Below are 115343 nucleotides of genomic sequence, written 5' to 3'. Positions count from 1 at the left end.
CGGCACTTAAATCTATTAAGGCCGGCTATTGCATTTGTATGAAAGAGACTTTACTCTTAGGCTTTCTTTACGAACTCCGATTTTAGTGCCATGGAGCCAAATCCGTCAATTTTACAATCAATGTTATGATCGCTATCCGGACGAAGACGAATGTTTTTCACTTTTGTACCCGCCTTCACAGGCTTGGGTGCACCTTTTACGGGAAGGTCCTTGACCACTACCACCGAATCTCCATCTTTTAGTTCATTCCCGTTACTATCTAGAATTTTATCTTCCTGATTGGCTTCGTTGGGATCCCACTCTGCGAAACATTGGGAACACACCATCAAATTATCCTGTTCGTAGGTAAATTCTGACCCACATTTTGGACATTGGATTAACTCACTCATAATTTGTCATTTTAGTCAAAGATAAGAATTTCCAAAACTTGGGACAAGCCCTAGAGCGCTTCTAGAATAGGGCTTTCAGTTAATATTCAAATTCTTAACAAAGACTGCTGTAAAAACCGTATTTTTGCAAAATGGAACTTATACACCGCAACTTGGCCATTGGGATACACGACGCCCTAAATGAGACCTTTTTTGAGAAAAATAAATACGCAGACAAAGTAATTGAGCGCCTTCTAAAAGCCCATAAAAAATGGGGAAGTCAAGACCGCGCGGTTGTATCTGAAATCTTTTACAACATTATTCGTTGGAAGAAACGTCTTGAATATTACATGGGAGAAGGGGTAAAACCTGGCAACATTTACAAACTAATGATTGCTTATCTCTTATGGAGCAAAACGAAATACAAAAAGTTTGAAGAATTTGAAGGCATTAAGATTGCAGACATTCTAAAAAAACTAGAAAAAAACACATTGCCTTCAAAAGCCATTGAACATTCTATTCCCGAATGGCTAGTCCAAACTCTGGAACTAGAATTAGGACCGGATTGGGAAAGAGAAATGACCGCTTTAAACGAAAGAGCTCCTACAGTGCTCAGAGCAAACACACTTAAAACGTCCGTAAAAGGACTTATTTCAGAATTGAAAGAAGAAGGTGTGGAAAGTTTTTCAATTAAAAACTACCCCTACGCTGTGCAACTTGAAGAAAAAAAGAATGTCTTCTTAACCTCCGCATTTAAAGAAGGACTTTTTGAAGTTCAAGATGCAAGCTCCCAACTTATAGGGGACTTCTTAGAGGTGAAAGAAGGGATGCGAGTGGTTGATGTATGCGCAGGAGCCGGAGGAAAAACCCTTCACCTTGCTGCTTTAATGCAAAACAAAGGACAAATTATCGGACTCGATATATACGAGTGGAAACTAGCCGAACTTAAAAGACGTGCAAAACGTGCGGGTGCACACAACATTGAAACCCGCGTTATTTCTGACAACAAAGTCATTAAACGTTTGCACGAAAAAGCAGACCGACTCTTGATTGATGCTCCCTGCTCAGGATTAGGCGTGTTAAAACGAAATCCTGATAGCAAGTGGAAAATAGACCAAGCATTTATTGACCGAATCAAAGGAGAACAATTCCAAATCCTTTCCGACTACAGTAAAATTATCAAAAAAGGAGGCAAAATGATCTATGCCACCTGCTCTATTCTTCCGTCCGAAAATGAAAAGCAGGTAGAACGATTCTTAAAGGAGAATACCGATTACAAATTACAAAAAGAGCATAAAATTTTGCCAAGCCAAGGGTATGACGGATTCTATATGGCTCTAATCGAGCGGTTGTAACCCCACCACTCTAAAGCAATGAAAAGCAGTTTTCCCTCGGAAGGCTGCTTTTTTTGTGGCCCTTCCAAATGAAAAAAATTCACTTTCGTTCCTGCACAAAACAAAGCACTTTAATTATTTACATACAATAAGACCAATTTAAGTATAAAATAAACCAAAATCACATTTCAGATTTTATATTTAAATACTATCTATAGATTTGTAAAATAATTTAACATACAAATTCACAAAACAAACTCTTACAATATGTGCGCAATTACAGGACTATTTAAAGCAACACAAACAACCGAAAAGGACAAACAATCCGTTTTGAAAATGTCTCAACTTCTTAGACATCGGGGTCCTAACGGAAACGGTTTCTTTCAGGATGATCATATCATCCTTGCGCATGAAAGACTGGCCATCATGGATTTAGAATCCGGAGCTCAACCCCTATACAGCAAAGACTCGCGCTACGTCCTCGCGATCAATGGAGAAATCTACAACTACAAAGAACTTAAGGCAGAATTTCCGGACTACGAGTTTCAGACTCAAAGCGACTCAGAAGTGATCCTTGCGCTCTATCAGCGCCACGCTACCAATTTTCTAGAAAAAATCAATGGCATTTTTGCTTTGGCCCTATACGACCGTGTCACAGGTGACTTTTTAATTGCAAGAGACCCCATGGGAATCTGCCCACTCTACAGCGCAACTGATGAAAAAGGGACTCTTTACATTGCATCCGAACTCAAAGCGCTCGAGAACAAAGGCCTAGAAATTAAAAATTTTTTACCAGGAAATTATCTATACAGTGCCGAAGGCATGGAGCCTAAGGAGTGGTACAGTCCTACGTGGAAAATCTTCTCCCAATTGCCACAACGAAAATCTTCTTTGCAAGACATAGCCCATGGGCTTGACAAAGCGGTTGAACGACAGCTCATGAGTGAAGTACCCTTTGGTGTGCTCCTTTCAGGAGGACTGGATTCCTCTCTAATTGCAGCACTCGCTGCAAAACACGAGCGAATTAGAACCGGCAAGAAGGAAAGCCAAATTCATAGCTTTGCTGTTGGATTAAAAGGATCTCCAGATTTAATAGCCGCGCAAAAAGTGGCCGATCACATTCACACGATTCATCATGAAATTCATTTTACTCTTGAAGAGGGATTACAGGCAATTCCGGAAGTAATCTACCACTTAGAAACGTATGACGTGACCACCATAAGAGCTTCTACTCCCATGTTCCTACTCGCCCGAGAGATCAACAAACTTGGCATCAAAATGGTTCTTTCAGGAGAAGGGTCTGACGAATTGTTTGGCGGTTACTTGTATTTTCACAAAGCTCCAAGTGCCCAGGCCTTTCATGAGGAAACGGTCTCTAAACTTGAAGGCCTCCATCAGTACGACTGCCTTCGAGCAAACAAATCACTAATGGCCTTTAGCGTAGAAGGCCGCACTCCCTTCCTAGACAAAGAATTTATTGACATTGCCATGGAAGTGGATCCTCAGGAAAAAATGATTTCTCTTTCCGAAGGTAAAATTGAAAAATACATCCTAAGAAAGGCGTTTGAAGGACTACTTCCTAACGAGGTTTTATGGCGACAAAAAGAACAGTTTAGTGACGGCGTGGGATATGCTTGGATCGACACTCTAAAACAAGTCGCTCAAAATGAAATTACGGACGAAATGATGGAATTCGCAGAGGAAAGATATCCAATCCAACCCCCAAAAAGCAAAGAGGAATACCGCTATCGCGCACTTTTTGAAGCCCATTTCCCTAGTGAATCTGCGGCCAGAACAGTCCCTTCTGCAGCTTCGGTTGCTTGTTCTACGCCGGCAGCTTTAGAATGGGATGAATCTTTCAAAAACGCAAACGATCCAAGTGGTCGTAGCGTAAGTGTTCACCTAGTTAGCTATTAAAGATAGACTTTGCTATTTTTAATTTGTAGCTCCTTTTCTTTTTCTAGCTGTTTAATCGTACGAATTACAGTTTCTACACTTAGCCCCGTAAGCGAAGCCAATTGTTGCCGTGTATAATTTACTTTAAAACAGAAGGGCTCCTGCTCGTCGCTAAAACTTTTAAAATAAAACAAGAGAGCTAAGAGCTTGCTTGAAGGACTTCGAAGGGCATTGTTTTGTAGCATAACCTGCTTAAAATAAAGCCTTTCGGCCATCCGTTGACTTAATTTCATCCAGATTTCGGGTTTTTTCGCAAGAATTTCGAAAAAAGAATCTTTAGGAACTTTTAAGACCAGAGACTCTTCTAAAACTTCTGCATTCATAGGGTAAGCATGCGCAGTAAAGAGGATAGACTCCCCAAAACAATCGCCGGCATGCACAATATTTTGTAAAAACTCCGTGCCTTCCTCATTGTAATTGTTCAGTTTTACTTTACCTTCTTGAAGTTGATAGAAGAAATGCGCGTACTGCCCTTCTGAAAAGATAAGATCACCAGGATTATATCGTTTTACTTGAGCGCCGCATTGTGGAAATAAAGAATCAGGAATAATCATCTGTAGGAGCTTAATGGTAAGCCTAAATTACATATTTTATTCCTAGTTGCAATGCAGAATGAGAAGGAAAAAGTGATTTCCTTTACCTGTAAGAATAAGCAGAAAATCTAGCCCCCTTCTTTCAACCCATAAAATAAGAAATATTTCGCAATTATTTCATGATTTCAAACATATTATTTGAGTGGGCCTCATCGTAAATTTGACTTCAAATTATGATTGCATGGATCTATTCACTTCGAGTACAGGACTTCAAATCACCTTGTTTCTGATTCTACTCCCTATTCTTTTCGCCTTAATACTGATGTTAATCCGGGTTAGCGGTATGATCACAAACCTTAAAAGGCGAAATGAACTTAAAAAAATTAAATCCAAAATTAAATCCTTTGGTCCCAAAGACATTGAGCAACTTGAGCAGAGAAAAAAAGAACTCGAATTCAAATTGCAAGGAAATGAACTTTCTCCAATTAGAGAAGTGAAAGACGAACGAGGCCTGATCAATGAAAGTCAGGAAGTGGAGGACGTTCGGTTCCTACAAACCAAACGAAAAGAAAAATTAATCATTTCAATCCCGAAGGAGGAAAAAACAATGATTTTATGGTACTTAAGCTGTGCAATCACATGGCTTATCATTGGTACCACTGTTGGGATGTACCTGGGAATCAAATTTGTGGCCCCAGACTCAGACCATGTAAGTTGGTTAAGCTTTGGGCGCTTGCGTCCCGTACACACGAATATGGTATTTTGGGGATGGGCATCCATTGCCATGATTGGACTTTCCTATTTCGTCGTACCTCGCGTGGGCAACACGCGAATCTATAAATTAAAGTTAGGCTACTGGACTTTAATCCTCTTAAACTCAGCAGTTTTATTTGGATCCCTTTTCCTAATGGCTGGAATAAACAATAGCGGAGGTGAATACAGAGAATACATTTGGCCTATTATGCTTCTTTTTGCTCTTGGGGTCTTAATTACGCTGTACAATCATTACAAAACGGTTGCAAGCCGAAAAACGGTTGAAATCTATTTGTCCAATTGGTATATAATCTCAGCCATGATGTTTGTGGTTACGATCCTGCTTGTTGCTTACTTGCCTTTCTGGCAAAACGGTCTTGGAGAAACCATTGTCCAGGGATATTATATGCATCAAGGAGTTGGCATGTGGTTCATGTTTTTCAACCTAGGCTTAATGTACTACTTCTTACCCCAGGAGCTAAACAGTCCCATCTATTCCTATAGCTTAGGTATATTGGCCTTTTGGACTCAAATTTTATTTTACACCCTAATCGGGACTCACCACTTTATCTTTAGCGCAATTCCATGGTGGCTACAAACAGTGGCCATTGTCGCAAGCGTCGGGATGGTCATACCCGTGTTGGCCGGAAGTATCAACTTCTTCTTTACCATCCGTGGATCCTGGCATCGAATTCGGTATAGTTATGTTTTACCTTTCTACCTTGTTTCGATTATCTTTTATTTCTCTGGATCCCTCCAGGGAACAGCAGAAGCATTTAGAGAAACCAATTTAATGTGGCATTTTACCGACTTTACAGTCGCTCACTCCCATTTGACCATGTATGGAATCATCACCTTTATGTTATGGTCCTTCTCTTACACGCTCGTACCTAGATTGACCACCTACGAACCTCCTAGTTTAACTGTAGGTCTGCATTTTTGGATGGCTCTAATTGGTTTACTCCTCTATACGGTATCGCTCATGATTGGATCTACAACAAGAGGACTCATGTGGATTGACAAAGCCCCATTCCTTGATTCGGTCGTTCATATGATGCCTTATTGGTTATGGCGGGCCATTGGAGGAACCATGATGTGGATTTCGCATCTCTTATTTGCATACAATTTCTACCGTATGATTAAACCTAAAAAAGAAGTGGTTCTTCCCGAATCTCCTCAAGAAGTTTTAGATATTATTCAATCCAATAAAAGCGCTCTCTAATGGAATTTTACAATAATCATAAAAAACTATTTACGGCGGCCATTTTATTTTTCTTTGGACTCACACTCTTTGTCTGTTTACTTCCTGCCTTAGACAACCAAAGAACCTATAAACCGCTCACAACCTCAAAAGCAATGACGGAGGCAGAATCACGGGGAAAAGCAGTCTACATTAGCGAAGGATGCGTGGCTTGTCACACGCAGCAAGTTCGTAATGTGGATATGGATCAACCCTTTGGCTCCCGCCCTAGTATTGCAGCGGATTACGCTCGGAACAAACGACTAAATTTCTTCCAAAATACGGCAACCTTAATGGGTACGGAACGTACAGGACCGGACCTCACCAACATTGGACAAAGACAACCTAGTGAAGATTGGCAATATGCCCACCTTTACAACCCCAGATCTGTTGTGCCCCAATCCGTCATGCCTGCCTACCCTTGGCTATTTGAATACAAGGAATATTTAGGACCCAACGACAAAGAAGTCAACATTCCAGAGGAATTTAGAAAATCAAATCACAAATTAGTAGCAAAACACGATGCCAGAGACCTCGTCGCTTATCTGCTTTATCTAAAACAATCGGATTTACCTGTTACTATTCCAGCAAAGGAATTCTTGTATAAGAAAGAAGAAAAAGCACAGGCTTCCGGTGGCGGTGGCGCAGGGGACGATCTCCCAGACGGAGATGCTCTGTACTCCACACATTGCGCGAGTTGCCACCAAGCCAATGGAGAAGGCATCCCCGGAGCTTTCCCTCCTTTGAAGGGGGACCCCGTGGTGACCGGCGATGATTTGGAACTTTATGTGACAATCATCATGAAGGGTTACAATGGTCTTGCTCCTGCGTATGCAGAAATGCCCGCCGTAGGAACTAACGCGGGTCTTAAAGCAAATGAAATTGCCGCTATTATCAACCACGAACGTGAAAGTTGGGGAAATAGCAGTACGAAAGTGACCAAAGAAGAAGTTCAAACCATCTTAGACCAAATGAAGTAATATGAAACGATTAATATATAGCCTCCTATTTACCCTACTCGCTCCTGTAATGGCGCTCGCATGCGAAGCTTGCGATTTGCAACAACCTGCCCTTACCAAAAACTTAACCCACGGTAGTGGACCGCAAGGCACTTTGGATTGGATTATCGTAGCGATTATCGCACTTATCACACTTGCTACTTTATTCTATTCTGCGAAATACCTTATAGTACCTGGAGAGAAAAGCTCTTCTCATATTAAAAAAAATGTCTTAAATTACTAAGATGGATACAAACAACTCCCATAACGCGAAGGTGCTTCTCTATGTGGACGACAACCCACATCCGGTGGCAGAATTGCAAACTCCTATCGTTTTCAACCTAGACACCACTAAACTTACCGATGGAGAGCACCAACTTAAAATTATCAGCCAATTTGCAACCAGCGAGGGAATCAAAACCATTCCCTTCACGGTTCGAAATGGTCCAATCATTAATATCGAGGGACTTAAGAAAAACGAAACTGTCAATGGCGTAATTCCACTGATGATTAACGCGTACGATACAGGAAAAAAACAAAGTTTTATAATTAAAGGAAGTGAAAACCCTAGGGTGATTCCGGTTTGGCTTTGGGTAGTAATTCTGCTATTTGGAGCCTGGGCAATCTATTACCTCATTGCGAACTTCAGTATTTAGAATTCTTTGACTCTCAAATCTCTGAATCATCTTTCGATATCAATATCGTATTTATCTAACAGACCTAAAACCTCTATACTTGAAAATTTAGCCTTCTTAATTCGGTTGGCTTCTGGATCAAGTGTATAATTATAAGAAGACCGAAAGTCTGCTTTTTCAAGGAGTGTGCGGTCAAAAATGGCGTGTCTTAAATCGCAATTCTCGAACACTGCGCCCGTTAGATCCGCTTCTACGAAATCTACTTCTTGCATTTGCGAATTTTTGAATATTGTTTTTTTGACACTCATCTTGTAAAAGGAAGAATGATTGAGTTGGCACCCATCAAACCCGAAAGAAACTCCAAATTCGTTGCAAGTATCAAACCGAAGTCCTAACATCTTGCAGTCACGAAATTTCACATCCCGAAACGCCGTATTGTAAAGTTTTGCTAAACTAAAATTGCATACGTTGAATCTACAGGTAACAAACTTATAATCGGATAGGTCACTATCGGCAAAGTTACAGTTACTAAAATCACAGTTTTCGTACTCGCCTTTTTGGGGCACAAAGTCTTTGTCAAAGCTTTTGTCTTGAGTGAAATTTTCTTCCATAGGTTTGTTTTTTCAAGTAATAAAGTAGTGAACTAGCGCATACCAACTGTTTTTGAAAACTTCCAATAGGTTTTCAAAAACACAGTAAATATAGATAAGAAAAACCCTTTAAACGCATTGTTTAAAGGGTTTTCGTAAGATTTGAATACTTACTTTGCAGAGAGGATGGGAAATGAACCTTACTAGTTTAGATATACCTTATTATATACAAAACTCTTATTTATCAATTATTTACATATATTTGTACAAATGAATATATGTCTTTTATGTATCTATTTATAAAAGTATTGGCACCTAAATTAGCACCTAATGAATTTCACATTTAAATTAAAAGAGCCGAAATCCACAAAGGAAACCTTAATCTATTTCCGCGCTTACTTTGGAAATGAAAGGAAAAACTTTATTTATTCTACCGGCGAAAATATTAAACCCTCTGAATGGGATTTTGAGAATAGACAGCCTAACGATTTAAATGGAAGGACAGCCAAAGCCGAAAATCACAGGACGATTAAAAAGCAACTTGATAGATATAGTTCGTTTTTTTCTGAAATTGTGAATAGGTATAAAAACATCAATGAAGAACTAACTTCTGACATTTTGCGTCATAGATTTGAAGAAGAATTTAAAAAAGCAAAAGTGAAGGATGATTTCTTCCGTCTGTACGATGAATTTATCGAAGAAAAGGTAAATGATTTCTCAGGTAAAGGAATCTCTAATTCAACAAAAACAAGGTATGAATTTAACAAAAACCTTTTGTTTGAATTTCAAAACAAATCCAAAATCAAATTGAGTCTTTCCAATTTCGATGAGAAAACTTATAACAAGTTCCTGAAATATTCGGTTGAAGTCAAAGATCATTCTGCAAATACCATTCATAGGGATGTAGGGTTGTTAAAAACTTTCTTGTATTGGTGCTTGAGTAAAAAATACACATATAATAATGATTTCATTGCCTTCAAGAAACCACCTAAATTTAGAACCGATGAAGTTGCGCTTAACATGGAACAAGTGGAAAAAATTTATAGCCACGACTTTTCTAAAAATAAGAAACTTGAAAGAGTGCGTGATTTATTCGTTTTTGGCTGTACAACGGGCATGAGGTTTGGAAATTATAGCAAGATAACAAAGAATGATATTCAGGGTGATTTTATACGAGTAATTGATTTGAAAAGTAAGTCAAAAAATCTTTCAATTCCTCTTAATCCAATTTCGAAAAAGATATTAGAAAAATACGAATACGATTTGCCTGTGATTTCTAACCAAAAAATGAATGAATACATAAAAGAAGTTTTCAAAGAGCTGGAATTTACAGATGAAATAAAAAAAACGATGAAATATGGTGACGAGTTGGTTTATAAAAGCTCAGAATTTTGGAAACGCATTTCTAGCCATACTGCTCGCAGAAGTTTTATTACTATAATGAAAAATAAACGGGTTCCGGATAAGGTGATTATGAGCTATACAGGCCATACAAGCCTAGAGGTTTTCAATACCTATTATAGACCAAGTGAAGAAGATAAAGTAAATTATATGAACGAAGTATTTAAATAATTATGAGTAAAAATAAAAACATTTATGGATGGTGGATGCCGTGGCATGAATTAGTAGGTATCCCCCTCTTGATTTATTTTGTTGGTAAGAGGAAAATAATTAAAACTTTGTTATCTGAAAAGATTGCGAAGGCTCAAATAAATGCCGAAAAAATAGGAGAATTGACTATAAAGGAGAGAGAAAAAAAATTAATTGAATATGAAAGATTAGACCATTTTTTTTCATATCATTTTAAAGACATGGAGAAAACGCAACATCACACTTTTGAAGATAAAATAGATTATTGTCTAACACAATATAAAAAGGAATCTTTCCGGCACTTATCAGCAAGCAGAGCTGTAATACTTCGCGAAAATTTTTTGTCAGGTGCAGAAAAAACGCTCATTTTATATTTTTTACTTGAAAAAAAAACACATCGAAAATTGATTCTTAAGGAAATTCTGATTGGTGACAATACAGAGCCAAAATTAAAAAAATTCTTAATAGACCATCGGTATATTGATGAGAACTACAATCTTATTGTTGATAATAAGTCTGACCTTCTCCCACAAAACCGTAACACTTAAAAGTAGAGATTTTTCGATAAAGCAATTAACTTTAAAACAAGAATAATCAGATGAAAAAAAGCAGATTTACAGAAAGTCAGATTGTCTTCGCCTTGAAGCAATCCGACACGGGAGTAAAAGTGGAAGAAGTATGTCGCAAAATGGGTATCAGCGAGGCAACTTTTTACAATTGGAAAAAAAAATTCGGAGGCTTAGGCATCACGGAACTTCGCCGTTTGCGCCAGCTGGAAGAAGAGAACAGCCAGCTCAAAAAGTTGGTAGCTGATTTAAGTTTGGATAAGCAAATTCTTCAGGATGTTCTGAAAAAAAAGTTCTAAAGCCGGTTCAGAGGCGTGAACTGGCGAAAGGGATACAGCAGGATTACCGGGTTTCTCAGCGAAGAAGCTGTCGTTTGGTGTTTTTACAGCCTAGTGTTTATTATTACCATCCACATCGGAGAGATGATAAGGCTCTGAGGATGCGACTCATAGAACTTTCCAACATTCGTGTTCGGTATGGCGTGCAGCGTTTACATATTCTTCTGAGACGGGAAGGATGGAAGGACAATCATAAAAGGATCTACAGAATCTATTGTGAGGAAGGTTTGAACCTAAGGAGAAAACGGAACAAAAGAATAAAATCTGCACGCTCCCGGGTTCCTACCAATGGCATTGCTTCTAGTTTACATGAGTGCTGGAGCATGGATTTTATGAGCGATGCCCTGTTTGACGGCAAGAAATTCAGGGTCTTAACTTTAGTGGATAATTATAGCCGTAAATCCTTGGTGCTTCATTCCGGAATTTCCATTAAAGGAGAAGATGTTGCTGAAATATTAAAAAATGTTACCTTTGAGCAGCAAGCCTATCCCAAGCGGATTAAGATTGATAACGGACCGGAGTTTATCAGTAAAGCATTGGACAGATGGGCTTATGAAAGGAAAATAGAACTGGAATTCTCCAGGCCGGGAAAGCCAACAGATAATGCATTTATAGAGAGTTTTAACGGATCATTAAGAGATGAATGCCTCAATGTGAATTGGTTCTTATCGCTGGAAGATGCACAGCAAAAGCTGGATGTCTGGAAAGAGGATTATAACAGTTACAGACCCCATAGCTCATTGGGGAATTTAACGCCAAACGAGTTCATTGAAAACAGTCAAAACATGCAAATTTCTCTATTTTAGATTGTTCCATATATCGGGGGGAGGTCAATCAAGAAAAAATTCTATTTTTGAAAAGTACTGAAAATGGGGAGCGCACAGTACGAAAAAACTCTAGCTCAACTTGAAGGCTTACACTCTGAGATTGATGCATTATCAAAGAAAAAACCTGACGATGGTTTAAACAAGTTTAAATTGGGTTTTGTTAATAAAATCATATCTGAATCCAATGAGATTCTTGGAAAAAAGTATATACCTTTTGAAAATTTTTCAACCTTTGAAGAAGATAATTTACCAACTACGAGCGATGTAGTACTTATTCTGACGCAATACCTATCAAGTTTTGAAAATATGAGAAAGGATAATTTGATTCACGACACATGGATGGATGGAGAAACTAAAGTGAAAACTTATAAATTTCGGCACAATCCATATAAATATAAATAAATGAAAAAAAATAAAATTAACTTACCAACCAAACGAAATTCCGAAAGGTTTGATCTGTTGTTTCCTATGATTAAAAGCGATCTAAACGAAATAAGAGAACTTTCAAAAAAGAAGCAAGACGAACCTCTAAATGCCTTTAAAGTAAGGACGGTCAATAAAAAACTCGAAGAAATCAAATTAATCTTAGCAGAACAGCCAACAGTTGAATTTTTGGAATTATTGGACACGGATACACTTCCTACTAATAGTGATGCCGTATTATTAGTCAGCCAATACATAAATGCAATGGAGATATTCCTCGAAACATATTTTACAAATGACGGCGGCGAAGGGAATAATTGGAGTTTTAATAAATTTTGGAAAACAAAAGATTAAGAAAACAATTAGCACCTATTTTAGCACCCGAAAATACAAATCCCTGTAAGTTAGATGCTTACAGGGATTTTCGCAGAGAGGAAGGGATTCGAACCCTCGATACAGTCACCCGCATACCAACTTTCCAGGTTGGCCTCTTCAGCCACTCGAGCACCTCTCTATTTTCAAGATGGCAAAAATACACTATTTATTTCAAAGAAGGAAATCTACACCCTGCTTTTTGAATCCAAAATTCTCTAGGAAATTTCCCCACACAAGCTCGATTTAAATAGGGTTGCAAAATCTTGATTGAACTTTGGGTTGTCCATTAAATGCATTGCCTTCGTGATGGCCGCTTCTGAAGTCATGTCTTTTCCACTAATGGCGCCTACTCTCGTAAAAACAGAACTATTCTCATATTTCCCGAAAGAAATGGCTCCGGAAACACATTGGCTTATGACTACAATTTCGGTTCCTTGGTCTCTAAGTTTTTGCAACACTTTCTCGGTATGTGCTGAATTCGAGATGGTTCCCGACCCATACACTTGCAATATTAGCACTCTCACTTTGGGAAGCTCACGCAGGTGAACCATGGACATGCCTGGAAACACACGCCAAAATAAAACATTGGGAGACAGGTGATAATCTACTTCAAATGGCACCTCTGGGCTCGAACGAAAAAGGGCCTCTTTTGCGAAATGAAGGTGCACGCCGCTTTGTCCTAAAATGGGGTAATTTGGACTTAAATATGCGTCAAAATATTCTGCAGAATGCTTTAGGGTTCTAGATCCACGCAAAAGTTTGTATTCAAAATAGATGGCTACCTCTTGAATAACGGCCTCGTCATTTTCATAAAGACTTGCATAATTTAGTCCCGTTAAAAAGTTTTCTTTTGCATCGGTCCGAAGATCCCCAATGGGCAATTGCGAACCTGTTAAAATAACAGGTTTCCGTAGTCCTTTTAACATAAAACTAAGCGCTGAGGCGGTATAGGCCATGGTATCGGTTCCATGCAATATGAGGAACCCATCGTACTGATCGTAATTATCCCCAATGTACTTTGCAATTCTTTGCCATTCGTCAGGTCCCATATCAGAAGAGTCCAGCGGCTTGTCAAAGGGCTGTACGCTAACCTCGCATTCAAGAAGCTGCATTTCTGGAATTTTTGAAAAAATATTCTCAAAATTAAAGGGCTTTAAACTCCCTGTACCGTAGTCTTTTTCCATTCCTATGGTACCTCCCGTATATATTAAAAGGACTTTACGTTTCATAAGCGTAAAATTACGTTAATTTGCATCGATTTGAAAATGAAATGGAAAAACTTCAACGCACCTTCGACTATTTAAAAGAATTTCTAACGCCTGCCCGCTTAGAAAAAATAGAACATTATTCCAAAGAAAGTTCGGACTTTATTCTTCCCGTCATGCAGGACGTTTACCAATTCCGCAATGCGGCCGCCATTGTACGAAGCGTCGAGGCCTGTGGATTCCATAAAATTGTAGCCCTTGAAGAGCGTAATGAGTTCAATCCGAATCTGACCGTGACCAAAGGCGCAGAAACATGGGTCGAGGTCGAAAAGATGAAAGCAGACCTCAGCTCTCTTCACGAAATTAAAGATCGTGGCTATGAGCTTGTGGCGGTTTCTCTTGAAAACAATGCGGTTGAGCTTCCCGATTTTGAAATCACAGCTCCGGTTGCCCTCTTGTTTGGCACCGAACTGAAAGGGGTATCTAAAGAAGCCCTTGCGCTAAGCGATCGGACACTCTCTATTCCCATGTTCGGATTTACAAAAAGTTATAATGTTTCGGTTGCAGCTGGCATATGCCTTTATGAATTGAAGCAGAAATTACTTCGCTCCAACCTTCCCACTACGCTTTCACAGGAAAAACAGCTGGAGTTAAAAATCCGTTGGGCAATTAATACGATTCCCAGTGGCAAGGAAATTTACGAGCAGTATCTAAAGAAGAACTCTTAAGGTTCACTACGCGTTTAGAAAAATTTACTGTAGTTCCAAGCGGCAAGAAAAACACCTGCAGTCTCCGTCCTAAGACGCTGTGGCCCTAACGAAACCGCCCTAACTCCTTTTTGAATTAAGTTCTCAATTTCTTTCGGACTAAAATCTCCTTCCGGACCGATTAAAAAGGTTTGACTTTCCTCTACAGGTAGCTCCTTTAATTCCAAACGACTAAAACTAGGATCACAATGCGCAACATAGGTTGAACTTGGATTGCATGTCAAAATAAATTCTGACAATGTTGTGAGAGGGTTAAGCTTTGGAAAATGAAAACGTAGCGATTGTTTTGAGGCCGCAATCGACTGCTTCACTAACCTTTCAAAATTAAGGTTCCTTCTTTCCGTCTTCTCCGTGGAAAGAAAGGTAATCTCACTTACACCCAGTTCGGTTGCCTTCTCCGTAAAAAACTCGATGCGATCTATGTTCTTTGTTGGAGCGATGGCCAGATGAATCTTGAGAGGAAAATTCGAAAGTTCTGTTTTTATTTCTAAAACGTCAATTCTCACCTTTTTTCCTTCGAATAAAACCAATCCCTTGGCTAAATTTCCGTTCCCGTCGGTGACAAATACTTCCTCTCCTTGTTTGATACGAAGTACTTTCACAAGGTGTTGCTGTTCCTCAGGATAAATTTCTACTTGCGGTAGAACTTGGCCATAAAATAATCTCATAGTTGAATTCTGTGGGCTTACCTTTTGTAATTATTCAAAATCTTGTTCTATATCGTATCTCGCACTTGCGCTGATATCGAGTGGCGAGAATTCACCTAAATCGTACTTAAGTTTGGCCACCATGGCAATCATCGCTGCATTGTCCGTGGTGTACTCAAATTTAGGAATGTAGACATTCCAACCTTTTTGCTGCGCATTGGCAAGCATTGCGCTTCGAAGAGCGGAATTGGCAGAAACGCCTCCCGCAATTGCAATTTCATTGATTCCAAAATCAAGAGCTGCTTTTTCAAGCTTCGTCATGAGGGTATCTACAATGGTTTTTTGAACACTTGCACACAAATCATTTAAATGCTCAGTAGTAAAATCTGGATTTAGCTTTCGCTGCTTTTGAACAAAATACAAAACAGAGGTTTTAATTCCACTAAACGAATAATCGTAGCCAGGCACTTTGGGCTTGCTAAATTCAAAAGCATTCTCATTTCCAGACTTCGCTAACCTATCTACAATAGGCCCTGCAGGATAATCTAAATCCAACAATTTGCCTATTTTATCAAAAGCTTCCCCAGCGGCATCGTCAATGGACTTTCCTAAAATTTCCATCTTGAAATAATCTTTCACGAGGACAATCATCGTATGCCCTCCACTTACGGTAAGACATAAAAAAGGAAATTTAGGAGGCACACTATTTGCATCTTCGATAAAATGGGCAAGGATATGTGCCTGCAGGTGGTTTACCTCGATAAGCGGAACCCTCAAACTCATGGCCAAAGATTTAGCAAAAGACGTTCCTACAAGGAGAGATCCAAGCAGTCCAGGTCCTCGTGTAAATCCGATGGCTGAAATTCCATTTTGTTGTATATTTGCTTCAAGCAGTGATTTTTGAACCGTTGGAATTATATTTTGTTGATGGGCACGCGAAGCGAGCTCGGGAACCACTCCACCGTATTCGTTGTGGATTGCTTGAGTGGCCGCAATGTTTGAAAGTATTTTATTACCCTTAATCACCGCTGCAGAAGTGTCGTCACAGGAGGATTCGATACCCAAAATTATAGTTGATTCGCTCATTATATGGCAAATTTAGAGAATAAAAACGAGAACGAAAATTTCGAAAACAAAAACAAATCCTTACCTGAAAAAGTAGGCGATGCTGCCAAGGATGCTGTGAAAGATGTGAGTGACCTTGCAAAAGACGTGGTGGAAAACCCCGTCGAAGTAGTCGGCGAATTTGCGGAGCAAGCCGCAAAAGACGTCACAGACTATAAGTGGTGGGCTAAACTGTTATTGTACGTGTTTTGGATTGGACTTGGCCTCGCGGCTTTGCTGCTCATCGCCATCAATTTGAATGTGACCAAACAGTGGGCCGCAAATCAGGCGCTTAAAGTTCTCAATCAAGATTTCAAAGCCAAGATGACCACGCAAAGCATTGAGGTCGACTATTTTGGTGATGTCACCATACGAGGTTTACGAATCGAGGACACAAGAGGTCTCGAATTTATTAAGGTGCGCGAGTTTCGAGCCAACTCCAATTGGATTGCCCTAGTTACAAACGTAGGAAAAAACAATGCCCTTAGCTTCAATTCCCTTCAACTCACCAATGCGGACATCAAAATCGTAACTTACAAAGGCGATAGCATCTCTAACTTCATTAAATACGTTGGGAATTTTGACTCAGGCAAACCTTCTGACCCTCTGAAACCACCCTTTCAATTAGACTCACGAGTAGAGCTTGTCAATTCCAAAGTATCCATTGTCAACCAAAACAAACCGGGGGAAGAAGGAACTTGGCTCCGAGCCACCCAATTAAATTTAACGGCTCCTAAAGTGAAAGTCAATGGACCGAATGTATCTGCGCAGGTAAATAACCTTAGTTTCTACACGACCCGCTATGGGAAGACGCATTACATTGATACCTTTTCAACCGAAATTGCACTTACAAACGATTTTCTTTCCCTCACAGACTTGACCTTTAATACAGACCATAGTTTACTGCAAGGCGACATTAAACTCAACTTAAATCAGGGCTCCTTTCAAGACTTTAGCACCAAAGTACGATGGGATGTGGACCTAAAACGAGGAAGTCAACTTAGTGGATATGACCTAAGCTACTTCATGACCCAGTGGGATAATTATAAACCCGTGAATATATCAGGGAAAATGACGGGCCCGCTTAACAACTTCCATTTAGAAAACTTTATCATTGGAGACCGAGACGTTAGCATAGCTACCTCTACCATGCGTCTTAAAAATTTAATGCAAGGCTCCTTTGAAATTGAATCGAATGACCTTTCGACGGACTTCACTTATGTGGGACTAAAGCAGATGCTACCCACCTTTATAGCGACCAAACTCAAAAACATTGCAGATGATTTTGGTCGTTTACGCTACAAAGGAGCTGTAAGGGTGAGACCCGAACAAATCTTCATACCAAATGGAAATCTAATCACAGGCATTGGCCAAGCAAAATTACAGAATGTCTTTCTTGAAAATTACAGCACCGAGCTTCCCCGCTATCGAGGATATGCGGAGCTCAATGATTTAAATGCCGAGGCCATCACCAAAATGCCCGAAGTAGGTCTAATATCCGGAAAAATAAACTTCGTGGGGGAAAGTTTTGATCTTAACCGAATGGTCGTCGATGCCAAAGCAAATCTTTCAAGAATTGAAATCTTAGACAAAACCATTCATAACTTGGTCCTTGATGGGCAGCTCAACCGCAAAACCTACAATGGACTCATAAGGGTGGATGACCCCAATGCGAAAGCAACTGTCAACGGGAAATTTGATTTCAAAACGAGTCGACTACTAGCGGATGTAATTGCACAAATTGATCATCTTAATTTAAATTACTTCACGGGCTCCAAAGGGAACCAAGTGATAAGCGGGAAGCTGGATGCAAAATTGGCAATGTCAAACCTTAACGACCTTGATCTTGCGGCTACGGCCGAGAACCTTCGATTCACAAATGCGGGGAAATCTTACTTCGTGCCGAATGCCAATGTCAAAGCTTATTTCACAGCTGGAAACCGGGTGGTGGAAGTTACCGCCCCAGGAGCCGTCAATGGCCGAATTGCAGGAGACTATCAGCTTGCAGATTTAGCGGGCATGATTGAAAACGGTCTACAAAAGATTCTTGTAGGGCCCCCTCCTACCAAACAGTACAAAGGGCAAAGTTTCAACTTAGAATTTGACGTAAGGCAAGGTCTTGTCAATTACTTTGCACCCAATTTACAACTCCCTACTGGGGCTACGGTTTCAGGATCCTACCAAGGAAACTCAAACGATTTGGTTCTCAACATTGAAGCCTCAAGCCTTAAGTACCTTCTAACGAATAAAGAGCAAATTGCGCAACTAGACCAGGTTTTAGACACGGCCAACCCAGCCCTTGCTCAAACAGATACAGGTGAGCCGATTAAAAAAGACAGTGCAATGGTCGAGAATCTTGTGGTTCGCATCAATACTGCGAATTTAGAAGAGCAGCTCTTTGCAAACATTGACCGGGTTCTCTACAAAAATAATGTCGTACGAGATTTCACATTTACGGGAAGAAACGAAGACCAAAAAGTCCTTCATTTGTCGACCCGTTTCCTTCACGGCTCTCCCGAAATGGAATTGGAGAATGACCTTAAATCGTATGCAATCAATTTAAACCAATCCACTACAGAGCGTGGGGATTACCTATTCAAATTTGAACCTACGGAAGTAAAAGTAAATACTGTGGCGTGGTCCATTGATACAAGTCCGGAACTCGACCATTCGATAGTATATGAAAAAGCGAGTGGAAACATCGCCATTCATAACCTCCGAGTCTATTCCGAAGAGAGCTCACTTCTTATTTCCCAGGCTTTAATCAAGTCCGGTAAAGACTTCCAGATTGAAGGAAAACTCGATCAGTTCCAGCTCTCCAAGCTTTTGGAAATGCAGGCAAATGGAAATGATTTAAAAATCAAAGGTCTTGCTAGTGGAACCTTTAACATTGTGATGAACCAAAGTGTTCTCGAACCACTTGTCGATCTGCAGATTGACGACATCTTTATGAACGAAGAGGACATGGGAAACATTACTTTGAATGCGAAAAAAAGCACTCAAGAAAATGTTTTCGATATTGAAGCAAAAGTCGTGTCCGCAGGCATCATTGGGGATAACAACCTCCACTTAATAGGAACGGTGAACAACAACACCCCAACCCCTACGCTAGATGTGAAAATGGATATGAACGATTTCGATCTTGCCTTTGCTCAGCAATTTGTAAAAGGAGTCTTTGGTAATTTGCGAGGAAATGCAACCGGAGTCTTAAGCATCTCAGGACCGATCAACGATATTGATTATAGTGGGGACATTGCCCTTAGTGACTTTGGACTTAAGCTGAATTTCATTGGGGTGGACTATTCCTTTGAGGACACCGTCATCCCCCTTTCCAAAGGACAAGCGATTTTAAACGAAATCCAATTAAGGGACGGACGAAACAATTCAAGCGGTACGATCTCTGGGGTAATACAATTTGAAACCCTTTCTTCTATGGCAGTCAACCTCATTATGAGAGCAGACAATCTAATGGTTTTAAACACTCAACAAAAAGACTTCGACCTGTTTTGGGGACGCGTTTACGGACAAGGAAACCTCTACGTCTCAGGACCTGTCTCGGGGCTAAATATTGCGACCGATTTAAACGAACCTTTCCGCGCCTTAAACAACAGTGTATTCACCTTTAATGCGGGATCCACCTCGGGTGTAGACGAGTTCAAAATGCTTAGATTCTTAAAAGAGGATGCCTCAGGAGCTATTGTGTTAGAGGAGAAAAAACGAAGCGGAGCAAACATGACCCTTGATTTTAATATTGCCATTGACAAAGGGACCACAGTGAATGTCGACTTACCCGAAGATGTCGGAAATATTAGCGTGAGAGGAACGGCCAACCCTCTTCGATTCCGAATGTTCCCTAACGGTACCATTTCGATGAACGGAACCTACCTTGTGGAGAGTGGAACTTTTGTTTCTCAGGCCATTCTGGAGAGGACCTTCCAAATCGTAAAAGGCAGTAGCATGCGCTGGGATGGCAATGCCATGACCCCAGCCCTAGACATCCAAGCAAATTACGTCCGCGCGGTCACCAATACGGGGCAATACTTAGGGGTAAGTGCCTTGCCGCCTGTAAACGTCCTTCTTTCCGTTGGACTTCGAGGCACTCTTAACGATCCTCGAGTAGAACTAGGTCTTTCCGCGCCGGATCTATCTAGTCAGCTAAAAGAAACGCTCGCTGGCAAAATGGGGAATGAGGACGAAAAAGTAATCCAATTCGGGAGTGTCCTTGTGATGAACTCCTTCAATGTGCAGAATTCTGCTGGATTTAACCTCGATGTGGGCAGCACACTTGAGAACTCCGGATACAACATGCTATTTAAACAGCTAGGCTCCGTTTTCAACACGATAAGCAACGAGGTCCAAGTCGATTTAAACTATTTGAAAGGGGATAACGGGTCCAACACAGGAGACCGAGCCAATGCAAGTGTTAGCTTCGCACTTTCTCCTCGCGTGACTGTTAAAACCGGTCTTGGAGTTCCACTTTCTAAAGGATCTGAGGGTGCCGAATACAATTATTTGTCTGGAGAAGGGATTATCGAGTACGATTGGAGCAAAAAGAACGACGGTACACGACTTCTAAGAGCCTATTCTAAACCTTCAAACATTGGTCTTGTGGCGGGCAATGCAGGCGGTACTGGGGAAAACCAAACCTATGGAGTTGGGGTGGTTTACAGCAAAAGCTTTAATACCATCTTCAAAAGAAAAAAGAATAAACAAAAAAGAGACAGTCTGAAAGCTATAATAGATTCTGCAAAAATTAAGACAGCTGACTAATTATATTATGACAATTATCAGTTTGTTTGTTAAATATTGTTAATACTAAGTTCAAATTTTTACTTTTCGTTTTTTTTCGTAAATTTGCAAATATATACGATATCCTTAACAAAACAAGCCTTACTATAATGAACTATCAATTAGACGAAGTAGACAAAAAGATTCTAGATTTCCTTGTAGAGAACACTAGAATGCCTTTTACAGAAATCGCAAAACAAATGGACGTATCCGCAGGAACGATCCACGTGCGTGTAAAGAAAATGGAAGATGCAGGAATTATATTAGGATCTTCCCTTACCATCAATTATGCGAAATTAGATTATCATTTCACTGCATTTATTGGAATCCTTCTTAACAAGTCTAACAGAACACAAGACGTTCTAAAACAACTCTCTCTTATTCCAAATGTGGTCGAAGCGAGCGTGATTTCTGGGAAATACAATATTTTCTGCAAATTGAAAGCTAGAAATACGCAAGATGCGAAGCGTATCATCTATCAAATCGACGACATCCAAGATGTAATGAGAACGGAAAGTATGATTTCAATGGAAGAGTACATGAGCGACAAAAACCGTCTTATCAAAGCGATCTCCATTTAAGATCGATAGACAGTATCAACCTAAAAACTTATGATTCTATCATAAGTTTTTTTATTTTTACCAAATGGAAAAAAACTACTTCAAAGGCGAGAGTCCCGAAAAAGGAATGGGCCTGATCCTCTCTCTACTTGCCATGCTCTTTTTTGCTGTGTTTGGAATTGGAATTGACGTAGATCAGTATGTTCAAACCCTTGAGCACCACCTCACCATTCCGATCTGGTATTTTTACTTGATCTTTGCGGTCGATCTTTTGATTGTCCTTTCGGTCGTCTTAATTTACTTTTATCGAAAGTTAGGAGTCGTTTTGTTTCCACTTGCCACGTTGATGCACTTCGTTTTCCATTTGTATTACCTAGACACGTTTTTGTATTCCGATGTAACTTCTCTCTTTTTGTTTGTGGGGATCGGACTTCTAGCCATTGTGCCTAAGTGGCAATTTTTCAAATATTAACTATGTTCTCAAAAGCCTGCGAATACGCAATTAAAGCTTCTATTTATATCGCTCAACAAAACCTTAGTGAGAGGCGAGTCAATGTGAAAGAAATCGCCCATGCGATTGATGCGCCAGAGGCTTTTACGGCTAAAATCCTTCAACAATTGTGCAAAGCGGAAGTAATGCAGTCTGTCCGAGGAAAACAGGGCGGATTTTATCTTTCTACAGAAAAGATGCAAGAAACCAGAATCTATGATATCATTACCATCATCGATGGAGACTCGATCTTTGTAACCTGCGGACTGGGACTCAAAGAATGCTCCTCTCAAAACCCCTGCCCTGTACACAATGAATTTAGATTGGTTCGAGAACGTCTCATTGAGATGGCCTGTAAATATACCCTAGCGGATCTTGCCGTGAGAACCGAAGAAGGACTCTTCCGACTTCGGTTCTAAATTTTTTTAAATCAAATCGGATAGTTTTGTCCTGTTTAAAAAATTTGTTTATCTTTGTAGTACAAAACAAAGCAATATGACAACTTTAGACCAAACCATCGGACAAATCGTCGCCCATGACTACAGAGCAGCGGCGGTCTTTAAAAAATACGGAATTGATTTTTGCTGCAACGGCAACAGAACCTTAGAAGAGGCTACTGAACTTAAAGGCACCGACGTGAGTCAGGTCGCTAAAGAACTTGAACATTTGGGATCCTCAAGCAGCGAATCGATTGATTACAAATCTTGGCCCTTAGATCTACTTGCCGACTATGTAGAGAAAACCCACCACCGTTACATCACCGACAAAGCCCCCATCCTACTTCAGTTTTTAAACAAGATCTGCAAAGTCCACGGAGCAAGACACCCTGAACTGTTTGAAGTATTTGAATTGTTTGAGCAGTCTGCAAATGAACTTACTTCGCATATGCAAAAAGAGGAACAAATTCTCTTCCCTTTCATACGCACCATGATGGATTCCCAAAGAAACCACGCCTCACTCGCAGCACCTTCCTTCGGATCCGTAGAGAATCCAGTCGAGATGATGATGCACGAGCACGACATCGAAGGAGAACGCTTTAGAAGGATCGCAGAACTCACAAACCAGTATCAATTCCCAGAAGATGCATGCAGCACGTACCAAGTTTCTTTTCGAATGCTAGAAGAGTTTGAAGACGACTTGCATAAACACATCCATATTGAAAACAACATTCTATTTCCAAAAGCTTTGGAATTAGAAAAAGCCCTACGAAACTAATAACCACGATTCCTATATTTAATTTGAATGAGAGTGCCCTTACTAAAGTAAGGGTGCTTTTTTTGTGGTAACAAAGGCAAACCTGCATAAAAAAGCCATCCCTTGCCTTAAAGCATGGGATGGCTTTTTATCCTATTAGGACCTGAAAATTATCCTCTAGCGAGCACTCGCTTAACTGCGCTTTGCACCGCAGAGGAATCAATTCCATACTTTTTCATGAGTTCGCTTGGCGTTGCAGATTCCCCAAAGGAATCGTTTACCGCTACAAACTCTTGAGGAGTGGGACGTCTTCTTGCAAGCATGCCTGCTACAGACTCTCCTAGTCCTCCTAAATAATTATGTTCTTCTGCTGTAACGATCTTTCCTGTTTTCCCCACCGACTTTAAAATAATCTCTTCGTCAAGAGGTTTGATGGTATGGATATTAATCACTTCGCAAGAAATTCCTTCTTTTTCCAATTCTTCTGCAGCCACTAAAGATTCCCACACAAGGTGTCCCGTTGCTACGATGGTTACATCTTTCCCTTCCTGAAGTAGAATCCCTTTTCCAATTTCAAAAGGGGTGTCTTCTGGCAAGAATACCGGTACTGCTGGACGGCCAAAACGAAGATACACCGGACCCTCATAGTCTGCGATCGCAAGAGTGGCTGCTTTGGTTTGGTTGTAATCACATGGGTTAATCACGACCATGCCCGGTAGCATTTTCATCATCCCGATGTCCTCTAAAACTTGATGTGTGGCACCATCTTCCCCTAAGGTTAGTCCCGCATGCGAAGCACAAATCTTCACATTCTTTCCCGAATACGCCACGGACTGACGAATTTGGTCGTATACTCTTGAGGTCGAAAAATTTGCAAAAGTACCTGTAAATGGAATTTTTCCATTGATGCTAAGTCCTGCTGCAACTCCAATCATATTAGCTTCAGCAATTCCTACCTGATAGAAACGTTCTGGAGCTTTCTCAATGAATTTCTCCATTTTCAAAGAACCAATAAGGTCAGCGCATAAAGCCACAACATTTGGATTCTCGTCCGCTAACTGTGCGAGTCCTGCACCAAAACCACTTCTTGTATCTTTTTTCTCTGTATATGTATATTTCATTACTCTTCTACTTTGCTATTAATAATCACTTGGTGCCTCTAGATACAACTGCTTAAGTCCGGAATCCAACTGCTCGTCGTTTGGAGCCTTCCCGTGCCAAGAATGTGAACCCATCATGTAGTCGATTCCTTGACCCATTTCCGTGTGCAAGATAATAACCACGGGTTTTCCGTTGCCGGTTAAGGATTTTGCCTTTTCTAGTATCGCCATCACACTTTCGAGATCATTTCCATTTTTCTCTTCAAGTACTTCCCAGTTAAAGGCCGATAGTTTCGCATGAAGATCTCCCAAGCTCATTACATCGTCTACGTCTCCATCAATTTGACGGTTGTTGTAGTCAATGGTAGAAATCAAATTGTCAATCTTATGGTGAGCTGCAAACATGAGAGCTTCCCAGATTTGACCCTCTTGCAGTTCTCCGTCCCCATGAAGGGTATAAACCAAACTCTTATCTCCGTCCAATTTTTTAGCAAGTGCTGCTCCTGCAGCCACTGAAAGACCTTGGCCTAGAGAGCCTGACGCTACACGAACTCCTGGAAGTCCTTCATGCGTGGTCGGGTGTCCCTGAAGCCTAGAGTTTAACTTTCTAAACGTGCGAAGTTCATCGACCGGAAAGAATCCGAATCTAGCAAGCGTCGAATAAAAGACGGGGGAAATGTGTCCATTGGACAAGAAGAATAAGTCTTCGTTTTTTCCTTCCATTTGGAAAGGCAGTTCGTACTTTAATACTTTACCATAAAGGGCTGTAAAATACTCCACGCAGCCAAGGCTACCTCCTGGGTGCCCGGAATTAACCGCATGAACCATTCTCACAATATCCCTTCTGATTTGTGTGGTTAGAGACTTTAACTCTTCAATACTTTTACTCATTACTTTAGATTTACTTGCATGCGAATTTACGTCTTTTTCATGGATTTCAAAAACGGGTATGCAAGTAGAATCGCTCCCTCTTTTGGAGAGTAAGATCTTAAGTGGGATCTAAAGCATTGCAGGCCTACTTTTATCGGAACAAAGCCAAAGGCCAATAAAGGTAAGAAGCCCGTTGATGACAATGAGTTCAACTCCAATTTGATAGGAGGATAAATGAGTCACAAGGTAGTTAATTGCGTAGGTAAGAATGGGAGCAATTAAAGTAACCACAAGGATTCTTCCTTTTTTGTTAATCGATAATTTAGTAAAAATACCAAAAGCAAAGAGTCCGAGTAGAGGACCGTAGGTATAGCCCGCAACCTCCATAATCAAATAGACAATTGATTTGTCGTTGATGGCTTTGAACCCCATAATGAGAAGGAAAAACACCACGGTAAAAACAAGATGAATACGAATTCTCAAATTCTTCTTCTGTTTCTCGCTCATAGCATCGTTCTCATTAAGTCGGAGTAAATCCACACAATACGAACTGGTCACGGCCGTAAGCGCTCCATCCGCAGAGGGAAAAAGTGCAGACACCAAACCGATAATAAACACAACCGAAATTACAAGTGGAAAGTAGCCGTTAAGGGAAAGTGCAGGAAACAAATCGTCTCCCATGATATTGGTAATCGAACCGCTTGCGTCGGGAAAACCAAACACATTCACTAGACTCTCTTTCCCTTCAATCACCTGGGTGATCTGCTGATATACAGCTCCATTCTCCATCGCAAACAAATAAAGTAGTCCCCCTAAGAAAAGAAAGGCTAGATTCACAAATAGCAGGGTTCCTGCAAAGGTGAGCATGTTCTTTTTGGAATTATGCAAATTGTCTACAGAAATGTTTTTCTGCATCATTTCCTGATCAAGCCCCGTCATTGCAATGGTAATAAACATACCCCCTACGACCGTTTTAAGAAAATAGGTCTTCGAGTTCACATCCGTATTAATCAAATGTGTGAACTGTTGATCGGCTAACTGTGTGTAAGCCTGTGTGGCCGTTAAATCTAGTGAGGAGAGAATAAAGACAATGCAAGCAATTAAACTTACAATCATAAAGGTAGTCTGAAGCGTATCGGTAATCACAATCGTTTTCACCCCACCCTCAAAGGTGTACAGTAAAACCATGAATAGGATCACGGCCGAAGTCACCCAAAAAGGAACCCCTAATGGGGAGAGTAGAAAAATTTGTAGCACATTCACGACCAAATAAAGCCTTGCTGTGGCCCCGATGGATCGTGATACGATGAAAAATATAGATCCTATCTTGTGCGCCTCCACATTAAACCTTCGTCCCAAATAGGTGTAAATGGAAGTTAGGTTCATCTTATAATAAAGGGGAAGCAGAATAAAAGCGACAATGAAATAGCCAATGAAAAACCCAATGACCATCATATAGTATTCAAAGCCACCGAACGCGTAATCTCCAGAGGTCATCTTTCCAACCGTTCCAGGAACGGAGATAAACGTAACACCACTGAGGGACGTGCCTATCATTCCAAAGGCCACCAGCCACCACTTACTTTTTCTATTTCCTATGAAAAACGATTGGTTGTCTGAATTTCTACTGGTAAAATACGAGATTACCAGAAGACCAATAAAATAGGCGAAAACAAAACTCAGTAGAACGATACTTGGATTCATGCAATAGAAATTAGAGAAGCAAATATAGTTTTTTTACCCACTTCTAAAGCACACTCACAAAAGAATATCCCTTAAGGGTATTATGAATTTGCACTTTTCTGAATGAATTCTCTTAGCTTCTTAATATTTCCAACCATCCAAAGCATGTCATTTTCCCGGATAATTTGAGACGAATCAGGATTCAAGATACGCTCATCCTCCCTTTCCATTCCGACCACTTGCCCAATAAGATCTTCTCTAATTTTGGATTCCCGAATGCTCTTACCCACATACTTACAAGATCCGGTAATTAAAATTTTCTTAAGCGCAATGTCATCCACATCAAAATCAGCAAGTTCTTCGTATTTTTCGTCAAAGATTTCTTTAAAATTTTGAAACTGCTCATCCGTCCCTAGAATCCCCACTTTGTCGTAAGGAAGCAAACGATTGTCTCGTCCCGGTAGGTTGATTAAGGTTTCTCCACGTCGAATGTACACGACGTTAATTCCGTATTTTTCTTTCCAGCATAACTCTTTGAGTTTAATCCCTATGAATTTGGCAAGAGGGTGCACTTCCATCACAGCGATGTGCGCATCCCAAGTTTTTAATTTTTCTTTGAACTCTAAGTTTTTCTGCTTGATATCGTAAAACGTTTTGTTTTTCAAGTAATCTTGCGTCTCACGTTCATTAAAGTTACTAATGAATTGCTTTTCGATCTTCTGATAAATGGATTGAATTCTTTGAGAAAAGAACCAAAGCAATAGCAGAACCAAAGGAAGTGCAACCAAAATCGCATACTTTGTCGAGGTTAACTGATCCACGAAGAGCCCAATTAAGAAGACACCCAGAAGGAATCGTATCACGTTAAGCGCAACCACAATCGTAGAATTTAAATCCGTAGTATTCGCACTCTTAGGTTGCTTGGTCAAAATCGCAGACAAGAACGGTGCGGAAACAAGAGTTGCCAGACCAATCACGATCGTATTTTGGTACAAAGGATCCGCCACATTTTGGTTTACCAGTGGGATGATTGTAAAACGGAAAACCAGAATAATAGCGATTAGAATAATGGTATTCACCAAAATGATTCTCAGATATTCTTTCGTGATGTTCTGCCATTTTGGATTGGCATTCATTTTTTCCGTTTCTCGAGAATAATTCTCGATTCGCTCCACCCATTTTGCAGGCAAGCTTCTCATGATCCAATCGTAGAAAGGATCCGCGAGTTTCATCATGTACGGGGTGGTAAAGGTGGTAATGGCCGATACACCCACTGCAATTGGGAATAGAAACTCTGAAATCACCCCCAGAGAAAGCCCTAGAGTGGCCACAATGAAGGCAAATTCACCAATTTGGGCCATACTCATCCCGATCTGAATAGATTGTTTGAGAGGCTGCCCTGAAATAAGAGCTCCCAGCGCACTAAAGAAGAACTTACCCACTAGCGTGAGAAGGGTAATGGCAACAATCGGAAGAGCATGCTCCACAATCGCTTGCGGATCAATCATCATCCCTACAGAGACAAAAAATACGGTTCCAAAAAGTTGTTTGATCGGTCTAGTCACGTGCTCTACTTTCTCAGCCATGGTGGTTTCTGCGATGATCGACCCCATAACAAAGGCTCCAAGTTCTGCAGAGAACCCAACCTGAGTAGCTAAAATGACCATCCCAAAACAGAGCCCAACGGCAAAAATAATGGTCGTCTCTTCATCAAATAGTTTTTTGGCGCGCTTAAGGAAACTAGGCAGCAAATATATACCCACCAAGAACCAAAGCACTAGGAAGAAAAGAAGTTTTAAAATCGTGAACACAATTTCAGATCCTTCAAACTGTTGCGTTACCGCCACAGTGGAAAGTAAAACCATCAATAAGATCACAATGATATCTTCCACAATCAGAACTCCAAAGACAATTTGAGCAAATTGCTTTGTCTTTAAATTGAGTTCATCAAACGCTTTTAAGATAATGGTCGTCGAAGAAGAGGCAAGCATACCTCCTAAAAAGAGGCTATCCATTTGGTTCCAACCTAAGAAATAACCGGTCAAATACCCTCCAAGACCAATGAAAAGAATCTCAACCACAGCGGTGATCGAGGCGGATCCTCCCACGCTCATTAGCTTTTTAAAACTAAATTCCAGACCCAGACTAAACAAAAGCATGATCACACCGATTTCAGCAAACGTATCAATATTTGCTTCGTCTACAACCGTAGGCACTAAATTAAAGTGAGGGCCTACTAGGAATCCCGCAATAATATAACCTAGGACAAGGGGCTGCTTTATTTTTCTAAACAGAAGCGTAACAAACGCACCCACCAAAAGTATTAAGGCAAGGTCGGTAATAAGTTCAGGTAAATGAGCCATGGGAGATTTTAAGTTTGAAGTTGAAAGATTGAAAAATAGGAAAAGAATTCAAACGCAAGATTCCTTCCGTTTTTTCCAATTTGACACTATCCCAAAAAGTGTGTAAGTTGAAAAGTATTGGCTTGAGATTTATAATTTAAGCCTATCTTCAAATATAAGCATAAATTGATTGAGTACGATACCCCAATCTCTAATAGGCATTGTCCATTTTTTTGTTGCTTCTCTTAAGGCGAGGAAAACTGACTTTAAAACTGCATCATCCGTAGGAAAGGACATTTTATTTTTGGTGTATTTTCTTATTTTTCCATTGAGATTTTCGATTAAATTTGTGGTGTAAATGATTTTTCGGATTTCAACAGGGAATTCAAAAAACACGGTTAATTCATCCCAATTATCTCTCCAGGACTTAATTGCATAGGAATATTTAGATTCCCATTTTTCTGCAAAATCATTTAAAGCGGCTTCTGCGGCTTGTTTTGTGGGTGCGTTGTAGATATGTTTCATATCGGAAGTAAAGGCTTTCCTGTCCTTCCAAACCACATATTTGCAAGCATTTCTAATTTGATGAACTACGCAAATTTGAGTTTGCGATTGGGGGAACACACTGCGAATAGTCTGGGTGAATCCATTAAGGTTATCCGTTGCAGTGATAAGTATGTCTTCCACGCCACGTGCTTTCATATCGGTTAACACGCTCATCCAAAAACTGGAGCTTTCACTCTTCCCTAGCCACATTCCTAGAACTTCTTTCTTTCCGTCACGTCGCAGACCCACAGCAAGATAGATGGTTTTATTGATGACTTTAGAGTTCTCACGAACTTTAAAAACGATTCCATCCATCCAAACAATAAGGTATAAATCCTCTAAAGGTCGATTTTGCCAAGCGACAATTTCACTGGAAACAGCATTGGTGATCCTGGAGATTGTTGAGGTTGAGACATCAAAATCATACATGTCCTTGATTTGTTCTTCAATATCACTCACACTCATTCCTTTGGCGTAAAATGATATTATAATATTTTCTAAACCATCAATAATATTGTGCCTTTTGGGAACTATCATCGGCTCAAAAGTACTTTGTCGATCACGCGGAACTTTAATTTCATCTTCGCCAAAAGAGGTTTTTATCTTCTTACTCTGATGACCATTGCGATAGTTGCCGTCTTTCGTTTTCTGATGTTTATTAGTATCTAGATGGTCATCTAGTTCTGCTTCGAGCATATGTTCTACGGCTCGTTTGTGCATTGTTTTGAAGAACGAGGTAAGATCTTCGCTGTTCTTGAAGGATTTGTAAAAATCCTTGTTGTTTAATAATTCTTCTTTGTCAATCATAACTGTATAAAGTTTAAAAATAGTAAAAAGTTATTTCCGAAAAAGTTTTGAGTTTTTAAGGACTCAAAATTTTTCAGAATAACTTTTCAACTTACACAGTTAGTGAAACACTACCTCCAATTTTCACAAATTTAATGATTTTTCGGCACTTTTCAAACTACTATTTCACGTATACTTAGGACAAAACGTCTTGCAAATCGGCATTTTTTTCAATGGTCGCTTTTGCGTAAGGACATAAAGGAATTACTTTCACTCCTTTTTCTCTTGCGAAGTTCACCCCTGCAACCACAAGTTGCTTGGCAAGACCTTTCCCGCCAAATTTAGAGTCCACTTCCGTATGGTCAATGATAAATTTATCACTACCTGCCCACGTATAGGTCATCTCTCCTGCTCTCTCGCCTTCGTAAAAGATTTCAAAGATGCCATTTTTTTCGTTGTTTTGTTGTTTGATTTCTACCATTATAAAAAATTTTTGAATTTATAGTTGAATTGAATTTATCGGTTCTTTAAAATCGACTTGGGCAAAGGTACGGGGTCTCCATCGTCTCCCACCACGGAGGGAAACGCCTCCTTGTTCTGCTCATGCCAATCCACTTTTGCCTGGTCAATGACCGCTTTGTCTGAGTTCACAAAATTCCAAAAAATGTATCTCTCCTCTGGAAAGGGCTCTCCTCCAAAAAGAAGGATTGTCGTACCGGGCTCCATTTCAAATTCACAAAGGGTTGCATTTTTGGCAATGATGAGCTGTTTCGTGCCCATTTGCTGGGAATCAAGGTGAACACTGCCTTCTACGACATACATCCCTACTTCCCCAAACAACTGCTCACCGATATCAAGTTTGACTTTCTCTTTGGATTTGATTTCAATAAAATACAATGGACTGTACACAGGGACTGGAGATTTTCGTCCAAACGCATCTCCTGCAATCAATTTAAAATCGGCACCGTCTTGTGTCCAGGAAGGAATCTCACTCGCTACCGTATGACTAAATTCTGGCTGCATTTGTTCCTTGTCATTAGGAAGCCCTACCCAGATTTGAAACCCGTGTAATTTCTTCTCGGAATGCCTCAAGTATTCCGGAGTACGCTCGGAATGAACCACGCCTTTTCCTGCTGTCATCCAATTGACAGCACCAGGAGTAATTTCCATATCACTTCCCAAACTATCGCGATGCAGAATAGAGCCTTCCATTAAATACGTTAATGTGGAAAGTCCAATATGAGGGTGCGGACCCACGTCAAGATTTTGGTATTCACTCAAATTTGCAGGTCCCATATGATCTATAAACACAAAGGGGCCAACGGCGCGCTTCTCTCGAAAAGGCAAAAGCCTTCCCACTAAAAAATTACCAATATCGGCTGCCTTTTCTTCTATTATTAGTCCAATGTTTGACATGATATTCTATTTTTATATTAAAATTTAAACGTAGGAAACCCTACATAATCGGTTTCAAAACCCTCTTGACGCAACTAAGATACTAATTATCCGATGTACTCACGGGAAAAAACATTAAGCGAGGTTCACCCGACGCTTAAATTCCGGAATCACTTGTGTAGCAAAGAGTTCAATGGATTTTAGAGTGAGTTCATGCGGTACAAACCCTAAAGAAGCCTGCGCAAAGAATCTCGTAAAGCCAAACAATTGGTATTCATAGACCAATTTGTCTACTACCTTCTCAACACTTCCGACCATCAAGGATCCTTGATCGCTTCGCATAAATTCAAATTGCTCTCGGCTCATGGGTTGCCAACCTCTTGATTTTCCGACACGATCCATCATTTGTGCATAATAAGGAAAGAATTCTTTTACAATTTTATCATCGTCCTCGCCAATAAACACGTGGTTGTTAATACCGACTTGCAAATCCTCGGACTTTGTTCCACTTTCCAGCGCTGATTTTTTGTAATAATCCACGAAAGGAACAAAGTTTTGAGGCATTCCTCCAATAATAGCTAGCATCAAAGGCAGTTTTAATTTCGCTGCTCTTAAGGCAGAACTCGGGGTCCCGCCAGCCGCAATCCAAATCGGAATCTCCCCTTTTAACGCTCTAGGGTAAACGCCTAAATTCGAAAGACTCTTTCGCTGCGTGCCACTCCAGGTCACCATCGGACTTTGATTAATCTTAAGTAATAAATCTAGTTTTTCTTCAAACAGCTCATTATAGTTCGCAAGATCGTATCCGAAGAGTGGAAAACTCTCCGTGAAAGAACCTCTACCTGCCATTATTTCAGCGCGTCCTCCCGAAATGAGATCAACCGTCGCAAATTGCTGGTACACTCGAACAGGATCCTCTGAACTGAGAACCGTCACTCCACTTGAGAGTTTAATGTTAGAGGTTAGCGCCGCCGCAGCAGCCAATACGGTGGTCGGAGAAGATACCGCATAATCCTCGCGATGGTGTTCTCCCAAACCAAATACATCAATGCCTAACTTATCGGCAAGGACGATTTCGTCGAGTAAGTTTTGAATTCGTTGGTGTGCATTTTCTCCGCCATTAGGACTGGATTCGGGCTTCATGTCGGCAAAGGTCATTAGACCAAATTCTACTGTCTTCATAAGGATGGATTTTCTATTATTTCAATTGTTAAACTAGCGAACTGCTCTTACCACTTTTAGATTCCTACAGATAGAACCAATTCGACTATTCAAAAATAGACATTATTGACTAAAAAAAGCTTGACCTAGGATAAGAACTATCCCCCCAAATAAAACAGAGGGTCAAACATCCCCACCCAAGGCCATTTTCAAAACTTCTCTTAGCAAACCTCTTCCAACATCCTGAAAACGAACCCCTCTACGCTCAAATAAACAAAAAAACGTTCCGCTTTAAAAAGCGGAACGCGTAAGATTTAGATTTAATGAAGCTTACTTCTCTGTAGGTTTTGGGGCCCACTTGTCGTACGGTGTCATATCAAAAGAATCGACTTCATCCATCGTAAGACCTAAGGCATTTGCAACGCCTGTACCGTATTCAGGGTCTGCTTTGTAGCAGTTACGAATGTGACGGATTTGAATAAACTTCTCTGCGCCACCCACTTGAGCTGCCGTGTTATTAAAGAGAACCTCAGCTTTGCCGTCTGCTTTAATGATTCGGAACAGATCTCCAGGCTGCGTAAAGTAATCCTCATCGTCGTCTCTGAAGTTGTGTGCGTACGCATCTCCACTTAACTCTAAAGGGGGTTCTTTTGCAGAAGGATCTTCTTGCCACTCCCCGTAACTATTCGGGTTGTAATGAAGTGTGGATCCATAATTCCCGTCTACACGCATGGCTCCATCGCGATGGAATGCATGGTATGGGCATTTGGGTTTATTTACAGGAATTTGGTAATGGTTTACTCCTAAACGATAGCGCTGCGCATCTCCATAGGAAAAGAGACGACCTTGGAGCATTTTGTCTGGAGAGAATCCAATTCCAGGAACAATATTCGTTGGATTAAATGCCGCTTGTTCCACGTCTTGAAAATAATTCTCTGGGTTGCGGTTTAACTCAAATTCTCCGACCGGAATTAGAGGAAAGTCTTTTTTCGACCATACTTTGGTTAGATCGAACGGGTGAAAACGGTACGTTTTCGCCTCTTCTTCTGACATGATCTGTACAAACAATTTCCATTTTGGAAAATCCCCTCGGTCAATGGCTTCAAGCAAATCTCTTTGTGATGATTCACGGTCATTCCCAATTAGGTTAGCAGCCTCCTGATCCGTTAGGTTTTCAATTTCCTGTTGTGTACGGAAATGGAATTTAACCCAGTGTCTGACATTGTCTTTATTGATGAAGCTGTAGGTATGACTACCAAATCCATGCATATGTCTAAATCCATTGGGAATTCCACGATCACTCATTACGATGGTTACCTGGTGAAGTGACTCTGGAAGTAAAGTCCAGAAATCCCAATTCGCATTGGCACTTCTCATGTTCGTTCTAGGATCTCTCTTCACGGCATGATTTAAATCTGGAAATTTCATCGGATCCCGGAAAAAGAAGACAGGCGTGTTGTTTCCAACCAAATCCCAAATTCCTTCGTCCGTGTAAAATTTAAGAGCAAATCCACGAATATCACGTTCTGCATCCGCTGCGCCTCTTTCTCCTGCCACGGTGGAGAAACGTGCAAACATATCCGTTTTCTTACCTATCTCACCGAAAATACTGGCTTTTGAATACTGAGAAATATCGTGGGTCACGGTAAAGGTACCAAAGGCACCTGAACCTTTTGCGTGCATCCTTCTTTCTGGAATTACTTCGCGATCAAAGTTGGCCATCTTTTCTAAAAACCAATAATCCTGCATAAGCATGGGTCCTCTAGCCCCAGCAGTCATTACATTTTGATTGTCGGGTACGGGTGCACCGGTTTGTCGCGTTAGTTTCTTGTTTTTGTCTTCCATAATCTCGCTTTTTAAGTTTAAGTAAAGGTAATTAGATATTACATATCAAAACACTCTATCACGATTGATAGAATCAATATTGGCACCGTTGAATTTGCTATTAAAAGTATGGAAAATTTACGAATTGGGAGCGGGGTCCCTTCTTTTTAACTATTCGGTGCGAAGATTATTACCATCGAGAATATGCAGACGCCTAAAAACGCCCCCCATAATCACCGTTAATAGTCCTACAAATAAGAACGTGTAGCGAAAGGCTAGATGAATGTTTTCCCCTTCTACACTTATATTTTGCTGAAAAAAGCGAAGCACTAGCAGACCAAAGGCAATCCCGAATCCAATCGCAAGTTGTTGGTTTACGGCTAAAAGCGAATTTCCACTACTCGTATGACTTTCCCTTAAATCGGCTAAAGAAATGGTACTCATTGAGGTGAATTGAATGGAATTAAAGAATCCTAACAAGGCCAACAGGGGAATAAACCAGTAAATCGAATCCGTAATAGAAGGAATCGCCAGCGCCATGATTAAGATTCCGATAATGATTGTATTGATACGAAGGGTTTTACGATAGCCCATTTTATTTAAGATTCGAAGAACGGCAGATTTTCCAAACATGGCCGTTAGAGCCATCGGTGCAATAATCCATCCCGAAACGACTGCACTCTCCCCGTAGGCAATCTGCACGAGCAAGGGAACCAACAAGGGAATCGCGCTAATTCCTAATCGAGTAGCAAGATTTCCGACCACACCAATGCGAAACGTTCGAATTTGAAAAAGATCCATAGGAAAGATAGGATCAGGCGTTTTTATCGCATGCTTATAGTAAAAATAAAACATCAAAAAACCGAGAATGCCAATCAGCAAAACGGGCGTAATGTTCTGTAGGGTTCCAAACAGTTCTAGGGAGATGGACAAAAGCAGTGAGGCCGCGCCGAAGATTAAAAAGCCTTTGAGGTCAAAATGTCCTCCCACGCTTTTAAAATCAGGCATGTATTTAAGCCCAAGTATCACCCCTAGCACTCCAATAGGAATGTTAATTAGAAAGATCCAATGCCAAGACAAATAATCCACGAAATACCCACCCACGAGCGGACCTAGAATCGGACCAATTAAGGCTGGAATGACGGCATAGTTTAAAGCCTTGAGTAACTCATTCTTTTCATAGGTTTTAATTAAGGCAAGGCGCCCCACAGGCGTCATTAGCGAACCCCCTAGTCCTTGCACAATTCTTGAGATGACCAATTGGTTTAACGATTGGGAAACCGCACAAAAGACCGACCCCAAGGCAAACAGAACAATGGCAAATACAAATACCTTTCGGGTTCCAAAACGATCCGCCAAATACCCACTCACAGGCATGAAGATCGCTAGGGTTAAGACATAACTAATAATCGCATTTTGCATATGCAAAGGCGATTCGTTTAGATCGATCGCAATTGAGTTAAGCGATGTGTTTAGAATGGTAGAATCCAGCATCTGCATAAAAATCGCAGTGGCAAGTATAAACGGAAGTACCTTCTTCGTGGTCGGTGTGACCCTATCCAATGTGGGCATAGTCGTTAGGTATCAAAAATCGAACCTTTTCAAATCCACTTCAAAAGAGAGTGCACTTTCTTTGTCAATATGGTCAAATAACTGCTTTGCATAGAAATTTCCATTCAAAACCCCTCGGGCTCCCAGTCCATTGAGTACAAACAAACCCGTATGATCTTTGTGTCCGCCAAGAATTGGTCTACGGTCTTTTACCGTAGGACGAAATCCAAAATGAGGATCCACAGAAAGAATGGAACCTTCATAGAATTCAGAAAGTCCTTTGGTGAGCTGCTCAATCGCGCTTGGTTCGACTTCTAAACTCTCTGAATGCCGATCGTAGGTTCCCCCATAATAAAAGCGATTCTTCTCCGATAAAAATAAAAAATGCTTCTTTTTCACCACCACCGATAGAGATTCCAAGTCTTTCAGCTCAACATTGATTTGGTGACCTTTGTTGGGATTCACAGGAATGTGCTCAAAATAAGGGTTTTCTTTCACTCCCATCCCTTCCGCAAAGACGACATATTTGTAAGGTATGTCCCGATAAGTCTTATCTACTGGATTTAGTCTCCCATAGTCAAACCGCTCTTCTACTAGTGCATTCTTTCCTTGTAAAACTTTCCTTAAATCTGAGAAGAAGACTTCCACCCGAATGCGACCAGAGTGGTTTACTTTTCCCACACCAAAAGGATTTAAAAGCCCATCGAGCTTACCAAATTCGAGGCTTAGAAATTGAGCAAGAAGGGGGTCAAGTGCCTTTCGCTCCCAAAGCTCTCGCTCTTTTTGGTCGTGAAAGATTCGAGAAATGGGCTCGTCGACAAAGTAATTAACCCCTGTATAGGCTTCCATCTCTTCAAGGGTTTGATGAAGCGCCTCAATTTGCTCCATCGCCCGATCAAAGGTGGTAAACTTTTTCAATACGACTGGATTCACAATTCCAGCTGAAACATGAGAGGCACTTTTTTTACCTTCTGAAAAAAGCAAAAAAGATTTTTCATGTTTCAAAAGTTGATGCGCAAAAAAAAGGGCTCCGTACCCATCTCCAACGATCAAATACTCAATTTCTTTCATAAGGATTCTTTAATTTAGAAGCAGTGACTATTAGGAACTCCCTACGCTTCTTTTACAAATACAGAAAGCCACTCAAAACGGAGTGGCTTTTATTCTAGTTTAGTTTGCTTTTAGGCAAGCGAACTTAAAAAAAATTAGTCTTTATTCTACCGTTACAGATTTAGCTAAGTTTCGGGGTTGATCCACGTTCGCTCCACGATAAACAGCTATATAGTACGATAATAGTTGAAGCGGTACCGCCGCTACAATTGGAGAAAAGCATTCCGAAGTTTCCGGAATTTCAATCACGTGGTCTGCAACGCTCGCCACTTGAACATCTCCTTTGTTAACCACTGCAATTACTTGTCCTTTTCTCGCTTTAATTTCTTGTACGTTGCTTACAATCTTGTCATAATGCCCTTTCTTAGGAGCAATAATCACAATCGGCATATTCTCGTCAATCAAGGCAATCGGACCGTGCTTCATCTCGGCAGCCGGATATCCTTCTGCGTGGATGTAGGAAATTTCTTTCAGTTTTAGAGCTCCCTCTAAAGCGGACGGGTAATTGTATCCACGACCTAAATAAAGGAAGTTGGTCGCATCGACATAACTCTTAGAAATTTCTTTCACATGGTCATGGGTAAGCTCAAGAACTTCTTCAATCTTCTTAGGAATTTGTTCCAATTCCGTAATAAGTCTCATGAATTCTTGGTTGCTTAAGTTCCCATTGTGTTTACCTAATTTAAGTGCAATTAGGGAAAGTACTGTAAGTTGAGCTGTAAAGGCTTTGGTTGATGCGACTCCAATCTCTGGACCTGCATGGGTATAAGAACCTGCGTCCGTAATTCTTGCAATTGAAGAATCCACTACATTACAAATTCCATAGATAAATGCACCTTTTTCTTTTGCAAGTTTTAAAGCCGCCATCGTATCGGCGGTTTCACCCGATTGTGAAATCGCGATCACCACGTCTTTTTCCGTAAGGATTGGATTTCGGTAACGGAATTCAGAGGCGTACTCTACTTCTACGGGAACGCGTGCGAACTCTTCGATCAAATACTCTCCTACCAGTCCAGCATGCCAGGAAGTTCCACAAGCAATAATGATAATTCGGTTGGCGTTGTTGAAACGTTCTACATGATCCCAAATCCCTGCCATTTTAATGATTCCTTCGTCTACAAGGAGACGTCCTCTCATGGTATCTTGAATCGATTTAGGCTGTTCGAAAATTTCTTTCAGCATGAAATGCTCATAGCCTCCTTTCTCGATTTGCTCTAAGCTTAATTTAAGCTCTTGAACTGCAGGATCGATAATGGAATTGTCTGCAATGCTTCTAATTTCTACTCCTTTCTCTAACGAAATGGTAGCCATGTGGCCTTCTTCCAAATAGATGGCTTCCTTCGTAAACTCAATGAATGGAGAGGCGTCGGAAGCAATAAAAAATTCTTTTTCTCCAAGTCCGATCGCTAGAGGAGATCCTAGTCTCGCTACAACTAGCAATCCTGGATAATCGTCATGCATCACCGTAATTGCGTAGGCTCCATACACTTCGTTTAATGCATAACGAATTGAAGTTGCCAAATCGTACTCCTTGTTAATATCCATGAAGTATTGGATCAGGTTTACAAGTACTTCCGTATCAGTTTCCGAATGGAAAGTAAATCCTTTTTCCGTGAGCATGGTACGCAGGGTATCGTAGTTTTCGATAATTCCGTTGTGAACCAGCGCAATTTTTCCATTGTTGGAAATATGCGGATGCGAATTCCGATCGCTCGGCACCCCATGGGTAGCCCAACGCGTATGTCCCATCCCTACATGAGCCTTTCCTTGCAATTCCGAAGAAATTGCAACCAGGTCCTCTACTTTTCCTTTGGTTTTCGCAATGCTAAAATCAGTTCCTATTCCGTCCAGTACAATTCCGGCACTGTCGTACCCTCTGTACTCTAATCGACGTAGACCATTAATCACTACGTCATAGGCATCTTGAAAGCCTGTATATCCTACAATTCCACACATAATAGATACGGGTTATTTAGTTGAGTAAATAATATTTAATTGAGCACGCTTCGCACTAGAAGGATTGCTACCCACAAGGACCACTCGGTAAGGGGTATACGCTCTTGAAGTGAAGGTGGGTCCTAAAAGACTCCCATTTGAATTGTTAATTTCATAATCTCCAACCGCTAAGGAAATGTCCTTCACCTCGTCTGATTTTTCAATGATATCTTTCAAGGTTTGCGTAATAGTTAAGTCATAGTAAGCCGGATTTTTATCTAAATCCGCTCCTTTTACTAAATTAAACAAAGCTCCAAGTCCTGAAAATGCACTCACCTCTTTTAGAAAAGTGGAGAGATCCGCCTTCCCCGTACTAGGGTTGTAATAACTAGCCGTAAACATATTGGGCTTCGTTAGGTCGTTATTCCAACTTGATACGTCCGTGTAGAGTCTCACTTTAGCCGAGAGAATATTAATCTTGTTTTCTTTGTAAAGCTCACGAATCTGAGAAAGACTTTCAGCGCTTAATTTAATTCCTACATTGGCTCCTCCCATACCTTGAGGGTATAGCAGAGGATCTCCTGTTTGAATGTTCGGAGAAGAAGTCCCATTGTACGCTAGTGAAGGAGTTCCCGCACGATCCGTTTCAATTAGGTTAAACCTTGCGTTCTCTGTACCCAAAGCGAGAGGGAAAGTCGTTTTGCGACGCTCTGTCTTCCCATCGGTCGTTAGTTCGTTACTGTAATAGATAATAATCTGCGTATCGGCAGGTGTAATGTTCATGATAAATCCAGTAGACTCCGCTACGGATAACTTAACCCCTTTAAAATAACGAATAAAGTTGGAGGCATCGGAAAGTTCCGCTTGTCCTTCTTTCGCGAAAATTTTATTTGCAAAATACGTTTTATCCAAAGGCACTCGAATTCTTGCTTCTCTTTTGTATAGAGCCGAACCATCTTCGTCCTTGGTTACATCAATTGCACTTACTGTACTTTTGATAGTCTTGGATCCAAGCAATGCTCCAGTTCCCACCGCTTTTCGGGAAGAAACTTTGTCACTACTAGCCCCTAAAAAGTCAGTCACCTCGTGCACGTTCAACGTCATCGTCGCACTTTCATTTCCATAAAGTCGGATAGGATAGGTGGAGACGACCCTTTTGGCCTTTACATTCCCGTCTGGGAAAACATATTCCTCGTCTGTGGTGGTTTTTACCGAATCCACTGGAAATACGGGTCTAACCTCTAGCACAACCGAATCGATTACCGCTTTCGTACCAAAAGTTGGGTTGTAATTCGAAAGTCTTGCTTGCGTTACATAACTGGAGCGCTGCATCCCGAATTGTCCTTCCTTAAATGCTCCAAGCGTCGCGCTTGTGATACGGGTGGCATCAGTTCTGATGGAATCTTGGTTGCTAATATTGTATGCGATCACGTCAAAAGACTTTGTAATTCCTTTGGCGGCTGTATCGTCAAAAAATTGCGAGCCTAAATCGTCGGCTTCGGCTTCACAGCTAAACAGTAAAAAACTTCCGGATAAAAATAATACAGAAGTTTTTAAGATACTCTTAATAGTTTCAGTCATTTATTAAGTTCAAATATTTTAATATACTTTTTCAATGGATTCAGCCTCTACAAAATCAGCCTTGCTAGATTCTGAGGCTTGGTAAGCTTTGTCAAGGTCTGCTTCTAAGAATTCATCTCCTTTCACCACGACATCTGCAAAATCCATGCTATCCAATACAAATTTCTGGCTCGTCGGTTCACTCACGACTGACAAATCCGGAATTTTATCGAATTCCAATACCTCTTTAATAGAAGAATTTAATTCTAATACTTCTTCATTATAGACTGAAATTACAATTTTAGTGTCTTTAAAATAATAATCGTCTTTGTAGAAATTTTTCAAATAGATGGGAATTAAAGAAGACATCCAACCGTTAATGTGGATCACATCGGGAACCCAGTTGAGTTTCTTGATCGTCTCAATAACTCCTCTTGCGAAGAACACAGCGCGTTCTCCATTGTCATCAAAGGGCACCCCTTCGTCGGTGCTGTAAAGCTGCTTTCTTTTGAAGTACTCTTCGTTGTCAATAAAATAAACTTGAAGTCTTTCCCCTGGCAAAGAAGCCACCTTGATGATGAGAGGCTGGTCAAGGTCGTTAATGATTACATTCATTCCTGACAAGCGAATGACTTCATGCAGTTGGAATTTCCTCTCACTGATTTGTCCAAAGCGTGGCATGAATACTCGCACATCATGTCCCTCTTGGTGCATTTTCAGCGCCATTTTGCTTACCGTGGCCGCCATGTTGCTATCCTCTTGATAAGGAAACATCTCGGTGGTCACGTATAAAATTTTCTGATTCGGCATAATTTCTTTCTCTTCTCTTTATGAGCTATAGTGTACTGCAAAATTACAAAAATTTAAACGAAGTCTTATATATTAACATTATTTATGATACTCCCATGGATAAATGTAATAATAGAGATTTTGGCGCTCCCTTTTTTTTCTATTTTTGCTTTGAAACAATATGAAATTCTAATGGAAATACTTCGCAGTAAATCCGCTCTTCGAGCGTACATCGAACGGAATAAAGAAATGGGGAAACACATTGGGTTTGCCCCAACCATGGGAGCGCTACACGAGGGCCATCTGTCCTTATACAAAGCGGCGAGAGAAGAAAATGATTTGGTCGTAAGTTCCATCTTTGTAAACCCAACGCAGTTTAACAACCCGCAAGATTTAGAAACCTACCCGAGAACCCTAGAGGCGGATCTAGCCCTTCTAGAGCGAAGCGGAAACGTAGATGCCGTGTACCTGCCGAAGGTAACGGACCTCTATCCGGATGGACCAAAGAGCAAATCGTATGATTTCGAAGGGCTCGAAAACAAAATGGAAGGAGAATTTAGACCGGGTCACTTCAACGGAGTGGGCACTGTGGTTGAAACCCTTTTCTCTCAAGTGAAACCCAACCGAGCTTATTTTGGAGAAAAAGATTACCAACAGCTAGCCATTATCCGAAAACTAGTCGAAACGAAAAACATGCCGATCCAAATCATGGCGGTTCCTATTTTGCGGGAGAAAAGTGGACTCGCGATGAGCTCTCGCAATGAGCGTCTTTCTAAAGAAGATCGCATTGCGGCAAAACTAATTCATGAAACCCTGGTGAAAGTGGACCAATGGTTTCGAGTGGTTTCCATCGAGGAAATTAATCAAAGAGTAGAAGAAATCTTCAAAAAAGCAAAGGGCTTTGATTTGGAATACTTTCGCATTGCGGACGAAGAAACATTAGAACCGACCGATTTTTTCTACAAAGATCGATCTTATCGAGCCTTTGTTGCTGTGAATATTGGAGGTGTGCGCCTTATTGACAACATGTACCTCGCGTAAGAGACTATTCCCTTAAAAATATCAAAAGCCTTCCGTTAGGAAGGCTTTTGAACACCAAATCACAAAATATTAATATGAAAAAAATTCACTTTACCAGTAAATTTCGTGACCTGGCTGGGATTCGAACCCAGGACCCATACATTAAAAGTGTATTGCTCTACCAGCTGAGCTACCAGGTCTTAAGAAAACGACTTTAAACAAGTCTGAATTCAAAAGTGATTAGTCTGTGTGCCTGCGACTGGACTCGAACCAGCACATCCATAGGAAACCACCCCCTCAAGATGGCGTGTCTACCAATTTCACCACACAGGCAAAAAAAAACCCGTTAATACTACGGTTTTTTTTGAAGTGACCTGGCTGGGATTCGAACCCAGGACCCATACATTAAAAGTGTATTGCTCTACCAGCTGAGCTACCAGGTCGGCCACTTGTACAAACAGATATGTGTCTGTTAAAAAGTGGTGCAAAGATAGAACTTTTTTTAAAAACTCAAAATTTTTTAAGACATTTGTATAAAATAAAAACATGATCATTTCACTAGCCGGATACATGGGAAGCGGCAAATCACACATTTCCAAATTATTGAGTGATAAAACCGGTTTTGCACGGGTCGATCTTGACAAAGAGATTGCTTCACGTGAGGGCATGAGTGTTTCCGATATTTTTGAAAAGAAAGGCGAAATCTACTTTCGAAAACAAGAAAGACTCGTTTTAGAATCTCTTTTGAATGAGAAGGAAACTCCTTTCGTTTTAAGTTTAGGCGGAGGAACTCCTGCATATTATGACAATATGAAACTTATTCGTGAGAAAACGAGAAGTTTTTTTCTACAAGCCAGTATTACGACCTTGTGCGAAAGGCTTCTTCGGGGGCAAAACAAACGACCTCTCGTCGCTCGAATACCCAAAGAAGAACTTCCTGAATTCATCGCGAAACATCTTTTCGAACGAAATGCATTTTACTCACAATGTGAATTTACATTGAACACCAACGCGAAAGACCCCGAAGAAATCATAACGGAAATCCTTATTCGTCTAGATCTGCTTTAAAAAAATCTTGCCAATAGTCCTGCTCGCTCATATCCGAGGACTTGTCTCTCTCTTTTTCTGAGTCTAAGGAAGTGTAGTCCTCAATCTCACGTCTGTCTTTTTTGGTAGGGCGGCCTTCGCCACGGGCTCTGTAATAACTTTGCTCCATTTTTCGCAATTGCAATTGGTCGTACTGCTTTTGCTCGGTCCTATCTTGCACATAAGTAGCCACTAATTTTGCCCCTACTCGACTTTTGGGCAGATCAATTACCTTAATCTGATACTCAATTTGATTCTTTCTGACTTTAATTAGATCCCCAATTCTCACCTCTCTTGAGGCCTTAACCACATGATCTACAATCGATACCCTGTTTTTTTTGATTTCATCTGCGGCGATGGATCTCGTTTTATAGAATCTCACACTCCAAAGGAATTTATCTATTCGCATATTTTTTATACTTTTGCGTATCAAAATTAAGAAATTAAATGAGAAAAATTTTTATCTATATAGGCATTGTGGCAACGGCACTGGTTTCGTGCGACGACAACTACCAAGACCCCTACAAAATCAAGGAGGTTAAGAATTTGAGTACTCAAAATTCAAATGACGACAAGGCAATTGCGGAGTATTTGGACACCCATTATTTGGATGGGCAAGGAAAGATCCAAGCTTTCGTAACGACCACTCCCGACGACGATGGCAATAAAAAGCTATCAGAATTGCAACCCAAAACGCTTCCATCAGGAGTGATTGTAATCGTAAGAGAAGGGGCTCAACCTGCAACTGGAAAAGTAATCGGTACTACAGACGTGATAAGCATCATGCAAAGAACCTATGCTTTCCTCTCTGATGGAGAAGATGGCGCCGAGTTTCACACACCTTACCCATTTGCCAATACAGTGGATGGAGCAGGGACTCCGGACAAAGACCCCGCATACTACTATGCGAAGCCTTCCGTTCTTGAAGCCTCTGACAAAACAAAAGACTACTATGAAATCGAAGGATTCCAGGAAGGCCTAAAAGCTTTTAAAAGCTTTGCAAAGGAAGATTCTGAACTTTACAACCTGCAAGGGGTAATTATCGTCCCTTCAAGAGCAGCCTTCGCAAGAGATAGCCATTTCCCTTACCAAGGACTTAACTGGAGAAACCGAAACTTCGTGTTCAACTTCCAGATCTACAATACAAGAGAGAGAGCGGCAAACGAAAAATAAGAGCCTCCATCTCACGCAAAGAAAAGAGCAGTATTTTTAAGAAATGCTGCTCTTTTTGTTTGCCCACGGCTCCATTGCGATTTGCGAAACTAAAATGGAATCGCAGAAACCAACGAATAGAGCTCTAAATTGTCTTTGCAAAGTACTTTACACCCAAACCCAAGCTCCCCATCAAAAAGCGTAAAAACGATCCTTTTAAACCCCTCTACTTCGCTACTTACATGTAAACTTAAGCCTTACCTATTCCTATTTGCCTCCCGTATGGCTTATTTGTTCCTACAGATATTCTTACCAACTATTTCGGGAAAGATAATTCTGGAAAGCTTTCTACCAACAATTGCCCTATCTAGAAAAAAAAATGGGAACCGAAGTTCCCATTTGAATTAATATTTTGAAGTTTCCTCTTTCACATTACTAAGAATGTCGGGGAAATAATGATCTGCTATATGCTCGAACTCATCGCCTCGCATAAACATAGTGGCATCCACATCGCTGTACGATTTACGACCTGCTGCTGCAATTAGTTCGTTGCAAGTACGAAGGGTGTTCTTATGGAAGTGGTAAACACGCTCTGCTTTATCCGTAACATCAAGTCCTTTAATAAGCATCTTGTCCTGCGTTGCAATTCCGGTTGGGCAATTGTTTGTATTGCATCGTAAGGCTTGAATGCATCCCAAGGCAAACATAAATCCTCTCGCATTGTTACAAAGGTCTGCTCCTAGTGCTACAGCCCGTAAAATATCTAAGGAAGTAAGAACTTTTCCACTCGCGATAACTTTCATTTTGTCGCGCACGTTGAAATTTCTTAGGGTCTTATTGACAAAGATTAAGGAAGGCTCTAGTGGCATCCCTACTCCGTCGGAGAATTCGGGAGGTGCGGCTCCGGTTCCACCTTCTGCTCCATCGACTGTAATAAAGTCTGGATAAATTTTAAGCACATTCATTTGTGCACAAATTTCTTCAAATTCTCGTGTGTCTCCGACGCAGAGTTTAAACCCAATCGGTTTACCACCAGAAAGTTCGCGTAACTGCTGCACAAATTTCAAAAGACCTGCTGCATCAGAAAAAGCGGAATGCGAGGGTGGAGAAATAATCGTCAACCCTGGGGTTACGTGTCTTATGCTTGCAATCTCCGGTGTGTTTTTTACTCCGGGAAGAACTCCTCCGTGACCAGGCTTGGCCCCTTGAGACAATTTGATTTCAATCATCTTCACGTTCTCCATCGCAGAGTAGTTTTTAAAAAGCTCAGGATTAAAGTTCCCCTCGTCGTCACGGCATCCGAAGTATCCCGTTCCAATTTGCCAACAAAGGTCCCCACCTTCACGGTGATAGGGAGAAATCCCTCCTTCACCCGTATTGTGGTAAAACTGACCTTTTCTGGCTCCACGATTTAAGGCTTTTTGAGCTCTGTCACTTAAAGATCCAAAACTCATGGCAGAAATATTAAATAAAGACGCGGAATAGGGCTTCGCACATTGATGGTTCCCAATTAAAGTTCTTGGCAGCTCTTCCATCGGATGCTGTGCATAAATGGAATGTTTAATCCCTTCGTATTTTCGGTGGTTGATTTCCAACTGAGTTCCAAAAGGGACGGTGTCACTAATGTTTTTAGCTCTTCTGTACGCAGAAGATCTTTGGTGCCTTGGAAAAGGCTTACCATCGGTTTCACGTTCGATAAAATACTGCTGCATTTCAGGAGAAATGGACTCGAAAATATACCTAAAATAGCCCAAAACAGGGAAATTCCTTAAAATTGCATGTTTGGTCTGCATGGCATTGTAAATACCGAGGATATACAGCACACTTAACAATATAGGAATCCATAAATAGGCACCAAGGGTAATTGAAATAATCCATGTGGCAACTACTACGACCGCTCCCCACCTCAAAAACTGATCTCTCATGTTGTGAAATTTTTGTCAAAATTAAGCATTAATTACATCTGCTAAATTTAATAAAAATTTAACAATCCGTTCAATGCATTAGTGAAATCCCGAAATTCACAGAATCTAAATACTCGAAATACAGTGAATATCACGTTTTGCCTTGTTTCTCTGAAGCAAAACAAGGTAATTGAAAAAATCTATTAAACACGATCTGTTTTATGAAAAAATCATAAACAGGGAAAACCCCTTTAATAAGGCACTCTGAAGAAGTTTAAACTTGGGCTAAAAACGCTTCAAACAAAGGACTAGCATCCATCGTTCCGTTGGACTTTAATTCGCCCAAAGTTACATGCTCGATTTCATTTACCTTTTTTGAATCGTACGGCTTAGAAACGCGTACATAATTTTCAGTGAATCCAAACATCAGTCCCTCCTTGTTCTCATGTTCCCATAAAACAGGAAGGGTTTTGCCTTTCTGCGATTGGTAGAAAGCCATTTTCTTTTTCTCCGAAAGAATTCGAAGCATTTTGTTTCTTTTCTTCCGCTCTGCCACAGGCACTGCCCCCTGCATTCCTGCCGCTTCCGTATTTTCTCTCTCTGAGTAGGTAAACACGTGAAGGTAGGAAATCGGAAGTGAATTTAAATATTCGTACGTTTCCAAAAAATGCTCATGGGTTTCTCCTGGAAACCCGACAATGACATCAACCCCAATGGCGGCATCAGGTAAAACTTCTCTTATTTTCTCTATTCTCTCGCTATACAATTTCGTTAAATAGCGTCTTTTCATTTTCTTAAGTAGCTCATCGCTCCCACTTTGAAGCGGAATGTGGAAATGCGGAACAAAACGAGTGCTGTTTGCGACAAGCTCAATGCTTTGATCTTTTAACAAATTAGGCTCTATGGAGGAGATTCGAATTCTCTCAATTCCCTCGACCTCATTTAACCTTGTGATTAAATCCAAAAAGGTGTGCTCATGGGTTTTGTTTCCAAATTCACCCTTCCCATAATCTCCGATATTCACCCCTGTTAGAACGATTTCTTTAATACCCCTGGAGGCAATTTCTTTTGCGTTCAGCACAATATTTTCGATGGTATCCGATCTAGAAATTCCACGAGCTAGGGGGATGGTACAGTAAGTACATTTGTAATCACAACCGTCTTGCACTTTCAAAAAAGCTCGAGTACGATCGCCAATCGAATAGCTACCAATAAAGAAATCCGCATCGCTAATCTCACAAGAATGCACAATACCTGCTTCTGAAGATTTTTGCAAATCTTCAATATAACTAGGAATGTTGAATTTTTCACTTGCACCTAGTACAAGATCCACTCCTTCTATATTCGAAATTTCTCCAGGTTTTAACTGTGCATAGCAGCCCACCACTACGACCAAACCCTCAGGGTTTGATTTAAGGGCTCGTTTCACATGAAATTTGCATTCTTTGTCTGCTGTCTCCGTGACGGAACAGGTATTAATGACATAAACGTCCGCACTTTGATCAAAGCTCACTTTTTCATATCCCGCCTCAGAGAGTCCACGGGCAATAGTAGAGGTTTCTGCAAAATTCAATTTACACCCAAGTGTATGATATGCAGCGGTTTTAAAGGTATTGTTGCTCATAATTACAGAATGCAAATTTACATAAATTATTTTACGACTCTCTCAACCTGATTTATATCCTGTTTGATAGGTACTTCAAAAGTAGATGCGATCTAATACTCTTTTCTGATTTCACTACTTCCCAAGTAGCAAACCGGTGACGAATTTGATTGCGGGGCTGCTTGAGGGTTATTGAGCTCACTAAAAAGCAGCTTAACGTACGCTTCTAGGGCTGTAAATTCCTTTTGTGCATGGATAGAAAGCACAGAATCCGCAGCAGAAAATGACAATCCTTCCCAAGCCCTTTGAAGTTCACTTCCCTTTTGCGTCTCACGACTCAAATCCCATTTTTCCACTTCGGACCGAAATTCTTCTAGTGCGGCTATTCGCTTTTGATCAGATGTGTATTGCTTATGAAGTTGGATCCCTTTTGAAAGGAGGGCAAGAAATTCCATTTTGAAGTGAAGGAGACGGTTCATTCTGCATTTTCCTACAAAGTTATCAATTCCTATTTCATCCTCAAAAAAAGATAAGAGGAGTATTTTGCCCCCTTTCATAGCCCTGTTTTCGCCACCTAATTCTTCTCATCAATTGGTAAATTAGACAAAGACTTTCTTTTCTACGCACGTAAAAAAGGTATCTTTGCTCGTCAAATAATAAAGAAAGAGAGAAATGGATTTTAAAAATTTTCAGATGCCTTATAGCATCAACCCTAAGTATTCGAAAAAAGTCGCTTACTTTTCCATGGAATTTGCCATCGATCAGTCGCTGAAAATATATTCAGGTGGACTTGGGTTTTTAGCCGGTTCCCACATGCGAAGTGTATACAACCTTAAGCAAGATGTGGTTGGAATTGGAATTCTGTGGAAGTTTGGGTACTACGACCAAGCCCGTAACCACGACCAAACCCTTCAACCGACCTGGACAAGGAAAATATATAGTTATTTAAAAGACACAGGCATTCAATTTCAGATTGATATTCACAGTGCCCCAGTTTGGGTAAAAGTATGGTACTTAGATCCTGAAATCTTCCATACAGCTCCCATGTTTTTGCTTTCCACGGACGTTCCTGAAAACGACCATTTGTCCAAAACCATTTGCCATAAACTTTACGATGCAAATGAGGCCACAAAACTAGCCCAATACATTTTACTTGGAAAAGGCGGTGCCAAGATGTTAGATATGATGAATCTCGAAAGAGAAGTTTATCATTTGAACGAGGCGCATGGACTTCCTGCTGCGTTTTACTTGTTACGCAAGTACGGAGGAAACAGGGAGGCAGTCAAAGAAAAGTTAGTATTCACCACCCATACCCCCGAAGAAGCGGGCAATGAAAAGCACAGCTTAGAGATGTGCCATACGATGTCTTATTTCTCTGGATTTTCCAAAGAAGAAGTGAAAGCCATTGAAGGCTACGGGGATGAATCGATGTTCAACCACTCTCTTTGCGCACTTAAAATGGCAAGAATGGCTAACGGAGTTTCGCAATTGCACGGACACGTTTCACGCGAAATGTGGGGTAAATACCCTGGAATTTGTGAAATTAAATCCATTACAAACGCTCAAGAGTATAACTATTGGGCCGACAAACCTCTTTATGCCGCAAAAGACCAGAACGACTCTCTGGCCTTTGATGAGCGCAAATCTTACCTTAAATCACAGCTCTTCGATACCGTCGCAGATCAGTGCGGAAAACTTTTCGACCCAAACGTCTTTACCATTGTATGGGCAAGACGATTTGCAGGGTACAAAAGACCGGATTTGTTACTTCATGACAAGGCTCGATTTGAAAAATTATTAAACCATCCTGAGTTTCCCGTTCAAATCATCTGGGCAGGTAAACCTTACCCTATGGATTACTCAGCGATTTCCACATTCAATCACTTAGTGGAACAAAGCACTCACCATAAAAACATGGCCGTTTTAACGGGCTATGAACTTTCACTCAGCCGCCTTTTAAAGCAAGGATCAGATCTTTGGTTAAACAACCCAAGGGTTCCCCGCGAAGCGAGTGGAACCTCAGGCATGACTGCAGCTATGAATGGATCTGTGAATTTATCCACCGACGATGGTTGGATTCCTGAATTTGCAATCTCGGGAGAAAATGCGTTTGTAGCTCCCCAAGCGAACTACGAAACGATGAGTGTTTATGAACAGGATCAGTACGATCTCAATTCCCTTTACGATCTATTGGAAAATGAAATTCTTCCTGCTTATTACACGCAAAAAGAAAATTGGAGAACCCTGACCTACACAGCAATGGAGCAGGTGAAAACCAAATTTGGAAGCGACCGTATGGCAGATGAATACTATTCAATGCTATACAAAAATTCTTAACGAAAAAGAGCTTAAAAACGAAAAGATCGACAGGCTAGTGCTTGTCGATCTTTTTTTATAGTTTTCTTTTATTTTTCTGATTATTCGAGAGGTTTTTGAACCCCTATTTCGTATACGTTCGACTGCTTTAAATACTTAGAGCGTTCGCGAGAGGTGACAGATTCGAATTCACCCTGGTAAAGAACTATAATAGGATCTTCAGCTATTTCTACCTCTCCATTGGACATGAATTTTTCCTCTGGACTGTTGTGGTCCATTTGATTCGACTTGAATTTCTGCAATTCATCAGCGTACTCTCTAAATCCAGGATCGGCAGAATGGATAAATTGATAATCAGGACCTGCATCCACTTTATAATGTAATCTATCTCGCTTTAGACCCGCCTCATTAGTAATCTCTGGATTGTCGTTTCCATCTCTAAAACCTACTTCTACGACTTCCCCTCCTTTTTCCTGTGCAAAAACCTCTGCATCTTTAAACGAAGCAAAACCAGTGAAAATAGTTTTATCCTCTAGGGTATATTCTCTTAATTTTTGATTTTCTGAACTTAACTTTTCCATAACAACGATTTTGCAATTATTTATTCGAGATAGCACCAATTCCTTTGCCAAGCGACACAAATCTTAAAATCTTAAAATCTTTCTAGGAAATTTTAATATATTTGATGCTTATCAAAAAATCATATGAAAAAGATAGTATCGATTCTAAGTGTACTTGCTATTTCTGGGCTTACCTATCTGGGTGCGCAGCAGATTACACTAGACAAAATCTACTCGGGGGAATACCGGGGGAAAGGAATCGCAGGAGTTGCCTCTTTAAAAAGCGGGGAACAATACGCGGTCATTGAAGCGGGAGGGATATCCAAATACGGATACAAATCCGCTAAAAAAGAAGGACAAATAGCCCAAGGGCGATTCCAGAGCTACAGTTTTTCAAAAGATGAAAGCAAAATTCTTTTACTAACCCAAAGCCAAAGCGTTTACCGTCATTCTTATCTTGGTAAATTTGAAATCAAGGACATGGCATCTGGTAAGACAGTCCCATTAAACAAGGGAAACTTTGTACAAGAGCCTACTTTTTCTCCGGATGCGAGCAAAGTGGCATTTATTGCGGACAACAACCTTTATTACCAAGATCTTAAATCCATGGAAATCGTACAAATTACGACCGATGGAAAGAAAAACAGCATTCTTAATGGACTTGCGGATTGGGTGTACGAAGAAGAATTTGGCCATGCAAGACAATACGAATGGACTCAGAACTCTTCCGCCCTTGTTTTCGTAAAATCTAACGAAACGGAAGTTCCAGAAATGAACATGCAAATTTATGGTAAGAATCTTTACCCTACAGACTTTCGCTTCAAATACCCGAAAGCAGGGGAAAACAACTCTGTGGTTTCTGCCCATGTCTACAATTTGAAATCGAAAACTTTAGCTCCTATTGATCTATCTTCTTTTAAGAACTATTATATTTCCAATGTAATTCAAACGGCAGGAAATGACCAAGTCATTTTAATCACCTCACAAAGAACCCAAAATTCAGCAGACGTAATTTCCGTAGATACCAAAACCGCGACGGCGAAAAAGCTATTTACAGAATCCGACGAGAAGTGGATTGAAATGGACAACATCACACTCGAATTTTTAGATGACAACTCCTTTATATGGGGTAGCGAGCGCGATGGCAATCAACACTTGTATTGGTACAACGCGGACGGAAGTTTAAAAAAACAAATCACAAAAGGAGATTGGCAAGTAAAGAGCTACTATGGATTCAATCCAAAGTCACGGGAGGTTTATATTCAAACAAACGAGACGGGAAGTATTTACAGCGTAATTTCTAAAGTCAATATTGATTCTGGGAAAAGCAAACTCCTTTCTGAGAAGACCGGTTCAAACAGCGCGAAATTCAGTAAGAATTTCAATTATTTCATCGAAACTTCTTCAAGTGCAACGACGCCTTACACCTTCACCTTAAAAAACAGTGAAGGAAAAACCGTTCGTGAGCTTGAAAACAATTCTGAGATGCTTGCCAAATTAAAAGCAGACAATTGGGTGGCAAAAGAATACTTCACCATCCCGAATGAAGTAGGAGATCAGATGAATGCCTGGATTATTAAACCAAAAGATTTTGATCCTCAAAAAAAATATCCATTGTTCATGTTCCAATATTCAGGTCCGGGTTCTCAACAAGTAACCGACGCTTGGGATGGAGGAAATGGAATCTGGTTCAACCATTTAGCACAGCAAGGCTACATCGTAGCTTGCGTGGACGGTAGAGGAACAGGAGGAAAAGGAACAGACTTCAAAAAGGTGACCTACATGGAGCTAGGTAAGTATGAAATCGAAGACCAGATTGCCGCGGCAAAATGGCTAGGAAACCAGTCTTACATCGACAAAGATCGCATCGGAATCTTTGGATGGAGCTTTGGAGGCTACATGGCCAGCCTTGCGCTAACCAAAGGGGCGGATACCTTTAAATTAGGGATTGCTGTGGCTCCGGTGACCAACTGGCGTTATTACGACACGGTGTATACGGAGAGATTCATGAGAACCCCTCAGGAAAACCCTTCGGGATACGACCAAAACTCTCCTATTAATTTCGCAAAGCTTATGAAAGGTAAATTCCTTTTGGTCCACGGTACGGCAGATGACAATGTGCATTACCAAAACTCTGTCGAGTTTGCCGAGGCTCTAATCCAAGAGAAAAAGAAATTTCAGTTCATGACCTACCCGGATAAAAACCATGGAATTTCAGGAGGCAACACTCGTCCTCAACTTTATCAAATGATGACTGATTTCATTACCGAAAATCTTTAGTTTCAAAAATACATTTAGACCTTAATAGAAACCTTACATGGAAACAAAAAAAAATAAACACCCTAAGGGCCTGCCCTACCTATTTCTCACGGAAATGTGGGAGCGATTTGGATACTACTTGATTTTAGGGATATTTGTCCTCTACATGATTGACCCTAAAGATAACGGAGGACTTGCTTTTCTTGACAAAACGGCCGACGATATTTTTGGAACTTTTATTGCCCTAACCTATTTAACCCCTTTTCTCGGTGGCTTTTTAGCGGACCGAGTCCTCGGGTATGTAAAAGCAATTTACATTGGAGGAATTCTAATGGCGGCTGGGTATATTGGTGTGGGACTTTTTCAAGGTCTTCCCCTATTTTACGCGTCTTTAGGACTCGTCATTCTGGGAAATGGATTCTTTAAACCTTCGATCTCTACGCTTTTAGGAAATCTCTATTCCGAGGAGCCCTACAAGGAGAACAAAGACGCCGGGTACAATATTTTCTATATGGGAATTAACATTGGAGCCTTAATCTGCAACTTTGTGGCCGCCTATATGAGAAATAAATACGGCTGGGGACCTGCGTTTATTACGGCAGGGGTCGGAATGCTCGTGGGACTTACCGTCTTCACGATCGGAATGAAACACATTCGAGAAGCAAATATTTTAAAACCTGCCCAAGAAGGAGACACAAAATTATCTACCGTTTTACTTAAAGTCTTCGTACCTGCAATTTTAGCAGGACTTGTGGGCTGGATTATTCCAGGCAATATTTTCGGAAGCGATAGTACAGATGCCTTTATTTTCGCCTGTATCCCTGTGGTCATCTTCTACATCAGTTTGTATGTAAAAGCCAATGCTGAAGACAAAAGACCCATCGGTGCTTTGCTTGCAATCTTTGCTGTCAGTCTTATGTTCTGGGCGGTTTTCAAACAGAACGGAACAGCCCTGACACGATGGGCAAATTATTACACCGAGCGCGCCGCACCAGAAACGGTGGAAAAACCTTTGGAAGCGCTTTATTTGGTGGAAACCAAAACCTTTGCCACGCAAGAGTCCACGGTCTACGACCATCAGTATCGTGCGCAATTGGATGAGAATGGAAACGCCATTAAAGAACCCGGAAAAGACATCTATTTCCGCAACATAACCCCTGAATTTAAATCTGAACTCGAAAAGGAGCCAGATCAAAACGTATATCTACTCAACACAGAACTCTTCCAATCGGTCAATCCGTTTTGGGTCATCGTGCTTACGCCACTGGTGGTTGGTTTCTTTATGTTCCTTCGACGAAGGGGGAAAGAGCCTTCTACTCCATCCAAGATTGTTCTAGGACTCTTTATCTCCGCTCTATCCTGCCTTGTCATGGTGGGCGCCGTATATGTCGGAGGGAACGGACTAGAGAAAGTCTCGGCCTGGTGGCTTATAGCCGCCTACGGAGTGATCACGGTGGGAGAACTCTGTCTCTCGCCCATGGGACTCTCCCTAGTCTCCAAGCTCTCGCCTCCTCGAATCACTGCCCTTATGATGGGAGGGTTTTTCCTCTCCACATCGATCGGGAACAAACTCTCTGGAGTGCTTGCTAGTTTGTGGTACAATTACGAAGACAAAGCAAATTTCTTTTGGGTGAATTTTGGTCTTCTTCTTTTGGCCACACTCTTAGGACTATCGATCCTCAAAGGGTTAAACAAAGTCATGAAAGAACGGGGTGTGAACTAAGTTCGCATTAAACATACCCATTGAAAATCGCAGCCAAAAGCTGCGATTTTCTGTTTTTAATGTTGCTGGGTTTCTAAAAAAAAGTATATTTGCTAAGCTTAACATAAATTAACAATTAACTATATGGATACAGTACAGGCCAAAAAAGGTCACCCTAAGGGGCTCTATACCTTATTTTTCACAGAAATGTGGGAACGCTTCTCTTACTATGGAATGAGAGCGTTATTAACGATCTTCTTAACTGCTGAATTAGCCACTGGTGGATTTGGACTAGACCGAGCAGAATCACTTAAAATTTACGGTATATTCACCGCCTTGGTTTACCTTACTCCGATTCTCGGAGGTTGGTTTGCTGATAAAATCTTAGGACAAAGAAAATCCATTGTAATTGGTGGACTGGTGATGGCCATCGGGCAATTTTTACTTGCCGCTGGAGCCTCTTCCGCCTTTGTAAGCGATTTGGAATCCCGTCAACAATTGTTTTACTTGGGTCTGGGCGTTCTCATTTTAGGGAACGGATTCTTCAAACCCAACATTTCCACAGTGGTAGGTGATTTATACGATCACTCTGACCCTAGAAAAGACGGAGCTTTCACTATATTCTATATGGGTATTAACATTGGAGCTTTCCTTTCTCCTTTCGTGGCAGGGACCCTGGGCGAAAAAGTGGGATGGCCTTATGGATATTTAGCAGCTGGTTTAGGAATGCTACTGGGTGTACTTTGGTTTTATGCAAGAAGAAACACACTTGGAGACAAAGGGCTTCCTCCTGGATACAAAGAAAAAGGACTTGTCAATTTAGTACCTAAGGACTGGAGAGACATTGTTATCTACACAATCGCAAATGTCGTGTTTGTGTTCCTTGTGATGTTCATTTGGAACCACACAAACGACCTAATGCACACGATTATCATCTGGGTATTTGGTATTCTTGGTGCCGGATTCATTGGACTCTCAATCTTCAAGGGAACCAGCGGAACGACCGAATGGACAAGAGTATTTGTCATTTTAATTCTTGCCTTCTTTAACATTGTATTCTGGGCAGGTTTCGAACAGGCCGGAGGTACTTTCAACCTTTTCGCGCAAGACAACACCAACCGTGTGGTGGGTGGATTTGAAATCCCAACCACTTGGTTCCAAAACATTAATCCAATTGTGATTGTAGCGTTCGCGCCTCTTTTCTCCCTGCTATGGGTGAAACTAGATAAGTTTAAACTAAACCCTAGAACTCCTGTTAAATTTGCAATTGCTATGTTTATTGGAGCGATTGCGTTTTTCATCATGACCCAAGCGAGTAACCACGCAGAAAACGGAAACCTTGTAAGCCCAATGTGGCTTGTGGTGGTCTACGCTCTACTTACTTTAGGAGAACTTTGCCTCTCTCCTATTGGACTCTCCATGGTCACAAAACTTTCCCCTGGAAAAATCGTTTCCATTATGATGGGAGTATGGATGGCAAGTTTTGCACTCGGAAACTATTTTGCAGCAACCCTAGAGCAAATTCTGGTTCAATACCAATTTGATCTCTATCCATTTATCACCTACCTAATGATTGCTTCGGGAGTTTTACTCCTACTGCTTTCTCCTATTTTGAATAAATTCATGAAAGGAATTCACTAAAATAAATGGAAATTAAATAACTCAAAACCACTGAACATTCAGTGGTTTTTTCTAATTTCGCTTTCTTATTCTTTAAAATGGTACAATCAATAGAGCAAATACAAGATTTCAAAGGCAAATACCCGAAACAAATTTGGGGACTCTTCTTTTCCGAAATGTGGGAGAGGTTTTGTTTTTACGGCATGCGAGGCATGCTTACTTACTTCATGATTACAGAACTTCTCATGAAAGAAGACATTGCCCAACTTCAATATGGAGCGACGCAGGCCTTTGTTTATGCCTTTACCTTTGTGGGCGGGCTCTTTGCAGACAAAATCCTAGGCTTTCGTAAATCCCTCTTCTGGGGAGGTCTTATGATGATTGCCGGAAGTGCCATCTTAGCGAGCAATCCACATGATAATTTCTTTCTAGGAATTGCCTTTACCATTATCGGTACTGGGTTTTTCAAGCCCAATATCTCCACGATGGTAGGAAAACTTTACCGTCCAAATGACTCTCGCACAGATGCAGGTTTTTCGCTCTTTTATGCGGGAATCAACCTCGGAGCCTTGCTAGGAGGGTATCTATGCATTGCGATTGGAAAAGGAGAACTCTTTAGTCAATGGATCCCCGAGGCACTACGTTGGAACGTCGCGTTTGGACTGGCTGCCATTGTGATGGTCATCAGTCTTGTGAATTTTCATTTCGTTCAGCGTAATCTTGGCGCCATTGGTCTTCAACCGGGGCATCCGGATTCAGAACTGAAAGAACGTAAGATTAAAAAATGGCATGAGTACGCAGTGTACTTCGGTACCCTTGTGCTAATACCTATAATTATGACCATGGTGTCCAAAACGGAGTACACGGATCTATTCATGTATATCATTGGTCCGGTTACCCTGCTTTATTTATTTTACGAAATGAGCAAAGTAACGCCAGCCGAACGTAAAAAACTTTGGGCGGCGCTTATCTTTATAGTATTCTCCATTCTCTTCTGGGGAATCTACGAGCAAAGTGGAGGCTCACTGAGTATTTTTGCGGCAAAAAACCTTAACAACGATTTATTAGGACTTGATCCCAACGGCGTAAACAACTCGGGAGGAGCCTTCTACATCATTCTGCTTGCACCCCTGGCTGGTCTTCTTTGGATTTGGCTCAGCAAACGAAAACTCGAGCCCAATACGATTGTGAAGTTTGGACTGGGATTCCTCTTCTTAGGACTGGGTTTCTATGCGCTCTACGCAACGAAATTCTTTGCCAACCTACAAGGGGTCACCTCTCTTAACATCTTCGCCATCGCGCTACTCATCATTACTTTTGGTGAACTTTGCCTTTCTCCGATTGGACTATCCATTATGACCAAACTGTCCACCAAAAATTTGCAAGGGATGATGATGGGACTTTGGTTCTTAGCCTCTGCTTATGGACAGTATGTGGCCGGAATCATTGGGTCCAAAATGTCGCAAGCAAAAGACGGGGCCTCCAACTATGAAGCGTTGATTACGTACACAGAAGGCTACAAACAACTTGGAATCTATGCGGTCATTGCGGGTGCGGTTCTTATTTTAATTTCTCCTTTAATTAAAAAATTAATGCAAGAAGTTCGCTAAGGATATTTAACTTTCAGAGCTAAACTCTATCCAAATAACTATGGTACGAATCCTTGCTTTTGTTTTTATTTTCTTCTTCGCAAAGAGCTATGCTCAAGTGGACTGGGTTCCTATTACAAAAGCATTTGAGCTTCAACAAAAAGTGCCCAAAAAGATTCTGATTCTTTTCTATGAGTCCGATTGCAATTCTTGCCAGATGCTTGAAAAGCAAACCTTTGGTTCCCCTGAGATCCAAAGCTATATTCGTGAGTATTACTACGCTGTAAAATTTGACATTCATAGCACGCAAAGTTTTAGTGTCTTTGGGAAAGACTTCTCAGGTGCGGATTCACGTGAGAAAAACCCTTCGAAGTACCATTCTTTTGCTAGGTTTATGAACATCACCTCCTTGCCTAGTATCGCTTTTCTCGACGAACAGAGTATGCCCATCACGACCATTCAGGGTTCGTGGAATGCAAAAGAATTAGAACCTTACCTGATCTTTTTTGGTCGTGGAGATTATTTGAAAATAACCACCAGCGAAGAGTGGGAAAACTACCGAAAGAAGATCAAATCCAAAATTAAGAACTAGCCATTCCCTAGTTTTCGATTTCTCCCCTTCTCTAAGTGCCCAAGGCTTTTGGTACTTGAGGTAAATTTTCCGAAATTCGAACCTTAATCTATTCCCTTGACTCTAGATACTTCCATTGAATACCTTAAAGGCATTGGCCCCGAACGAGCAAAACTATTGCACTCCGTTTTGGGGCTTCGAACCGTGGAAGATTTTCTACAGTACTATCCCCTCCGGTACATCGACAAAAGCAAGATTTACCTCATCTCGGAACTCACGGAAAACCTTCCTGAAATACAACTGAAAGGAAAAATTTCGGAATTGAGCGAACTGGGTGTGGGGAGGGCCAAGAGACTTCGGGCTAAATTTCAAGATTCTACAGGCACGATGGAACTCATCTGGTTTCAATACTCCAAATGGTTGAAAGAACAAATCCCCATTGGAAAGGAACTCTTTATTTTTGGGAAAGTATCTAAATTCAATCAGAGCTTTTCCATGGCTCATCCTGAAATCGAAATTCAGGAGAGCCAATCTAGACCTTCCTACTTAATTCCAATTTATCCAAGTTCTGAAAAGCTAACCAAACGAGGGATCACTCAAAAATTCTTTCGAGGCATCCTTAAATCCATCTGCCAAGAACTCCCTACCCTGGTGGAGGAAAACCTCCCTACAAAGGTGCTTTCTCATTACGAATTGCTAACGCGCGAAAAAGCCTTTCGGCACATTCACTTCCCTACGGATCTAGAGTGGCAGCTGAAGGCTGACAAACGATTGAAATTTGAAGAAGCCTTCTTTTTTCAACTCTCCTATGGACTGAAAAAGAAACATCATGAGACCACTGCCGTAGGCCATGCATTCACGAAGGTGGGTACTCATTTCCATAGCTTCTACAAAAACCATTTGCCCTTTGAGCTCACCTCCGCGCAAAAAAAGGTTCTGAAAGAAATACGTTCTGATTTAAGAAGACCCATACAAATGAACCGCCTTTTGCAAGGTGATGTAGGTTCTGGAAAAACTATCGTCGCACTTCTCTCAATGCTTCTAGCCATGGACAATGGATTTCAAAGCTGTCTTGTCGCTCCCACAGAAATCCTTGCTCAACAACATTTTGCAGGAATTTCTGAACTACTTAAAAACACAGAAATTAAGGTGCATCTCCTTACAGGAAGTACAAAAAAAGCGCAGCGAGAAGTGATTCACCAAGATTTAAGAGACCAAACCGTGAGCATCCTAATCGGAACGCACGCCGTCTTTGAACAAACCGTGCAATTCAAAAATCTAGGCCTTTGCATTATTGATGAACAGCATCGTTTTGGCGTTGCGCAGCGCGCCACGCTCTGGACAAAGAATAAAATCGCCCCGCATATCTTAGTGATGACGGCAACCCCAATTCCAAGAACACTTGCGATGAGTTTTTACTCAGACTTAGATGTATCGGTGATCGATGAACTCCCAGCAGGTCGAAAGCCCATTATTACAGTGCATCGCAAAGAAAAAGACCGACCAAGTGTATTCCAGTTCTGCCGGGATGAAATCCGAAAAGGAAGACAAATCTATTTTGTGTATCCCCTCATCGAAGAAAGTGAAACCTTAGCCTACAAAAACCTACAAGAAGGCTACCAGATTGTCTCGGACTATTTTAAAGAGTACAGAGTGAGCATGCTGCATGGAAAGCTCCTTCCCAAAGAAAAGGAAAAGGCGATGGAAGTGTTCGCGAGTGGAGAAAGTCAAATCATGGTGGCCACCACCGTGATTGAAGTAGGAGTTAATGTACCCAATGCCTCGGTCATGGTCATTGAGAGCACAGAGCGCTTTGGACTCTCTCAACTACACCAATTACGAGGTCGTGTCGGACGAGGCGCCGATCAAAGTTTTTGTATTTTGATGAGTTCTGAGAAACTAAGCAGCGAAAGCCGCAAACGAATTTCCACTCTTTGTCAAACGAACGATGGGTTTAAAATATCAGAGGTCGATTTGGAAATTAGAGGTCCTGGGGATATGTTAGGCACGCAACAAAGTGGCGTGGTCGATTTCAAAAGGCTAGACCTTTTGAAAGATTTCCCGATTATCAAACAAACCAAGGAGCTCGTCGCAGCCTTACTCAAAAAAGACCCTCAGCTTCAAAGCCCTTCAAATCAATCGATGAAAGCCTTTTATTTGAAGAACTATCGGGACAAAACCAAATGGAGCAAAATCTCGTAAAAAAATGCACTTGAACTGAGAGTCCAAATGCAAATTTCAATTTAAGTATAAGAATTAAAGTGAAGGAATATCGCTGTCTAGTTTTTGTTCCCTCCCCCTCTTGCAACAAGCGCAATGATTAGGATAAGAACCAGGGCTCCAATGACCCATACTAGAGGATTAGACATCCAATCTCCGCTTGCTAAATCATCCCCAGGTTTGTCAATGTCAACGTCCACTTTCAAATCTGAAGCCTCTTGAGCAAAACTGTACACACTCATCATAACCGTGAAGGCAAACATTTGTAGCTTGCTAACTAAATTTAATTTTTTCATAATTCATTTATTGTTAAAGGTTGTATTAAAGGTCTAATTTGTATTTCGATATTCGGAAACGAGCCTATAGACAAGGACCAATACCGCTAGCAAAAACACAAAATGAATTTCTTTGTCCACGTCAAAAACCATGTAAGCTAAAAACCAAATCAAAAATAAAATCCCCGCTATCCAAAAAGGAATATTTTTCTGATTTGCATCCTTATTTCCCCAGCCAAAATCCCCTAATTTCATCTTTTTGTACTTTTATTGGGTACTGAAAATTCAAAAAAATAATTCTTCGAGATTTCCAGCGTTCAAAAGACTACTGCTTGCCCTACGAGAAGATAAGAGTGTCTAAAATGATCCCATTGAACTAAACAAAAGTGGCTAAAAAGAAGCAAATCTGCCTTACAGAATTTTGACAATAACTTTCAATATTTGGGAAGTGTGAAACTTCCGCCTAGAAAATGAGAAAAATTTGGAACAGGAGAAAGCTTTAATTCTTAGACCTGCTCCGGCAGTAGTATCGTGAAAATTGAACCTTCACCGGGCTCTCCCTGCGCATAAATATAGCCATTGTGGTTTTCAATCACTTTCTTGCAAATTGCAAGTCCGATCCCAGTTCCACGGTAGTCTTCACGCGAATGAAGGCGATTAAACAACGTGAATATCTTCTCAGAATATTGATTTTCAAAACCAATCCCATTGTCTTTGAAGATGAGTTTGTAATAATTGGTTTTGACTTCGTTGCGAATCACAGGCTCTAGAGCTGAAGAGGTTTTCGTGCAGGTAATTTCAATACGGGGCGCGCGCTTTTCACTGCTATACTTAAGAGAATTTCCAATTAGGTTCACAAACATTTGTTGGATTTGGAACGGAATCACATCTAAGGTTGGTAAAGGCTCTGTGGTAATTACAGCTTTTTTTTCTTCTACCAGATGGGCAAGTTCTTCTTGGGCATTTTGCAGTAAAACATTCAGATCTGTGTGTTCGAAACTTGCTTCTGAGCGAGTGGATCTTGAAAAATGAAGCAGATCATCAATTAAGCTACGCATGCGATTGGCGGCTACAAGGGTACGGTCCATGTACTGCTTTCCGTTGTCGGTTAAGTTGTCGTAATTGGTATCGCGAAGTCTGGAGAGGAAGGTTTCAATTTTCCGTAAGGGTTCTTGCAAATCATGGCTTGCTGCGTAATTGAATGCTTGGAGCTCACTGTTGTTCGCCTCCAAAACCACATTGTTTTGCTCGAGATCTAGCTTGATTAAAAATTCCTCGGTAATGTCTTGTGTTATTACAAGGAGATAATCTCCCGTGAAAGGATTTGAAATCCGTTTGCCTGTTGTAGAAACATACCGCAATTGAGGATGGTCTTTCGGGATAATTCGGCTCACAAAGGGTTCAAATTCGTCGCCTTCGTATATCTTTTGAATAACTTGAGAAATGAGTTCCCGGTCTTCTGTATAAACATAGGGAAGCAGATGCTTGATTTGCTGCGAAAATGTATCGGGATCCACACCAAAGAGACGCACTAAATTTTGTGAAAACACGAATTCCTTTTCCTTGTAAAAGAACTGCCAAGTTCCGAAATAACCAATTTTCTCCGCTTCTAAGTAGGTCTCGTTCGCTACACTTAAATTTTTATTTCGCTCCGTGAGAACATAATTAATTCCTTCGAGTTTTAATTGATCTTCAATTTCGCGCGTCACATCGGTGGTCATTACAAGAAGGATCAGTTGGTTATTTCCGGTCCTTACAATGCGACCTAAGGATTGAAACTGTCTTTGCTGCCCGTCAGGATTCACCACGCGGTAACGAAACGAGTCCACCTGAGTTCCTGATTTCAGATCCTTGAGTTTTTCCTCGACAAAGGATTGATCCTCGGGGTGAACCTGACCAATGAGTAGGTCAAGTCCTGGCCTAGAAGACTCAGGAAGTCCGAGCAATTTAAAAAGATTGGTTGAAAATTTTAGTGCTCCTGAAAACAGATCAAGGGTCCAAATTCCGTTATTCCCTACGGTTTCCGCAAGCTCTAACGTATCGATCGACAACTGAAGTTCCTGATTGATCAGCTTTTGTTTTTTAAAATCTTTGTTGATTCGAAAGAAAGAAAAAGCAAGCAGTCCCAAGGAGAAAAGCGAAATGATATAAAGGTAAATCGGACTGGATTTTTGACTAAAAAGAAGCTCTTCACGAAGTTCTCCTAGATGCCTATGTTCTAGAACCTGCATTTTTTCAATCTGGTCCACGATCTGAGACCTCATATGGTTCCCCTCTTCTAAAAGATCAGACAACTCATCCTCCCTATAGTTTAGGGTTTCTTTTAATCGATTTAGATTTAAGAAAATTAAGCCTCTTAAATCCACCAGGTTTGTAAACTGGGGCCCATTCTCATAGGTTAAAACTGCTATTTGCTGCGTATACTTTCGGATACGGTCTTCTTTTTGAGAAAAACTATTCCTATATTGCTCCTGCCCGGTCAAAATGTAATTCCGTCGATCAACCTCCATCGAATTGACGCTCGACAAAAGTTCTTCTAATTTCAAGGAGATATCAAACGAGCGGTTTACCTGAGAATTGGTTTGCCCGATCTGATCCATATGCTTATACGTTAGCCCCATCAAGAAGAATATCAGGGCCGTCGCAACGACAAATATTAGTCTAAGTAAGTATAAAGAACGATCAAGACGATTAGGCATTTTTAGAATCTAAGTAAGAAATTATCTTTGTTCATTCCTGACGTGTGAAATTGCCAATTCATAGTCACTACGTCGAGTAGAACTTTTTTAAGGACTTGAAAATCATTTGGTTTTTTGATATAAATATTGGCTCCTTTAATAAAGGTTTCCTCTATATGATCTTCTGAAGAAGAGGTAGAATAAATGGCCACTGCCATATCCGAAAATCGATTGGAGGCCTTGATTTCTCCTAAGCATTCCAGCCCATTTTTTTTCGGCATGTTTAAATCCAGAAACAAAATCTCAGGCAAAATCGCATTTTCGTCGTTTAAATAGTCCATCAGTTCTGCACCGTCGTTAAACGTTTTCACTTTGGTGGTGATTTTCAATTCTTCAAACGCATCTGTGAAAAGCAAGCGATCATCCTCGTCATCGTCGGCTAGAAAAATATAGGTATACTCGTTTGTCATAATTTATTTTTGAATGGCAGCTTCCCTTCGCTTGTTAATGATCTTCTGAAATTGGGAGGGGGTCATCCCCGTGGTATTTTTGAACTGAGTACTTAAATGGGCCACACTAGAATAATTGAGTCGATGGGCTATATCGGTTAAGGATAACTGCTCCAATATGAGTAGCTGTTTTGCGTATTCAATTTTTTGAAGGATAATAAAATTTTCAATAGAGGTATAGGTTACCTGCGAGAAAATATTAGAAATATATCCATAGCTATGCCCTAATTTGTCTGCTAAGTAGACTGAAACTTTAACGTGAATCACTTCCTCTGAGAAGATCATTTCTACAATCGCATCTTTGATCTTTTGCACCAAAAGTGTTTTTTGGTTTTCAATCACTTCGATACCGTACTCACTTAACGCCTGTTTTAATTCTTCCTGCTTTTGAGCAGAGATTTTGTCTAAAAGTTCAATTTCACCGAAATTCAACATTTTGTACCTGATATCAAGCGAACTTAGTTTTTCCTCTAAAACCATTTTGCAAATGGTGTTAAAGTCGAACTTTACATTCATTTTCATTCCTTATTTCTCTAATTTAATTACGTAAATATACAAATACTTCGTTACAGAGTTGAAAATAATTCAAAAACCCCTTCCACAGCCCTACTTAAGCAGAATCCAATTGCAATTATTTTACAAAAATCAAAAGTAGCCTCGAAACTCAAAACGTAAATTCCATCAAATAATCGTCCATCACAAATCCATTTCCAATGTCAAATACACCCTGGTCGTAGATTTGAAATCCATTGTGTTCATAGTACTCTTTTGCACCGTTGTTCTTATTGACGTTTAAGACAATTCGAGTATCTTTTTCATTTCTTGTTCTTTGCTTTAGAAACTCAAGTGACCTCGATCCGTACCCTTTCCCCTGCATGGAGGGCAAAAGATAAATACGGTGCAGCTTGGTTGTAAGAGGCTCATAATGATGTTCAAACCCTAGAAAACCTACAGGCTGCTTCGATTCTCCTAGCACTATAAAATAATAGTAGTTCCTCGCCTCTAGTTGTGACTTAAGAACAGACTGACTGTACATCGTCTCAAGCATGTAGTGAATTTGCTCCTCGCTAAGAATCGATTGGTAGGCAACTTGCCAAGATTCAAGAGCTAACTCCTGAATTAATTCAATATCGCTTACCTCTGCCTTTCTAAATTCCATCTCTTATCTAGAAAACAAAAATTAGCGGGTTAATCCTTGCATTTGTTTTTTTATCTCGGCTTGAAGCAAGCTCGAAGCTTCAACAAGCGGAAGCCTTACATAGTTTTTAATCAGTCCTTTTTCTGCAAGCACGGTTTTTATTCCACATGGATTGCCCTCTGCAAAGATTAAACGTGTGATTTCTACAAGACCGTTGTGAATCTTGTACGCTTCTTTCACCTTCCCTTCCATTGCCAGTTGTACGAGGGTTGAAAATTCTTTTGGATACCCTTGTGCAATGACAGAAATAACGCCATTTCCTCCGGCCAGTGTAACGGGTAGTGTATACTCGTCATCTCCAGAAACGAGTTCAAATCCTTCTGGTTTTTGCCTCACAATATCGAAATATTGAGAAATATTCGGAGAGGCTTCTTTGATCATGATTAAATTCTTGAACTCACGTGCTAAACGAAGGGTAGTGTCCGCTTCTACGTTTTGCCCTGTACGACTCGGCACGTTGTAAATAATGATATTCTTGCCTGTAGAGGCAAGAGCCTTGTAGTGTTGATACAGCCCTTCTTGGTTGGGTTTGTTGTAATACGGAGAGACGGATAACACGGCTTCAAAACGAGACAAATCTGTAGATTCAATCTCCTCTTTGACAGCAAGAGTGTTATTCCCACCAATTCCTAAGACCAAGGGTAAACGCCCTGCATTGACCTCAACAATATGGTCGACAACCTTTCTTTTTTCCTCCGAACTTAGGGTGGCAGCCTCTGCTGTGGTTCCCAGTACCACCAAATAATTAGTTCCGTTTTCTATATTGTACTCAATGAGTCGGCTGAGAGAATCTAGATCGACCGACAAATCTTCGTTAAAAGGAGTGACAAGGGCCACTCCTACCCCTTTTAATCTATGCATTTTTTTCTTCGTTTAGAATTCAAATTTAGCAATAATTAAGCAAAGAATCGGGAATTTATTCTTAGGAATCTTTCGCTTTCCCTATCTTTGTCTAAAGCTTTAAGTTTATGAAAAACAAAATTTGGCTCTTTTATTTGCTCCCTTTCTTTCTAAGCAGTTGCGCAAGTTCACTTGCCCTGGAAGAAATAAAGACGCAGCCAAACGTAGAAATATCTTCTTCTTTACCGAGCGACTCGGCCATGGTTCGATTCATTTCGCCCTACAAATCCACGCTCGAACAAGAAATGAATGCCAAAATTGGACATACGGAGGTAGAATTAACCAAGTCCGGAGACAATAGTTCTCTAGGAAATGTCTTTGCAGATTACACCTTTGAAGGAGCAAAACAATGGGGAAAATCCGAAGGTATCGACGTGAATGCGGCTGTTATTAATATTGGCGGATTAAGAACTTCCATTGGGAAAGGCAACGTGCTTTTAAAACATGTTTTTGAAGTCATGCCCTTTGAAAACGAACTGGTTGTGGTGAAAATGGACGCAAATGCGATGAAAGAACTTTTCGAGTACTATGCGACCACTCAAACAAACAATCCGGTTTCCCATATGTATATTGAAACTTCCAATTCCAAACTTGTAAAATCACTCGTGGATGGAAAACCTCTGGACCCGAGCCAAACGTATTATATCGCCACTTCCGATTATTTAGCGTTTGGAGGAGACAATATGAATTTTTTCAAGAAAGGAGAAACCCTTTTAACAGGAATTAAACTACGAGATCTCTATATTGAGCTGATCAAGCAAAATCCTGAAATCAAAGTACCTACAGATCTGCGATTACAATTTAACCCTAAGAAATCTAAGGACTAATGCAAAGAAAAGAATTTCTAAAACTATCTGGAAAGGCGGCACTTGCGTTAAGTGTGGCACCTCATTTATTGCACGCAAAAAGCCCCGCAGACCTTTTTCAGCCTTCAGAAAAACGACTCACGATTCTTCATACCAACGACCAGCATTCCAGAATAGAGCCTTTTGATCAAACCGGAGGTAGGAATGCAGGCAAAGGTGGGTTTGCACGCCGCGCTGCTCTTATTCAAAAAATCCGCTCCGAGCAGGCTCAAGTGTTAGTCTTGGATTCAGGAGATATTTTTCAAGGGACTCCTTATTTCAACCTTTTTGGGGGTGAGCTCGAATTTAAATTAATGTCGATGATGGGGTATGATGCTTCCACCATGGGCAATCATGACTTTGACAACGGCCTCGATGGATTTTTAAAAGTCCTTCCCAATGCAAAATTCCCATTCCTGTGTAGCAATTATGATTTTTCAGATACGATATTGGAGGGAAGAACCACCCCGTATCAAGTATTCAATAAAGGAGGCATCCGCGTAGGGGTCTTCGGACTGGGAATCGAACTCGAAGGACTTGTAGGGAAAAAGCAATATGCAGAAACCAGATATTTGGATCCCATAGAAATGGCTAACCATTACAGTGCAGTACTTCGAAAAGAGAAAAAATGCGATTTGGTTGTTTGTCTCTCGCACCTTGGTTTTGATTATGGAGAAAAACCAAAAGTTTCCGATGTGGTACTCGCCCAGAAAACGAGCGGCATTGATTTAATTTTGGGAGGACATACACACACGTTTTTTGAGCGCCCCAAAGAGTACCAAAACCTCGAGAATCAAAAAGTACTTGTGAACCAAGTTGGGTTTGCTGGACTTTTGTTAGGAAGACTCGATTTTATATTTGACACGAAAAACAAAATAAAGTCCATTGCCTCTAATGTGATTCCTATTGACCACACAAGTGATTCCATACTAGGGTAAAAGACCACTAACAATTGAAATAAGCTCCCATTTGCTTCCCTTGAATCCTAACCATGCATATTGAAAAAGGGTATCTACTTTCCTACTTGAAATATTCTGATAAAGATGCAATATTGCACCTATTCAGTTTTTCAGAGGGATATCAAAGTTATTATTTGCGAGGAGCTTACGCTCCTAAAAGCAAAAAAAAGGCCTATCTCACTCCACTAAACGAACTGCAACTCACAGTCTTTCCATCGAAATCAAACTCGGCACTGAAGCAATTGTCAAACATTGAAGGTCTCAAGTCCAGCGATTGGAGTGAAAACATAAAAGCGTCGTCTGTCGTATTCTTTGTCTCTGATTTCCTAAATCAAATCCTCCGCGAAGAATCTCAAAATCTTTCGCTTTATCGTGAAATTGAAAAGTTCAATTCGGAATTAAGCCACGGCAACTTTCAAAGTCATCTCATTTTTCTAGCACGAATTCTTGAAATTCAAGGATTTTACCCACTTGTAAATGATTTTCCTTACCTGGATCCAGAATCTGGCGCATTCGTGCAAAGGCAAACCCACCATCTATTTCACAAAGAGCTTTCTGATTTATACCGCCAAATTTTCTTAAGCGAATCGCCTTACGAGGTGAAAATTCCAACCTCCAGTCGAAAGGAGTTTTTAGAAACGCTAATGGTCTACTACCAGTACCATCATGCAAACTTCAAAGTTCCTCGCTCCCTCGAGATTGTGAAAGAGTTGTTTTAAGATTAATCTCTGAAAAAAAGGGATTGACCCTCAAAAATAGACAGGCTCGTACATGACCCCAGCCTTAATAGAAATCGGCAATTTATTTTCTGCCGGCACAATGGGACAACTGTAATCGTATGCATTGTATGCGCAGTAGGGGTGATAGGATTTATTGAAATCAATTACGATCTGATTTTTCCCATCTTTTGGAATCCTTAAATCAATGTATTTGCCACCTCCGTAGGTAGTATCCCCGTTGGTTCCATCCCGAAAAGGCAAAAACAAATAGTCTTTGTACTCCTGCCTTTTCATAAGATCCATGCTTTGGTACAGAGTTAACTCTAACGCTTGTCCCTCAATTTCAAATTGGGCCACGGCATAAGGACGGTATACTTTTATTTTTCCGGAAGAGGTCGGAATTTCAAACGGTTTTGCATTTTTCACTTTGGAAAGCTTTGCGAGCACACGATACTTTAAATCCACAGGAAAGAAAGGGTGAGAGGTAAACTTATCAAAATTTGCACCTCGCAGAGGCGTGGTGGCAGAGTCTAAATATTCCTTATTCATACCCGATTGAAAAGTGAGTATATCCTTCTCGATCTCCGTGCTAGATGCCGTATGACGAGTAGAACAAGAAATGAAAAGTGCAAAAAGCAAAAACAAAATTGGTTTCATAAGTCAATTAATTCGACCCGATATACATCGGACTTATTGCGTTTAATGTTAGGGATTTCAAAGCCACCGCTCTGGGGTATAAGTTCTTGAAAATCGAATTCATTGCATTCTTTGCTTAGTCCTGAAAAAACCAAAGTGAACTCATAATGAACAAAAGGTGGAATTTCGGTCCACACGGGATAAAAACTGATGTTTTCCGCATGAATAAGTTCGCTCCGGTTTCCCGTATCGTGCTCCACTAAGTAACTGGATTTCCAAATGCGAATCAAACTACCAAAAAAGGCCGTATTTGCATAACGCACATGCAGAATCACTTGCTTTTCTTGCTGGATGGTGCGGGAAAGGGACTCCAGTAAGTCCCTTTCTATAAACGGCTTTTCAATCGTAGGTTTCAAAACAGTAAATTCTGTTTAATAATCAAGTTCAAGTTTCTCCTTCGAGAAATCTCGAACCTGTTTTAGGAGTTCTGGATTTTCCGATAAGGACTGTCCAAAGGAAGGAATCATTTCTTCTAACTTTTCTTTCCATTGACCTTTTACTTTCTCCGGGAAGCATTTCTCGAGCACATTCAGCATTGCGTGCACAGAAGTGGACGCACCGGGAGAGGCACCGAGTAGAGAGGCAATTGAGCCACTTTCATTCACTACGACTTCCGTTCCAAATTCCAGTTTCCCTCCTTTCTTGTCGTCCTTTTTAATAATTTGAACTCTTTGTCCTGCAATTTTAATTTCCCAATCTTCGTCTTTAGCCTCTGTAACAAAGAGTCTTAAATGGCTCATCTTCTGCGCTTTTGTCATGGCAACTTGCTGAATCAAGTACTTGGTTAATGGAAGGTTATGCCACCAGGCGCCGAAAAGCGATCGGATGTTCTTGAAATTGATACTTTCCGGAAGATCCAAATAACTGCCTTCCTTCAAGAATTTTGTGGAGAACCCTGCAAAAGGTCCAAATAACAGCGCTTCCTTGCCGTCTATAATCCGTAAGTCCAAGTGAGGAACAGACATTGGGGGCGCATCGACAGAAGCTAATGTATACACTTTTGCTTTGTGCTGCTGAATGAGCTCCTCGTTATGCGTAACTAGCCATTCCCCAGAAACTGGGAAGCCACCATAGCCTTCACTTTCTTTAACATCCGAGCTGTCTAATAAGGGCAAAGCATACCCACCGGCACCGATGAACACAAAGTCGGCTGTAAGCTCATGTTTTTTATTCTTCAAGCGATCCTTCACTTCCACCTTCCACTGGTTGTTACTTAAAGGATCAATGTCTTTTACCTCATGGTATAAAAAAACTTCTACCTTGGAATCCTGGATCAGAAATTGTCCCATTTTACGGGTTAGGGATCCAAAATTAACATCCGTTCCTAAGTCCATTTTGGTCGCAGAAAGCTTCTCGTTCTCGGGACGATTGGCCATAATAAGCGGTATCCACTTTTTTAAAGTCTCAAACTGCGAAGAAAATTCCATCTCTTCAAACAGCGGAGAGTTTACCATCGCTTTGTGTCGCTTCTCTAAGAAATCGGAGTCCTCTTCTCCAAATACTAAACTCATATGAGGACAAGAATTAATAAACTGTTTCGGATTTGAGATGTAATTTTTTGAAATTAGATAAGACCAAAATTGTTTAGAGATTTCGAATTGTTCTGCAATGGAAATGGCTTTGGATATATTCACATTTCCCTTAGAGTCCATCGGAGTATAGTTGAGTTCACAAAATGCAGAGTGTCCTGTTCCCGCATTGTTCCAGGCGGCAGAACTTTCTTTTGCAAAGCGTCCTAGACGCTCAAAAATAGCAATATTAAGTTCAGGTTCTAGTTCATGCACAAGCGCCGCAAGGGTCGTACTCATGATACCACCTCCAATCAACACCACGTCGTATTTTGATTTAGGGGTCTTTGAAATTGACTTCATTTTGGTTTTTTTTCAGTTTTATTCTCTACGAAATTCTAAAAAGGATTAGTTTATCCCCAATTCGTAGGAATCTCTTTTTCATTTCTTCTGAAATTGAGCAATTATCATGCAACTTTACGTAAGAATTGCAGTTAATTTTTTTATTTGATTCTCAGCACTTTTCTCTTCGTAGAGAATGTTGTAAATGGTATCAATAATCGGAGTGTTCATTCCTTTTTGCTTGGAAGTTGCAAAAATAGAATTGGCTGCATAGTATCCCTCCGCTACCATCTGCATAGATTGAATGGCTGATTTTACGGTATACCCTTTGCCGATTAGATTTCCAAGATTTCGGTTTCTCGAAAAAAGAGAATAAGCGGTAACCAAAAGGTCGCCCAAATAAGCGCTTTCGTTCACATCTCGAGGAGCTTGGTATACAGACTCTAAGAACACTTCCATTTCGCGGATGGCATTGGAAACAAACACAGCCGTAAAATTATCCCCATATCCGAGTCCACTGGCAATCCCTGCACCGATGGCATAGACATTCTTTAATATGGCACTGTATTCATTGCCTAAAATATCTGTGGAATGGTTTACTTTAATAAAACGAGAGGCAAATAGTTGATCTAGAATCTTTGCTGTGGACTGATCCACCGTGGCAATGGTGAGGTAGGATAGTCTTTCCATTCCTACTTCCTCAGCGTGGCAAGGTCCCGCAATCACGGCTTGATTCCGAAAGCCAATCTCAAATTTATCACGAAGATAATGAGCCACGATGTCGTTATGCTCAGGAACAATTCCTTTGATGGCAGACACAAAAATCTTGTCTTCATAGCCACAGGTTAGGTTTTCAAGTGCAGGCGCTAAATAAATCGATGGGGTTGCAAGTATGATGACCTCACAACTCGAAACAAGCTCGTTCAAATCGGTTGTCACTTTCAAGTGTTTCGTATTGAAACTTACAGAAGTTAGATACGAAGGATTGTGTCCTCGTTGTTCAATAGCTCCCTTCACGTATTCATTGCGAACGCACCAATGAATCTCGGTGCAATTCTCCGATAACATTTTCACGATCGCGGTGGCAAAACTCCCACTGCCTAAAACACCAACGGAGGTAACTTGCCCTCTCTTTCTCGTTGATCTGGAGGGTTTTTTGTCTTTTGAATCTTTTGCTTTTGCTTTTGCCATGTCCAAAAAAGGTCTTTTTTTCAATTGGTTAGGGTAGCAAAGGTATTAAATAAATTATGCTGCCGCAATTTGCGCACTCTTGCTACTTCAAGCTTTGCCTCCCCCCCTGGAGGCAAGGGAAAAAATTCTGAAACATTCTGAACAGGAGAATTCAAACTTTGAATTCTTTGCCATTGGGATTAACTTCCCCCTAATCTAAGAATTTTTGATCTCTTTTTCGTAGGTAGTGAAAAACAGTCTTTCAAATTGCTCTAAGAGCTTTTGATGAAGTTCATTTTTCGTGTCATTCACGTGAATGACGGATTTATCTTTTCCATGGATCTCTGTACTCGAAAGTGAAACCACGTATCCCTCTTTTAGAAAATCGTATCGCACTCGGGTCGAAATCTCTCCTTTGTCGTACGGTGCCACTAAATTCACATCGAGGTGATCATCCCCCGCTGAATTCGTCGTCATCTTGAATTTTTCAGAAGCGAGCACATTTAATAAAAACAGATCAGTTTTCGCTTTTACAAGTTCTCTGTCATTGGTTGCATCGTAAGCGTATACGTGTCGAATTGGCTTTTCTTGAGCGGTGATCTTTGCGCTTGTTCCAAGGCCAACAATAAGTATTATGGCGACAAGAAAAGTAGGTTGAATTTTCATAAAAAAATAATATCCTCATCTCTTGAAATTATTATGCCAAATCCAACGAAAAAACTTTCTTAAGAAAGCCATCAGGTGGATTACTCTGTTATAACAGAGCCTTTAGAGGGGCCTTGGGCTTCCACAGATGTGCTACTCCTCGCTTATTTCTTTTGATTTTAAATCGGATAGATTTGTCTTATTTAAAAATATTTTCTAAATTTGTACTCTATTACCAATCAATATGCTTTCAAAAACCTGCGAATATGCCCTTAGAGCCCTTATATATCTGGCAAAACATTCCAGTGAAAACAAGAGCATTACCATCAAAGAAATTTCTCAAAGCATAGATTCTCCCGAACTGTTTATTGCAAAAATCCTCCAACAGCTTTGTCGAGACCATTTTGTTCAGTCCAGAAAAGGTCGCTCCGGAGGTTACTATTTACTAAACCACCAACTTGAAACTAACCTTTCTCAGATCATCATCGCTGTGGATGGAGATAGACTATTTACAGGATGCGGCCTAGGGCTCCATGAATGCAGCGAAACTTCTCCCTGCCCCATACATCACAAATACAAAGGAGTAAGAGAGAAGATCTTTATGCTATACCAATCCACATACCTGAAGGAATTTAAAGAGAACGAGAACTTCTATGTGCTAAAGGTTTTGAATGAAAAAAATTTCATCTAAAACAGGATAAAAAAGTCCTGATATTAACTTAAGTATAATTTTTAATTTTATTATTATGTCAACAGAAAAAGTATTAGACGTTACCCAACTTGCACCACGAGAAAAACACCCTACAGTATTTCAATATTTTGATAAGTTGACGGGAGGTGACACACTTGTGATTGAAAACGACCATGATCCTAAACCACTCTATTACGAACTACTTGCCGAACGCGGGGATATTTTCACTTGGGAATACCTTGAAAAAGGTCCAGAATGGTTTAAAGTGAGAATGGCACTTAAAAATAGTGAGGATCCATCAAATGACAAAGAGGCGGATTTAAAGAAAGCTCAGCTATTAAAGGACAAAGCGGTACAATTTAAATGTGCAGATTAAACAACTCACTCTATTTTACCAATATAAATCCTTAATTTTAACGTAAAATTTATCCATATGATTGAGGGACCTATTAGGAGAAACTCGAACCTTGTACCCATTTCAAGAGAGCATCACGCGACGCTTCTTTTTTGTTGGAAATTAAGATCGGGTGCAAAAAAAGGAATCGAAGTAGAAAGACTTTCGAGGTATGTCTTGTGGTTTTATGAAAATCACATAGTACCCCATTTTAAAACGGAAGAAGATCTTCTATTTACTGATACCACGGATTCCTTAGTGAATCGGGCTTTGCACGAGCATAAAGAAATTAAATGGCTCGTCGAGGAAATTGCAAACTCTACTCAGGATCCAAGTGAAAGAATTCAAGAATTGGCCGGTCTAGTGCACTCGCATACCCGGTACGAAGAAAGAGAACTTTTCCCTTGGCTTGAAAAATCTCTCCATCCTAAGGATCTGATTCGAATTGGTAAAATCCTTGACCAAGAGGAGCATAATGCTGAGGAGAATTACGACGACCCCTTTTGGGAAATCGAAAAAAAATAAAGTCAAAAAATGAAAGTAATTCTACCTTCAACAAAAATAACAGAAGTGATAGCCCTCGATCCCAAAGCGATCGAGGCAATCGCTTCTCTTTCCAAACCTTTAACTAGGCTTAAAAACCCCATACTTCGAAAAATAATGGCCTCGAGAGTCACAATCTTGGAAGCGAGCAAAATGGGAAATGTAAGTTTAGAAGCTTTTAAAGCAGCCTTGCTGCCCTTGGGTTTCGAACTGGACTTAGGAGATTCAGAACAAGCGAGCGAAAGCACGCAAAAACCCCAATGGCTACTCGCTGCGAGCGAAAAGGAAATCACTCTTTTTGATGTTCGAGATATAATTGAAAACGGAAGTGATCCCTTAAAAGAAATTCTAGGCAAATTCAAAACCATTGCCCCAGGAGAAATCCTGTGTGTCATTAATAAATTTATTCCTACTCCTTTAATTCATCTATTAAAGCAGCATAAGGCCCAAGACGCTTACGTAGAAACAAAGTCGAAAGAACTTTTCTATACTTACTTTCTAAAGCAATCGGAAGGTCTTTCGAATGCCAATGAGAACAAGAGTGCCTCTACCCCTCAAACAGATGCGCCCGATTCAAATGAGAATCTAACGTTTCATTCTCCCGAATCGTTTGAAGCACTTTTAGCAGATACCCCCCTTTCTAGACAAAAGCAGATCGACGTTCGTTCGCTTGAAATGCCAGGTCCCATGGAAGCTATTCTTCGTGAATTAAAAGAACTTCCTCCGACCCATTTGCTTTTTGTTTACCACAAGCGTATTCCTATCTATTTACTTGAAGAATTAAGCGGACAAAATTTCAAGGTGCATGTACTTCAAAAATCAGAAACGGACATTCAAATGATTTTCATTCCTTCTCATGGCAAACATTAACATTGCAAAAGCGCCCAAAAATGTAGCAATCGCACCCTTTTACATTGCAGGAGCCTTATGCTTCCTAACGCTTTGTGTAATGATGCTGTTCTCCTCCAGCGCTTTTCTTGGACATTATTTTTCTGCTTATATCCTTGCCATTGTGCATATGGCCGCACTAGGATGGGGAACCATGATCATCTTTGGCGCCTCCTATCAACTCCTACCGGTCATTTGTGAAAGAAGCCTTTTTAGTGAAAAACTAGCTCTTAGTTCCTGGGCTCTACTTCTTATGGGCCTTCTAATTTTGGTATGCAGCTTTTGGCATATGTATACTGGCTGGCTCATGGTTTCTGGTGGTACTCTGGTGGTAGTCGCTGCGGTGCTATACCTCATCAATGTTTTGAAAACAGCATCGCTTTGTAAAACCTATTCCATTCAGCGTCTTTTTATGGCAAGCTCCGCCTTTTGGCTTGTCTTTACAACCAGTGTCGGAGTGTTACTCGCTTACAACCTGGCATTCCCCTATATTTCGAGCAATCACTTAGACTTTCTTAAATTGCATGCTCACGCAGGCCTTGGTGGTTGGTTCTTACAACTTATAACCGGCGTAAGCACGAAACTCGTTCCTATGTTTTTGCTTGGGAAATCACAAAAGGAGCGCTTCTTAGTAGGCAGTTTTGTATTGCAAAATTTGGCCTTAGTCCTCTTCTTAGTGGATGGGTTCTTTTTTGGAATTACCCTAAGAGTTGTGCTCTATGCAGCGCTTACCCTTTCGGGAGTTATTCTGTGGATGCTTTATCTCTACGATGCTTTTAAAAACAGACTTCGAAAAAAAATAGAACTGCTCATGAAGCATACTTTCGTCTCCATGATGGTTTTACTGCTCTCGCTATTATTGATTCCAGTCATTTACTTGACAAGTTCGACTTCCGTTACAGTTCTATACGGCACGCTCCTATTTATGGGCTGGATTACTGGCATTATTTTAGGCAAAACATTCAAGACCCTACCGTTCATTGTTTGGAACTCAAAGTATAAACATTTATCGGGCAAAAAGAACATTCCGCTTCCTAAAACCCTCTATAGTGAGAAGCTAGTAAAATTTCAATTTATTCTTTATCTTGCAGCCCTTACTGTACTAAGTTTGGGGATACTTTTCCAAACCCATTGGGTAATACAACTGGGACTAATCCTATGGGTTAGTGTCGCTGGAATTTATCTCGTAAACGTAAGCAAACTCTTTAACCATTTAATAAAAACAACCCACTCATGAGTTCTCAAACCACCTTACCTAAAGACGAACGAGCCATGAATGCTCTCTATGATGTAATCGACCCTGAACTTAATGTCAACATTGTAGATTTAGGACTTGTTTATGACATCACTTTTGCTCCTAACACCGTGCATGTACTCATGACTCTTACTTCACGCTTTTGCCCCATGGGGGATGCCATCAAAACCGGAGTTGTCAATGCACTCGAAGCCGAGTTCCCAGGCGAGGAAATTGAAATCGAATTAACCTTTGAGCCTGCATGGAATTTCGAGTTCGTTTCAGACCAAGGCCGTGAGGAGCTAAACAACCGCTAACCCCCTACTTTTCACACCAAATGACAAAAGTCATACCTAAAAATTTTACAATTCGATTTAAATCAGATAAATTTGTCCTATTAAATTAAACGTTATGAAAAAGACAGTATTATTACTCAGTGCAAGCGCCCTATTATTTGTGGCCTGCAAACAAAACATTGCGAAAGACGCAAACCAAATGACTGCGACTGAAGCGATCGAAATCAAAGCGACCGGAGCTCCAGAAACGCAGGCAATCACTAACCCTCCTTCCCTTCCTGCTCCTGTAGGAGATCGTGAGGCTAAAAAGGTGGTAGTCCACCTAGAGGCAACCGAAATTGAAGGGGAACTAGCGGACGGAGTTACTTACAAATTCTGGACCTTCAACAACACTGTTCCAGGAACTTTTATTCGATTAAGAGTCGGAGACGAAGTGGAGCTGCATCTTAAAAATGCCAGCAACAGTGTAATGCCACACAACATTGACCTTCATGCTGTCAATGGACCTGGAGGTGGAGCAGAAGCTACCAACGTAGCACCAGGGAAAACAGCGATCTTTAATTTCAAAGCGCTTCAACCTGGACTATTCGTATACCACTGTGCGATGGCTCCTGTCCCAATGCACATTGCGAACGGAATGTATGGACTTGTACTTGTAGAACCTGCTGGTGGACTTAGTGAAGTAGACCGTGAGTACTACATTATGCAAAGTGAATTCTATACGACTGGGAAAACAGACGAGAAAGGACTGCAAGACTTTGACCAAGACAAAGGTCTAGACGAAAACCCAACATACGTCGTTTTCAACGGAAAGAAAAATGCACTAATGGGTCCTAACGCACTACAAGCAAAAGTAGGAGAAACTGTAAGACTTTTCGTAGGAAACGCAGGACCAAACCTAGTGAGTTCATTCCACGTGATTGGAGAGATCTTCGATAGAGTGTATATGGAGGGCGGATCTAGAATCAATGAAAATGTTCAAACGACAGTCATTCCAGCTGGGGGTGCCGCTATCGTAGAATTCAAAGTGGAAGTTCCTGGCGAATATGTACTTGTAGACCACTCTATCTTTAGAGCGTTTAACAAAGGTGCAATTGGAAAACTGATCGTGACAGGAGAAGAAAACCAAAAGGTATTTCATAAAGTACAATAAACTTACTCTAATATCAAATTAATCCCAAATGAGAAACCCAATGAAAACAATTACAAAATGGAGCTTTTTGCTAATGGGTTTCTCATTTGTCTTTATCTCCTGCCATAAACCCTTGCAAAAAGAAGCTACTGAAATCAGTGCTGCAACCCAAACCCAAGGAATAAACCCCGAGGTAAAAATGGTCAAAATAGAGGGAGGATTTCTAGAGCCTTTTTACGGAGCTGATTCCACACTAGTGGAAGTGCAAGACTTTCTGATTGACGAGCGAGCTGTCACCCATGAGGAATACCTCGAGTTTGTTAAAAAAAATCCACAGTGGAGAAAAAGCCAAGTCAAAGCTCTTTTTGCGGATGAAGATTATCTTAAAGATTGGCCCGACGACTTAACTCTACCCAAAAACACCCACCCCAAATCTCCCGTGGTTTATGTTTCTTGGTTTGCAGCTTCAGCATATGCGAAGAGCGCTAACAAGCGACTACCTACATTAGACGAATGGGAATATGTGGCTATGGCAGATGAAACCACAAAAAATGCGAGATCCAAACCGGGGTACTCTGAACATTTAATCGAACTCTACAATCAAAAGTTCCGTGAAAAAGGAGAAGTCAAAAAAACCCGTCCGAATTACCACGGAGTTTATAATGTATTTGATCTTGTCTGGGAATGGACCAGTGATTACAATTCCATCATGACCACCTCCGATTCAAGAAAAGGATCGTATGATGACAAAGGACTTTTCTGCGCCGGTGCAGCTACCTCCGCCGCAGATGTATTAAACTACGCCGCTTTTATGCGCTACGCGTTTCGCGCAAGTCTAAAAGCAGATTATTCAATTGCAAACCTAGGCTTTCGATGTGCGAAAGACTTAAAACCTTAAATTATGAGAACCCTACTTATACTCCTCATCCCCTTTTTATTACTAGCGTGCAAAGACACAGGAGCATCCGATTCTAAGCTAGAGCCTGAGTCCAATTCTGTATTTTTACTAGACTCAGAGTGGCAAAATCAAAACGGTGAGACCTTGAAATTAGAACAATTGAAAGGCAAAAATATGGTGGTAGCCATGATCTTCACCTCTTGTACCACTGCCTGTCCCATCCTTATTGCAGACATGAAAAAGATATACAATGGAATAGATGCTAAACATCAGGAATCAACTTCGATGGTTTTGATTTCCATTGATCCGGACAACGACAGTCCAGAGGTACTGAAAGAATTCGCAAAGACCCAAAAAATGGATCAAGAACCTTGGCAGTTTTTAGTCAGTGATAAGGAAAGTCTCCGAAACCTAGCAAATGTGCTCGCTGTGAAATACAAGAAAATTTCTCCGATGGAATTCTCTCACTCAAACATTATAAGTGTCTTTGACAAAAATGGAGTTTTAGTGAATCAAGTAGAAGGAACCGTGCAGCACGATAAAGTTATAAGTGCAGTGAATTCATTGTAATTCACTCGTACACCCAACCGAGTCAATAACTCGTTTTTTTCATTTTTTTCAGAAGCAACTCTTAGTATCTACTAAGAGTTGTTTTTTTGTACAACACTTTATTGATTTCATCATTACAATAATTAAAATCAATTTACATAATCAATAATACTTTAAATGTAATAAAAAATTAAATAAAACCTATCGAAAGTTTTCTTATTTTAATTTAGAATAATTCTAATTAATATCTAAATTTGCTCCCGAAATAAAAAAACGATACAGCTTTATGCGAAAATTAATCCTACCCGCTTTCCTTTTGCTTGCCACTCAATGGCATGCCCAAAACGTAGATACAACTCAGGTTCAAGACATTACAGAGGTCATTATCAACCAAACCAAAACCTACAAAAATGAAAATGCATTTGCAGTTTCAAAGCTTAATCTAAAAGATATTGAAAATCCACAAGTCTACATCAGCATTCCAAAAGTTATTCTTAGAGACCAGGTGGCAACCAATTTTAAGAGCGTTCTCTCAAATGCCACCGGAATCACGCGTCTTTGGGAAAGCACTTCGCGTGGTGGCGACGGAGCCGAATATTACACCATGCGCGGGTTTTCAACACAATCTCGTCTTGTGAACGGAATGGCAAGTTTTAACAACGGAGGACTAGACCCACAGAACATTGAAAACATCGATGTAATCAAAGGACCCTCTGGGACGCTCTACGGGGGAAGTCTTGTTTCCTACGGGGGATTAATAAACATACAAACCAAAAAGCCCGAAGATCACTTCAAAGGAAACATCAATTACATTACAGGGACTAACGCCCTTCACCGCGTTACTGCCGATGTCAACACTCCAATTTCAGACGGTTTGTTTCTACGCGTAAACACCGCGTACCACCAAGAGAATTCATTTCAAGATGCAGGATTTACTCGCTCCTTTTTCATTGCACCTTCTTTAAAATACAAAGCAAATGAGCGCCTGACTTTCCTAGTCAACACGGAATTTAAAAGCAACAAAGGTGCGAATGCACCGATGATCTTTTTAAATCGAAATGCACCACTTTCGTTTCATTCCATGGACTTATTTGAAAAGAATTATAAAAAATCTTACACAAGCAATAATTTGACGACTGAAAATCCTAGTTTCAACATTCAGAGCCAGATGATTTACAAACTTTCTCCTAACTGGACCTCGCAAACGCTGGTCTCTTCAAGCTCGAGCAAAGCCCTGGGGTACTATCACTATTTATGGGACAGTTCGAACGGCGATGAATTCACTCGAATGCTCTCTAAAGCAAACAGTGAGACTTTGGCTACAGGAATCCAGCAAAACTTCATTGGAGATTTCTCCATAGGCACTATGCGAAACCGTCTAGTAGTGGGACTTGACTACTTAGGTACCAATGTCATAAATAACGACTCAGAATGGGTGGGGTATGGATTGGTCTCTTTAAAAAACCAAACGGACACTGGCATTTTAACTACGCAAGGTGCCGATCAGGCATTAGCCAATGCGAATGTGGTTCCTGCTGAGGCAAAAACAAACATTAAAAGCATTTACTTTTCAAATGTGCTGAATTTAACGCCAAAGCTCTCCGCTATGGTTTCCCTGCGTATGGACAACTTTAGCGGAAAACCGACCCAGTGGTCAGAGGATAAAATAGAAAACCAAACCTCATTTTCTCCCAAGTTTGGAGTGGTGTACCAGCCCATTTTGGGCACGCTGTCTCTATTTGCTAACTACATGAATGGATTTCAATACCTGACGCCTGTCAAAGTCTCCGCACCCGGCGGAGGCACCCCGAGTTTAAAAATATTTGATCCCGAGCGAGCAAACCAATGGGAGGCTGGCGCAAAAGCAAACCTGGTTCAAAACAAACTATCCCTTACCTTAAGTTATTACCACATTAAGGTCAGCAACAAGATAATGACCGATCCAGAAAACATTAACAATTCTATTCAAGGAGGAGAAGTGTTAAGCGAAGGAATCGAATTAAGCGCTGTGGGAAACCCTATGGAAGGGCTAAGTTTAATTGCAGGCTTTAGTAAAAACTATGCAACTCAGCTTAGTGGCGATCCTTCCTATGACAACCAGCGCCCTGAAGAAGCAGGACCCGAGCTCCTCGCTAATTTCTGGGCCCATTACAAAATTCCAGCCGGCACACTTCAAAACCTTACGTTTGGTGCAGGCTTAAACTACGCAAGCGAACAGCACACTTTAAATCGAACCACGACTGGAAGGTTTACCCTTCCAAGTTACACAGTATTAAATGCAATGGTAGGATATTTTCCAGAGCGCTATAGCATCGCTTTGAAACTTGACAACCTTACAAATGAGCACTACTACTCGGGATGGAGTACAGTGAGCCCGCAAAAATTAAGAACGCTCTCCCTTTCTTTAGGGTTTAACTTTTAGGTTTTATTTTTCACGTTGGTTCTGGATGGTTAAACCATCCAGAATTTTTCAAACTTTCACCGTTTCCAAAAACAAACTATTCCTCCAAAAAACAAAAACGCATGAATCCTCGAGCTTCAAAAAAGAAAAAAAGTCGATTTAAATCCACAATCAAGCGCTTGCATTTATACTTCGGTCTCACCATTGGAGCACTCATCCTTATTATCAGCCTTACCGGAGCGCTCTATGTTTTCAAAGAAGACTTCGAAAAAGTGCAGCGGCAACAAATCACCTACCATGGGGAAGAAAACTATACGTCCAAAAGCCCGCTATCTATTGCCAGCTTAGAAAAACAAATTGAATTGCAAGTGGGAGAGCCCTACCCTCTCCATTGGGTAGAAATTCCCATTGACAAAAGCAAGTCCTACAAATTCTTTTATTTTGAACGCGATCCTGAGGCTTGGAATTATTTTGACGAATACCCAATTTACAAATCTGTCTATATAAACCCCTATTCCGGAAAAGTACTTTCTGTACAGGACGAGAAAATGAACTTTTTCGCCCTTGTAAAATCCATCCACTGGAGCTACATGCTAAATTCCGACTGGGGCAAATATGTAGTGGGAATCCCCGTAATCTGTTTTTTGTTTATGCTTATTTCCGGCATTATTTTATGGTGGCCAAAAAACAAAGCCGCACGTAAGCAGCGGTTTTGGTTTCAATGGAAAAACATGAAGAACTGGCGACGTAAAAACTATGACCTTCACAGTATTCTAGGTTTTTACGCCTCCTTCATTGCACTTATCGTGACCATAACAGGATTATTCTATAGCTTTTACTTTATTCAAGCCGCCCTCTACTTCGCCTTTTCAGGTGGGAGCACTGCCTATCCAGACTACTCTCATTTGAAATCCCCAGACAAACCGTTAGCTCCCACCGAGCATGTATTTGATCGAGTGGCAAGCCAAATCGATCAAATGTATCCTGAGGCAAGTGCCTACTCCTTCGATCTAGGGCATGCCCATCCTTTTGATCATGAAGATCCCGAGAACAACCTTGCGGTTTATGTTCGTGGATACGCGCAAAAATATTACAAGTACAGCGAAGTCTTCTTTGATAAGAATTCAGGACGTTTGCTATTGAATAGACCCTACGAGACACGAAACTTCGGTGAAAAATACATTGCAGCCAATTATGACATCCACGTAGGTGCCATCCTTGGCGTCTTTGGGAAAATTCTTGCCCTAATTTCAAGTTTGGTTTGTGCGAGTCTGCCCATTACCGGCTTTCTTGTGTGGCGGGGTCGAACCAAAAAGAAGAAACGTACGAACGATTCTCCAGTTTAACGAACTTTAGCAAGAATACACCCTCCCTTTGGAAACCTTATTTTCAAAGGGATACGACGGGCTTTTTTAAATCGTGATAGAAAAGAACTGTCCAATTCTTTTCATAGGCTAGCGTTTTCCATTTTTCTCGCAGTTCGCTCGCGGTTTTCCCATCGTAATCTGACTTGTACGCGACTTTGCGTCTCCAATAGCTATACTGAGGCAAATTATCTCCGCCGTAAAAAACGATTTGTGAGGAAGAAACGATCCAAAATTCTTGATGATACTGCGTATGCCCCCCTGAAATCTCATAATAGATTTCTTTAGTGATCCAACCCTTGGGTTCTTCTAAAAACCGAACTTGATCTGATTCCTTTAGAGCTTCTAATAAAGGTAAGATATACGAAGTACTGTCCTTACTTTGAAGTGCATTCTCTAAATCGCCTCTTGATACATAAATCTCGGCCTTTTTGAAGTGCATCTCAAATTCTCCATGGGCAAAGTGCCCTAGACCCATTACGTGATCTTTATGCAAATGAGAAAGTAAGACTTTGGTCACTTCACTCGGATCGATGCCCTGCGTTTCAAACGCTTGCAGAAGTAGAGACTGGGAAGAATCCTGCAATTGCACCCCCAAATCAATAAGAATTAAATCGAGCTTTGTTCTAATTAAAAATGGCTGCACTCCCATCCTAAGTCCAGAGCTCGGCGAACTCGAACTTAAAATAGAAAATTCGCCATTTGAATCCACATGAAAGTGGCCTAGAAGTAAGGGGATAATCTGCATTCGTTTAAACTATTTTTAGCGTACGTATTTGCAATTTACAACGAATTTTTGATCCTAAGCGAAAGCGATATGCTTTCGATTTGAACCGCTTTTCGAACAAATCTGCAAAACTCGACTGTCCTGTGATGTATTCAGCTCAAAGCTAGCGTTCGAAATCGTCATATACTACTGATTATCAATAAAATAATATTTACCAATTTATATCTTAATATTTTATATCTTTAATATCTCAAAATTAGACATTAAAACTTTTTAAATTTATTGACACTCAAACTTTTTAACGATAATTTCATGAAACAACGATTATTGACGCTATGCTTTGCGGTCGGACTCTTAGTAGGTGTTGGTGCACAGCAATCTGCAATTTACCTAGATTCCTCGCAACCTATCGAAAAACGTGTAGAAGATGCGCTCTCAAGAATGACACTTGAAGAAAAAATTGGCATCATTCATGCCCAATCCAAATTTAGTTCTGCGGGCGTGCCGCGCCTAGGCATTCCAGAGCTATGGATGACGGACGGTCCCCACGGAATTCGTCCCGAAGTTTTATGGGACGAATGGGAACAAGCAGGTTGGACCACCGATTCATGCATTGCATTTCCTGCCTTAACCGCCCTTGCCGCAGGGTGGAATAAAGACCTTTCTTTGCTTTATGGAAAATCCCTGGGGGAAGAAGCTCGTTACCGTAAAAAAGACGTTTTGTTAGGACCTGGGGTAAACATTTACCGTACGCCTTTGAACGGTAGAAATTTTGAATACCTAGGCGAAGACCCATTTCTAGCTTCCCAAATGGTGGTTCCTTACATTAAAGGGGTACAGTCGAACGGCGTAGCCACAAGTGTAAAACATTTTGCCCTTAACAATCAAGAGACCAATCGCCACGGATACGATGTCATTGTAAGCGACAGAGCTCTTTACGAAATTTACCTTCCAGCCTTTAAAGCGGCTGTTCAAGAGGGAGATTCCTGGACGATTATGGGAGCATACAATAAATACAAGGGACAACACGCTTCCCACAACAAATACCTTCTGATTGACATTCTAAGAAAAGAATGGAATTACAAAGGGGCAGTGGTCGCAGACTGGGGCGGAGCTCACGATACAAAAGAAGCAATTTACAACGGTCTTGACCTTGAATTTGGAACCTGGACTGACGGTCTTACCATGGGACAAACCAATGCATACGATAATTATTACCTCGCAAAACCTTACCTTGATTTAATAAAATCAGGAAAAGTGGGCACAGAAGAATTGGATACGAAAGTGAGAAATGTCCTTAGACTGTCCTTTAAAACCACCATGGACCAAGAAAAACCTTTCGGTTCTTTTGGTACCGAGGAGCATGCCGAAGCAAGTAAGAAAATTGCTGAGGAAGGAATCGTACTTTTGAAAAACAAGAACAACCTCTTGCCACTAGATCTAAAATCCTCCAAAAAAATCGCCGTCATTGGGGAAAATGCAATCAAAATGATGACCGTAGGAGGAGGAAGCTCTTCACTTAAAGTAAAATACGAAGTTCTCCCACTGGACGGAATCAAAAACCGTGTAGGCTCGAATGCTACAGTAACCTATGCTCGTGGCTACGTAGGAGATCCAACTGGAGATTACAACGGCGTGGTTTCAGGGCAAAACCTAAAGGACGACCGCTCTGTAGAACAACTAACTAAAGAAGCAATCGATTTGGCCAAAGAATCTGACGTGGTTATTTTCATTGGTGGACTTAACAAAAGCGATTATCAAGACAGCGAAGGGTTTGACCGCAAAGAGCTAGAACTGCCTTATGGGCAAAACGAACTTCTTGCGAAACTTGCCAAAGCAAATAAGAATCTGGTATATGTAAATATCTCTGGGAACGCGGTGGCAATGCCTTGGGTAAATGAAGTGAACTCTATTGTTCAAGGATGGTTTTTAGGAACAGAAGCAGGAAACGCGCTCGCGTCCGTCCTATTCGGAGATGTGAACCCAAGCGGAAAATTGCCCTTTACTTTCCCTGTTAAATTATCCGACAATTCAGCGCACGCCCTAGGAGAATTCCCAGGAGACGATACTATTCAGTACAATGAAGGCTTGTTTGTAGGATATAGATGGCATGACAAGGAGCACATTCAACCTCTATTTCCTTTTGGACATGGTCTTAGCTACACAAAATTCCAATATGGGAATGCAACAATTGATAAAAAAGCCTTTACTCAAAACGAAACCTTTACCGTCACGACCACTGTTAAGAACACTGGGAAAAGAGCAGGATCAGAAATTGTACAGCTTTACATCTCTGACCTTAAATCCTCTCTTCCCCGCCCAATTAAGGAATTAAAAGGTTTTGAAAAAGTGGAGCTTCAACCCGGCGAGCAGAAAACGATCACTTTCACGCTTGACAAATCCGCATTAAGCTTTTTTGACGACAAAAAACACGAATGGGTTGCAGAGCCAGGGACATTCAAAGCCCTTATCGGCGCTTCCTCCCAAGACATTCGTTCGGAAGTCTCATTTGATCTCAAATAAAAATCATTTCACAATTTCATATCAATTGAACCAGCTGTCATAGGCTGGTTATTTTTTATATGCTTTGTCTAGTCCTGAAAACTAGCTTCAAAAAGAAAGCAAGGAAAATGAACAATCCCTCACTATAGAAGTCATATGCTATAGGAAATTTCTTTGAAAAGTACGAATGACTTAATTAAACAGCATAAAGAAATTTCAGATATAATAAATGAACAGATCAAAATGCAGACTATGAAACTTGGTTTTTACTATGCGATGCATAGTTTTAACAGCGAGCCGGAATCATAAACCAAGAGAATTTTTCTAACTTTATCAGCCATAGGGAAATAGTTTTTCATTAAAAAAGAGCAAATTTCCTTACAAATTGAGTTTAAAACAAAGACATTTTGGATTAGAAACAAGATTCGCTATCGATTAATTCCTTAATCAAAATGTCTATTTGAAACGAATGAAAAAAGCAAAATTTATGGATACATTAATAACAATTTTTTTTGGCTTAGGACTAATAGTTTATGCTTGGGGATTTATTGCATTAGATTGGAAAGATAGAAATGCTACACTGTGGTTAATTGCAATCATTGGGTTTCCCGTTTTAGGTTCGTTCGCTTATCTTAATTACAAACAAAGACGTAAATATCAAAGAAGTTAAGCACTTATCCTGTGAGAAAACTACAAGCTAGTTCACAACATTTGATGGCGATATTTTATAACCATACAACTTATAAGGTACTTTTACTACTTATTTGATACTTCATAAAACAAAAACGCAAAGCTCGAAGCCTGGCGTTTTTGGTTATATACTTTCCATTAGTCGCCTAAAATATGGTATTTTACCCAAAAGAATAGGGCTTAAACATATTGACATACAAGTTATCCAAAACATTATTCCTTCTGGCGGTAACGGAACATTTTTGCCCCAAATAACTCTCGATAATACCGATAATGAAACGTAAATCAGTAAATTAAAAAGAGAAAACAATAATGGTTTGTACAGCTTGATATTTCTAAAGTACTTAAACAACAAAAAATATAATACTACAAAGGGCAAACCAAAAAAGAGTAATCTCCATAAATTCCATAAAGTAGCTCCATCAAAATTTCCCTTAAAACTTGACGAATTAAAAAAAAGTAATAGAAAACAGACTATAACTTCAACAACAAATAGGCTTGCATATAGTATTGAGAAATTTACGACCTTATTCATTGTGTAGTTTTTTAATTAATTCTTAATTCTTAGCATTTGTCCTTCGGAAGTTTCTAAATCAAAAGTATAATTTTTGTCTTTCGATAAAGGGTCTAATTTTTTCCTATACTTCTTCTTGTCCAAATTGTAAATTTTAAGAATAACAAACGTCTGTTCAAACCAATTCTTCCCTATTTCGATTTCATAATTATAAATTTCCTGTTTCCCTTTAGATGAATATTGATAATAATCAAATTGAAGAAACAAGGTAATTTCTTGCTCTGAAAAAATCATATTATAATCTTCGGAACTCAATGATAAATTACCTGCGTGGTAACTTATATCTATTCTTTTCAAAACATTCGTACCTTGTTTAGCTATAATTACAGGTCTGGTTAATGAGGTTGCAATTTCTTCATCAACACAAACTATAAAATCAAAATTTTTTCTATTTTCTTGAGCAATAGAAATTTGATATACAAATAGGAATAAAACCCAAAACACATACTTTTTCATAATCTTTAATTTTTTAGTATATTTTGAATAGCTTTTCTTGTAAGCTCTACTTGCGGTGTTGTATTTCTATCATAAATAACCGCCCCATTTGGTCTATTTGGAATATTTAAAGTTCCATTAGGGTTTGTAGTAGCATTCTTAACAGTTCCCAAAGGTCCGACTATAATATTTGTATTATATTGGCTGAAAGTTCCCCTGTCTGTTGCTGAAGGAGTGCTTGCCGATTGCGGAAATATTTGATTACCTACTTGCTGTACTGTTGTAGGGTGGGAATGGATTATAGCTTCTGCGTCTGCGGGTGTTGTTCCTGCTGGTAAATTTGGCAAACTTGCGGAAGCCGTCTGAACTTCATTAACAATAGTAGGCATAGAGCCTGTTTGTCCTTGAATAACAGTTCCGTCATTCATAACTATTGAAGATTCCTCTCTTAATCCACCATTAGCAATAGTTCTGTCTGAAACATTTAGGCTTTCTTGTAAAGTGGCATCACTTGGTAAGATTACTCCCGAATTAACATTATTCAAATCAACATTACCTTTTATTTTTGATATTTGTCTTGCTTCCTTTTTATCAGTTACAACCATTTTAACCCCATTATCAACCCCATCAGTTCCAATCTTTTTACCGTCTGTATTGTATAAATCTGTATCAAACTCAACCGCCATTCTGCCGTCGGGGTCGATGAATCTTATTGGGTTATTCAGTGCATAGGCGTATGGTGAGTATGCTGGATACTTCTCCGCTAGTGGGTCCACAGTCATCCACCTACCTAATTCTGGTAAGTAGTGTCTTGCACCGAAGTCATAGATACCTGTGTTTTGTAGTTCTTTTCCTGCAAATTTATATTGGTAGCTCGGAGTAGGAACTGGTGTATGGCCATACCCTTCGTGTTTGAGTCCGAAAGGATAATAATGGTTTTCATCTATAATCTCAAGAACTCCTGCGCTATTTTTCCAGAAGCTGAGTCTTGTGTTCCCCAGATGATCCAGATAAGTGTAAATGTAGGCATTTTTCTTAAAGTCAAAGTACCCTTCACTGTGAGAAGCAAATTCTAGAGTGGTCACACCCCCCACGGTTAAATAGTGAAACCCATCCAGATACTCACTGGTTTTAGTACCCGCCATTTGCAGTGTTTTTTCTCCATTCCATCGGTACTGATAGGAAGTGGTAGTCCCTGAATGGATGAGACTTTTGGGTAAATTTAATTCATTGTATGATATACTTGAAATTCCTATATCCAATAGCGAAGTCATTCTTCCACTAGAGTCGTAGGAAAAAAGGTTACCGCCGATTGGATATCCTAATGCCCCCTGAGCACTTAGATCTACTACTTTAGTAATTTTGTTTCCTTGGTAAGTATACGATAGTTCATCTATTTTGGTTCTAGGGGCCTGATCAGATGCTCCATAGCGAGACAGGGAAAGGATATTTCCATTGGAGTCATAAGAGATTGTTTCGTCGTAGCTGCCCGTGTTAGGATTCGTGGCTTGGGGTTTGCTATAGAGCGCTGAAATAAGTCTAGACGATTTGTCGTAAAAGTAACTATAGCGTCTAACAGAAGAATCTAAGGGGGTACGCGCCGCCCAATCCATTTGAGAGATGTTTCCATTAAATAAAGGCTCACTTCCCTCGCCTTGTGGATCTTGATATCGCAATGAAAAGGCGAAGAGGTCGCTTCCTAAATTGTTAGGGTCATTCACTGCTAACAGCCAGTCTCGTACATTGTACCGAAAATTAAGCTCTTGTAGTGTGGCACTACCGATACGCTTGTGGCTTACTCTTGAGAGTTCATCATACGAGTACGTTTTAAGAAGTTCCTCCGTTTTGCTTCCGACTTTATGAAAAGCGGATAACAGACGGTTTTTATTGTCGTAGATAAATCGCTCTTCGAAGACTAATTCCAAGTCGGTCGGGAGCCGTTTATGAGCGGTATGTTTTTCTAGAATAGAGGAGCTGAAGTCTAATAAATAATCTTCCTTGGTGTATCCCCCATTGTTGTAGTAGGTGTGCTGTGATATCTCTCTTGAGTATGTATCGTACCAAAAAAAGGATTTAGTCCATTCAAAACTACTGCTTCCAAGTGTTCTAAGGAATAAAGCCGTTTGCAGTCCTTTGGTACTTCTGTTTGACGAGTATCCGTTCACGTTAAAAGAGGTTGGCTGATCGCTTAATGTAGGCTGTGAACTTTGGACAATGTATTGGGGTCTTTGAGGACTTTGTAAAGGGTACTTATCATAGTATAAAACTTTATTTACAGATGAAGAAGACCCAACGATGGGCATTGCATTGTTAGAGTAGTAAATTGTAAGCCCACCCGATGAAAATCCCGTGCTATTTAATGACTCATAGAAAGTAAATTCTTGTTTTAGCATACTTGCTAAACTTCCTCTGCTACCGCCTGGAGTGAGCCCTTCATAAACAAGTCTAGAATTGGAATCGTATTTGTAAAAATGCCATAGCCCCTGACTTCTAAGTCCCTCATCCTGTCTAAACCTTAGGCGGTTTCCATTGTCGTAGATAAATTGCTCCCAACCTGTAGCAGGTCTTTTGATTTCAACTAACTGAAAGTAGGAGTTGTACCGGTATTGTGTTGCAAGATCCGCAAGCAAAGTCAACGAAATAGTTGCACCAAAGGTGAGAGATTCCACCTGTTTGCTTGCTTGTGGGGAAAGTACAAAAGCAAGGTTGTTATACTCGTTGTAAATATAGTAGGTATCCTGAAAATTACTTGGTCCTAATACAATTCTTGCAAGAATTAAACGACCTCTCGAATCTTTAAATTCCAAGCGTTCATTTTGGTTAGGATCCGTAGTTTTATCTTTAAATAACTGTCCCTGAGAAAAATAGGTCGTAGGTTGAGTGGCAGAGGAACTCACAATCTTGAGTGTAGAGAATGTGACCCCCTCACTCCAACTGCTTATAACTGCAAACCGCTTGACTTTATCCTCTAGGGTATTTAGTTCGTAACTTTTTTTAAGGGTATTGTTAGAATTTAGTGCCCACGAACTACCTTCAAAAGCTTGTTCTTTTAGGCGTCCTAAAGGAGAAGATTCTAATTTTCTCTCTTGATAAAGCACAGAATCATCATACGCTGCTATCGCAGTAGCCATAGGAACTGCACTATAATAGCTTCCCTGAGTTGTACCCGCTTGAGGCAAAGGAAGGAAGCTTTTTACTTGTCTGCCATATGCGTCGTACTCCACGGGAGTCACCAAATCTTTGCCTAGTGGGGTAAGCCCTATCTCAATCTCCTGTTTTAAGCGACCTAATCCATCATAGTATGAAACCGTTTCCATTTTTTTAGCTGTAGGAGTGGAATTTAATACGGGTTGAAGATATTGGCGTTGAAAGAGATAATTTTCAGTGGAAGTAAGGTTTTGTGCTTGGAGCATATCGGGATTCAATAGGATGCCTAGGAAAGCAAAACCAAGTATTAAATCTTTTGAATTTTTCTTCAGATGGAAATTCATGGTTTTAAAGTTTGAGATGATATAAAAATTCACTTTGAATTCTTCCCTCTAGGTCTTTGACATTTACAAGTCTCCCTCCAAGATCGTAGTTGAAAAACAGACGTTCTCCACTTGGAGGAGTTATCGTAGAAACGCCGATTAAAGGCTGGTAGGTATAGGTGGTGATCTGTAGATCTTTTAAAGCAGCATGATTTCTAAAGTTATCTAAGGCCAGTATGAGCGCATCTTCCTGAATCTTGGTTCCCAGTTGGTCGTGGCTGTTGGAAGCACTTACGATGGCTGAGATGTATGGTTCTAGACCGTAATAGGAATACGCTGTGACTTTTGCGATAAGCTTCGTGTTGTGGTACCCCCAAATCAAGGAAGTAAGTACTCCTTCCTCATTTAGATATTGCAGTAAATTCCCCTTAGTATCGTATCGAGAAAATATTAACTTCTGTTTCCCAATTTCATTGGAAGTACCAATGGTATTTGCTTCGATTTGATCAATTTGAGAGGGGAAAAGAAATTCGTGATGAAGCCAATCCCTACTAAACTGTATTGCGGTTTTACTTTTTGCTTTTAGATTTTCAATTCTAGTTTCCGTTATAGGAATTCCCTTCATATTCCTTTGGTTAAGATCCCCCGCCCCTGAGGGATTAGAATCTTGAGCAAATTCCAATTTATCTTCAAAGGTCTCCTTAGAGGATGTGGTCGTTTTTGTGCGGTTGACATTAAGATGATATGGACTATCAATAAAAAACTCTTGTTTGGAACCTGAGCTAATACCATTTTCATAAGTGTTACTAGTTTTGGACTTAAGGTGGAGCGTGTTGAGATATTCTCTATACCCTTGAACCCAAAATCCAGACAAATGATTAAGGGTCACGTAATTAGAATCGTCCTGAGTGGAAGAAGGATTAAATCCACGATTATTATAGTAGTCGTACAAAACTTCTTGTTGCACCAACGTGGGGTTTTGCTCCGAAAAATACCTCTCTGATAAGGGTTTTGCTCGAAGTCCGCTTTTGTTAATACCGAAGAGGTTGTTGTAATTTTTGTATAAATTGATTGGAGTAACTGTGGTTGTGGCTCCTGAGCTGAAGTACAATCTTAAATTAGATGTATCTGGAGTGAGTTCATCGGGATGGGAGCTATAAGAAGTGAAATTCCTTTCGGTATGTCCATTTCCAGGACTTATTTCAAATACTTTGCTGTATCCAACATTGTAACGATCTAGGCTCATTTTTTGAATATTAGAACTTGTCTTAATTAGCAGCTTTTGGAGGGATTGAGATTGAGAAAATTCAAAATAATACAAGTATCTAGGCCAAAACATAAGAGTACCAGAACTTTGAGCGCCGTCCTTGCTTGTCGTGTAGCGATACAAGTGCTCAGTAGCCAAAACCCCAGGACTAGAATAATGAAGTACCTGAGAGATTCTGGAGCCGCCTCCTGCTCCGTTTACTGTGGCTAGTGTAGGTAGAAAGTTACTTTGAGAATTGCGCTCCAGTCTTTTTCCGTATTGATGAGATTCGTATTGGAATTCACTGTATCCACCTGTTGGGTAAATGATTTTGGAGAGGAGTCCCACATCGGCTTTTGCTGGGTCTGCATCTCGAAAGGTATTTAAAAGTTGATAGTCTCCTGTGACAGAATTGTAACTATTTGGGTTGGTAGGAGCGAGGCCTGTGTTTAGGTCTTTTCCGTTCCAATAGCCCCAATGGTCTATTCCTTTGGTATAATATGGAGGAAGATTAGTGGTCTTATGATAAGACATATTGTATTTTTCTAATGTCATAGGATCACTTAAAGAGGAAAGAAAAGGTCTTTGATATACTCCGCCCAAGTTCTGGTACTCTAAAACCTTTTTCTTGATTAGTCGATTAAAGTGGTAAAGTTCTACCTCTTTAAGTACCCATTCGTTTAAAAAGTCTTGAGCCAGTTTGTGGTGTTTGATGGGATACCCAAGATCCTGATACGTAAAGCGTATTTCTTCGTTTTCAGAACTTATGGAACTAAGTATAGATTTTTTCAGCAAAACAAAGGTATCATAAGGGGAGTTTTCAGAAACTGTATAACCTCCACAGCCTACGCCTGCAGGGCAATTTTTCCATTCTGATACGGTGGCTCCATCTTGCGTATAACTCTCCAAAGATAAAAGCAATTGGTTTTGCTTCGCATTTGTAAGAGGTACTAAATTACAGAAGTCGTTTCCTAAAGTTCCACTATGGTATTGGTAATTGACTTCTTTGGTTCCATAATCAAAGATTATTTTTTTTAGGCTAAAGGAGCTAATCATAGGGTAGCTAGAGTAGAATTCATGATATCTGGTGGGATCTCTTCCATAGGCGTAAGAGATTTCATAGGTTGAAAGATCTCCTCCGAAAATGTATTTTGTGCCATCGCCGCGCAAAATAGTAATTGTGGAGCTTGGAGGTACACAGAAATTTGTGCCTCCATACAGAGCCATCTGCGATACGTCAACCGTGATGTTTGGGTCGTCTGATTCTACCAAAATCTTCCCATCGTTCCCGACCATGAATTTGCCAGAAAGTCCTGGGGCCACAAAATGAAATACATCGGGAGTTCCCTCGTAGCCGTTCGCTCTAGGGCCCATAGTCCAAAAAACACCCTCAGTGCTCCCTGTACCACCAAAGAGTTGATAGGCTTGTGTATTGCTAGAGGGGGTAGTCTTTACCCCTTTCAAGAAACCGTGAAAATCTTTTCCTGCATTAAAGGGTCCTCCTGAGAATGTGGGGTTTCCGATATATTCGTCGGGCACTTTGTTTAACTCCCTAGTAATTCTTCCACCAGCAATTAAAGAGAAGTTCATTCCTGCGATATCGGACTTTTTATGGGGTAAGAATCCCGACGAATCATACTGCAGTTGGGCACCGAGTTCCATACCGCTAATTTGTAAATTAATTAAGGGGATTTGAAGATCTAAAGCTCCCGTAGCTAGCCTCACGGGAATGTTGCCATATTTGGTCATTGCATGTGCTTGGGGAGATTTCACTACCAAAGGATCCATCGTGCTGAGAACTTGGGCACAAAGGAAATTGGAAAAGTGAATTACTATTGCAAGACCTAAACTTAATAGATGTTTCATGGTAATTGGAATTAATAGCAAATCTGCATACCAGTATATGACGGCGTACGATGCCCTTTTTATCGCGAACATGTACTTTTAATTTCCTGATTAGCAGTGAGGTAAATCTACATATTTCAGAAATTCAAATAATCACTACCCTCCATTGTTAATGATTATTTAATATTGGGGCGGTTCTTTACTATGGTGGACAACTTCTTAAGTTGGAATATTCTATTTCGTCGAATGATTAATTAGAGTAGCCGTCCTAATATTGGGGCGGCTATTTTTATGACATTACAAAATGTGAACGAGGGAAGTAAAAAAGAAGAGTCAATGTATTTGACAACAAATGAAATAAAAATCACAAAATCTCGTACCTTTATTTAAACATTCTATAGCATTTTGTTGTACCATTGTTGTACCCAGCTAGTAATTGGGGGTAAAAAATAAGCACTTACAGTGCTGTAAGTGCTTGATTTTCAATTAGTGGTCCCACCTGGGCTCGAACCAGGGACCACCTGATTATGAGTCAGGCGCTCTAACCAACTGAGCTATAGGACCTTAGTAATATATTACTTTTGTTGGATTGCAAAAATAACACTTTCCATTGACTTTTGAAAGAATTATTTAATTTCTTGACACAATTCCACGAGCACTCCTCCGGTAGATTTGGGATGAAGAAATACAACGAGCTTATTATCTGCACCTTTCTTTGGTTCTTCCGAAATAAATTCAAAACCTTCTTTTTTCAGCCTTTCAACCTCAGCCTCGATATTCTCCACTCCAAAAGCAAGATGATGGATCCCTTCCCCTCGTTTCTCAATAAATTTTGAAATTGCAGACTCCGGTTTGGTGGATTCTAAAAGTTCGATTTTACTCTCTCCTATTTGGTAAAAAGAAGTAATCACTCCCTCCCTTTCCACTTCTTCTTTTTTGTAACTACCCTTTCCAAGCAGTCTTTCGAATAGTGAATCGGATTCTTTAAGCGATTTCACGGCAATTCCTAAATGTTCAATTTTCATGGTATTTAAGTTCTTAATACGCCTTAGCCAACTCTTACAATAGAGTGCAGCGCGAGCGAGAGAATATTCAAACAAAAGTAGTAAATTTGCGCCATGAACGAAAGTAACAGACAAAGAAAAGTCGCCCAAATCATTCAGGAAGATTTTTCCGAATTATTTAGAAAACAAGCCTCAGAGAGCAAGCAAAGTTTTCTTGTAAGTGTTTCGGATGTAAAAGTTTCTGCCGATTTAAGTATTGCAAAAATCTATTTAAGTATATTCCCGAACGATTACCGTAAAGCGATTATGAAAGAAATCGAAGAGAACAAATCTCAATATCGAAATTTCTTAGGGAAGAAAATGGGAAAACAGGTCCGTATTATTCCAGAGCTTCAATTCTACCTAGACACTTCGCTTGACGACGTGGAAAGAATTGAGAAAGAATTAAAGGGCGAAGGAGACAATCCCACACTATAAGGAAAGGTGGCAAGTACAGCATACTACATTGCAAAACGCTATTTAATAGCTAAAAAAGGCTCAACTGCAGTCACGTTTATTACGTGGCTTGCCGCTTTTGCAATGATGACCGCTGTAGCCTCCATGTTCATCATTGTGTCTGTTTTTACCGGACTGGAAGACCTCAACAAGGCTCTTATTTCAGATCTGCATGCGGACATTACCATCTCAAGTACTTCTGAAAAACAGCTTAAGGATCCCGTTTTAATTACGAAACTCCTAGAAAAACAAAAAGATGTAGAGGCTTACTCCAAATTAATTGAAGAAAAAGTCTACCTCAACTACGGCGGCGTAGGCGAAATAGCCTATTTACGAGCGGTCGATTCAAATTACACAAAAGTAAATCCCATAGACAAACGAATTTTCTTTGGAAAACTGCCGGATCTTCGAAAAGGCAAGGAAGTTATTTTAGAAAACAATTTGGACAACCGCCTGGCCATTCCTGTGGGAGAAACGCTAAAACCTGCGTTCATTTACATGCCTAAACCAGGAGTTGGACTCATCAATTCAGAAGCGGACATTTTTGAAAAACAAGAAATTATTGCTACGGGGGTATTCCCAGGAAACGATCAATTGGACAATTACATTATTGCCCCTATTAGTCTTGCTCAATCTCTCTTAGGCACTTCCAATGAAAGTGCTTATAAAATTGTTGCCAAACTCCACGATCCAACCCGGGCCTCTAGTGTAAAGGCAGCCCTTAAAAAACAAATGGGCAGCGAATACCAAATAAATACGAAAAACGAAGAAAACGCAGCCTTCTGGAAAATGATCAACACAGAGAAGCTTATGATCTATTTAATCTTTTCTCTTGTTATTTTGATTACTACTTTCAACTTGGCAGGTGCAATCATCATTCTTCAACTCGATAAGAAAAGGCAAGCCATGTCTTTAATTTCTCTAGGGTTTCCAAGAGCGCAATTACGAAAAATCTATTTCTATACAGGAGTGCTTATCGTTGTGATTGGAATCCTCTTAGGACTCGCAATTGGAACTATTCTGTGTGTGATTCAAATGCAAACAGGACTTTTCAAAGCAGGCATTGAACTTCCATTCCCGGTGAGAATCACCCTCGAAAATTATTTTATAGTCGCGGGAGTCGCTCTTGTATTTGGTCTTTTGGTTTCTTGGTTGTTTTCAAAAATCAAGAAAGACCCCTTCCCCGCAGATTAATTTCAGCCCCAAGCCAAAGGTTCCAAAAAAACGCATTGAAACCATTCTCTTCGCGCAAATGCGTGTGAAATTATGTATATTTGATTTATGGAATTACAGGCAAATTACGGACTCGTTGGAAAGGGAATCTCTTATTCTTTTTCACAAAAGTATTTTACCCAAAAGTTTAGAAAGTTATTTTTGAAAAATTACAATTATTTCCTACTAGATTTGGAAGACTTAAGCCATATCAAAGAGCGAATTCAAAAGGAAAACTTAAAAGGGTTTAACGTCACCATTCCATACAAAGAACAAATCATTCCCTTTCTCGATGGGCTTAGCCCAGAAGCGAAGGAAATCGGCGCTGTAAACACAGTGAAAATAACGGGCGGGCAATGGGTCGGATACAATACCGATGCGTACGGCTTCGAAAAAACGCTTGAATTGCATCGCAAAGAGCACCATAATTCCGCCCTAATCCTAGGAAATGGTGGTGCTGCGAAAGCGGTTAAATACGTACTCGATAAACTTGAAATCCCCTACCAAGTTATTGAACGCAAATCGTCTCAAAACTTTGAATCTTTGACTAAGAGTCAAGTGGAGTCAGCCTCACTCATTGTGCAATGCACTCCTGTGGGTACGTATCCAGATCTTGAAAACAGTGTCCCCTTCCCCTTTGAAGCACTAGGAACTAAGCATTTGGTGATTGATCTGATTTACAATCCAGAATATACGCAGTTTATTAAAAAAGCAAGCGATCAAGGAGCAAAATGCTTAAATGGCTATTTCATGCTGGAACAGCAAGCAGAAAAAGCCTGGGCTCTATGGAATAAGTCCCTACCGTGAGCGAAAAAAAGCCCAACTACGAAAGAAATCGAAAAAATGTTTATATTTAACGGGCTATTTTCACACGGCGCGTGAAAGAGACCACTAACATAAAGTCAGAAGTTATGAGTATGCAGGATTCCAATGCGACAAACCCCGAAAACAATACAAATCCGAGCGAGCACACGCCTCAAAATTTAGATCCGAGCCAAAACATGGAGCAGCAAGAACCGTTCGAGATTCCAAAGGAAAAGGTGCTTTCGGAAATCGACCCTAAAAAACAGGAGCAGCTTACCGATCAAATGGCCCCGGATTCCCCAAGTACCTCGCATACCGAGATCATGACTCAACCTACAGCAAATGCACAAAATGTAGAAACGCTTCCTTCCCTAGAAATTCCTGAGGAGAAAGTACTTTCAGAAATTGATCGCGAAGAAAAAAAAGACGCTCCTTCCTCCAAAAGTAAAAAGCAAGATCCTGCCGGCAACAGAAAAAAAATAGGCTCTCACGAATCGGACTCGGTCGAACATCTTCTGAGCGACCTCGAAAAGCTAGTGAACCTTCCCGATGCAGGAGAGAGAATCCGGTCATTCAATCAATTAAAAGACTGGTCTACTAAGAAAATATCGTTTGAAACAGATCAAAAACGAAAGCAGTTCCTTGCCGACGGAAGTCTTGAATCTGACTTTGATTATGAACACCCTTTTCAATCAAAACTCTCAGCCCTTATCTCCATTTTCAAAGAAAAACACGTAGAATGGGTGAAAGACCAAGAAAAACAGTTCGAAGAAAATCTAACGCAGCGACAAGCCATTCTAGAGAGACTAAAAAATCTATACACCTCTAGCGAACCAGGAATTAACCTTTTTCATGAAATCCGCTCCATCAAAAAAGATTGGAATGACGCGGGGCAAGTGGCAAAATCTCAATTCAAATTGCTGAATCACGATTATTACTATCATTTGAATCAATTTTATCAGGTTTTGGACCTTAACAAAGAATATTTAGAGCAGGAACATGTGCACAACCTTGAAAAGCGTCAGCACATCATTGAACGTGCAAAAGATCTTCTAAAAGAACCGGTTCAAAAAGCACTCAATGAACTTCAGTATCTTCATAAATTATGGAAAGAAGAGGGCGAACCTGTGGCAGAAGAGTTCCGTGAATCAACATGGAATGAATTCCGAGCCATTTCCAATCAGATTCACGATCGACGTGTAGAACTTCACACCCAAATGGATGCGCTGCATGACGAGAACTTAAAAAAGAAACGTGAGCTGATTGCCCAGATTAAAGGAATCACCAGTATGATTGTTCCTGACAATAATATAAACTTCAAAGACACCTTGAGTAAGGTGGAACAAATACGATCTACCTTCTTAAAAATAGGATCCGTTCCAAAAGAGAATGTCAACGAAACTTGGTCCGAGTTTAAAGAAGCAGTGCGTCAATTCAATTCGGCAAAAAACAAGTTTTTTAAAACTATTAAGAGTGCCCAGCAAGAAAACCTAACGAAAAAATTATCGCTGATTGAAACGGCCAAGCAAAACATGAATTCGGAAGATTGGGACAAAATGGTACCCTTATTCAAAAACTTACAAAGTGAATGGAAGCGCATTGGACCTACCCCGCGCCATACCGTGCAGTCTACTTGGAATGATTTCCGTGAGGCGTGCAATGCCTTCTTTACCAATTTCCGTACAAAAAGCCCTGCTGCTCAGGACAACTGGCTAGACAATTTCAAAGAGAAAAAATTGTTATTGGACGAACTCGCCTCGGTGACACATCACGCGGACAGTGAAGCAAAAATAGAAGATATAAAAGCTCGCTGGAATGCCTTAGGCAAAGTTCCGAAAGATCGACTTTACATTCATAGTCAGTTCAACAAATTGCTACGTGAAAAATTAAAATTAAACAACCTAAGCGAATACGATCTGAAGGATGAGAATTTATCCGAGAGCCAATTAACGGACAAAGCAAGAAAAATTAAAAATCAAATTGCCGACCTCGAAACACAAGTGACCAATTTAGAGACGAACCTAAGTTTCTTCAAGTCCCCAGGACGTGACAATCTTTTACTAAAAGACACGTACGAAAAACTTGACGAGAAAAAAGAACAATTGGAACGACTTAAAGCAAGCCTCCATCATATCATCACAGGAGAATAACAACTACAATAGCGTCCCTTTCCTAAGGGATGCTTTTTTGAATTACTATCATGACCGATCAAGCCTACATGACCCGATGCTTGGAGCTTGCCCGAAAAGCGCTAGGAGACACCTACCCTAACCCAATCGTTGGTGCAGTAATTACGCATAATGACAAAATTATAGGGGAAGGCTTTCACCAAAAGGCAGGATCAGCACATGCTGAAATCAATGCCATTCGTCAAATTAAGGATTTGTCCATTCTAAGGGAGTCCACAATTTATGTTTCATTAGAACCCTGCAGTCATTTTGGGCTCACACCGCCCTGCGCACTAAGGCTAAAAGAACTTGGGTTCAAAAGAGTGGTGATTGCTGTTTTAGACCCGAGTGAAAAGGTAGATGGAAAAGGCGTCGCTCTTTTAAAAGAAGCGGGAGTTGAGGTCTGCGTAGGAGTCTTAGAAGAAAAAGCGGTGGAGCTAAACAAACGATTTTTTACTTCCCAAATCAAAAAAAGACCTTATATCACTTTGAAATGGGCAGAATCGGCAGACGGTTTTCTTGATGATCATTTCCAACCCACTCCCATTTCTAATTCGAAGCTCAATCAGTGGGTGCATTTGCTACGGCATCAGGAACATGCCATCCTTGTGGGCACCCGCACAGCAGAAAGGGATCAGCCTAGTTTAACGGTGAGGCACATAGAGGGTCGAAATCCGATTCGAGTGGTTCTTGATCTGGATTTAAAACTCTCCACGGAGTCCCCACTTTTTAATCTCGAGGCACCTACTCTTGTGTTCAATTCCAAAAAGGACGAAGTACTCGGCCAGATCGAATACATCAAAATTGATTCTTCAAATTTAATTTCGAATCTGTTGAAGGAACTTCACCGTCGGGGTATCCAATCGGTTCTAATTGAAGGGGGAGCCCAAATGCATAGACAATTCCTAGAGCTCGGTTTATGGGATACAGCCTATAAGATTCAAAACCCTGGACTCTATTTAAAAATGGGGACTCCTGCGCCGCAGATGAATCATTCAGCCTCCCAACAATGGACCCTTGGCACTAACCTTCTAACCGAATACAAGAACACTTAATCCTCTTTTATAAGCTTCTCTAGCAGAGCATATCGCTCCCCTAGTTTCTTTTTAAGTCGTTGAGCTGATTTTTTCACTGCCTCTGGGGTCACACCAAGAAGCTGCGAGATTTCTCTTCCAGACAGACCTAGTTTACGTAGAAATACGAATCTTTTATTCGACTCGGTCAAATCCGAAAAATCGGTTTCGATCGCCTTGTGAAACCCTTTATGTACGATTATAAATTCCTGCTTGAACAGTTCCCAATTTTCTTGGGTCATAAGGTGGGTACTTAGCAAACGATCAATTTTCTTTTGACGATCTACTAAGAGTTCATTCTTCGAATTATGTTCATTTTGAAGTTCACGACGTAAGTTAATGACGTGTATGTTCTTGTTTTTTAAATACCGACCATGCAAAGTTAGATTCTGGTTTGCTTTAAAGAGTTCTGTTTCGGTTTGAAGGTTAATTAATTCTAAACTTTTTACCTTATCATCATAAACGAGCCGCTCATTCTTCACCTTATTCCTTTGGTATTTCACAATATATACAGCGAGAAGTGCCATGAGGGCAATAATGACACTATAAAAGAAAATCGTTCGATTCAGCAAAACCTTCTTTTGCTGCGACTCACTGATGGCACTTTGCAAATTTAGTTTTTGGAGCAATAAATGCGTGTTGTCCAGCGCTTTATCTCCATCCAACGTCTCGACGAACTTCTCCAACTGGGATATAACTTGATACGTTTTTAATTGCTTTTCTTCTTGCCCTAGTTCTTCGTATACACGAAGCTTTAATTTTTCAATATCGAGTCCATTGGTCGCATAATAAGGCTTCGATTTGTACACCAAAGTGGCTAGCTCTAAGTTTTGTTCTGCCTTTTTAAAATCACCTAATTCGAAATACAGTTGGGCCAGGGTCGTTCGGGCGAACATCAAATTCATCGGCTCCTTTAAACGAATTGAGATCGCAATGTCTTCTTCTAACAAGTTCATAGCCCGAGGGAAATTCTGTCGTGCCATTTCCACTCTTGCCAAATTCCCTAGGACTTTGGCATATCGAATTTCCTGCTTAGATTCTAAAGCGACTCTTTTGGCATCTTCAAAAAGCGCCTCAGCTTTGTCTAATTCTCCCGAACTCAAATAATAGTTTCCTAGTGCATCGAGCACTGCGGCGCGCTCTTTCCAATCGTTGGAAGAAAGCATAAGTGCCCCCTTCAAATAATGAAGCTCCTCTCTACTCGCCCCGATCGTTCCATAAAAATAGCCTAACGATCTTAAAGTGTAGCGATACCGGATGGGATCTTTTAATTCCCCTTTCTTTATTGTCCGATCAATAGTAAGGTAATACATTAGCGCCTTGGACATGTTGCGATAACGATAGAGGTAATTTGCGTATTCGAGCTGGGAATAAACCCACAATTCATCGGAAATATCTTGACTTTTCCCAATCGCTTCGTGAAACAAAACCTCACTCTGTAAATTGATCCGATCGTAGCATTGCGAGTAGTCATCCGCTCTAAAGAGCAAAGAAAGAACCTGCAATTGGGGTTGATTTGAATCCAAAAGATCCTTATAATAGACCTTGTTCTTCTGGTCTTCGCAAGGTGCAGTCTTTCTTTCTTTAATTAAGCGCTCCAAATCTTTGGCTGAATAACTCACCTGATTCAGAATCTGCAAACTCTGTGAGAAAAGGGAGGATCCTAAGAGTAGGAACAGCAACAATGTTCGATACATGTTCGGTGGTATTTAATGGCTTAGTTTTAGCTACCGAAATTAATCAATTTTATTAGACAAAGTATTATTTTATAAAGCCCCGACAATTATTCTTTTGTCACCCAGTGTACAGCCTTAGAAGCCGGTTTTGACACAATGTCCCCCTTTTGTCCCCTTCCATTTTAAGAGCTGCCCCCAATTCCTGCGTACTTTTGAACTCCTCGCAAAAAAGAATTGCTTATGACCTGCACATTTTTGAAGAGTTCAAAAACGATACATTACTCGACTCCCTTTGAACTAGTTAAGAAATTACGAACAAAGGATTTTCCCGAGCTTATTAGCAACGGAGAGTGCATGAGGCATTTTGCTATGGACCTAAACATTGAGATCAACACCCAAAATGAAAGGCAATTCCTTCATGATCTTGAACGATTAGGTCTGGTCCAGATCAAAATGAGTTTCTTTGAGCGATACCTTAAAAAACCAAGCACCATATAAATAAAACCACAACCTCCATGATTTACACATTACTAAGAAGAAGCCGAAGTGTCAAAAGAAAAAGCAATAATGATTTCGTTACTTGGATGCGAAACCATGACATGCAACTTTGGGACAACAATCTAGACTTCATGCATGCCTACTCGCATCGCAAATCTACTTTCGAAAAAATTTATTTACGTTTTGAAAATGAAAATGATTTTGTAGAAGACTTGCAACGTGCGAATTTACTTCGTATAGAACCTACTCTTTCCTTTTGGAAACAATTTCAAACGAAGGTTTTAGCGGCCAAATAATACACTTTGCACGAACGTGCAAAACAAAAGCTAGGCTATAAAAACACCAAGTTAGTTAGTTAATAAATGATTTAGCCTTTCTCTGCCCTTTTTAAGGGCAGTTTTCTTTGGTCAAAAGTTTTCTTATTTTCGCAGTATGATCACGGAGTTTAAAACAGCAGCCTCAAAGGTCGAGAACATTTTAACGAAAGAGAAAGGGAGTAAATTCATTGGGTATTTGTTTCCTGTTGAAAACGAAGAAGAAGTTCAAAAAGCTCTTATTCAAATTAAAGCGGGCCATCCGAAGGCGACCCACCATTGTTATGCATATCGTCTTGGACTTGAGGGGGAAAACTACCGAGCGAACGATGACGGCGAACCCTCTGGAAGCGCAGGTCTTCCTATTTACAACCAATTGCTCTCCACCGAACTAACCAATGTACTCCTCATAGTTGTACGGTACTACGGAGGAACCAAACTGGGCGTCTCAGGTCTTGTCAAAGCTTATAAGGAGTCAGCTATTTTAACTCTAGAAGAATGCGAAATCGTCACTAAGGAATTAGAATCCCTCATCCAAATCACATTTCCATTCGCTTCTCAAAATGTAATATTTACGGTTTTAAACAAACTGCAAGCAAAAGTTCTACAATTTGATGCAGACCAAAGTTGCCAGATCACGGCTAGAATCAAAACTTCACAAAAAGACGACATTTCAAACCAATTTGCTGAAATGCCGTCTGTTCAATTTGAAATAGAGGAGATTCTCTAATTTCAGTATAATTTCTTTTCTAATTATTACTTCTTCCGCCAAAAAGCAGAGAGGCAAAATAAATCAATTGAGCAAGAGAGCCCAAGGCGGCAACCACATACGTTCTTGCAGCCCACTTAAGGGAATCCTCAGCTCCTTCGTATTCTGTTTTGTTCGCTAAGGTTCCACTGCTTTTCAGCCAGGCCAAAGCGCGATTGCTTGCATCATACTCCACAGGCAAGGTGACAAAGGCAAATGCAGTAGTCACAGCAAACAAAATTACTCCGACAAGAAGTACGGTTTTGTTTCCACTCATCGCAAGAACCACAAGTCCAGCCATCAATACAAACTGAAGTAGTCTTGACGATATGTTTACCATGGGTACCATCTTGGAGCGAAGCGTAAGCATTGCGTAAGCCGTCGCATGCTGAACCGCATGGCCCGTTTCATGGGCAGCGACTGCCGCTGCAGCTGCATTACGTTGCATATAAACTCCTTCGGAGAGATTGATTGTTTTGTTTTGTGGATTGTAATGGTCTGTCAATTGACCTGGCACAGAAATAACTTGCACGTCGTGAATTCCACTGTCGCGAAGCATTTTCTCTGCAATTTCTTTTCCAGAAAGTCCGTTTTGCAAATGAACCTTACTGTAGTGTGCAAACTTAGATTTTAACTTATTTTGCACAATCATGCTGACAATAAACACCAGCCCTATAATCAAATAATAACTACCCATATTTCTTATTGTATTGCTTCATAATTTTCGAATGCCGAATATACTAAAAAAGAAGGAAAAACCGTGCCAAATACGTCCACTAAAAAATTAATAATTATCTTTGCCAATTCAATCTAGAAAAATGCCACAACTCTCTGTACAAGAAGTTAAATCTGAGGATGACTTGATGAAATTCATTCAATTCCCAATGGATTTATATCGAAATAACCCGAATTTCGTTCCTTCTTTAATTCAGGATGAAAAATCAATCTGGGATCCCGCCCAAAATCCGGCCCTCGCTTACGCAGAAGCCAAGCAGTTCATTGCGCTAAAAAACGGTAAAGTCGTAGGTCGTATTGCCGTGATGATCAACCACAAAGAGAGAAAAGAATTGGGGGTAGAAAAAGTGCGTTTCGGATGGCTGGATTTCATTGATGATCTTGAGGTATCCAAAGCATTGCTTGACACCGCTGCTCAATACGCAAGGCAAAAGGGAATAAACACAATTGAAGGCCCAATGGGGATCACAAACCTTGACAAAGCAGGAATGCTTACCATGGGATTTGATCGTCTGGCCACTATGATTGGGCTCTATAATTTCGAATACTACCCTCAGCATATGGAGAGCCACGGCCTTCTAAAAGAAAAAGAATGGGTTGAATACGAATTAACTTTTCCCGAAATCCTTCCCGAAAAAGTAGTGCGTTTTTACAACCTTGTCTTGGAAAAATACGGTTTAAAGGTTTTAGAATTTCAATCCAAAAAAGAGCTGATTCCTTTAGTGGAACCGATGTTTGAACTTCTTGACGAAACGTATCGAAATTTATCCACCTATACTCCTATCTCTCCTGAACAGATCAAAATGTACAAGGAGAAGTACTTCAATTTCATTCACAAAGATTATGTCGTCTGTGTTTGCGATTCAAGTGGGAAATTGGTTGCATTTGCCATTACAATGCCTTCCTATTCCAAAGCATTGCAAAAATCAAAAGGGAAAATGTGGCCTTTCGGATGGATGCATTTCCTTTCCGCAGGACGCAAAAACGAACGAGCCAACTTTTATTTGATTGGCATCCACCCAGAATACCAAAGACGCGGAATCACCTCCATTATTTTTACAGAAATTTACAAATCGTTCAAAAAGAAAGGAATCAAATTCTTAGAAACCAATCCTGAACTAGAAGAAAACAAAAACATTCAAGTTTTGTGGCAAGATTACCATCCCGTTAATCACAAACGAAGAAGGACTTATAGTAAAAAACTTTCCTAAAATGAAAAAGCACCTTCTCGTATATGCTGCTCTGGTCGTACTTTACATTGCATACAACCTCTTTTTCGAGGTGGAGGATCCAAGAACCAATGCAGCGATCAACATTTTAGCCACGAGCGTGCTGTTTTTGTATATCGCTATTCTCGCATTCGTTTTGATCAGAAAGCTGAAAAAAAACAAAAAAGAATAGTTATTTATAACAATTCTAAATTGAACGCCCTCTGTTCATTTAAAAAGTCTTTTCTATACCTCTTATTTTTTTTCTATCATTAATTCATTAAATTTGCATCTACTATTTAATGCAGTTGCTATGAATTTACCTGAAAATTATATCCCTATACTCTTCCAAGGATTGATAGGACTTAGTTTCGTGCTCTTATCTCTTCTCGGCACCCATTTTCTTGGACCGAAGCAAGTGAAGGGCAATACGAAGAAAAACGAAAGTTTCGAATGCGGTGTGGATGTGGAAGGAAATGCAAGAACACCCTTTTCTGTTAAATATTTCTTGACCGCGGTTCTATTCGTTCTTTTCGACATAGAAATCGTATTCTTTTATCCATACGCGGTGAATTTCCGCGAGTTTGGAATTGAAGGCTTTTTAGCCGTACTTACGTTTGTCTCTATTTTCTTCTTAGCCTTCCTATACGTTTGGAAACGTGGGGCCTTAGATTGGGACCGTTAAACATTAATTATTAAAACAAACATTATGTCAGATAATAAACCCGTAATTCGAATGGACGCAACTCCACCGGAAGGACTTGAAGGAGAAGGTTTCTTCGCGACCCAGCTCAGCAGTGTGGTGGGACTTGCAAGAAAGCACTCCCTTTGGCCTCTTCCCTTTGCGACCTCTTGTTGTGGAATTGAATACATGGCGTTTCTGAATCCCACGTACGACGGAAGTCGTTTTGGTATGGAACGTAACTCCTTTTCTCCACGCCACGCGGACATGCTAATGGTCTGTGGAACTATTTCGAAGAAATTAGGCCCCGTGCTTAAGCAAGTATATACCCAAATGGCAGAACCTAGATGGGTTGTGGCAGTGGGTGCATGCGCCTCTAGCGGAGGGATTTTTGACACTTACTCCGTGTTACAAGGAATCGACAAAATCATTCCTGTAGACGTCTACGTACCCGGTTGTCCTCCGAGACCAGAGCAAATCATTGAAGGAGTCATGCAGGTACAAGCCTTGGCAGAAAGTGAAAGCATTCGAAGAAGAGATTCCGACCAGTACAAAGCTCTTTTAGAGTCGTACGGAATCAACTAAACTATTTGAGGGCACAATAAAGCAGACCTCTTTTGGGAAGCCTGCGCAAATAAAGAAACAACATGAATAACGAATTCGTTTTAGAAGCTCTGCAAAGAGAATTTCAAGATAGCATCCTCTCCTTTAGTGAGCCCTACGGTATGTTAACGCTAGTGGTAAAGAAAGGGGACTTAAAAAAGATCGTCCATTTTTTACGCGATTCTTCGCTCGAAATTAACTTTTTAACGGACATTACGGGCATTCACTATCCAGAGGATACTGACAATGAACTGGGTGTAATTTACCATCTTCATAACATGAAGGAAAACTTCCGTTTACGACTTAAATCCTTTACCAAGAAAGAAGGTGCCGAGTTTGAAACCCTTACGGATCTTTACGCAGGAGCCAACTGGATGGAAAGAGAAACCTATGATTTTTTTGGAATCAAATTCTCAGGACACCCTGACCTTCGCGTGATCTTAAACATGGAGGATTTGGGATACCACCCGATGCTAAAAGAATACCGTCTCGAAGACGGAACCCGTAGCGACAAGGACGATAACATGTTTGGTAGATAATGCCTACCCATTAACAAGAGCCTATTATGAAAGACAATCAACTCTCCAATATAATTAACCAATTCGATGCCAAGGAACAAATCGACGGTCAACTCTATACGCTGAACCTTGGACCTACGCACCCGGCAACGCACGGTATCTTTGAAAACGTGCTTACCATGGACGGGGAACGAATTGTACACGGTGAACAAACCGTGGGGTATATTCACCGCGCGTTTGAAAAAATTTCAGAGCGCCGGAATTTTTCTCAAATCACGACCCTCACCGACCGAATGAATTATTGTTCGGCACCTATTAACAATATAGGTTGGCACATGACGGTTGAGAAACTAATTGGATGCAAAGTGTCCAAACGTGTCGATTACATGCGAGTGATTATGATGGAACTCGCCCGAATTGCCGACCATATGGTATGCAATGGGGTTACTGCAATGGATGCAGGAGCCATCACGGGACTTACCTATCTCTTTAGAGAGCGTGAAGCCATCTACGAAATGTACGAGCAAATTTGCGGAGCAAGGATGACCACAAACATGGGTAGAATTGGTGGATTTGAAAGAGATTTCACTCCTAAGTTCCACGAACTTCTTCAGACTTGGTTAAAAAAATTCCCTAAAATTTGGGGTGAATTTTGTGCCTTGAACGAAAGAAACAGAATCTTCATGGACCGAACCATTGGAACGGGACCCATTTCGGCAGAACGTGCCTTAAGCTATGGATTTACAGGTCCTAACTTAAGAGCGGCGGGTGTCGATTACGACGTCCGTGTAAACTCCCCTTATTCTTCGTATGAAGATTTTGACTTCATGGTGCCGATAGGTTCCGCAGGAGATACGTACGACCGATTCATGGTCAGACAACACGAGGTCTGGGAAAGTTTAAAAATCATCGAACAAGCCTATAAGAATCTGCCGGAAGGAAACTTCCATGAGGATGTACCCGAATTTTATCTTCCAGAAAAAGCAGAGGTCTACAACAGTATGGAGGCTCTTATCTACCATTTCAAAATTGTCATGGGAGAAACGGAAGTTCCTAAAGGAGAAGTGTACCACTGTGTAGAGGGAGGAAATGGAGAACTTGGATTTTACCTTGTGAGCGACGGCGGAAGAAGCCCTTACAGACTTCACTTTAGACGTCCTTGCTTTATCTTTTACCAAGCTTACCCTGAAATGATTAAAGGTCAAATGATTTCGGATGCAATTGTCACTATGTGTTCAATGAATGTCATCGCCGGAGAACTTGACGCCTAATAAAACGACGTATTTGAAAACCGTTTTGCTTTGAAAAACAAAGTCTTTGACTCCAAAGCAAAACACTATAGAATTCTATACCATGAGCGAAACAATTGCTTTTAGACCCGAATCTTTAGAAAAGGTTCATAAAATAATAGCCCGTTACCCGGAAGGGAGACAAAAATCGGGATTGATTCCGATTTTGCATCTTGCCCAAAAAGAATTTGGCGGATGGTTAGATGTTCCCGTAATGGACTACGTGGCAACTTTACTTCAGATCAAACCGATTGAGGTGTACGAAGTGGCCACTTTTTATACGATGTTCAACATGCAGCCCATGGGTAAGTATGTACTCGAAGTATGCAGAACCGGTCCTTGTTTAACAAGAGGAAGTGAGAAAATCTTAGACCACATCCGTACCACCCTGCAAATTAAAGACGGAGAGACAACGTCGGATGGAATGTTTACTCTTAAGCCTGTCGAATGCTTAGGTGCATGTGGGTACGCCCCTATGCTTCAGCTGGGCAAGTTTTATCATGAAAATTTAACTACTGAAAAAGTGGATGAGATCCTTGCTCTATGCAGACAGGGAGCCCTCGCTTTGGATTAATTTATAGAAGGAGAAATGGGTAAAAAACTTTTACTTAAAAACGCACATATAGAAGGAATCAGAAACTTCGACGTCTACCGCGAGCACGGAGGCTACGAATCGGCTGAAAAAGCTTTCAAAATGACCCAAGAACAAATTCTCGAAGAAGTGAAAACTTCGGGACTGCGTGGACGTGGAGGGGCCGGATTTCCAACCGGCTTAAAATGGAGCTTTTTGGCTAAACCCGAAGGAGTTCCAAGACACCTTGTGGTTAATGCAGACGAATCTGAGCCCGGCACCTTTAAGGACCGCTATCTCATGGAATATCTGCCTCACCTACTGATCGAAGGAATGGTTATCTCTTCTTACTGTCTGGGTGCTAATGTTTCCTATATCTACATCCGTGGAGAATACTCTTGGATACCTGACATTTTAGAACAGGCAATTGACGAGGCAAAAGCGGCAGGATTCTTGGGCAAAAACATTTTAGGTTCTGGATTTGATTTGGAAATCTATGTTCAAAGAGGAGCAGGAGCTTACATTTGTGGAGAAGAGACTGCCCTATTAGAATCCTTAGAAGGAAAAAGAGGAAATCCAAGACTGAAACCTCCTTTCCCAGCTGTGAAAGGCCTATGGGAAAGACCCACTGTAGTAAACAATGTAGAGTCCATTGCAGCCGTTGTACCTGTTATTGAATTGACCGGTGCGGAATACGCGAAAATTGGCGTAGGACGGTCCACGGGAACCAAGCTAATTTCAGCTTGTGGAAATATAAACAAACCCGGAGTCTACGAGATCGACATGAACCTTTCAGTGGAAGAATTCATCTACTCAGAGGAATACTGTGGAGGCATTAAGGATGGAAAAAAACTAAAAGCCTGTATCCCAGGTGGATCCTCTGTTCCTATTCTTCCGGCAAATCTACTTTTGAAAACCATCAATGGAGAACCTAGACTCATGAATTACGAATCCCTTGCGGACGGCGGATTTGCGACGGGTACTTCCATGGGATCAGGAGGATTTGAAGTACTAGATGAAGATCAGTGCATCGTAGAGCATACCCTGACCCTATCCCGGTTCTATGCTCATGAGAGTTGTGGACAGTGCACACCCTGCCGTGAAGGAACCCCCTGGATGTATAAAATACTTAAGAAAATTGAACAAGGACAAGGAACCATGGAGGACATCGATCTTCTTTGGGATATTCAAAGAAAAATTGAAGGAAATACGATTTGCCCTCTAGGCGATGCAGCCGCATGGCCTGTGGCAGCCGCAATCCGTCATTTTAGAGACGAATTTGAATGGCATATAAACAATCCAGAAGCCCTAACAAAAAATTATGGACTCGCAAATTATGCAGACCCAATCCCTGTAGTGGCAAGTGCCGAATAAAATGAAGAAGATCTTTCAAATTTTTGTAATTCTTTTTGGAGCTGTGCAATTTGCTTCTGCCCAAGAAACCGACATTCTACAAAACCCTAGTAAGGAATTGGATCTTGAGATTCAACCCTTATCCAAAAAAGGACAAATGTTTGTCTTTTGGGGGTGGAATCGAGCAGGATTCACCGATTCTGACATTCGATTCAAAGGAGCGGACTATAACTTCACTTTAGAAAATGTGGTGGCGCACGATCGTCCCTCGAAGTTAAGTTTAGATTATATCAACCCCGGGAAAATTTCCATTCCTCAATTTAATTTTAGGCTGGGATATTTCCTCAAGGACGATTTGGCGCTTGTGATTGCTCAAGACCATATGAAATATGTGATGGACCAAGACCAAACGGTAGGATTCAAAGGAAAAATCACCGATCCTGTATATGCTGCAAAAGTGCAAAATGGAGAGGTTAATTTAAGCGACAGCGAATTTTTAACCTTTGAACATACGGACGGGTTAAACTATGTCAATTTAGGTTTGGAGAAATACAAACCGATCCTTAGAAAGGAAAAGATTGATATTTTATGGAGTTACGGGGGTGGAATTGGAATGCTAATGCCCAAGAGTAACGTAAAATTGTTCGGAAACGAAAGAAGCGATCGTTTTCATGTGGCCGGTTTCGGTCTTGATGCAAGAACCAATATCAATGTCATCTTTTGGAAACGATGGATGGCCAGAGTAGAAGGAAAAGTCGGTTATATCAATATGCCCGACATAAAAACCACCTTAAACAACCAACCCGATAAAGCCTCACAAGACTTTATGTTTGGGCAAATTAATTTTGGGGTTGGCTATATTTTTAAAGTAAAATAATAATTAATTCATTTTAGAATTCAACTATAATGAGCGAAGAAGTTAAAAAATTCAAAATCACCGTAGACGGACAAAGTGTCGAGGTAGATCCTGGAACCACTATTTTGGAAGCGGCCAGACTCATTGGTGGCAAATCCGTACCTCCGGCGATGTGTTATTATAAGCCCCTGGAAAGCAGTGGAGGGCGTTGTAGAACCTGTTTAGTAGAAGTCTCCAAAGGCTCTGATGCAGATCCTAGACCCATGCCTAAACTGGTTGCCAGTTGTAGAACCACCGTCATGGATGGGATGGAAATTAAGAACCTAACCTCGGAAAGAACCCAAGAGGCTCGAAGTGCGGTCACCGAATTTCTCCTTGTTAATCACCCTTTGGACTGTCCCGTTTGCGATCAGGCCGGAGAATGCCATTTGCAAGATTTAGGCTACGAACATGGAGTCTCACACTCTCGAACGGAATTTGAAAGACGTACGTTTGAACCTGAGGACATTGGACCTAACATCAAACTGCACATGAACCGCTGCATCCTTTGTGCACGTTGTGTACTTGCTGCAAACCAATTAACTGAGGGAAGAGAGCACGGAATTCTATTCCGTGGCGAGCATGCAGAAATATCGACCTATCTAAACAAGGCCTTAGACAATGATTTTTACGGTAACGTGATTGATGTTTGTCCTGTAGGAGCCCTAACGGACCGTACCTCTCGGTTTGCGTCACGCGTTTGGTTTACCAAACCTATGGATGCATCTTGCGATTGTGAGAAATGTTCTGGAAATGTCGTATTGTGGATGAAGGGAGAAGAAGTAATCCGTGTGACGGCAAGACAGAATCAGTATGGCGAAAGCGAAGAATGGATCTGCAACACTTGTCGTTTTGAGAAAAAAGACCTTAAATTTTGGAAGGTAGAGGGACCTAGAGCGATCGATCGTCATTCGGTCATTTCACTCAACCACTACCAAAAACCTCAAGACGAACATCTTTTGTTAGACAATCCTGGAGCAAAAGAACTCAGTGCAGAAGACAAGAACACCTCCTCTCACACGTAAATAGAAAAAAGAAAAAATCCAATTGATAATTGATTGGTAAGTAAAGTACAGAACTATGGATTTAATCACCTTTAAGATCATACTAGTCGTCAGTCTCTTTGCACTTTCCTTGGGGATCGCAGCATATTCTACTTGGGGAGAAAGAAAACTGGCCGCTATTTTACAAGACCGTATTGGCCCAAACCGTGCGGGTCCCTTTGGACTCTTGCAACCTTTAGCAGACGGAGGAAAACTCTTCTTTAAGGAAGGCTTTATTCCGCAAAATGCAGAACGCTTCCTTTTTATCTTAGGACCTTCTATTACGATGTTTATCGCCTTAATTACAGGCGCGGTTATTCCTTGGGGAAAAACATTAAACATCGGGGGAGATTCCTTTGCCTTGCAAGTCGCTAACATTGATGTCGGGGTTCTGTTTCTGATTGGAATGGTTTCCATTGGGGTCTACGGAATGATGATTGGAGGTTGGGCCTCGAATAACAAATATTCTCTTATAGGTGCCATTCGTGCTTCTTCACAGATGATCTCATATGAGCTCGCCATGGGACTATCTCTTCTCTCCATCATTATGATGAGTGGAAGTTTAGATCTAATGAAAATCGTAACGGATCAAGGGA

At 40.6% G+C, this 115343-nt stretch carries 104 protein-coding genes, 5 tRNA genes and 1 pseudogene (1 of these 110 cut by a window edge); 62 read left to right on the top strand and 48 right to left on the bottom strand.

The window, feature by feature from the left end:
- Positions 1-56: 56 nt before the first annotated feature.
- On the bottom strand, positions 57-389 hold the full coding sequence (locus tag AC3IRX_RS10345; protein ID WP_489210212.1) for a zinc ribbon domain-containing protein YjdM: 333 nt from the start codon (positions 387-389) through the stop codon (positions 57-59).
- Between the two features lie 131 nt (positions 390-520).
- Between AC3IRX_RS10345 and AC3IRX_RS10340 the strand changes: the two genes are divergently transcribed.
- Together AC3IRX_RS10340 and asnB are read left to right on the top strand one after the other, a co-directional pair.
- A complete protein-coding gene (locus tag AC3IRX_RS10340; RefSeq protein WP_489210210.1) occupies positions 521-1723 on the top strand; it encodes an RsmB/NOP family class I SAM-dependent RNA methyltransferase in 1203 nt (400 codons plus the stop codon).
- 246 nt (positions 1724-1969) lie between these two features.
- A complete protein-coding gene (gene asnB / locus AC3IRX_RS10335) occupies positions 1970-3619 on the top strand; it encodes an asparagine synthase B (RefSeq protein WP_489210209.1) in 1650 nt (549 codons plus the stop codon).
- Here asnB and AC3IRX_RS10330 read toward each other — a convergent pair.
- Complete coding sequence (locus AC3IRX_RS10330) at positions 3616-4212, bottom strand: Crp/Fnr family transcriptional regulator (RefSeq protein WP_459084601.1); 597 nt, start codon at positions 4210-4212, stop codon at positions 3616-3618. The two genes, asnB and AC3IRX_RS10330, sit on opposite strands and share 4 nt — an antisense overlap.
- A 220-nt stretch (positions 4213-4432) precedes the next feature.
- Between AC3IRX_RS10330 and AC3IRX_RS10325 the strand changes: the two genes are divergently transcribed.
- From AC3IRX_RS10325 to AC3IRX_RS10310, 4 genes are read left to right on the top strand one after another with little or no spacing between them, the layout of a single operon-like run.
- Positions 4433-6166, top strand: coding sequence for a cbb3-type cytochrome c oxidase subunit I (locus tag AC3IRX_RS10325; RefSeq protein ID WP_489210207.1), 1734 nt, complete (start codon positions 4433-4435; stop codon positions 6164-6166).
- Complete coding sequence (locus AC3IRX_RS10320) at positions 6166-7164, top strand: cbb3-type cytochrome c oxidase subunit II (RefSeq protein WP_489210205.1); 999 nt, start codon at positions 6166-6168, stop codon at positions 7162-7164. Before AC3IRX_RS10325 ends, AC3IRX_RS10320 begins: the two co-directional genes overlap by 1 nt.
- A 1-nt stretch (position 7165) precedes the next feature.
- Positions 7166-7426, top strand: a complete 261-nt coding sequence (locus tag AC3IRX_RS10315) for a hypothetical protein (RefSeq protein ID WP_489210203.1) — start codon at positions 7166-7168, stop codon at positions 7424-7426.
- A gap of 1 nt (position 7427) precedes the next feature.
- Positions 7428-7838: a cytochrome C gene (locus AC3IRX_RS10310; protein ID WP_489210201.1), complete on the top strand. Its 411-nt coding sequence runs from the start codon at positions 7428-7430 to the stop codon at positions 7836-7838.
- A 26-nt stretch (positions 7839-7864) separates the two neighbouring features.
- Here AC3IRX_RS10310 and AC3IRX_RS10305 read toward each other — a convergent pair whose 3' ends face one another.
- Positions 7865-8428, bottom strand: a complete 564-nt coding sequence (locus AC3IRX_RS10305; protein ID WP_489210199.1) for a pentapeptide repeat-containing protein — start codon at positions 8426-8428, stop codon at positions 7865-7867.
- Between the two features lie 309 nt (positions 8429-8737).
- Here AC3IRX_RS10305 and AC3IRX_RS10300 point away from each other — a divergent pair, with 309 nt between their 5' ends.
- From AC3IRX_RS10300 to AC3IRX_RS10280, 5 genes are all read left to right on the top strand, one after another.
- Entirely contained in the window at positions 8738-9979 is a 1242-nt protein-coding gene (locus AC3IRX_RS10300) for a tyrosine-type recombinase/integrase (RefSeq protein ID WP_489210197.1), read from the top strand.
- A gap of 2 nt (positions 9980-9981) precedes the next feature.
- A complete protein-coding gene (locus tag AC3IRX_RS10295; protein WP_489210195.1) occupies positions 9982-10545 on the top strand; it encodes a hypothetical protein in 564 nt (187 codons plus the stop codon).
- A gap of 50 nt (positions 10546-10595) precedes the next feature.
- Positions 10596-11707, top strand: a protein-coding gene (locus tag AC3IRX_RS10290) for an IS3 family transposase (RefSeq protein WP_489210193.1) whose coding sequence is annotated in 2 segments (ribosomal slippage) — positions 10596-10851 and positions 10851-11707 — 1113 coding nt in all. Because the reading frame shifts where the segments join, the coding sequence is not laid out codon by codon here.
- A gap of 63 nt (positions 11708-11770) precedes the next feature.
- Entirely contained in the window at positions 11771-12130 is a 360-nt protein-coding gene (locus AC3IRX_RS10285; protein WP_489210191.1) for a hypothetical protein, read from the top strand.
- Positions 12131-12505 carry a hypothetical protein gene (locus AC3IRX_RS10280; RefSeq protein ID WP_489210189.1) on the top strand — a complete coding sequence of 125 codons (375 nt, stop codon included), beginning with the start codon at positions 12131-12133 and terminating at the stop codon, positions 12503-12505. It abuts the gene before it with no gap.
- Positions 12506-12578: 73 nt separating this feature from the next.
- On the opposite strand, the gene AC3IRX_RS10275 is transcribed toward AC3IRX_RS10280, so the two are convergent.
- Positions 12579-12665: transfer RNA gene (locus tag AC3IRX_RS10275), tRNA-Ser, on the bottom strand.
- Between the two features lie 76 nt (positions 12666-12741).
- Positions 12742-13755, bottom strand: coding sequence for an asparaginase (locus AC3IRX_RS10270; RefSeq protein ID WP_489210187.1), 1014 nt, complete (start codon positions 13753-13755; stop codon positions 12742-12744).
- 41 nt (positions 13756-13796) lie between these two features.
- Between AC3IRX_RS10270 and AC3IRX_RS10265 the strand changes: the two genes are divergently transcribed.
- The gene (locus tag AC3IRX_RS10265; RefSeq protein WP_489210185.1) at positions 13797-14459 is read left to right on the top strand and encodes a TrmH family RNA methyltransferase; all 663 of its coding nucleotides are present in this window, start codon (positions 13797-13799) and stop codon (positions 14457-14459) included.
- 14 nt (positions 14460-14473) lie between these two features.
- On the opposite strand, the gene AC3IRX_RS10260 is transcribed toward AC3IRX_RS10265, so the two are convergent.
- Together AC3IRX_RS10260 and tsaD are read right to left on the bottom strand one after the other, a co-directional pair.
- The gene (locus AC3IRX_RS10260) at positions 14474-15166 is read right to left on the bottom strand and encodes an RsmE family RNA methyltransferase (protein ID WP_489210183.1); all 693 of its coding nucleotides are present in this window, start codon (positions 15164-15166) and stop codon (positions 14474-14476) included.
- Positions 15167-15196: 30 nt separating this feature from the next.
- Positions 15197-16231, bottom strand: a complete 1035-nt coding sequence (tsaD, locus tag AC3IRX_RS10255) for a tRNA (adenosine(37)-N6)-threonylcarbamoyltransferase complex transferase subunit TsaD (protein WP_489210181.1) — start codon at positions 16229-16231, stop codon at positions 15197-15199.
- A gap of 3 nt (positions 16232-16234) precedes the next feature.
- Between tsaD and AC3IRX_RS10250 the strand changes: the two genes are divergently transcribed.
- From AC3IRX_RS10250 to ric, 5 genes are all read left to right on the top strand, one after another.
- Positions 16235-21019 (top strand): translocation/assembly module TamB domain-containing protein, encoded by a 4785-nt coding sequence (locus AC3IRX_RS10250; protein WP_489210179.1) that lies wholly within the window; start codon positions 16235-16237, stop codon positions 21017-21019.
- 128 nt (positions 21020-21147) lie between these two features.
- A complete protein-coding gene (locus tag AC3IRX_RS10245; RefSeq protein ID WP_459084590.1) occupies positions 21148-21618 on the top strand; it encodes an Lrp/AsnC ligand binding domain-containing protein in 471 nt (156 codons plus the stop codon).
- A gap of 64 nt (positions 21619-21682) precedes the next feature.
- A complete protein-coding gene (locus AC3IRX_RS10240; protein WP_489210177.1) occupies positions 21683-22069 on the top strand; it encodes a hypothetical protein in 387 nt (128 codons plus the stop codon).
- 2 nt (positions 22070-22071) lie between these two features.
- Complete coding sequence (locus AC3IRX_RS10235; protein WP_489210175.1) at positions 22072-22506, top strand: RrF2 family transcriptional regulator; 435 nt, start codon at positions 22072-22074, stop codon at positions 22504-22506.
- 76 nt (positions 22507-22582) lie between these two features.
- On the top strand, positions 22583-23302 hold the full coding sequence (ric, locus tag AC3IRX_RS10230) for an iron-sulfur cluster repair di-iron protein (RefSeq protein ID WP_489210173.1): 720 nt from the start codon (positions 22583-22585) through the stop codon (positions 23300-23302).
- Positions 23303-23451: 149 nt separating this feature from the next.
- Here ric and AC3IRX_RS10225 read toward each other — a convergent pair whose 3' ends face one another.
- The 14 genes from AC3IRX_RS10225 to AC3IRX_RS10160 all read right to left on the bottom strand — a co-directional run bounded on the left by AC3IRX_RS10225 (position 23452) and on the right by AC3IRX_RS10160 (position 41954).
- Positions 23452-24402, bottom strand: coding sequence for a transketolase family protein (locus AC3IRX_RS10225; protein WP_489210171.1), 951 nt, complete (start codon positions 24400-24402; stop codon positions 23452-23454).
- Positions 24403-24420: 18 nt separating this feature from the next.
- Positions 24421-25272 (bottom strand): transketolase, encoded by an 852-nt coding sequence (locus AC3IRX_RS10220; protein ID WP_489210169.1) that lies wholly within the window; start codon positions 25270-25272, stop codon positions 24421-24423.
- A 108-nt stretch (positions 25273-25380) separates the two neighbouring features.
- Positions 25381-26955, bottom strand: coding sequence for a sodium:solute symporter (locus AC3IRX_RS10215; protein WP_489210168.1), 1575 nt, complete (start codon positions 26953-26955; stop codon positions 25381-25383).
- A gap of 80 nt (positions 26956-27035) precedes the next feature.
- Entirely contained in the window at positions 27036-29297 is a 2262-nt protein-coding gene (locus AC3IRX_RS10210; RefSeq protein WP_489210167.1) for a cation:proton antiporter domain-containing protein, read from the bottom strand.
- Positions 29298-29426: 129 nt separating this feature from the next.
- Positions 29427-30629: an IS256 family transposase gene (locus tag AC3IRX_RS10205; RefSeq protein ID WP_489208805.1), complete on the bottom strand. Its 1203-nt coding sequence runs from the start codon at positions 30627-30629 to the stop codon at positions 29427-29429.
- A gap of 175 nt (positions 30630-30804) precedes the next feature.
- Entirely contained in the window at positions 30805-31089 is a 285-nt protein-coding gene (locus AC3IRX_RS10200) for a GNAT family N-acetyltransferase (protein ID WP_489210165.1), read from the bottom strand.
- Between the two features lie 35 nt (positions 31090-31124).
- Entirely contained in the window at positions 31125-32024 is a 900-nt protein-coding gene (locus AC3IRX_RS10195) for a pirin family protein (protein ID WP_489210164.1), read from the bottom strand.
- A gap of 114 nt (positions 32025-32138) precedes the next feature.
- The gene (locus AC3IRX_RS10190) at positions 32139-33185 is read right to left on the bottom strand and encodes an Atu2307/SP_0267 family LLM class monooxygenase (protein WP_489210163.1); all 1047 of its coding nucleotides are present in this window, start codon (positions 33183-33185) and stop codon (positions 32139-32141) included.
- Between the two features lie 309 nt (positions 33186-33494).
- Entirely contained in the window at positions 33495-35009 is a 1515-nt protein-coding gene (locus AC3IRX_RS10185) for a catalase (protein WP_489210161.1), read from the bottom strand.
- Between the two features lie 150 nt (positions 35010-35159).
- Complete coding sequence (locus AC3IRX_RS10180; RefSeq protein ID WP_489210159.1) at positions 35160-36560, bottom strand: MFS transporter; 1401 nt, start codon at positions 36558-36560, stop codon at positions 35160-35162.
- Between the two features lie 12 nt (positions 36561-36572).
- Complete coding sequence (locus tag AC3IRX_RS10175; protein WP_489210158.1) at positions 36573-37610, bottom strand: NAD(P)/FAD-dependent oxidoreductase; 1038 nt, start codon at positions 37608-37610, stop codon at positions 36573-36575.
- Positions 37611-37751: 141 nt separating this feature from the next.
- Positions 37752-39605, bottom strand: a complete 1854-nt coding sequence (glmS, locus tag AC3IRX_RS10170) for a glutamine--fructose-6-phosphate transaminase (isomerizing) (protein WP_489210156.1) — start codon at positions 39603-39605, stop codon at positions 37752-37754.
- Between the two features lie 12 nt (positions 39606-39617).
- Positions 39618-41165, bottom strand: coding sequence for a DUF4270 domain-containing protein (locus AC3IRX_RS10165; protein WP_489210155.1), 1548 nt, complete (start codon positions 41163-41165; stop codon positions 39618-39620).
- Positions 41166-41183: 18 nt separating this feature from the next.
- Complete coding sequence (locus AC3IRX_RS10160; protein WP_489210154.1) at positions 41184-41954, bottom strand: glycogen/starch synthase; 771 nt, start codon at positions 41952-41954, stop codon at positions 41184-41186.
- Positions 41955-42125: 171 nt separating this feature from the next.
- Between AC3IRX_RS10160 and panC the strand changes: the two genes are divergently transcribed.
- Positions 42126-42974: a pantoate--beta-alanine ligase gene (gene panC, locus AC3IRX_RS10155; protein WP_489210152.1), complete on the top strand. Its 849-nt coding sequence runs from the start codon at positions 42126-42128 to the stop codon at positions 42972-42974.
- 106 nt (positions 42975-43080) lie between these two features.
- Here the strand turns inward: panC and AC3IRX_RS10150 are convergent.
- The 3 genes from AC3IRX_RS10150 to AC3IRX_RS10140 all read right to left on the bottom strand — a co-directional run bounded on the left by AC3IRX_RS10150 (position 43081) and on the right by AC3IRX_RS10140 (position 43396).
- Positions 43081-43153: transfer RNA gene (locus AC3IRX_RS10150), tRNA-Lys, on the bottom strand.
- Between the two features lie 50 nt (positions 43154-43203).
- A tRNA-Leu gene (locus tag AC3IRX_RS10145) sits at positions 43204-43286 on the bottom strand.
- A gap of 37 nt (positions 43287-43323) precedes the next feature.
- A tRNA-Lys gene (locus AC3IRX_RS10140) sits at positions 43324-43396 on the bottom strand.
- Between the two features lie 103 nt (positions 43397-43499).
- Between AC3IRX_RS10140 and AC3IRX_RS10135 the strand changes: the two genes are divergently transcribed.
- Positions 43500-44021 (top strand): shikimate kinase, encoded by a 522-nt coding sequence (locus tag AC3IRX_RS10135; RefSeq protein ID WP_489210151.1) that lies wholly within the window; start codon positions 43500-43502, stop codon positions 44019-44021.
- Here the strand turns inward: AC3IRX_RS10135 and AC3IRX_RS10130 are convergent.
- On the bottom strand, positions 43999-44448 hold the full coding sequence (locus tag AC3IRX_RS10130; protein ID WP_489210150.1) for an RNA-binding S4 domain-containing protein: 450 nt from the start codon (positions 44446-44448) through the stop codon (positions 43999-44001). The two genes, AC3IRX_RS10135 and AC3IRX_RS10130, sit on opposite strands and share 23 nt — an antisense overlap.
- A gap of 38 nt (positions 44449-44486) precedes the next feature.
- On the opposite strand from AC3IRX_RS10130, the gene AC3IRX_RS10125 reads away from it, so the two are divergent.
- A complete protein-coding gene (locus tag AC3IRX_RS10125; RefSeq protein ID WP_489210149.1) occupies positions 44487-45212 on the top strand; it encodes a hypothetical protein in 726 nt (241 codons plus the stop codon).
- Positions 45213-45595: 383 nt separating this feature from the next.
- Here AC3IRX_RS10125 and AC3IRX_RS10120 read toward each other — a convergent pair whose 3' ends face one another.
- The 3 genes from AC3IRX_RS10120 to AC3IRX_RS10110 all read right to left on the bottom strand — a co-directional run bounded on the left by AC3IRX_RS10120 (position 45596) and on the right by AC3IRX_RS10110 (position 49177).
- Positions 45596-47116: an FMN-binding glutamate synthase family protein gene (locus tag AC3IRX_RS10120; RefSeq protein ID WP_489210148.1), complete on the bottom strand. Its 1521-nt coding sequence runs from the start codon at positions 47114-47116 to the stop codon at positions 45596-45598.
- A gap of 253 nt (positions 47117-47369) precedes the next feature.
- A complete protein-coding gene (mtaB, locus tag AC3IRX_RS10115) occupies positions 47370-48719 on the bottom strand; it encodes a tRNA (N(6)-L-threonylcarbamoyladenosine(37)-C(2))-methylthiotransferase MtaB (RefSeq protein WP_489210146.1) in 1350 nt (449 codons plus the stop codon).
- 92 nt (positions 48720-48811) lie between these two features.
- Positions 48812-49177: a hypothetical protein gene (locus AC3IRX_RS10110; RefSeq protein ID WP_489210144.1), complete on the bottom strand. Its 366-nt coding sequence runs from the start codon at positions 49175-49177 to the stop codon at positions 48812-48814.
- Between the two features lie 193 nt (positions 49178-49370).
- Here AC3IRX_RS10110 and glgP point away from each other — a divergent pair, with 193 nt between their 5' ends.
- Positions 49371-51035 carry an alpha-glucan family phosphorylase gene (gene glgP / locus AC3IRX_RS10105; RefSeq protein ID WP_489210142.1) on the top strand — a complete coding sequence of 555 codons (1665 nt, stop codon included), beginning with the start codon at positions 49371-49373 and terminating at the stop codon, positions 51033-51035.
- An 80-nt stretch (positions 51036-51115) separates the two neighbouring features.
- On the opposite strand, the gene AC3IRX_RS10100 is transcribed toward glgP, so the two are convergent.
- Positions 51116-51595 carry a hypothetical protein gene (locus tag AC3IRX_RS10100; RefSeq protein WP_489210140.1) on the bottom strand — a complete coding sequence of 160 codons (480 nt, stop codon included), beginning with the start codon at positions 51593-51595 and terminating at the stop codon, positions 51116-51118.
- 123 nt (positions 51596-51718) lie between these two features.
- Here AC3IRX_RS10100 and AC3IRX_RS10095 point away from each other — a divergent pair, with 123 nt between their 5' ends.
- The 6 genes from AC3IRX_RS10095 to recG all read left to right on the top strand — a co-directional run bounded on the left by AC3IRX_RS10095 (position 51719) and on the right by recG (position 61517).
- Positions 51719-53854 (top strand): S9 family peptidase, encoded by a 2136-nt coding sequence (locus tag AC3IRX_RS10095; protein WP_489210138.1) that lies wholly within the window; start codon positions 51719-51721, stop codon positions 53852-53854.
- Positions 53855-53891: 37 nt separating this feature from the next.
- Positions 53892-55556 (top strand): peptide MFS transporter, encoded by a 1665-nt coding sequence (locus tag AC3IRX_RS10090; RefSeq protein WP_489210136.1) that lies wholly within the window; start codon positions 53892-53894, stop codon positions 55554-55556.
- A 123-nt stretch (positions 55557-55679) separates the two neighbouring features.
- Positions 55680-57176, top strand: coding sequence for a peptide MFS transporter (locus tag AC3IRX_RS10085; RefSeq protein WP_489210134.1), 1497 nt, complete (start codon positions 55680-55682; stop codon positions 57174-57176).
- A 77-nt stretch (positions 57177-57253) separates the two neighbouring features.
- Positions 57254-58765, top strand: coding sequence for a peptide MFS transporter (locus AC3IRX_RS10080; protein ID WP_489210132.1), 1512 nt, complete (start codon positions 57254-57256; stop codon positions 58763-58765).
- Positions 58766-58805: 40 nt separating this feature from the next.
- Positions 58806-59336 carry a thioredoxin family protein gene (locus AC3IRX_RS10075; RefSeq protein ID WP_489210130.1) on the top strand — a complete coding sequence of 177 codons (531 nt, stop codon included), beginning with the start codon at positions 58806-58808 and terminating at the stop codon, positions 59334-59336.
- Positions 59337-59432: 96 nt separating this feature from the next.
- Complete coding sequence (recG, locus tag AC3IRX_RS10070; RefSeq protein ID WP_489210128.1) at positions 59433-61517, top strand: ATP-dependent DNA helicase RecG; 2085 nt, start codon at positions 59433-59435, stop codon at positions 61515-61517.
- Between the two features lie 77 nt (positions 61518-61594).
- Here the strand turns inward: recG and AC3IRX_RS10065 are convergent, their stop codons facing one another.
- The 6 genes from AC3IRX_RS10065 to dapA form a co-directional block, all read right to left on the bottom strand.
- Complete coding sequence (locus AC3IRX_RS10065) at positions 61595-61831, bottom strand: hypothetical protein (protein ID WP_489210126.1); 237 nt, start codon at positions 61829-61831, stop codon at positions 61595-61597.
- A gap of 485 nt (positions 61832-62316) precedes the next feature.
- Positions 62317-64509: an ATP-binding protein gene (locus tag AC3IRX_RS10060; protein WP_489210124.1), complete on the bottom strand. Its 2193-nt coding sequence runs from the start codon at positions 64507-64509 to the stop codon at positions 62317-62319.
- A gap of 2 nt (positions 64510-64511) precedes the next feature.
- A complete protein-coding gene (locus AC3IRX_RS10055) occupies positions 64512-64958 on the bottom strand; it encodes a response regulator (protein WP_489210122.1) in 447 nt (148 codons plus the stop codon).
- Between the two features lie 3 nt (positions 64959-64961).
- Entirely contained in the window at positions 64962-65519 is a 558-nt protein-coding gene (locus AC3IRX_RS10050) for a helix-turn-helix domain-containing protein (protein WP_489210120.1), read from the bottom strand.
- 142 nt (positions 65520-65661) lie between these two features.
- Complete coding sequence (locus AC3IRX_RS10045; RefSeq protein WP_489210119.1) at positions 65662-66156, bottom strand: GNAT family N-acetyltransferase; 495 nt, start codon at positions 66154-66156, stop codon at positions 65662-65664.
- Between the two features lie 21 nt (positions 66157-66177).
- Positions 66178-67056, bottom strand: coding sequence for a 4-hydroxy-tetrahydrodipicolinate synthase (gene dapA, locus AC3IRX_RS10040; protein ID WP_489210117.1), 879 nt, complete (start codon positions 67054-67056; stop codon positions 66178-66180).
- Positions 67057-67163: 107 nt separating this feature from the next.
- Between dapA and AC3IRX_RS10035 the strand changes: the two genes are divergently transcribed.
- From AC3IRX_RS10035 to recO, 3 genes are read left to right on the top strand one after another with little or no spacing between them, the layout of a single operon-like run.
- Positions 67164-67922, top strand: a complete 759-nt coding sequence (locus tag AC3IRX_RS10035; protein ID WP_489210116.1) for a 5'-nucleotidase C-terminal domain-containing protein — start codon at positions 67164-67166, stop codon at positions 67920-67922.
- A complete protein-coding gene (locus AC3IRX_RS10030) occupies positions 67922-68878 on the top strand; it encodes a bifunctional metallophosphatase/5'-nucleotidase (protein WP_489210114.1) in 957 nt (318 codons plus the stop codon). Before AC3IRX_RS10035 ends, AC3IRX_RS10030 begins: the two co-directional genes overlap by 1 nt.
- Before the next feature lie 53 nt (positions 68879-68931).
- Positions 68932-69618, top strand: a complete 687-nt coding sequence (gene recO, locus AC3IRX_RS10025) for a DNA repair protein RecO (RefSeq protein ID WP_489210112.1) — start codon at positions 68932-68934, stop codon at positions 69616-69618.
- A gap of 30 nt (positions 69619-69648) precedes the next feature.
- Here recO and AC3IRX_RS10020 read toward each other — a convergent pair whose 3' ends face one another.
- From AC3IRX_RS10020 to AC3IRX_RS10000, 5 genes are all read right to left on the bottom strand, one after another.
- Complete coding sequence (locus AC3IRX_RS10020; protein WP_489210110.1) at positions 69649-70275, bottom strand: DUF1684 domain-containing protein; 627 nt, start codon at positions 70273-70275, stop codon at positions 69649-69651.
- Positions 70272-70670: a hypothetical protein gene (locus AC3IRX_RS10015; protein ID WP_489210108.1), complete on the bottom strand. Its 399-nt coding sequence runs from the start codon at positions 70668-70670 to the stop codon at positions 70272-70274. The genes AC3IRX_RS10020 and AC3IRX_RS10015 overlap by 4 nt, the downstream gene beginning before the upstream one ends.
- Before the next feature lie 15 nt (positions 70671-70685).
- Positions 70686-72185 (bottom strand): malate dehydrogenase (quinone), encoded by a 1500-nt coding sequence (gene mqo, locus AC3IRX_RS10010; RefSeq protein WP_489210106.1) that lies wholly within the window; start codon positions 72183-72185, stop codon positions 70686-70688.
- A 114-nt stretch (positions 72186-72299) separates the two neighbouring features.
- Positions 72300-73355 carry an NAD(P)H-dependent glycerol-3-phosphate dehydrogenase gene (locus tag AC3IRX_RS10005; RefSeq protein WP_459084537.1) on the bottom strand — a complete coding sequence of 352 codons (1056 nt, stop codon included), beginning with the start codon at positions 73353-73355 and terminating at the stop codon, positions 72300-72302.
- Between the two features lie 195 nt (positions 73356-73550).
- The gene (locus AC3IRX_RS10000) at positions 73551-74000 is read right to left on the bottom strand and encodes a hypothetical protein (protein ID WP_459084536.1); all 450 of its coding nucleotides are present in this window, start codon (positions 73998-74000) and stop codon (positions 73551-73553) included.
- A 223-nt stretch (positions 74001-74223) separates the two neighbouring features.
- Between AC3IRX_RS10000 and AC3IRX_RS09995 the strand changes: the two genes are divergently transcribed.
- The 11 genes and pseudogenes from AC3IRX_RS09995 to AC3IRX_RS09945 all read left to right on the top strand — a co-directional run bounded on the left by AC3IRX_RS09995 (position 74224) and on the right by AC3IRX_RS09945 (position 84351).
- The gene (locus AC3IRX_RS09995; RefSeq protein WP_459084535.1) at positions 74224-74670 is read left to right on the top strand and encodes an RrF2 family transcriptional regulator; all 447 of its coding nucleotides are present in this window, start codon (positions 74224-74226) and stop codon (positions 74668-74670) included.
- 55 nt (positions 74671-74725) lie between these two features.
- On the top strand, positions 74726-75046 hold the full coding sequence (locus AC3IRX_RS09990; protein WP_459084534.1) for a DUF2249 domain-containing protein: 321 nt from the start codon (positions 74726-74728) through the stop codon (positions 75044-75046).
- A gap of 57 nt (positions 75047-75103) precedes the next feature.
- A complete protein-coding gene (locus AC3IRX_RS09985) occupies positions 75104-75589 on the top strand; it encodes a hemerythrin domain-containing protein (protein ID WP_459084533.1) in 486 nt (161 codons plus the stop codon).
- Positions 75590-75598: 9 nt separating this feature from the next.
- Positions 75599-76477, top strand: a complete 879-nt coding sequence (locus AC3IRX_RS09980) for a DUF2249 domain-containing protein (protein ID WP_459084532.1) — start codon at positions 75599-75601, stop codon at positions 76475-76477.
- Positions 76464-77732 (top strand): hypothetical protein, encoded by a 1269-nt coding sequence (locus tag AC3IRX_RS09975; protein ID WP_489210102.1) that lies wholly within the window; start codon positions 76464-76466, stop codon positions 77730-77732. Before AC3IRX_RS09980 ends, AC3IRX_RS09975 begins: the two co-directional genes overlap by 14 nt.
- On the top strand, positions 77729-78046 hold the full coding sequence (locus AC3IRX_RS09970) for a metal-sulfur cluster assembly factor (protein ID WP_459084530.1): 318 nt from the start codon (positions 77729-77731) through the stop codon (positions 78044-78046). The genes AC3IRX_RS09975 and AC3IRX_RS09970 overlap by 4 nt, the downstream gene beginning before the upstream one ends.
- Positions 78047-78140: 94 nt before the next feature.
- A pseudogene (nirK, locus tag AC3IRX_RS09965) lies at positions 78141-79163 on the top strand (copper-containing nitrite reductase); the annotation flags it as partial.
- Positions 79164-79218: 55 nt separating this feature from the next.
- On the top strand, positions 79219-80055 hold the full coding sequence (locus AC3IRX_RS09960; protein ID WP_459084529.1) for a formylglycine-generating enzyme family protein: 837 nt from the start codon (positions 79219-79221) through the stop codon (positions 80053-80055).
- 3 nt (positions 80056-80058) lie between these two features.
- Positions 80059-80625, top strand: coding sequence for an SCO family protein (locus AC3IRX_RS09955; RefSeq protein ID WP_459084528.1), 567 nt, complete (start codon positions 80059-80061; stop codon positions 80623-80625).
- A 265-nt stretch (positions 80626-80890) separates the two neighbouring features.
- On the top strand, positions 80891-83026 hold the full coding sequence (locus AC3IRX_RS09950) for a TonB-dependent siderophore receptor (protein ID WP_489210100.1): 2136 nt from the start codon (positions 80891-80893) through the stop codon (positions 83024-83026).
- Positions 83027-83127: 101 nt separating this feature from the next.
- Positions 83128-84351 (top strand): PepSY-associated TM helix domain-containing protein, encoded by a 1224-nt coding sequence (locus AC3IRX_RS09945; protein WP_489210099.1) that lies wholly within the window; start codon positions 83128-83130, stop codon positions 84349-84351.
- 43 nt (positions 84352-84394) lie between these two features.
- On the opposite strand, the gene AC3IRX_RS09940 is transcribed toward AC3IRX_RS09945, so the two are convergent.
- Entirely contained in the window at positions 84395-85117 is a 723-nt protein-coding gene (locus AC3IRX_RS09940; RefSeq protein ID WP_489210097.1) for an MBL fold metallo-hydrolase, read from the bottom strand.
- 291 nt (positions 85118-85408) lie between these two features.
- On the opposite strand from AC3IRX_RS09940, the gene AC3IRX_RS09935 reads away from it, so the two are divergent.
- On the top strand, positions 85409-87619 hold the full coding sequence (locus tag AC3IRX_RS09935; RefSeq protein WP_489210096.1) for a glycoside hydrolase family 3 C-terminal domain-containing protein: 2211 nt from the start codon (positions 85409-85411) through the stop codon (positions 87617-87619).
- 466 nt (positions 87620-88085) lie between these two features.
- Positions 88086-88268, top strand: coding sequence for a hypothetical protein (locus AC3IRX_RS09930; protein ID WP_489210095.1), 183 nt, complete (start codon positions 88086-88088; stop codon positions 88266-88268).
- Positions 88269-88838: 570 nt separating this feature from the next.
- Here the strand turns inward: AC3IRX_RS09930 and AC3IRX_RS09925 are convergent.
- The 5 genes from AC3IRX_RS09925 to mce all read right to left on the bottom strand — a co-directional run bounded on the left by AC3IRX_RS09925 (position 88839) and on the right by mce (position 96883).
- Positions 88839-89318: a hypothetical protein gene (locus tag AC3IRX_RS09925; RefSeq protein WP_489210093.1), complete on the bottom strand. Its 480-nt coding sequence runs from the start codon at positions 89316-89318 to the stop codon at positions 88839-88841.
- A 5-nt stretch (positions 89319-89323) separates the two neighbouring features.
- A complete protein-coding gene (locus AC3IRX_RS09920; RefSeq protein ID WP_489210091.1) occupies positions 89324-92788 on the bottom strand; it encodes a DUF6443 domain-containing protein in 3465 nt (1154 codons plus the stop codon).
- 4 nt (positions 92789-92792) lie between these two features.
- Positions 92793-95879 (bottom strand): hypothetical protein, encoded by a 3087-nt coding sequence (locus AC3IRX_RS09915; protein WP_489210090.1) that lies wholly within the window; start codon positions 95877-95879, stop codon positions 92793-92795.
- 469 nt (positions 95880-96348) lie between these two features.
- Positions 96349-96422: transfer RNA gene (locus AC3IRX_RS09910), tRNA-Ile, on the bottom strand.
- Between the two features lie 62 nt (positions 96423-96484).
- The gene (mce, locus tag AC3IRX_RS09905; protein WP_489210089.1) at positions 96485-96883 is read right to left on the bottom strand and encodes a methylmalonyl-CoA epimerase; all 399 of its coding nucleotides are present in this window, start codon (positions 96881-96883) and stop codon (positions 96485-96487) included.
- Between the two features lie 93 nt (positions 96884-96976).
- On the opposite strand from mce, the gene rbfA reads away from it, so the two are divergent.
- The 5 genes from rbfA to ribD all read left to right on the top strand — a co-directional run bounded on the left by rbfA (position 96977) and on the right by ribD (position 102596).
- Complete coding sequence (gene rbfA / locus AC3IRX_RS09900; protein WP_459084521.1) at positions 96977-97339, top strand: 30S ribosome-binding factor RbfA; 363 nt, start codon at positions 96977-96979, stop codon at positions 97337-97339.
- A gap of 6 nt (positions 97340-97345) precedes the next feature.
- Positions 97346-98551 carry an ABC transporter permease gene (locus tag AC3IRX_RS09895; RefSeq protein WP_489210087.1) on the top strand — a complete coding sequence of 402 codons (1206 nt, stop codon included), beginning with the start codon at positions 97346-97348 and terminating at the stop codon, positions 98549-98551.
- 87 nt (positions 98552-98638) lie between these two features.
- Entirely contained in the window at positions 98639-99376 is a 738-nt protein-coding gene (locus tag AC3IRX_RS09890; RefSeq protein WP_489210085.1) for a shikimate dehydrogenase family protein, read from the top strand.
- Between the two features lie 104 nt (positions 99377-99480).
- Entirely contained in the window at positions 99481-101523 is a 2043-nt protein-coding gene (locus tag AC3IRX_RS09885; protein WP_489210083.1) for a DUF349 domain-containing protein, read from the top strand.
- 50 nt (positions 101524-101573) lie between these two features.
- Positions 101574-102596 carry a bifunctional diaminohydroxyphosphoribosylaminopyrimidine deaminase/5-amino-6-(5-phosphoribosylamino)uracil reductase RibD gene (ribD, locus tag AC3IRX_RS09880; RefSeq protein WP_489210081.1) on the top strand — a complete coding sequence of 341 codons (1023 nt, stop codon included), beginning with the start codon at positions 101574-101576 and terminating at the stop codon, positions 102594-102596.
- Here the strand turns inward: ribD and AC3IRX_RS09875 are convergent.
- Complete coding sequence (locus AC3IRX_RS09875; protein WP_489210080.1) at positions 102593-104311, bottom strand: tetratricopeptide repeat protein; 1719 nt, start codon at positions 104309-104311, stop codon at positions 102593-102595. The genes ribD and AC3IRX_RS09875 overlap by 4 nt on opposite strands.
- 219 nt (positions 104312-104530) lie before the next feature.
- Here AC3IRX_RS09875 and AC3IRX_RS09870 point away from each other — a divergent pair, with 219 nt between their 5' ends.
- The 3 genes from AC3IRX_RS09870 to AC3IRX_RS09860 all read left to right on the top strand — a co-directional run bounded on the left by AC3IRX_RS09870 (position 104531) and on the right by AC3IRX_RS09860 (position 105832).
- Positions 104531-104788, top strand: coding sequence for a hypothetical protein (locus AC3IRX_RS09870; protein ID WP_489210077.1), 258 nt, complete (start codon positions 104531-104533; stop codon positions 104786-104788).
- 17 nt (positions 104789-104805) lie between these two features.
- On the top strand, positions 104806-105084 hold the full coding sequence (locus AC3IRX_RS09865) for a hypothetical protein (RefSeq protein WP_489210076.1): 279 nt from the start codon (positions 104806-104808) through the stop codon (positions 105082-105084).
- Between the two features lie 136 nt (positions 105085-105220).
- On the top strand, positions 105221-105832 hold the full coding sequence (locus tag AC3IRX_RS09860; RefSeq protein WP_489210075.1) for an IMPACT family protein: 612 nt from the start codon (positions 105221-105223) through the stop codon (positions 105830-105832).
- Positions 105833-105851: 19 nt separating this feature from the next.
- Here AC3IRX_RS09860 and AC3IRX_RS09855 read toward each other — a convergent pair whose 3' ends face one another.
- Positions 105852-106547: a zinc metallopeptidase gene (locus AC3IRX_RS09855; protein ID WP_459084514.1), complete on the bottom strand. Its 696-nt coding sequence runs from the start codon at positions 106545-106547 to the stop codon at positions 105852-105854.
- A 121-nt stretch (positions 106548-106668) separates the two neighbouring features.
- Between AC3IRX_RS09855 and AC3IRX_RS09850 the strand changes: the two genes are divergently transcribed.
- From AC3IRX_RS09850 to nuoH, 11 genes are all read left to right on the top strand, one after another.
- Entirely contained in the window at positions 106669-107796 is a 1128-nt protein-coding gene (locus AC3IRX_RS09850) for a GNAT family N-acetyltransferase (protein ID WP_489210074.1), read from the top strand.
- Position 107797: 1 nt separating this feature from the next.
- Positions 107798-107986 carry a hypothetical protein gene (locus tag AC3IRX_RS09845; protein WP_459084512.1) on the top strand — a complete coding sequence of 63 codons (189 nt, stop codon included), beginning with the start codon at positions 107798-107800 and terminating at the stop codon, positions 107984-107986.
- 120 nt (positions 107987-108106) lie between these two features.
- On the top strand, positions 108107-108478 hold the full coding sequence (locus AC3IRX_RS09840; protein WP_459084510.1) for an NADH-quinone oxidoreductase subunit A: 372 nt from the start codon (positions 108107-108109) through the stop codon (positions 108476-108478).
- A gap of 24 nt (positions 108479-108502) precedes the next feature.
- Positions 108503-109060, top strand: coding sequence for an NADH-quinone oxidoreductase subunit B (locus AC3IRX_RS09835; protein WP_459084509.1), 558 nt, complete (start codon positions 108503-108505; stop codon positions 109058-109060).
- A 62-nt stretch (positions 109061-109122) separates the two neighbouring features.
- A complete protein-coding gene (locus AC3IRX_RS09830; protein WP_459111775.1) occupies positions 109123-109617 on the top strand; it encodes an NADH-quinone oxidoreductase subunit C in 495 nt (164 codons plus the stop codon).
- A 26-nt stretch (positions 109618-109643) separates the two neighbouring features.
- Positions 109644-110867, top strand: a complete 1224-nt coding sequence (locus AC3IRX_RS09825) for an NADH-quinone oxidoreductase subunit D (RefSeq protein ID WP_459084507.1) — start codon at positions 109644-109646, stop codon at positions 110865-110867.
- A gap of 82 nt (positions 110868-110949) precedes the next feature.
- Positions 110950-111459, top strand: a complete 510-nt coding sequence (locus AC3IRX_RS09820) for an NADH-quinone oxidoreductase subunit NuoE family protein (RefSeq protein WP_489210072.1) — start codon at positions 110950-110952, stop codon at positions 111457-111459.
- Between the two features lie 15 nt (positions 111460-111474).
- Positions 111475-112830, top strand: a complete 1356-nt coding sequence (gene nuoF / locus AC3IRX_RS09815; protein ID WP_489210071.1) for an NADH-quinone oxidoreductase subunit NuoF — start codon at positions 111475-111477, stop codon at positions 112828-112830.
- 1 nt (position 112831) lies between these two features.
- Complete coding sequence (locus tag AC3IRX_RS09810) at positions 112832-113686, top strand: hypothetical protein (protein ID WP_489210069.1); 855 nt, start codon at positions 112832-112834, stop codon at positions 113684-113686.
- Between the two features lie 29 nt (positions 113687-113715).
- Positions 113716-114729 carry an NADH-quinone oxidoreductase subunit G gene (locus tag AC3IRX_RS09805; protein WP_489210068.1) on the top strand — a complete coding sequence of 338 codons (1014 nt, stop codon included), beginning with the start codon at positions 113716-113718 and terminating at the stop codon, positions 114727-114729.
- A 55-nt stretch (positions 114730-114784) separates the two neighbouring features.
- A protein-coding gene (nuoH, locus tag AC3IRX_RS09800) for an NADH-quinone oxidoreductase subunit NuoH (RefSeq protein ID WP_459084501.1) crosses the window boundary here: on the top strand, positions 114785-115343 show its 5' portion. 503 nt of this gene lie beyond the right edge of the window; only the first 559 of its 1062 coding nucleotides appear in the window; the start codon lies at positions 114785-114787; the stop codon falls past the right edge of the window.

The organism is Epilithonimonas sp. KH_059, assembly GCF_057838485.1.
This window is presented reverse-complemented; position numbering and strand designations above follow the sequence as displayed.

Coding starts and splice junctions, on each gene's coding strand:
- AC3IRX_RS10095 (WP_489210138.1), top strand. CDS start 51,719: ATGAAAAAGATAGTATCGATTCTAAGTGTACTTGCTATTTCTGGGCTT.
- AC3IRX_RS09885 (WP_489210083.1), top strand. CDS start 99,481: ATGAGTATGCAGGATTCCAATGCGACAAACCCCGAAAACAATACAAAT.
- AC3IRX_RS09960 (WP_459084529.1), top strand. CDS start 79,219: ATGAAAACAATTACAAAATGGAGCTTTTTGCTAATGGGTTTCTCATTT.
- AC3IRX_RS10320 (WP_489210205.1), top strand. CDS start 6,166: ATGGAATTTTACAATAATCATAAAAAACTATTTACGGCGGCCATTTTA.
- glgP (WP_489210142.1), top strand. CDS start 49,371: ATGGATTTTAAAAATTTTCAGATGCCTTATAGCATCAACCCTAAGTAT.
- AC3IRX_RS09890 (WP_489210085.1), top strand. CDS start 98,639: ATGGAATTACAGGCAAATTACGGACTCGTTGGAAAGGGAATCTCTTAT.
- AC3IRX_RS09855 (WP_459084514.1), bottom strand. CDS start 106,547: ATGGGTAGTTATTATTTGATTATAGGGCTGGTGTTTATTGTCAGCATG.
- AC3IRX_RS10300 (WP_489210197.1), top strand. CDS start 8,738: ATGAATTTCACATTTAAATTAAAAGAGCCGAAATCCACAAAGGAAACC.
- AC3IRX_RS10285 (WP_489210191.1), top strand. CDS start 11,771: ATGGGGAGCGCACAGTACGAAAAAACTCTAGCTCAACTTGAAGGCTTA.
- AC3IRX_RS09945 (WP_489210099.1), top strand. CDS start 83,128: ATGAATCCTCGAGCTTCAAAAAAGAAAAAAAGTCGATTTAAATCCACA.
- AC3IRX_RS10240 (WP_489210177.1), top strand. CDS start 21,683: ATGGAAAAAAACTACTTCAAAGGCGAGAGTCCCGAAAAAGGAATGGGC.
- AC3IRX_RS10210 (WP_489210167.1), bottom strand. CDS start 29,297: ATGGCTCATTTACCTGAACTTATTACCGACCTTGCCTTAATACTTTTG.
- AC3IRX_RS10180 (WP_489210159.1), bottom strand. CDS start 36,560: ATGCCCACATTGGATAGGGTCACACCGACCACGAAGAAGGTACTTCCG.
- AC3IRX_RS10250 (WP_489210179.1), top strand. CDS start 16,235: ATGGCAAATTTAGAGAATAAAAACGAGAACGAAAATTTCGAAAACAAA.
- AC3IRX_RS09860 (WP_489210075.1), top strand. CDS start 105,221: ATGATCACGGAGTTTAAAACAGCAGCCTCAAAGGTCGAGAACATTTTA.
- AC3IRX_RS09875 (WP_489210080.1), bottom strand. CDS start 104,311: ATGTATCGAACATTGTTGCTGTTCCTACTCTTAGGATCCTCCCTTTTC.
- AC3IRX_RS10075 (WP_489210130.1), top strand. CDS start 58,806: ATGGTACGAATCCTTGCTTTTGTTTTTATTTTCTTCTTCGCAAAGAGC.
- AC3IRX_RS09835 (WP_459084509.1), top strand. CDS start 108,503: ATGTCAGATAATAAACCCGTAATTCGAATGGACGCAACTCCACCGGAA.
- glmS (WP_489210156.1), bottom strand. CDS start 39,605: ATGTGTGGAATTGTAGGATATACAGGCTTTCAAGATGCCTATGACGTA.
- AC3IRX_RS10035 (WP_489210116.1), top strand. CDS start 67,164: ATGAAAAACAAAATTTGGCTCTTTTATTTGCTCCCTTTCTTTCTAAGC.
- AC3IRX_RS09805 (WP_489210068.1), top strand. CDS start 113,716: ATGAGCGAAGAAGTTAAAAAATTCAAAATCACCGTAGACGGACAAAGT.
- AC3IRX_RS09915 (WP_489210090.1), bottom strand. CDS start 95,879: ATGAAACATCTATTAAGTTTAGGTCTTGCAATAGTAATTCACTTTTCC.
- AC3IRX_RS09870 (WP_489210077.1), top strand. CDS start 104,531: ATGACCTGCACATTTTTGAAGAGTTCAAAAACGATACATTACTCGACT.
- dapA (WP_489210117.1), bottom strand. CDS start 67,056: ATGCATAGATTAAAAGGGGTAGGAGTGGCCCTTGTCACTCCTTTTAAC.
- AC3IRX_RS10125 (WP_489210149.1), top strand. CDS start 44,487: ATGAGAAAAATTTTTATCTATATAGGCATTGTGGCAACGGCACTGGTT.
- AC3IRX_RS09865 (WP_489210076.1), top strand. CDS start 104,806: ATGATTTACACATTACTAAGAAGAAGCCGAAGTGTCAAAAGAAAAAGC.
- AC3IRX_RS10215 (WP_489210168.1), bottom strand. CDS start 26,955: ATGAATCCAAGTATCGTTCTACTGAGTTTTGTTTTCGCCTATTTTATT.
- panC (WP_489210152.1), top strand. CDS start 42,126: ATGGAAATACTTCGCAGTAAATCCGCTCTTCGAGCGTACATCGAACGG.
- AC3IRX_RS09985 (WP_459084533.1), top strand. CDS start 75,104: ATGATTGAGGGACCTATTAGGAGAAACTCGAACCTTGTACCCATTTCA.
- AC3IRX_RS10045 (WP_489210119.1), bottom strand. CDS start 66,156: ATGGAATTTAGAAAGGCAGAGGTAAGCGATATTGAATTAATTCAGGAG.
- AC3IRX_RS10190 (WP_489210163.1), bottom strand. CDS start 33,185: ATGAAGACAGTAGAATTTGGTCTAATGACCTTTGCCGACATGAAGCCC.
- AC3IRX_RS09810 (WP_489210069.1), top strand. CDS start 112,832: ATGAAGAAGATCTTTCAAATTTTTGTAATTCTTTTTGGAGCTGTGCAA.
- rbfA (WP_459084521.1), top strand. CDS start 96,977: ATGAACGAAAGTAACAGACAAAGAAAAGTCGCCCAAATCATTCAGGAA.
- AC3IRX_RS09820 (WP_489210072.1), top strand. CDS start 110,950: ATGAGCGAAACAATTGCTTTTAGACCCGAATCTTTAGAAAAGGTTCAT.
- AC3IRX_RS09845 (WP_459084512.1), top strand. CDS start 107,798: ATGAAAAAGCACCTTCTCGTATATGCTGCTCTGGTCGTACTTTACATT.
- AC3IRX_RS10280 (WP_489210189.1), top strand. CDS start 12,131: ATGAAAAAAAATAAAATTAACTTACCAACCAAACGAAATTCCGAAAGG.
- AC3IRX_RS10085 (WP_489210134.1), top strand. CDS start 55,680: ATGGATACAGTACAGGCCAAAAAAGGTCACCCTAAGGGGCTCTATACC.
- AC3IRX_RS10000 (WP_459084536.1), bottom strand. CDS start 74,000: ATGAAAATTCAACCTACTTTTCTTGTCGCCATAATACTTATTGTTGGC.
- AC3IRX_RS10135 (WP_489210151.1), top strand. CDS start 43,500: ATGATCATTTCACTAGCCGGATACATGGGAAGCGGCAAATCACACATT.
- nuoF (WP_489210071.1), top strand. CDS start 111,475: ATGGGTAAAAAACTTTTACTTAAAAACGCACATATAGAAGGAATCAGA.
- recO (WP_489210112.1), top strand. CDS start 68,932: ATGCATATTGAAAAAGGGTATCTACTTTCCTACTTGAAATATTCTGAT.
- AC3IRX_RS10330 (WP_459084601.1), bottom strand. CDS start 4,212: ATGATTATTCCTGATTCTTTATTTCCACAATGCGGCGCTCAAGTAAAA.
- AC3IRX_RS10080 (WP_489210132.1), top strand. CDS start 57,254: ATGGTACAATCAATAGAGCAAATACAAGATTTCAAAGGCAAATACCCG.
- AC3IRX_RS09950 (WP_489210100.1), top strand. CDS start 80,891: ATGCGAAAATTAATCCTACCCGCTTTCCTTTTGCTTGCCACTCAATGG.
- AC3IRX_RS10205 (WP_489208805.1), bottom strand. CDS start 30,629: ATGATTGACAAAGAAGAATTATTAAACAACAAGGATTTTTACAAATCC.
- AC3IRX_RS09995 (WP_459084535.1), top strand. CDS start 74,224: ATGCTTTCAAAAACCTGCGAATATGCCCTTAGAGCCCTTATATATCTG.
- AC3IRX_RS10220 (WP_489210169.1), bottom strand. CDS start 25,272: ATGAGTAAAAGTATTGAAGAGTTAAAGTCTCTAACCACACAAATCAGA.
- AC3IRX_RS10175 (WP_489210158.1), bottom strand. CDS start 37,610: ATGAAAGAAATTGAGTATTTGATCGTTGGAGATGGGTACGGAGCCCTT.
- AC3IRX_RS10325 (WP_489210207.1), top strand. CDS start 4,433: ATGGATCTATTCACTTCGAGTACAGGACTTCAAATCACCTTGTTTCTG.
- AC3IRX_RS09970 (WP_459084530.1), top strand. CDS start 77,729: ATGAGTTCTCAAACCACCTTACCTAAAGACGAACGAGCCATGAATGCT.
- asnB (WP_489210209.1), top strand. CDS start 1,970: ATGTGCGCAATTACAGGACTATTTAAAGCAACACAAACAACCGAAAAG.
- AC3IRX_RS10310 (WP_489210201.1), top strand. CDS start 7,428: ATGGATACAAACAACTCCCATAACGCGAAGGTGCTTCTCTATGTGGAC.
- AC3IRX_RS10305 (WP_489210199.1), bottom strand. CDS start 8,428: ATGGAAGAAAATTTCACTCAAGACAAAAGCTTTGACAAAGACTTTGTG.
- AC3IRX_RS10090 (WP_489210136.1), top strand. CDS start 53,892: ATGGAAACAAAAAAAAATAAACACCCTAAGGGCCTGCCCTACCTATTT.
- AC3IRX_RS09990 (WP_459084534.1), top strand. CDS start 74,726: ATGTCAACAGAAAAAGTATTAGACGTTACCCAACTTGCACCACGAGAA.
- AC3IRX_RS10020 (WP_489210110.1), bottom strand. CDS start 70,275: ATGAAACCAATTTTGTTTTTGCTTTTTGCACTTTTCATTTCTTGTTCT.
- AC3IRX_RS10260 (WP_489210183.1), bottom strand. CDS start 15,166: ATGAGATTATTTTATGGCCAAGTTCTACCGCAAGTAGAAATTTATCCT.
- AC3IRX_RS10340 (WP_489210210.1), top strand. CDS start 521: ATGGAACTTATACACCGCAACTTGGCCATTGGGATACACGACGCCCTA.
- tsaD (WP_489210181.1), bottom strand. CDS start 16,231: ATGAGCGAATCAACTATAATTTTGGGTATCGAATCCTCCTGTGACGAC.
- ric (WP_489210173.1), top strand. CDS start 22,583: ATGACAACTTTAGACCAAACCATCGGACAAATCGTCGCCCATGACTAC.
- AC3IRX_RS09925 (WP_489210093.1), bottom strand. CDS start 89,318: ATGAAAAAGTATGTGTTTTGGGTTTTATTCCTATTTGTATATCAAATT.
- ribD (WP_489210081.1), top strand. CDS start 101,574: ATGACCGATCAAGCCTACATGACCCGATGCTTGGAGCTTGCCCGAAAA.
- AC3IRX_RS10345 (WP_489210212.1), bottom strand. CDS start 389: ATGAGTGAGTTAATCCAATGTCCAAAATGTGGGTCAGAATTTACCTAC.
- AC3IRX_RS10165 (WP_489210155.1), bottom strand. CDS start 41,165: ATGACTGAAACTATTAAGAGTATCTTAAAAACTTCTGTATTATTTTTA.
- AC3IRX_RS10055 (WP_489210122.1), bottom strand. CDS start 64,958: ATGACAAACGAGTATACCTATATTTTTCTAGCCGACGATGACGAGGAT.
- AC3IRX_RS09955 (WP_459084528.1), top strand. CDS start 80,059: ATGAGAACCCTACTTATACTCCTCATCCCCTTTTTATTACTAGCGTGC.
- AC3IRX_RS09850 (WP_489210074.1), top strand. CDS start 106,669: ATGCCACAACTCTCTGTACAAGAAGTTAAATCTGAGGATGACTTGATG.
- mtaB (WP_489210146.1), bottom strand. CDS start 48,719: ATGAGCAACAATACCTTTAAAACCGCTGCATATCATACACTTGGGTGT.
- AC3IRX_RS09935 (WP_489210096.1), top strand. CDS start 85,409: ATGAAACAACGATTATTGACGCTATGCTTTGCGGTCGGACTCTTAGTA.
- AC3IRX_RS10195 (WP_489210164.1), bottom strand. CDS start 32,024: ATGTCAAACATTGGACTAATAATAGAAGAAAAGGCAGCCGATATTGGT.
- AC3IRX_RS10160 (WP_489210154.1), bottom strand. CDS start 41,954: ATGCCGAATCAGAAAATTTTATACGTGACCACCGAGATGTTTCCTTAT.
- AC3IRX_RS10185 (WP_489210161.1), bottom strand. CDS start 35,009: ATGGAAGACAAAAACAAGAAACTAACGCGACAAACCGGTGCACCCGTA.
- AC3IRX_RS10295 (WP_489210195.1), top strand. CDS start 9,982: ATGAGTAAAAATAAAAACATTTATGGATGGTGGATGCCGTGGCATGAA.
- AC3IRX_RS10060 (WP_489210124.1), bottom strand. CDS start 64,509: ATGCCTAATCGTCTTGATCGTTCTTTATACTTACTTAGACTAATATTT.
- AC3IRX_RS10235 (WP_489210175.1), top strand. CDS start 22,072: ATGTTCTCAAAAGCCTGCGAATACGCAATTAAAGCTTCTATTTATATC.
- AC3IRX_RS09940 (WP_489210097.1), bottom strand. CDS start 85,117: ATGCAGATTATCCCCTTACTTCTAGGCCACTTTCATGTGGATTCAAAT.
- AC3IRX_RS10270 (WP_489210187.1), bottom strand. CDS start 13,755: ATGAAACGTAAAGTCCTTTTAATATATACGGGAGGTACCATAGGAATG.
- AC3IRX_RS10050 (WP_489210120.1), bottom strand. CDS start 65,519: ATGAAAATGAATGTAAAGTTCGACTTTAACACCATTTGCAAAATGGTT.
- AC3IRX_RS10005 (WP_459084537.1), bottom strand. CDS start 73,355: ATGGCAAAAGCAAAAGCAAAAGATTCAAAAGACAAAAAACCCTCCAGA.
- AC3IRX_RS10120 (WP_489210148.1), bottom strand. CDS start 47,116: ATGAGAGATCAGTTTTTGAGGTGGGGAGCGGTCGTAGTAGTTGCCACA.
- AC3IRX_RS10245 (WP_459084590.1), top strand. CDS start 21,148: ATGAACTATCAATTAGACGAAGTAGACAAAAAGATTCTAGATTTCCTT.
- AC3IRX_RS09830 (WP_459111775.1), top strand. CDS start 109,123: ATGAATAACGAATTCGTTTTAGAAGCTCTGCAAAGAGAATTTCAAGAT.
- mqo (WP_489210106.1), bottom strand. CDS start 72,185: ATGAAGTCAATTTCAAAGACCCCTAAATCAAAATACGACGTGGTGTTG.
- AC3IRX_RS09975 (WP_489210102.1), top strand. CDS start 76,464: ATGGCAAACATTAACATTGCAAAAGCGCCCAAAAATGTAGCAATCGCA.
- AC3IRX_RS10315 (WP_489210203.1), top strand. CDS start 7,166: ATGAAACGATTAATATATAGCCTCCTATTTACCCTACTCGCTCCTGTA.
- mce (WP_489210089.1), bottom strand. CDS start 96,883: ATGAAAATTGAACATTTAGGAATTGCCGTGAAATCGCTTAAAGAATCC.
- AC3IRX_RS09825 (WP_459084507.1), top strand. CDS start 109,644: ATGAAAGACAATCAACTCTCCAATATAATTAACCAATTCGATGCCAAG.
- AC3IRX_RS09980 (WP_459084532.1), top strand. CDS start 75,599: ATGAAAGTAATTCTACCTTCAACAAAAATAACAGAAGTGATAGCCCTC.
- AC3IRX_RS10130 (WP_489210150.1), bottom strand. CDS start 44,448: ATGCGAATAGATAAATTCCTTTGGAGTGTGAGATTCTATAAAACGAGA.
- AC3IRX_RS10100 (WP_489210140.1), bottom strand. CDS start 51,595: ATGGAAAAGTTAAGTTCAGAAAATCAAAAATTAAGAGAATATACCCTA.
- AC3IRX_RS10225 (WP_489210171.1), bottom strand. CDS start 24,402: ATGAAATATACATATACAGAGAAAAAAGATACAAGAAGTGGTTTTGGT.
- AC3IRX_RS10110 (WP_489210144.1), bottom strand. CDS start 49,177: ATGAACCGTCTCCTTCACTTCAAAATGGAATTTCTTGCCCTCCTTTCA.
- AC3IRX_RS10200 (WP_489210165.1), bottom strand. CDS start 31,089: ATGGTAGAAATCAAACAACAAAACAACGAAAAAAATGGCATCTTTGAA.
- AC3IRX_RS10065 (WP_489210126.1), bottom strand. CDS start 61,831: ATGAAAAAATTAAATTTAGTTAGCAAGCTACAAATGTTTGCCTTCACG.
- AC3IRX_RS10265 (WP_489210185.1), top strand. CDS start 13,797: ATGGAAAAACTTCAACGCACCTTCGACTATTTAAAAGAATTTCTAACG.
- AC3IRX_RS09930 (WP_489210095.1), top strand. CDS start 88,086: ATGGATACATTAATAACAATTTTTTTTGGCTTAGGACTAATAGTTTAT.
- AC3IRX_RS10030 (WP_489210114.1), top strand. CDS start 67,922: ATGCAAAGAAAAGAATTTCTAAAACTATCTGGAAAGGCGGCACTTGCG.
- AC3IRX_RS09840 (WP_459084510.1), top strand. CDS start 108,107: ATGAATTTACCTGAAAATTATATCCCTATACTCTTCCAAGGATTGATA.
- AC3IRX_RS09920 (WP_489210091.1), bottom strand. CDS start 92,788: ATGAATTTCCATCTGAAGAAAAATTCAAAAGATTTAATACTTGGTTTT.